At 71.9% G+C, this 113,824-nt stretch carries 101 protein-coding genes, 2 tRNA genes and 1 pseudogene (2 of these 104 cut by a window edge); 35 read left to right on the top strand and 69 right to left on the bottom strand.

What is annotated here, in order from left to right; genetic code table 11:
* Together ppdK and ACFYW5_RS08365 are read right to left on the bottom strand one after the other, a co-directional pair.
* On the bottom strand, positions 1–1,241 hold the 5' end (the start) of the coding sequence (gene ppdK / locus ACFYW5_RS08370) for a pyruvate, phosphate dikinase (RefSeq protein WP_389416153.1). 1,465 nt of this gene lie to the left of the window's left edge; only the first 1,241 of its 2,706 coding nucleotides appear in the window; it begins with the start codon at positions 1,239–1,241; its stop codon lies off the left edge, out of view.
* A gap of 407 nt (positions 1,242–1,648) precedes the next feature.
* Positions 1,649–2,845, bottom strand: coding sequence for an ROK family protein (locus tag ACFYW5_RS08365; protein WP_389416152.1), 1,197 nt, complete (start codon positions 2,843–2,845; stop codon positions 1,649–1,651).
* A 120-nt stretch (positions 2,846–2,965) separates the two neighbouring features.
* Here ACFYW5_RS08365 and ACFYW5_RS08360 point away from each other — a divergent pair, with 120 nt between their 5' ends.
* The 3 genes from ACFYW5_RS08360 to ACFYW5_RS08350 all read left to right on the top strand — a co-directional run bounded on the left by ACFYW5_RS08360 (position 2,966) and on the right by ACFYW5_RS08350 (position 8,656).
* Complete coding sequence (locus ACFYW5_RS08360; protein WP_389416151.1) at positions 2,966–4,378, top strand: hypothetical protein; 1,413 nt, start codon at positions 2,966–2,968, stop codon at positions 4,376–4,378.
* Complete coding sequence (locus ACFYW5_RS08355; RefSeq protein WP_389416150.1) at positions 4,375–6,312, top strand: glycogen debranching N-terminal domain-containing protein; 1,938 nt, start codon at positions 4,375–4,377, stop codon at positions 6,310–6,312. Before ACFYW5_RS08360 ends, ACFYW5_RS08355 begins: the two co-directional genes overlap by 4 nt.
* Before the next feature lie 115 nt (positions 6,313–6,427).
* Positions 6,428–8,656, top strand: a complete 2,229-nt coding sequence (locus ACFYW5_RS08350) for a CDP-alcohol phosphatidyltransferase (RefSeq protein ID WP_389416149.1) — start codon at positions 6,428–6,430, stop codon at positions 8,654–8,656.
* On the opposite strand, the gene dusB is transcribed toward ACFYW5_RS08350, so the two are convergent.
* Positions 8,653–9,786, bottom strand: a complete 1,134-nt coding sequence (gene dusB, locus ACFYW5_RS08345; RefSeq protein WP_389416148.1) for a tRNA dihydrouridine synthase DusB — start codon at positions 9,784–9,786, stop codon at positions 8,653–8,655. The genes ACFYW5_RS08350 and dusB overlap by 4 nt on opposite strands.
* 79 nt (positions 9,787–9,865) lie before the next feature.
* Here dusB and ACFYW5_RS08340 point away from each other — a divergent pair, with 79 nt between their 5' ends.
* The 3 genes from ACFYW5_RS08340 to ACFYW5_RS08330 all read left to right on the top strand — a co-directional run bounded on the left by ACFYW5_RS08340 (position 9,866) and on the right by ACFYW5_RS08330 (position 12,314).
* Positions 9,866–11,308: an MFS transporter gene (locus ACFYW5_RS08340; RefSeq protein WP_389416147.1), complete on the top strand. Its 1,443-nt coding sequence runs from the start codon at positions 9,866–9,868 to the stop codon at positions 11,306–11,308.
* A 111-nt stretch (positions 11,309–11,419) separates the two neighbouring features.
* Entirely contained in the window at positions 11,420–11,626 is a 207-nt protein-coding gene (locus ACFYW5_RS08335) for a hypothetical protein (RefSeq protein ID WP_389416146.1), read from the top strand.
* A 64-nt stretch (positions 11,627–11,690) separates the two neighbouring features.
* Positions 11,691–12,314, top strand: coding sequence for a GNAT family N-acetyltransferase (locus tag ACFYW5_RS08330; RefSeq protein ID WP_389416145.1), 624 nt, complete (start codon positions 11,691–11,693; stop codon positions 12,312–12,314).
* A 4-nt stretch (positions 12,315–12,318) separates the two neighbouring features.
* Here the strand turns inward: ACFYW5_RS08330 and ACFYW5_RS08325 are convergent, their stop codons facing one another.
* From ACFYW5_RS08325 to ACFYW5_RS08315, 3 genes are all read right to left on the bottom strand, one after another.
* A complete protein-coding gene (locus ACFYW5_RS08325; protein ID WP_389416144.1) occupies positions 12,319–12,912 on the bottom strand; it encodes a TetR family transcriptional regulator in 594 nt (197 codons plus the stop codon).
* 23 nt (positions 12,913–12,935) lie between these two features.
* A complete protein-coding gene (locus ACFYW5_RS08320; RefSeq protein ID WP_389416143.1) occupies positions 12,936–13,943 on the bottom strand; it encodes an aldo/keto reductase in 1,008 nt (335 codons plus the stop codon).
* An 88-nt stretch (positions 13,944–14,031) separates the two neighbouring features.
* Complete coding sequence (locus tag ACFYW5_RS08315; RefSeq protein WP_389416142.1) at positions 14,032–14,937, bottom strand: LysR family transcriptional regulator; 906 nt, start codon at positions 14,935–14,937, stop codon at positions 14,032–14,034.
* A gap of 79 nt (positions 14,938–15,016) precedes the next feature.
* On the opposite strand from ACFYW5_RS08315, the gene ACFYW5_RS08310 reads away from it, so the two are divergent.
* The gene (locus ACFYW5_RS08310) at positions 15,017–15,973 is read left to right on the top strand and encodes an EamA family transporter (protein ID WP_389416141.1); all 957 of its coding nucleotides are present in this window, start codon (positions 15,017–15,019) and stop codon (positions 15,971–15,973) included.
* Complete coding sequence (locus ACFYW5_RS08305) at positions 15,970–16,629, top strand: NAD(P)-dependent oxidoreductase (protein ID WP_389416140.1); 660 nt, start codon at positions 15,970–15,972, stop codon at positions 16,627–16,629. The genes ACFYW5_RS08310 and ACFYW5_RS08305 overlap by 4 nt, the downstream gene beginning before the upstream one ends.
* 4 nt (positions 16,630–16,633) lie before the next feature.
* Here ACFYW5_RS08305 and ACFYW5_RS08300 read toward each other — a convergent pair whose 3' ends face one another.
* Together ACFYW5_RS08300 and ACFYW5_RS08295 are read right to left on the bottom strand one after the other, a co-directional pair.
* A complete protein-coding gene (locus ACFYW5_RS08300; RefSeq protein ID WP_389416139.1) occupies positions 16,634–17,245 on the bottom strand; it encodes a LysE family translocator in 612 nt (203 codons plus the stop codon).
* Between the two features lie 129 nt (positions 17,246–17,374).
* A complete protein-coding gene (locus ACFYW5_RS08295) occupies positions 17,375–18,757 on the bottom strand; it encodes a glycine--tRNA ligase (protein ID WP_389416138.1) in 1,383 nt (460 codons plus the stop codon).
* A gap of 131 nt (positions 18,758–18,888) precedes the next feature.
* On the opposite strand from ACFYW5_RS08295, the gene ACFYW5_RS08290 reads away from it, so the two are divergent.
* Genes ACFYW5_RS08290 through ACFYW5_RS08275 form a run of 4 tightly spaced genes read left to right on the top strand, consistent with a single transcriptional unit; the run spans position 18,889 to position 22,041 of the window.
* Entirely contained in the window at positions 18,889–19,884 is a 996-nt protein-coding gene (locus ACFYW5_RS08290; protein ID WP_389416137.1) for a metal ABC transporter substrate-binding protein, read from the top strand.
* A gap of 17 nt (positions 19,885–19,901) precedes the next feature.
* Positions 19,902–20,669 (top strand): metal ABC transporter ATP-binding protein, encoded by a 768-nt coding sequence (locus ACFYW5_RS08285; RefSeq protein WP_389416136.1) that lies wholly within the window; start codon positions 19,902–19,904, stop codon positions 20,667–20,669.
* Positions 20,669–21,571, top strand: a complete 903-nt coding sequence (locus tag ACFYW5_RS08280; protein WP_389416135.1) for a metal ABC transporter permease — start codon at positions 20,669–20,671, stop codon at positions 21,569–21,571. Before ACFYW5_RS08285 ends, ACFYW5_RS08280 begins: the two co-directional genes overlap by 1 nt.
* A gap of 59 nt (positions 21,572–21,630) precedes the next feature.
* Entirely contained in the window at positions 21,631–22,041 is a 411-nt protein-coding gene (locus ACFYW5_RS08275) for a Fur family transcriptional regulator (RefSeq protein WP_389416134.1), read from the top strand.
* A gap of 7 nt (positions 22,042–22,048) precedes the next feature.
* Here the strand turns inward: ACFYW5_RS08275 and ACFYW5_RS08270 are convergent, their stop codons facing one another.
* The 10 genes from ACFYW5_RS08270 to ACFYW5_RS08225 form a co-directional block, all read right to left on the bottom strand.
* Positions 22,049–22,402: a hypothetical protein gene (locus tag ACFYW5_RS08270; protein ID WP_389416133.1), complete on the bottom strand. Its 354-nt coding sequence runs from the start codon at positions 22,400–22,402 to the stop codon at positions 22,049–22,051.
* A complete protein-coding gene (locus ACFYW5_RS08265) occupies positions 22,399–23,232 on the bottom strand; it encodes an isoprenyl transferase (RefSeq protein WP_389416132.1) in 834 nt (277 codons plus the stop codon). The genes ACFYW5_RS08270 and ACFYW5_RS08265 overlap by 4 nt, the downstream gene beginning before the upstream one ends.
* A gap of 16 nt (positions 23,233–23,248) precedes the next feature.
* On the bottom strand, positions 23,249–23,995 hold the full coding sequence (gene recO / locus ACFYW5_RS08260; RefSeq protein ID WP_389416131.1) for a DNA repair protein RecO: 747 nt from the start codon (positions 23,993–23,995) through the stop codon (positions 23,249–23,251).
* 154 nt (positions 23,996–24,149) lie between these two features.
* Positions 24,150–24,359 (bottom strand): hypothetical protein, encoded by a 210-nt coding sequence (locus ACFYW5_RS08255; protein ID WP_389416130.1) that lies wholly within the window; start codon positions 24,357–24,359, stop codon positions 24,150–24,152.
* 41 nt (positions 24,360–24,400) lie between these two features.
* Complete coding sequence (locus ACFYW5_RS08250) at positions 24,401–25,360, bottom strand: DUF6879 family protein (RefSeq protein WP_389416129.1); 960 nt, start codon at positions 25,358–25,360, stop codon at positions 24,401–24,403.
* Positions 25,361–25,421: 61 nt separating this feature from the next.
* Entirely contained in the window at positions 25,422–26,390 is a 969-nt protein-coding gene (locus tag ACFYW5_RS08245; RefSeq protein WP_389416128.1) for an SCO2521 family protein, read from the bottom strand.
* 1 nt (position 26,391) lies between these two features.
* On the bottom strand, positions 26,392–27,372 hold the full coding sequence (locus ACFYW5_RS08240) for an SCO2522 family protein (RefSeq protein ID WP_389416127.1): 981 nt from the start codon (positions 27,370–27,372) through the stop codon (positions 26,392–26,394).
* Positions 27,369–28,286 (bottom strand): SCO2523 family variant P-loop protein, encoded by a 918-nt coding sequence (locus ACFYW5_RS08235; RefSeq protein WP_389416126.1) that lies wholly within the window; start codon positions 28,284–28,286, stop codon positions 27,369–27,371. Before ACFYW5_RS08235 ends, ACFYW5_RS08240 begins: the two co-directional genes overlap by 4 nt.
* A 4-nt stretch (positions 28,287–28,290) precedes the next feature.
* Complete coding sequence (locus ACFYW5_RS08230; protein WP_389416125.1) at positions 28,291–30,141, bottom strand: SCO2524 family protein; 1,851 nt, start codon at positions 30,139–30,141, stop codon at positions 28,291–28,293.
* Between the two features lie 59 nt (positions 30,142–30,200).
* A complete protein-coding gene (locus ACFYW5_RS08225; RefSeq protein ID WP_389416124.1) occupies positions 30,201–30,995 on the bottom strand; it encodes an SCO2525 family SAM-dependent methyltransferase in 795 nt (264 codons plus the stop codon).
* A 263-nt stretch (positions 30,996–31,258) separates the two neighbouring features.
* Between ACFYW5_RS08225 and ACFYW5_RS08220 the strand changes: the two genes are divergently transcribed.
* Together ACFYW5_RS08220 and ACFYW5_RS08215 are read left to right on the top strand one after the other, a co-directional pair.
* On the top strand, positions 31,259–31,792 hold the full coding sequence (locus ACFYW5_RS08220) for a GNAT family N-acetyltransferase (RefSeq protein WP_389416123.1): 534 nt from the start codon (positions 31,259–31,261) through the stop codon (positions 31,790–31,792).
* A gap of 102 nt (positions 31,793–31,894) precedes the next feature.
* On the top strand, positions 31,895–33,376 hold the full coding sequence (locus ACFYW5_RS08215; RefSeq protein ID WP_389416122.1) for an alpha/beta hydrolase: 1,482 nt from the start codon (positions 31,895–31,897) through the stop codon (positions 33,374–33,376).
* Between the two features lie 14 nt (positions 33,377–33,390).
* On the opposite strand, the gene ACFYW5_RS08210 is transcribed toward ACFYW5_RS08215, so the two are convergent.
* Complete coding sequence (locus ACFYW5_RS08210) at positions 33,391–33,828, bottom strand: protein phosphatase (RefSeq protein ID WP_389416121.1); 438 nt, start codon at positions 33,826–33,828, stop codon at positions 33,391–33,393.
* A gap of 515 nt (positions 33,829–34,343) precedes the next feature.
* Between ACFYW5_RS08210 and ACFYW5_RS08205 the strand changes: the two genes are divergently transcribed.
* From ACFYW5_RS08205 to ACFYW5_RS08180, 6 genes are read left to right on the top strand one after another with little or no spacing between them, the layout of a single operon-like run.
* A complete protein-coding gene (locus ACFYW5_RS08205) occupies positions 34,344–35,969 on the top strand; it encodes an ABC transporter substrate-binding protein (RefSeq protein WP_389416120.1) in 1,626 nt (541 codons plus the stop codon).
* Between the two features lie 3 nt (positions 35,970–35,972).
* A complete protein-coding gene (locus ACFYW5_RS08200) occupies positions 35,973–36,935 on the top strand; it encodes an ABC transporter permease (RefSeq protein ID WP_389416119.1) in 963 nt (320 codons plus the stop codon).
* Positions 36,932–38,905 carry a dipeptide/oligopeptide/nickel ABC transporter permease/ATP-binding protein gene (locus ACFYW5_RS08195; RefSeq protein ID WP_389416118.1) on the top strand — a complete coding sequence of 658 codons (1,974 nt, stop codon included), beginning with the start codon at positions 36,932–36,934 and terminating at the stop codon, positions 38,903–38,905. The genes ACFYW5_RS08200 and ACFYW5_RS08195 overlap by 4 nt, the downstream gene beginning before the upstream one ends.
* Entirely contained in the window at positions 38,902–39,123 is a 222-nt protein-coding gene (locus ACFYW5_RS08190) for a hypothetical protein (RefSeq protein ID WP_389416117.1), read from the top strand. Before ACFYW5_RS08195 ends, ACFYW5_RS08190 begins: the two co-directional genes overlap by 4 nt.
* Positions 39,120–40,133 carry an oligopeptide/dipeptide ABC transporter ATP-binding protein gene (locus ACFYW5_RS08185; RefSeq protein ID WP_389416116.1) on the top strand — a complete coding sequence of 338 codons (1,014 nt, stop codon included), beginning with the start codon at positions 39,120–39,122 and terminating at the stop codon, positions 40,131–40,133. Before ACFYW5_RS08190 ends, ACFYW5_RS08185 begins: the two co-directional genes overlap by 4 nt.
* The gene (locus ACFYW5_RS08180) at positions 40,130–41,056 is read left to right on the top strand and encodes a dihydrodipicolinate synthase family protein (RefSeq protein ID WP_389416115.1); all 927 of its coding nucleotides are present in this window, start codon (positions 40,130–40,132) and stop codon (positions 41,054–41,056) included. The genes ACFYW5_RS08185 and ACFYW5_RS08180 overlap by 4 nt, the downstream gene beginning before the upstream one ends.
* On the opposite strand, the gene ACFYW5_RS08175 is transcribed toward ACFYW5_RS08180, so the two are convergent.
* The 6 genes from ACFYW5_RS08175 to leuA form a co-directional block, all read right to left on the bottom strand.
* Complete coding sequence (locus ACFYW5_RS08175; protein WP_389416114.1) at positions 41,053–42,237, bottom strand: exo-alpha-sialidase; 1,185 nt, start codon at positions 42,235–42,237, stop codon at positions 41,053–41,055. The two genes, ACFYW5_RS08180 and ACFYW5_RS08175, sit on opposite strands and share 4 nt — an antisense overlap.
* Before the next feature lie 39 nt (positions 42,238–42,276).
* Positions 42,277–42,939 carry a response regulator gene (locus ACFYW5_RS08170; RefSeq protein WP_389416113.1) on the bottom strand — a complete coding sequence of 221 codons (663 nt, stop codon included), beginning with the start codon at positions 42,937–42,939 and terminating at the stop codon, positions 42,277–42,279.
* On the bottom strand, positions 42,936–44,135 hold the full coding sequence (locus tag ACFYW5_RS08165) for a sensor histidine kinase (RefSeq protein ID WP_389416434.1): 1,200 nt from the start codon (positions 44,133–44,135) through the stop codon (positions 42,936–42,938). Before ACFYW5_RS08165 ends, ACFYW5_RS08170 begins: the two co-directional genes overlap by 4 nt.
* A 103-nt stretch (positions 44,136–44,238) precedes the next feature.
* On the bottom strand, positions 44,239–46,326 hold the full coding sequence (locus tag ACFYW5_RS08160) for an MMPL family transporter (protein WP_389416112.1): 2,088 nt from the start codon (positions 46,324–46,326) through the stop codon (positions 44,239–44,241).
* Positions 46,327–46,463: 137 nt separating this feature from the next.
* Positions 46,464–47,159 carry a TerB family tellurite resistance protein gene (locus tag ACFYW5_RS08155; RefSeq protein ID WP_389416111.1) on the bottom strand — a complete coding sequence of 232 codons (696 nt, stop codon included), beginning with the start codon at positions 47,157–47,159 and terminating at the stop codon, positions 46,464–46,466.
* Positions 47,160–47,389: 230 nt separating this feature from the next.
* A complete protein-coding gene (gene leuA, locus ACFYW5_RS08150) occupies positions 47,390–49,111 on the bottom strand; it encodes a 2-isopropylmalate synthase (RefSeq protein ID WP_389416110.1) in 1,722 nt (573 codons plus the stop codon).
* A 319-nt stretch (positions 49,112–49,430) separates the two neighbouring features.
* On the opposite strand from leuA, the gene ACFYW5_RS08145 reads away from it, so the two are divergent.
* The 3 genes from ACFYW5_RS08145 to ACFYW5_RS08135 are packed head-to-tail and all read left to right on the top strand — an operon-like array spanning position 49,431 to position 52,160.
* Positions 49,431–50,504, top strand: a complete 1,074-nt coding sequence (locus ACFYW5_RS08145; protein ID WP_389416109.1) for a M4 family metallopeptidase — start codon at positions 49,431–49,433, stop codon at positions 50,502–50,504.
* Between the two features lie 20 nt (positions 50,505–50,524).
* Positions 50,525–50,791, top strand: a complete 267-nt coding sequence (locus ACFYW5_RS08140; RefSeq protein ID WP_389416108.1) for a protealysin inhibitor emfourin — start codon at positions 50,525–50,527, stop codon at positions 50,789–50,791.
* A gap of 46 nt (positions 50,792–50,837) precedes the next feature.
* The gene (locus ACFYW5_RS08135; protein ID WP_389416433.1) at positions 50,838–52,160 is read left to right on the top strand and encodes a GH1 family beta-glucosidase; all 1,323 of its coding nucleotides are present in this window, start codon (positions 50,838–50,840) and stop codon (positions 52,158–52,160) included.
* 7 nt (positions 52,161–52,167) lie between these two features.
* Here the strand turns inward: ACFYW5_RS08135 and era are convergent, their stop codons facing one another.
* Positions 52,168–53,121, bottom strand: coding sequence for a GTPase Era (era, locus tag ACFYW5_RS08130; RefSeq protein WP_389416107.1), 954 nt, complete (start codon positions 53,119–53,121; stop codon positions 52,168–52,170).
* Positions 53,122–53,294: 173 nt separating this feature from the next.
* Between era and ACFYW5_RS08125 the strand changes: the two genes are divergently transcribed.
* Positions 53,295–53,633, top strand: a complete 339-nt coding sequence (locus ACFYW5_RS08125) for a P-II family nitrogen regulator (protein ID WP_315888081.1) — start codon at positions 53,295–53,297, stop codon at positions 53,631–53,633.
* A gap of 22 nt (positions 53,634–53,655) precedes the next feature.
* On the opposite strand, the pseudogene ACFYW5_RS08120 reads toward ACFYW5_RS08125, so the two are convergent.
* From ACFYW5_RS08120 to ACFYW5_RS08080, 9 genes and pseudogenes are all read right to left on the bottom strand, one after another.
* Positions 53,656–53,862: pseudogene (locus tag ACFYW5_RS08120) on the bottom strand (hypothetical protein); the annotation flags it as partial.
* 152 nt (positions 53,863–54,014) lie between these two features.
* Positions 54,015–54,368, bottom strand: coding sequence for a cytidine deaminase (locus tag ACFYW5_RS08115; protein ID WP_389416106.1), 354 nt, complete (start codon positions 54,366–54,368; stop codon positions 54,015–54,017).
* Positions 54,369–54,391: 23 nt separating this feature from the next.
* Entirely contained in the window at positions 54,392–54,751 is a 360-nt protein-coding gene (locus ACFYW5_RS08110; protein WP_389416105.1) for an MmcQ/YjbR family DNA-binding protein, read from the bottom strand.
* Positions 54,748–56,046 carry a hemolysin family protein gene (locus ACFYW5_RS08105; RefSeq protein WP_389416104.1) on the bottom strand — a complete coding sequence of 433 codons (1,299 nt, stop codon included), beginning with the start codon at positions 56,044–56,046 and terminating at the stop codon, positions 54,748–54,750. The genes ACFYW5_RS08110 and ACFYW5_RS08105 overlap by 4 nt, the downstream gene beginning before the upstream one ends.
* The gene (gene ybeY / locus ACFYW5_RS08100; protein ID WP_186287118.1) at positions 56,043–56,540 is read right to left on the bottom strand and encodes an rRNA maturation RNase YbeY; all 498 of its coding nucleotides are present in this window, start codon (positions 56,538–56,540) and stop codon (positions 56,043–56,045) included. The genes ACFYW5_RS08105 and ybeY overlap by 4 nt, the downstream gene beginning before the upstream one ends.
* Positions 56,541–56,552: 12 nt before the next feature.
* Positions 56,553–57,626, bottom strand: a complete 1,074-nt coding sequence (locus tag ACFYW5_RS08095) for a PhoH family protein (protein WP_389416103.1) — start codon at positions 57,624–57,626, stop codon at positions 56,553–56,555.
* A gap of 114 nt (positions 57,627–57,740) precedes the next feature.
* Entirely contained in the window at positions 57,741–58,886 is a 1,146-nt protein-coding gene (locus ACFYW5_RS08090) for a carbohydrate kinase family protein (RefSeq protein ID WP_389416102.1), read from the bottom strand.
* A gap of 150 nt (positions 58,887–59,036) precedes the next feature.
* The gene (locus ACFYW5_RS08085) at positions 59,037–60,326 is read right to left on the bottom strand and encodes a glucarate dehydratase family protein (protein ID WP_389416101.1); all 1,290 of its coding nucleotides are present in this window, start codon (positions 60,324–60,326) and stop codon (positions 59,037–59,039) included.
* Positions 60,323–61,270, bottom strand: a complete 948-nt coding sequence (locus ACFYW5_RS08080; RefSeq protein ID WP_389416100.1) for a 5-dehydro-4-deoxyglucarate dehydratase — start codon at positions 61,268–61,270, stop codon at positions 60,323–60,325. Before ACFYW5_RS08080 ends, ACFYW5_RS08085 begins: the two co-directional genes overlap by 4 nt.
* Positions 61,271–61,552: 282 nt before the next feature.
* On the opposite strand from ACFYW5_RS08080, the gene ACFYW5_RS08075 reads away from it, so the two are divergent.
* On the top strand, positions 61,553–62,737 hold the full coding sequence (locus tag ACFYW5_RS08075) for an MFS transporter (RefSeq protein ID WP_389416099.1): 1,185 nt from the start codon (positions 61,553–61,555) through the stop codon (positions 62,735–62,737).
* 81 nt (positions 62,738–62,818) lie between these two features.
* Here ACFYW5_RS08075 and ACFYW5_RS08070 read toward each other — a convergent pair whose 3' ends face one another.
* The 5 genes from ACFYW5_RS08070 to ACFYW5_RS08050 form a co-directional block, all read right to left on the bottom strand.
* Positions 62,819–63,808, bottom strand: a complete 990-nt coding sequence (locus ACFYW5_RS08070; RefSeq protein WP_389416098.1) for an adenosine deaminase — start codon at positions 63,806–63,808, stop codon at positions 62,819–62,821.
* A gap of 20 nt (positions 63,809–63,828) precedes the next feature.
* A complete protein-coding gene (locus ACFYW5_RS08065) occupies positions 63,829–64,734 on the bottom strand; it encodes a ribonuclease Z (RefSeq protein WP_389416097.1) in 906 nt (301 codons plus the stop codon).
* A 6-nt stretch (positions 64,735–64,740) separates the two neighbouring features.
* Entirely contained in the window at positions 64,741–65,094 is a 354-nt protein-coding gene (locus ACFYW5_RS08060; protein WP_389416096.1) for a histidine triad nucleotide-binding protein, read from the bottom strand.
* A gap of 84 nt (positions 65,095–65,178) precedes the next feature.
* On the bottom strand, positions 65,179–68,409 hold the full coding sequence (locus ACFYW5_RS08055) for a S41 family peptidase (protein ID WP_389416095.1): 3,231 nt from the start codon (positions 68,407–68,409) through the stop codon (positions 65,179–65,181).
* Positions 68,410–68,463: 54 nt separating this feature from the next.
* On the bottom strand, positions 68,464–69,012 hold the full coding sequence (locus ACFYW5_RS08050) for a hypothetical protein (protein WP_389416094.1): 549 nt from the start codon (positions 69,010–69,012) through the stop codon (positions 68,464–68,466).
* Positions 69,013–69,123: 111 nt separating this feature from the next.
* Here ACFYW5_RS08050 and ACFYW5_RS08045 point away from each other — a divergent pair, with 111 nt between their 5' ends.
* Positions 69,124–70,731: a hypothetical protein gene (locus ACFYW5_RS08045; protein ID WP_389416093.1), complete on the top strand. Its 1,608-nt coding sequence runs from the start codon at positions 69,124–69,126 to the stop codon at positions 70,729–70,731.
* Between the two features lie 28 nt (positions 70,732–70,759).
* Here ACFYW5_RS08045 and ACFYW5_RS08040 read toward each other — a convergent pair whose 3' ends face one another.
* The 4 genes from ACFYW5_RS08040 to hrcA form a co-directional block, all read right to left on the bottom strand.
* A complete protein-coding gene (locus ACFYW5_RS08040) occupies positions 70,760–71,500 on the bottom strand; it encodes a 16S rRNA (uracil(1498)-N(3))-methyltransferase (RefSeq protein WP_389416092.1) in 741 nt (246 codons plus the stop codon).
* The gene (locus ACFYW5_RS08035; RefSeq protein WP_389416091.1) at positions 71,497–72,582 is read right to left on the bottom strand and encodes a nitronate monooxygenase; all 1,086 of its coding nucleotides are present in this window, start codon (positions 72,580–72,582) and stop codon (positions 71,497–71,499) included. Before ACFYW5_RS08035 ends, ACFYW5_RS08040 begins: the two co-directional genes overlap by 4 nt.
* A gap of 78 nt (positions 72,583–72,660) precedes the next feature.
* Positions 72,661–73,797: a molecular chaperone DnaJ gene (gene dnaJ, locus ACFYW5_RS08030; protein WP_389416090.1), complete on the bottom strand. Its 1,137-nt coding sequence runs from the start codon at positions 73,795–73,797 to the stop codon at positions 72,661–72,663.
* On the bottom strand, positions 73,798–74,814 hold the full coding sequence (gene hrcA, locus ACFYW5_RS08025; protein ID WP_389416089.1) for a heat-inducible transcriptional repressor HrcA: 1,017 nt from the start codon (positions 74,812–74,814) through the stop codon (positions 73,798–73,800).
* Positions 74,815–74,976: 162 nt separating this feature from the next.
* Here hrcA and ACFYW5_RS08020 point away from each other — a divergent pair, with 162 nt between their 5' ends.
* Positions 74,977–75,702, top strand: coding sequence for an MBL fold metallo-hydrolase (locus ACFYW5_RS08020; RefSeq protein WP_389416088.1), 726 nt, complete (start codon positions 74,977–74,979; stop codon positions 75,700–75,702).
* Between the two features lie 34 nt (positions 75,703–75,736).
* Complete coding sequence (locus tag ACFYW5_RS08015) at positions 75,737–76,552, top strand: DUF3097 domain-containing protein (RefSeq protein ID WP_389416087.1); 816 nt, start codon at positions 75,737–75,739, stop codon at positions 76,550–76,552.
* 35 nt (positions 76,553–76,587) lie between these two features.
* Here the strand turns inward: ACFYW5_RS08015 and hemW are convergent, their stop codons facing one another.
* Both hemW and ACFYW5_RS08005 read right to left on the bottom strand, forming a co-directional pair.
* Positions 76,588–77,820, bottom strand: a complete 1,233-nt coding sequence (gene hemW, locus ACFYW5_RS08010; RefSeq protein WP_389416086.1) for a radical SAM family heme chaperone HemW — start codon at positions 77,818–77,820, stop codon at positions 76,588–76,590.
* A 28-nt stretch (positions 77,821–77,848) separates the two neighbouring features.
* On the bottom strand, positions 77,849–79,726 hold the full coding sequence (locus ACFYW5_RS08005) for a SpoIIE family protein phosphatase (protein ID WP_389416085.1): 1,878 nt from the start codon (positions 79,724–79,726) through the stop codon (positions 77,849–77,851).
* 102 nt (positions 79,727–79,828) lie between these two features.
* Here ACFYW5_RS08005 and ACFYW5_RS08000 point away from each other — a divergent pair, with 102 nt between their 5' ends.
* Together ACFYW5_RS08000 and ACFYW5_RS07995 are read left to right on the top strand one after the other, a co-directional pair.
* A complete protein-coding gene (locus ACFYW5_RS08000) occupies positions 79,829–83,857 on the top strand; it encodes a HAMP domain-containing protein (protein ID WP_389416084.1) in 4,029 nt (1,342 codons plus the stop codon).
* The gene (locus tag ACFYW5_RS07995; RefSeq protein ID WP_389416083.1) at positions 83,854–84,366 is read left to right on the top strand and encodes a two-component system response regulator; all 513 of its coding nucleotides are present in this window, start codon (positions 83,854–83,856) and stop codon (positions 84,364–84,366) included. Before ACFYW5_RS08000 ends, ACFYW5_RS07995 begins: the two co-directional genes overlap by 4 nt.
* Here the strand turns inward: ACFYW5_RS07995 and ACFYW5_RS07990 are convergent.
* The gene (locus tag ACFYW5_RS07990; RefSeq protein WP_389416082.1) at positions 84,329–86,203 is read right to left on the bottom strand and encodes an AMP-dependent synthetase/ligase; all 1,875 of its coding nucleotides are present in this window, start codon (positions 86,201–86,203) and stop codon (positions 84,329–84,331) included. The two genes, ACFYW5_RS07995 and ACFYW5_RS07990, sit on opposite strands and share 38 nt — an antisense overlap.
* Before the next feature lie 251 nt (positions 86,204–86,454).
* The gene (gene lepA, locus ACFYW5_RS07985) at positions 86,455–88,323 is read right to left on the bottom strand and encodes a translation elongation factor 4 (RefSeq protein WP_389416081.1); all 1,869 of its coding nucleotides are present in this window, start codon (positions 88,321–88,323) and stop codon (positions 86,455–86,457) included.
* A gap of 252 nt (positions 88,324–88,575) precedes the next feature.
* Between lepA and rpsT the strand changes: the two genes are divergently transcribed.
* Positions 88,576–88,842, top strand: coding sequence for a 30S ribosomal protein S20 (gene rpsT / locus ACFYW5_RS07980; RefSeq protein ID WP_030042978.1), 267 nt, complete (start codon positions 88,576–88,578; stop codon positions 88,840–88,842).
* A 469-nt stretch (positions 88,843–89,311) separates the two neighbouring features.
* Here rpsT and ACFYW5_RS07975 read toward each other — a convergent pair whose 3' ends face one another.
* From ACFYW5_RS07975 to leuS, 9 genes are all read right to left on the bottom strand, one after another.
* Positions 89,312–89,707: a nuclear transport factor 2 family protein gene (locus ACFYW5_RS07975; protein WP_389416080.1), complete on the bottom strand. Its 396-nt coding sequence runs from the start codon at positions 89,705–89,707 to the stop codon at positions 89,312–89,314.
* A gap of 66 nt (positions 89,708–89,773) precedes the next feature.
* Positions 89,774–90,760: a DNA polymerase III subunit delta gene (gene holA, locus ACFYW5_RS07970; RefSeq protein ID WP_389416079.1), complete on the bottom strand. Its 987-nt coding sequence runs from the start codon at positions 90,758–90,760 to the stop codon at positions 89,774–89,776.
* Positions 90,761–91,148: 388 nt separating this feature from the next.
* Complete coding sequence (locus ACFYW5_RS07965) at positions 91,149–91,394, bottom strand: hypothetical protein (RefSeq protein ID WP_389416078.1); 246 nt, start codon at positions 91,392–91,394, stop codon at positions 91,149–91,151.
* Positions 91,395–91,553: 159 nt separating this feature from the next.
* Positions 91,554–92,381, bottom strand: a complete 828-nt coding sequence (locus ACFYW5_RS07960) for an arylamine N-acetyltransferase (RefSeq protein ID WP_389416077.1) — start codon at positions 92,379–92,381, stop codon at positions 91,554–91,556.
* 4 nt (positions 92,382–92,385) lie between these two features.
* Positions 92,386–94,854 (bottom strand): ComEC/Rec2 family competence protein, encoded by a 2,469-nt coding sequence (locus ACFYW5_RS07955; protein WP_389416076.1) that lies wholly within the window; start codon positions 94,852–94,854, stop codon positions 92,386–92,388.
* On the bottom strand, positions 94,851–95,831 hold the full coding sequence (locus tag ACFYW5_RS07950) for a helix-hairpin-helix domain-containing protein (protein ID WP_389416075.1): 981 nt from the start codon (positions 95,829–95,831) through the stop codon (positions 94,851–94,853). The genes ACFYW5_RS07955 and ACFYW5_RS07950 overlap by 4 nt, the downstream gene beginning before the upstream one ends.
* A 108-nt stretch (positions 95,832–95,939) precedes the next feature.
* Positions 95,940–96,785, bottom strand: a complete 846-nt coding sequence (locus tag ACFYW5_RS07945; RefSeq protein ID WP_389416074.1) for a DegV family protein — start codon at positions 96,783–96,785, stop codon at positions 95,940–95,942.
* 71 nt (positions 96,786–96,856) lie between these two features.
* On the bottom strand, positions 96,857–97,597 hold the full coding sequence (locus ACFYW5_RS07940; RefSeq protein WP_389416073.1) for a hypothetical protein: 741 nt from the start codon (positions 97,595–97,597) through the stop codon (positions 96,857–96,859).
* A gap of 142 nt (positions 97,598–97,739) precedes the next feature.
* Complete coding sequence (gene leuS / locus ACFYW5_RS07935) at positions 97,740–100,616, bottom strand: leucine--tRNA ligase (RefSeq protein WP_389416072.1); 2,877 nt, start codon at positions 100,614–100,616, stop codon at positions 97,740–97,742.
* Positions 100,617–101,042: 426 nt separating this feature from the next.
* On the opposite strand from leuS, the gene ACFYW5_RS07930 reads away from it, so the two are divergent.
* On the top strand, positions 101,043–102,317 hold the full coding sequence (locus ACFYW5_RS07930) for a cytochrome b/b6 domain-containing protein (protein WP_389416071.1): 1,275 nt from the start codon (positions 101,043–101,045) through the stop codon (positions 102,315–102,317).
* On the top strand, positions 102,314–103,921 hold the full coding sequence (locus ACFYW5_RS07925) for an NADH-ubiquinone oxidoreductase-F iron-sulfur binding region domain-containing protein (RefSeq protein WP_389416070.1): 1,608 nt from the start codon (positions 102,314–102,316) through the stop codon (positions 103,919–103,921). Before ACFYW5_RS07930 ends, ACFYW5_RS07925 begins: the two co-directional genes overlap by 4 nt.
* Positions 103,922–104,027: 106 nt before the next feature.
* Here ACFYW5_RS07925 and ACFYW5_RS07920 read toward each other — a convergent pair.
* Positions 104,028–104,100, bottom strand: a tRNA-Ala gene (locus ACFYW5_RS07920).
* 100 nt (positions 104,101–104,200) lie between these two features.
* On the opposite strand from ACFYW5_RS07920, the gene ACFYW5_RS07915 reads away from it, so the two are divergent.
* On the top strand, positions 104,201–105,415 hold the full coding sequence (locus ACFYW5_RS07915; protein WP_389416069.1) for a glycosyltransferase 87 family protein: 1,215 nt from the start codon (positions 104,201–104,203) through the stop codon (positions 105,413–105,415).
* Here ACFYW5_RS07915 and ACFYW5_RS07910 read toward each other — a convergent pair.
* The 8 genes from ACFYW5_RS07910 to ACFYW5_RS07875 form a co-directional block, all read right to left on the bottom strand.
* Positions 105,394–105,627: a hypothetical protein gene (locus ACFYW5_RS07910; RefSeq protein ID WP_003976229.1), complete on the bottom strand. Its 234-nt coding sequence runs from the start codon at positions 105,625–105,627 to the stop codon at positions 105,394–105,396. The two genes, ACFYW5_RS07915 and ACFYW5_RS07910, sit on opposite strands and share 22 nt — an antisense overlap.
* Positions 105,628–105,630: 3 nt before the next feature.
* Positions 105,631–105,804 (bottom strand): hypothetical protein, encoded by a 174-nt coding sequence (locus ACFYW5_RS07905; RefSeq protein WP_389416068.1) that lies wholly within the window; start codon positions 105,802–105,804, stop codon positions 105,631–105,633.
* Positions 105,805–106,027: 223 nt separating this feature from the next.
* Positions 106,028–106,100 (bottom strand) — tRNA-Ala (locus tag ACFYW5_RS07900).
* A 74-nt stretch (positions 106,101–106,174) separates the two neighbouring features.
* Positions 106,175–106,831, bottom strand: coding sequence for a histidine phosphatase family protein (locus ACFYW5_RS07895; RefSeq protein WP_389416067.1), 657 nt, complete (start codon positions 106,829–106,831; stop codon positions 106,175–106,177).
* Complete coding sequence (gene rsfS / locus ACFYW5_RS07890) at positions 106,828–107,271, bottom strand: ribosome silencing factor (RefSeq protein ID WP_389416066.1); 444 nt, start codon at positions 107,269–107,271, stop codon at positions 106,828–106,830. Before rsfS ends, ACFYW5_RS07895 begins: the two co-directional genes overlap by 4 nt.
* Positions 107,272–107,364: 93 nt before the next feature.
* Positions 107,365–108,996: an LCP family protein gene (locus tag ACFYW5_RS07885; RefSeq protein WP_389416065.1), complete on the bottom strand. Its 1,632-nt coding sequence runs from the start codon at positions 108,994–108,996 to the stop codon at positions 107,365–107,367.
* Positions 108,997–109,012: 16 nt separating this feature from the next.
* On the bottom strand, positions 109,013–109,651 hold the full coding sequence (gene nadD, locus ACFYW5_RS07880; protein WP_389416064.1) for a nicotinate-nucleotide adenylyltransferase: 639 nt from the start codon (positions 109,649–109,651) through the stop codon (positions 109,013–109,015).
* Between the two features lie 61 nt (positions 109,652–109,712).
* Positions 109,713–109,877, bottom strand: coding sequence for a hypothetical protein (locus ACFYW5_RS07875; RefSeq protein WP_351983746.1), 165 nt, complete (start codon positions 109,875–109,877; stop codon positions 109,713–109,715).
* Between the two features lie 307 nt (positions 109,878–110,184).
* Between ACFYW5_RS07875 and ACFYW5_RS07870 the strand changes: the two genes are divergently transcribed.
* Complete coding sequence (locus tag ACFYW5_RS07870) at positions 110,185–111,285, top strand: M48 family metallopeptidase (RefSeq protein WP_389416063.1); 1,101 nt, start codon at positions 110,185–110,187, stop codon at positions 111,283–111,285.
* Positions 111,286–111,318: 33 nt separating this feature from the next.
* On the opposite strand, the gene ACFYW5_RS07865 is transcribed toward ACFYW5_RS07870, so the two are convergent.
* From ACFYW5_RS07865 to ACFYW5_RS07855, 3 genes are all read right to left on the bottom strand, one after another.
* On the bottom strand, positions 111,319–112,386 hold the full coding sequence (locus ACFYW5_RS07865; protein WP_389416062.1) for a hypothetical protein: 1,068 nt from the start codon (positions 112,384–112,386) through the stop codon (positions 111,319–111,321).
* A 100-nt stretch (positions 112,387–112,486) separates the two neighbouring features.
* Positions 112,487–113,095: a hypothetical protein gene (locus ACFYW5_RS07860; protein WP_389416432.1), complete on the bottom strand. Its 609-nt coding sequence runs from the start codon at positions 113,093–113,095 to the stop codon at positions 112,487–112,489.
* A 71-nt stretch (positions 113,096–113,166) separates the two neighbouring features.
* Positions 113,167–113,824, bottom strand: the 3' portion of a protein-coding gene (locus tag ACFYW5_RS07855) for a glutamate-5-semialdehyde dehydrogenase (RefSeq protein ID WP_389416061.1). It continues 629 nt past the right edge of the window; 658 of the gene's 1,287 nt are visible here — the last part of the coding sequence; its start codon lies off the right edge, out of view; its stop codon occupies positions 113,167–113,169.

Below are 113,824 nucleotides of genomic sequence, written 5' to 3'. Positions count from 1 at the left end.
ACGGCCGTGTACGAGTCGAAGACCGCCTTGCCGACCGCCGCGCCCGGCGAGGCCGCGATGCCCCGGCCGACCTGCTGGGTCTTGGCCTCCTCGTCGAACTTCGGGAACATCAGCTGCGCGAGCTGGGCGCCGTTGACGCGCTGGAGCGCCTCGGTCTCGTCGATCAGGCCCTGGTCCACCAGCTGGGTGGCGATCCGGAAGGCCGCGCCCGCCGTGCGCTTGCCGACGCGCGTCTGCAGCATCCAGAGCTGGCCGCGCTCGATGGTGAACTCGATGTCGCAGAGATCCTTGTAGTGGTTCTCCAGGGTCTCCATGATCTGCATCAGCTGGTCGTACGACTTCTTGTCGATCGTCTCCAGCTCCGCCAGCGGCACGGTGTTGCGGATGCCCGCCACCACGTCCTCGCCCTGCGCGTTCTGCAGGTAGTCGCCGTACACGCCCTGGTGGCCGGAGGCCGGGTCACGGGTGAAGGCGACGCCGGTGCCCGAGTCCGGGCCCAGGTTGCCGAAGACCATCGAGCAGACGTTGACGGCCGTGCCCAGGTCGTGCGGGATGCGCTCCTGACGGCGGTACAGCTTGGCGCGGTCGCCGTTCCAGGAGTCGAAGACCGCCTTGATGGCGAGGTCCATCTGCTCGCGCGGGTCCTGCGGGAAGTCCCGGCCCGCCTCGGTCTTGACGATCTTCTTGAACTTGGCGACGAGCTTCTTGAGGTCGGCCGCCTCCAGCTCGGTGTCGACGGTGACCTTCTTGGCCGCCTTCGCCGCCTCCAGCGCCTCCTCGAACAGCTCGCCGTCGACGCCGAGGACGGTCTTGCCGAACATCTGGATGAGGCGCCGGTAGGAGTCCCAGGCGAACCGGTCGTCGCCGGCCTGCTTGGCCAGGCCCTGCACCGACTTGTCGGACAGGCCGATGTTCAGCACCGTGTCCATCATGCCGGGCATGGAGAACTTGGCACCGGAACGTACCGATACGAGGAGGGGGTCGTCGGCCTGGCCGAGCTTCTTGCCCATCTTCGTCTCGAGGGCGTCGAGGTGCGCACTCACCTCGTCACGCAGTGCCGCCGGCTCCTCGCCACTGTCGAGGTAGACCTTGCAGGCCTCGGTGGTGATCGTGAAGCCCGGGGGGACGGGGAGGCCCAGGTTGGTCATCTCGGCGAGGTTCGCACCCTTACCGCCCAGAAGGTCCTTGAGCTCCTTGTTGCCCTCGGTGAAGTCGTAAACGAACTTTTTGTTTTCCGACACGGGTCCCAACTCCTCGAGGACTCGGTGGCTGCCCTGACGGCGAGGAACATACCCAGATCGAAGGCGCCTGGGTACGTCCACTTGTGCGTCATGCGCCTGTAACCAGTCGTCACCCACCGGATCGAAAGTCAAAGCTTGGCAAGGAAGCGCACCGCCATGTGTTCACTTCTTGAACGAATACACCTCCCCGGATCCAGAGAATGCGCTCACCTGAGCGGCTCTCTCCACGTCTGAGTTCGCTCGATGAACGATCAAGGGGTGGCACCGAGTGCCACCCCTTGGAGAAGTGCAGTAGCCCATGATTCGCTCATCTGAGCGCAACCCTTATCAAGGGTGGCGAGAATCACGCTGCCACAGCCGCCGGGATTTCACCATGCGGACGTGGCGTGAGACCGGAAACGCGCCGGTCACACGCCGAGCGCGGTGAGCCGCTCCTCGGCCCGCTCGGGCGCGTACAGATGCTCCACGACCAGCGCTCCGGCCCCGACCAGACCGGCCCGCTCGCCCAGCCGGGAGGTGACGACCTCCAGATGAGCGGTGGAGCGCGGCAGCGCCCGCTGGTAGAGCAGCTCGCGCACTCCGGTCAGGAACGGCGTCCCGGCCAGGTCGCCCGCGATCATCAGCACCCCGGGGTTGAGCAGCGTCACCACGGTCGCCAGCACGTCCCCGACCTGCCGTCCCGCCTCCCGGGCCAGGCCCACGGCCTCCGGATGCCCCGTCGCCAGCAGCTCCCGCACATCCGAGCCGGACGCCGCCCGCACCCCGGCCTCGGCCAGCCGCCGGGCCACGGCACCGCCGCTCGCCACGGCGGCGAGACAGCCGTAGGACCCGCAGCGGCACAGGGCGTCGGCGCCCACCCGGATGTGCCCGATGTCCCCGGCGCCCCCGTCGATGCCCCGGAAGAGCGAGCCGTCCACGACGACGCCCGCGCCGATCCCGGTGGAGACCTTGACCAGCACGAACGCCGAGCAGTCGGGGTATGCGGTGCGCTGCTCGCCGTACGCCATGAGGTTGGCGTCGTTGTCGACGAGGACCGGCACCCGGGGCGCCGCGGTGTGCTCGGTGAAGGATCTGGCGAGACGGCCGGTGATGTCGTAGCCGTCCCAGCCGGGCATCATCGGCGGCTGGATCACCCGGCCGGTCTCGCTGTCGACCGGGCCCGGCACCGCGAGTCCGATGCCGCAGACCTCGCCGGCCCGGTGGCCGGCCTTCCCCAGCAGGTCGGCGAACCAGCGGCCCAGTTCGCCGAGGACCGCCTCGGGACCGTCCTCGACGACCAGGGTGCCGCCGTGCTCGGCGAGGATCTCGCCGGTCAGCGTCAGGACGGCGGCGCGGGCGTGCCGGGTGTCGAGGTCGGCGGCGAGGACGACGGCGTGCGCGTCGTCGAACTCCAGGGTGATCGAGGGGCGCCCGCCCAGCGGGGAGTCGACCGGGCCGCCGGCGCCCTCGCGCAGCCAGCCCGCGCGGAAGAGCCGGTCCAGGCGCTGCCCGACGGTGGCCCGGGACAGCCCGGTGACCTGCTGCAGGGCCCCGCGCGTGGTGGCCCGGCCGGTGCGGACCAGTTCGAGCAGATCGCCGGCGCTGACCTGACCGCGACCCGTCATGCGCACCCCCTTGTGTTTCTCAAGCTTGCATTACATATTGAGTTTTGCGTGTTAAATAGACGTAACCCTACGGTAGCCACTGCCGAACCGATCAGCCCAGTCGTCTCCGGGGAGTCCCGAGTGGATCGCATCGCCGCTTTAGCCGCCCGCCCCGCACAGCGGCCCTTCGTATACGACCCGGCCGACACGGCAGGTTCGCTGCACCTCGCGGCCGCCCGGGTCCTGGAGTCCAACTGGACGGGTGCCTCCACGGTCCCGTCGCGCGGGCTGTATCCGCACCAGTGGTCCTGGGACTCGGCGTTCATCGCGATCGGCCTGCGGCATCTGTCGCCGTTACGGGCCCAGACCGAGCTGGAGACGCTGCTGGCCGCCCAGTGGGGCGACGGACGGATCCCGCACATCGTCTTCAACCCCTCCGTGCCGCTCGACGCGTACTTCCCGAGCCCCGACTTCTGGCGCTCCTCGACCGCGGGGCGCGCTGCGGGCGCCCCGCGCACCGTACAGACGTCCGGCATCGTGCAGCCACCGGTGCACGCCCTGGCCGCCTGGCTGGTGCACCTGGCCGACCCCGGTCTGTCCCGCGGGAGCGGCTTCCTGGCCCGGGTCTACCCGAAGCTGGCGGCCTGGCACCGCTATCTGCTGCACCGGCGTGACCTGGGCGGCGGCGGCCTCGCCTCCGTCGTGCACCCGTGGGAACAGGGTATGGACAACAGCCCCTGCTGGGACGCCCCGCTGGCCCGCGTCGCCCCCGCCCCGGCCCGCTCCTTCCGCCGCGCCGACCTGGACCACGGCGCCCCCGAGGACCGGCCGACGGATCTGGACTACGGGCGGTACGTCCGGCTGGCGACGGACTACCGGGACGGCGGTTACGCCGACGGGACGGGCGCGTTCGCCGTGGAGGACCCGGCCTTCAATGCCCTGCTCATCGCCTCCGAGCACGCCCTGGCCCGGATCGCCCGCGAACTGGGAGCGACGGGCACCGCCCGCCACGCGCGCGCCGAGCGCCTGACGGGCGCCCTGGTGGAGCGCCTGTGGGACCCCGAGCGCGAGATGTTCTGCTGCCGGGACGTGCGCGGCGGCGGGCTGATCCCGGAGCGGTCGGTCTCCGGCCTGATCCCGCTCCTGGTGCCCACGCTGCCGGGCAGAACCGCCGAGGCCCTGGTGCGCACCGCCCGCGGACCGCACTTCTCGCTCGGCGACACCACCCGTCTGGTGCCGAGCTACGACCTGCTCGGCGAGGCCTTCGACCCGCACCGCTACTGGCGCGGCCCGGCCTGGTTCAACACCGCGTGGCTGATCGAGCGCGGCCTGCGCACCCACGGCGAGCACCATGCGGCCGACGCGCTGCGGCGCTCGGTGCTGGAGCTGGCCGGCAGCTCCGGATTCGCGGAGTACGTCGACCCGTACACCGGCGCGGCCTGCGGCACCGCCGACTTCAGCTGGACCGCGGCGCTCGCGCTCGACCTGCTGCACGACGAGCCCGCGAGGGACCCGTACGGCGTGAGGGAAGTCAAGGGAGGGGACCGGGGATGACGGAGCGCCATCATCTGCTCGTGCACGGGGAGACGTTCGCCGCCGTGGGGGACGGCGGGGACATCAGCGGTGTGCGGGGCGTCGGCTCGCCGGACGGCTTGTTCGTCCGTGACGCCCGGCACCTCAGCCGCTGGCAGCTGACGCTGGACGGCGCGGTGCCGGAGGCGCTGACCCCGGTGGCCGACGGAGACACCGCCCGCTGCGTCCTGGTCCCCCGGGGCGGCCGCCAGGAGCCCCCGGCGTACACGCTCTTCCGCGAACAGGCGGTGGGGGACGGCTCGTTCGTGGAGTTGTTGCGGGTGACCAGCAACCTCCCCGTCCCCTCCACGGTCCGCCTGGCGATCACCGCGGACGCGGACTTCACCGACCAGTTCGAACTGCGCTCCGACCACCGCACCTACACCAAGACCGGCGCCACCCGCTCCCGCCATGTCCTCGACCACGGCCTGGAGTTCACCTACCGGCGCGGTGAATGGCGATCCCGTACGACGGTCACCGCCGAGCCGGCCCCGGACGCGGTGGAGGAGACCGGAACCGGCGCGCGGCGCCTGGTCTGGACCCTGGACCTGGACCCGCACGGCACGGCGGAACTGGCGCTGCGGGTGATGGCCCGCCCGCACGGCGACAAGCGGGCGCTGCGCGTACCGCGCTCCCCCGCCGCGCTGAACGACCAGCTGATCGCCCTGGAGGGCGAGTTCGTGACGGGCGTCTCCTTCCCCACCGGCTGGCCCGAGCTGGCGGCGGCCTGCGCCCGGGGCCTGGCGGACCTGGCCTCGCTGCAGATCCCGGCGACGGGTCTGGACGGCGAGGAGGTCCGGGTACCGGCCGCGGGCGCCCCCTGGTTCCTGACCCTGCTGGGCCGGGACGCCCTGCTCACCTCCCTGTTCGCCCTCCCGTACCGCCCGGCCCTCGCGGCGGCCGTCCTGCCCGCGCTGGCCGCCACCCAGGCCCGGGAGACGGGCACGGCCTCGGTGGCGCAGCCCGGCAAGATCGTGCACGAGGTCCGGCATGGCGAGCTGGCCCACTTCGGCCAGGTGCCGTACGGCCGCTACTACGGCTCGGTGGACGCGACCCCGCTCTTCCTGGTCCTGCTGGGCGCGTACGTGGAACACACCGGGGACGTCGTCCTGGCCCGCCGGCTGGAACCGCACGCCCGGGCCGCCGTCGCCTGGATGCTGGACCACGGCGGCCTGACCTCCCGCGGTTACCTGGTCTACCGCGCCGACCGCGGCGGCCTGGCCAACCAGAACTGGAAGGACTCCCCCGGCGCCATCTGCTGGGCCGACGGCACCCGGGCGAGCGGCCCGGTGATGGTGGCGGGCGCGCAGGGCTACGCGTACGACGCGCTGCGGCGCACGGCCGGGCTGTCGCGGACGGTGTGGGCGGACGCGACGTACGCGGCGCTGCTGGAGCAGGCGGCCGGCGACCTGCGGGACCGTTTCCAGCGGGACTTCTGGATGCCGGAGCACTCCTTCCCGGCGCTGGCCCTGGACGGCGAGGGCCGCCAGGTGGACGCGCTGGCCTCGGACGCCGGGCATCTGCTCTGGTCGGGCCTGCTGGACAAGGAGTACGGCGCACTGGTGGGCCGGCGCCTGCTGGAGGCGGACTTCTTCTCGGGCTGGGGCGTGCGCACCCTGGCCGCGGGCCAGCCTGCGTACCACCCGCTCTCCTACCACCGCGGCTCGGTGTGGCCGCACGACAACGCGCTGATCACCCTCGGCCTGTCCCGCTACGGCCTGCACGACGAGGCCCGGACCGTGGCGCACGCCCTGGTCGACGCGGCGACGACCACGGGCCACCGCCTGCCGGAGGTCCTGGCGGGCTACGGCCGCGACACCCACCCCGAGCCGGTCCCCTACCCCCACGCCTGCGTCCGGGAGTCCCGCTCGGCGACGGCCCCCCTGGCCCTGCTGACGGCGGTGGGCGGGGCGTAGCGCCCCGGTTGTTCACCGAACGGTGGGGCGGACGGGCTGAACAAGCGCGGGTGCGGGCCCGTACGACATCACGGCGGGCCCCCCGCCACCAGGGACCGCACGGAAGGACCACCGGGTGCCCGCCTTCACGCGCCTACACCGCCCACCGCAACCAACGCCCCCCGAGGCCACAACCACGGAGGCGGCGATACCTTCGCCCGCCACAACCGCCCCGCCGGGGGAAGACGCCCCGTCGGGCGAAGACGGCTCGGGCGGGGACGGCGGCACGGCCGAGGGTGGCGGCGCGGCCGGGAACAGCGGCACGGCGGAAGGCGTCGACGCGGGTGCGGACGGCGGCACGGCCGAGGACGGCAAAGCGGGCGCGGCCGAAGAAGGCGGCGCGGCGGAGAACCGCAGCGCGGGCGCGGACGGCGGCACAGCCGAGGACGTGAACGCGGGCGGGGTCGGCGACTCGGACAAGGACGGGGGCTCGGGCGGACAAAGCGGCGCGGCGGGTAAGGCCACCGCGGCCAAGGACAGCAGCGCGGCCAGGGACGGCAGCCCGCCCGGAGACAGCGGCCCAGCCAGGGACAGCGGCACGACCGCGGGCGAGGACGGCGGCTCGGGCGGACAACGCGGCGCGGCGGAGAACGGCAGCGCGGGCGCGGACGGCGGCGCAAGCGAGGACGTCGACGCGGCCAAGGACCGCAGCGCCGCCAAGAACCGGAGTTCGGGTGGCCGGGGCTGGAAGTCACTGGTCGTCACCGTTCTCTGCGCGGTGCTGGTCCTGGGCGCCCTTCTCCTCCCCAACAGCCTGGCCGCCCTGCGTCCCAACCGCTTCGCCCGTATCCCCGCGGAAGCGATCGTCGGTGCCGCCGTCCTGCTCGCGCTGCCCCGGCGTCCGCGCATCGCCCTCGCGGCCGTGGCGGGCACCGCCCTCGGTGCACTCACCGTTCTCAACTTCCTGGACATGGGGTTCCGCGCCTACCTGGGCCGGGGCTTCAACCTCGTCCTCGACTGGTCCCTCCTCGACGACGCCCAGGGGTACATGAAGGACTCGATGGGCGCCGCCACCACGCTCACCGCGACCATCGGCGCCGTCCTGGTCGCCGTACTCCTCCTCGTCCTCACCGCCCTGGCCACCGTCCGCCTCGCCACCTTCCTCGCCGGCCACCGACAGCGGGCCACCAAGGCCACCCTCGTCGCCGGGACGGTCTGGATCACCTGCTCCACCCTCGGTCTCCAGCCGGCCGGCATGCCCCTCGCCGCCGACCGGGCGGCCTCCGCGCTGGCGATCCAGGCGAGGCGGGTGCAGGCCACCCTGAAGGACGAGGCGGCCTTCGCGAAGGAGGCGAGGGCGGACACCTTCGGCGCGACTCCGCCCGCCCAGCTCCTGCCCGACCTGCGCGGCAAGGACGTGATCTTCACGTTCATCGAGAGCTACGGCAGAAGCGCCATCGAGGACCCGGTCATGGCACCGGGCGTGACGGACACGCTCGACGCGAGCACCAAGTCGCTCCAGGCGGCGGGCTACCGGGCGCGGAGCGGCTGGCTGACCTCCTCGACCTACGGCGGCAGCAGCTGGCTGGGCCACTCGACGTTCCTGTCCGGCCTGTGGATCGACAACCAGCAGCGCTACACCACCGTCACCTCCGGCGACCACCTGTCCCTCACCAAGGCGTTCCGGAAGACCGGCGCCTGGGACACGGTGGGCATCATGCCGGGCATCCAGAAGGCCTGGCCGGAGGCCGACTTCTACGGCCTGGACAAGGTCTACGACGCCTTCGGACTCGGGTACCAGGGACCGAAGTTCAGCTGGTCGACCATGCCGGACCAGTACGCACTGGAGGCCTTCCAGCGCATGGTCCACGGCAAGAAGCGCGACAAGCCGCTGATGTCGGAGATCATCCTGACCTCCAGCCACCAGCCCTGGGCACCGATCCCCACGCTGGTCGACTGGGACGACCTGGGCGACGGCTCGCTCTTCGACGCCGTCCAGCGGGACGGCGAGAAGGCGCAGGACGTCATCACGGACACCACCAAGTCCCGGGAGGAGTACGGCAGGTCGATCGAGTACTCGGTGACGTCCCTGACCCAGTGGCTGGAGCGCTACGGCACCGAGGACACGGTCCTGGTCTTCCTCGGCGACCACCAGCCGATCGCCAGGGTCAGCGGCGACAACGCGAGCCGGGACGTCCCCGTCTCCCTCGTGGCCAAGGACCCGGAGGTGCTGGAGAAGATCACGGACTGGAACTGGACGGAGGGCCTGCAACCCGCCCCCGACGCCCCGGTCTGGAAGATGGACGCCTTCCGCGACCGCTTCCTGACGGCCTACGGTTCGACACCCCACCCCACCAAGGACTAGCCGCCGGAGGTGTCCAGCTCCGCGTCCTCGCTCACACCCGCGCAGTCGTACGGGTCCTTCAGCCAGCCGTCCGGCAGGACGACCCGGTTGTTGCCCGACGTACGGCCCCGCGGCCCGTCCGCCCCGAGCGGCCAGGGCTGATCGAGGTCCAGCTCGTCGAGTCCGGACCGCAGTTCCGACAGCGACGAGGTGACGGCGAGCCTTTTGCGCATCTCGGAGCCGACGGCGAAGCCCTTCAGGTACCAGGCGACGTGCTTGCGGAAGTCGATGACGCCCCGCGCCTCGTCGCCGATCCACTCGCCGAGGAGCGTGGCGTGCCGGACCATCACGTCGGCGACCTCGCGCAGCGCGGGACGCGCGATGTCCTCGGGGCGGCCCTCGAAGGCGGCGACCAGGTCCGAGAACAGCCACGGCCGCCCCAGGCACCCCCGCCCGACGACGACGCCGTCGCAGCCGGTCTCCCGCATCATCCGGACCGCGTCCTCGGCCGACCAGATGTCGCCGTTGCCGAGCACCGGGATCTCCGGCACATGCTCCTTCAGGCGGGCGATGGCCTCCCAGTCGGCCGTGCCGCCGTAGTGCTGCGCGGCGGTACGGCCGTGCAGCGCGATCGCCGTGACGCCCTCCTCGACCGCGATCCGGCCGGCGTCGAGGTAGGTGATGTGATCGTCGTCGATGCCCTTGCGCATCTTCATCGTCACCGGCAGCTCCCCGGCCCCGGAGACCGCCTCGCGCAGGATCGCCCGCAGCAGATTCCGCTTGTACGGCAGTGCCGACCCGCCGCCCTTGCGCGTCACCTTCGGCACCGGGCACCCGAAGTTCAGGTCGATGTGGTCGGCGAGGTCCTCCTCCGCGATCATGCGGACGGCCTTGCCGACGGTCGCCGGGTCCACGCCGTACAGCTGGATCGAGCGGGGCTTCTCGGTGGCGTCGAAGTGGACCAGCTGCATGGTCTTCTCGTTGCGCTCGACCAGCGCCCGAGTGGTGATCATCTCGCTGACGAACAGCCCTTTGCCGCCGCTGAACTCCCGGCACAAGGTACGGAAGGGCGCGTTGGTGATCCCGGCCATGGGGGCCAGGACGACGGGCGGCTGAACAGTGTGCGGGCCGATCTGCAGGGGCTTGGGCATGCCTCCATTGTGCCGTGCAATGAGTTCGTAAAGTTCTTTAGTTAACCGCACTATCGAATTTCGGGTTGCGCTGGAGCGCATGCCCGAGCTCAGCCCCCGCCGCCGCCTGCTGGTCCTCGCCGTCTGCTGCATGAGCCTGCTCATCGTGAGCCTGGACAACACCGTGCTGAACGTGGCACTGCCGTCGCTGCAGGAAGACCTGCACGCCGACACCGCCGGGCTCCAGTGGACGATCGACGCCTACACCCTGGTCCTCGCGTCCCTGCTGATGCTCGCGGGCTCCACGGCCGACCGGATCGGCCGCAAGCGGGTCTTCATGGCGGGGCTGGTCGTGTTCACGCTCGGCTCGCTGCTGTGTTCCCTGGCACCCAGCCTGGAGCTGCTGATCGCGGCCCGGACGGTCCAGGCCGTCGGCGGTTCCATGCTCAACCCGGTCGCCATGTCGATCATCACCAACACCTTCACCGATCCCCGGGAGCGGGCCCGCGCGATCGGCGCCTGGGGGGCGGTGGTCGGCATCTCGATGGCCGCGGGGCCGCTGGTGGGCGGGCTGCTGGTGGACTCCGTCGGCTGGCGCTCGATCTTCTGGATCAACCTGCCGGTGGGGATCGCCGCGCTGCTGCTGACCCTGCGGTACGTGCCCGAGTCCCGGGCACCCGAGCCCCGCCGGGTCGACCCGGTCGGGCAGGTGCTGGTGATCGTGCTGTTCGGCGCGCTGACGTACGCGATCATCGAGGCGCCGCACGCCCCGACCGCGGCCGTTCCCTTCGCGGTACTGGCGGTGGTCGCGCTGGTGGCGCTGCTCCGGTACGAACCGCGCCGTGCCGAACCCCTGATCGACCTGCGCTTCTTCCGTTCGGCGCCGTTCAGCGGGGCGACGGTGATCGCGGTCAGTGCGTTCGCGGGGCTGGGCGGGTTCCTGTTCCTGTCGATGCTGTATCTGCAGAACGTGCGCGGGCTCAGCGCCCTGGAGGCGGGGCTGTGGATGCTGCCCATGGCCGTGCCGACCTTCCTGTGCGCTCCCCTGTCGGGGCGGCTGGTGGGCAGCCGGGGGCCTCGGGTGCCGCTGCTGGTCGCGGGGGTCTCGATGACGGTGAGCGCGCTGCTGTTCGCCCTGTTCGACGCGGAGACGTCCCATGCCGGTCTCTTCACCGGGTACGTCCTGTTCGGCATCGGCTTCGGGTTCGTCAACGCGCCCATCACCAACACGGCGGTCTCCGGGATGCCGCGCGCCCAGGCCGGGGTCGCGGCGGCCGTCGCCTCCACCAGCCGGCAACTGGGCCAGACCCTCGGCGTCGCCGTCGTCGGAGCGGTACTGGCGGCGGGTATCGGCACCGCGTCGTACCGGGAGGCGTTCGTGTCGGCCGCGGCACCGGGCTGGTGGATCCTCACGGCCTGCGGGCTGGCGGTCCTGGTCCTCGGCCTGCTCACCACCGGCCCCTGGGCGCGCGGCACCGCGGAACGCACGGCACGGCGACTCGAGACGGTGCGGGCAAGCGACCGGAGTCGTCTCCACGCGTAGCCGCCCATGGCCCGCAGGACACAGGTTGGCCAACTCCCTGTGAAGAGGGCCCCTGTCGATCACGGTCTTGCTGCACACTCCTCCTTGACTTCCCGGGACTCTGGAGGCGTCGTGCCGCCGATCAACACGAGCAAGGTCACCCGCTGGGACCAGCACGGACGCGAGCACGTCGTACAGGTGCGGCGGGCCGGAGTGCAGCGCACGGTCAGGTGCGAGACCTGCGGGTGGCGCATCTCGGCGCAGTTCCTGCCGTGGCTGAAGGCCGAGGAGCATCTGGCTCAGGCGCACCAGGCGACCGTGGACCCGTCCGTCGCCTGACCGGGCGGGCCCGCCTCCCGCAAGTATCTTGTGGGAGCGCTCCCATACACGGCAGGATGCACGGGTGACCCCACTGCCCGCCGTACGCCCCTATCGCCCCGCGGACCGCGCCGCGCTCGACGACATCTGCGTCCGCACCGCCCACGTGGGCGGCGACAGCCGACCCTTCTACGCGGATCCCGGCGTCTTCCCGGCCACGTTCTCCGCCCCCTACGCCGAGTTGGAGCCGGAGCTCGCCTTCGTCCTCGACGACGGCCGGGGACAGGCGGTGGGGTACATCGTCGGCACCGCCGACACCCCCCGCTTCGCCGCCGACTTCCGCCACAAGTGGCTGCCGACGGTCGCCGACCGCTACCCGGCGCCCGAGGGCCCGCCCACGACCCCCGACGAGACGATCGCCGCGCTGCTCCACCACCCCGAGCGGATGGTCCTGCCGGAGCTGCTGGTCTACCCCGCCCATCTGCACATCGACCTGCTCCCCGACTGGCAGGGCAAGGGCCACGGCCGCGCCCTGATGCGGACGTTCCTCCACGCCCTGCACACCGGCGGGGTCCCGGCGGTCCACCTGTCCATGGCGACGGCCAACACCCGGGCGCGGGCCTTCTACGACCGGATGGGCTTCCACGAGATCCAGGTGCCGGACCCGGGCGGGGCCACCTACCTGGGGCGGACGACCAAGGAGACCTGAGCCGTCAGACCGCCCGCAGCCCTCGCGCCAGCAGCTCCACCACGGCCTCGAACTCGTCCTGGGCCCCCGGCCGTTCCCACTCCCGGTGGTAGCCGGGGTCGTGGAAGCGGGCGGTGGCCTGGAAGACGGCGCGGGCGGTGGTGAGCGGGTCGGCGGAGGCGAAGGCGCCGGAGGCCACGCCCGAGCGGACGATCTCGGCGAGCTGACCGGTCAGTTCCTCGATGTGCTCGTCCACCGCGTCGCTGTTCTCCGCGGTCAGCACGGTGTACGTGGCGAACAGCTCGGGGTCGTCCCCGGCCTTGTGCCGCTTGGCGTCGAACAGGGCCAGCAGCCAGGCCCGCAGCCGGGTCTCCGGGTCGCGTCCGCCCTCCGCGACGATCCCGGCCAGCACCGCCGACGTACGGTCCAGCCAGCGCTTGGTCACCGCCTCGCGCAGCGCCGCCTTGGTCCGGAAGTGCCGGTAGACGCTGCCGTGGCTGACGCCGAGTGCGCGGGCCACGTCCACCACGGTGGCCTTGGCCGGGCCGTGGCGGCGCAGCACGTCCTCGGTGGCTTCGAGGATGCGCTCGGCGGTCAGGGCTTCGGAGGTCGGTGCCATGCAGGAGACCGTACCGCCGGGTGCTACTTGCTGCCGAGGTGGGCCATCTGCGCGGCCGGGTAGCGGTCGCCCGCGGCGGCGTCGGCGGGCACCACGCGCTCGATCGCGGCGAGGTCGGCGGCGTCCAGCGTCACATTGAGGGCGCCGAGGGATTCGGTCAGCCGCTGCCGGGTGCGGGCGCCGACGAGCGGCACGATGTCCTCGCCCCGGGAGAGCACCCAGGCGATGGCGATCTGGGCGACGGTGACGCCCTTCCGCTCGGCGATCGCGCGCAGGGCCTCGACCAGGTTCAGGTTGTGCCGGAGGTTGTCGCCCTGGAAGCGGGGCGACAGGGAGCGGAAGTCGTCGGGGGCGAGCCGGCGGTCGCCGGTGAAGTGGCCGGAGATCAGGCCGCGGGACAGGACGCCGTAGGCGGTGATGCCGATGCCCAGTGCGCGGGTGGTCGGCAGGATCTCCTCCTCGATGCTCCGGGAGATCAGCGAGTACTCGATCTGGAGGTCGGCGATCGGGGCGGTGGCGGCGGCCCGGCGGATGGTCTCGGCGCCGACCTCGCTCAGGCCGATGTGGCGGACGTAGCCCTTCTCGACGAGTTCGGCGATGGCGCCGACGGTCTCCTCGATCGGCACGTCCGGGTCGAGCCGGGCGATGCGGTAGACGTCGATGTGGTCGACACCGAGCCGCTGCAGGGAGTACGCGGCGAAGTTCCGCACCGCGGCGGGCCGTCCGTCGTAGCCGCTCCAGCCGCCGTCGGGGTCGCGCAGGGCGCCGAACTTCACGCTGACCAGCGCCTGTTCGCGGCGGCCTGCGGGCGCGCCGCGCAGCGCCTCGCCGATCAGCATCTCGTTGTGGCCCATGGCGTAGAAGTCGCCGGTGTCGAGCAGGGTCACGCCGGCCTCCAGCGCGGCATGGACGGTCGCGATGGACTCGGCCCGGTCGGCGTCGCCGTACAGCGCGGACATGCCCATGCAGCCGAGGCCGAGGGCGGAGACCCGGGGGCCGGTGGTTCCGAGGGTTCGGGTGTTCATCGTCATGCCTCCACCCTGCCGCAACGGCTGACAGATTTCAATATCTGTCATTCCATATCTGTCATTCCATACTTGCCAGTCCGGTCCTTGCCGGTCAGCCGGACGTCTCGGGCCGCGCGGGCGGGACCCCGAGGACGTCGAGCATCGCCCGGGTCGCCGGGCTGGGGTTGAACCGGCTCCACGCGAGCACCTCGATGCGGCGCGGCCCGCCCACCACCGGGACCAGCGCCAGTTCGGGGTCACCGGCCGCCAGGGGGCGGGCGAAGGCCGACGGCAGCAGGGCCACCCCCAGCCCGCGCGCCGCCAGCCGGACGATCAGCTCGACGACCCCGACCTCGTACGCCACGTCCCGCGCCAGCCCCGCCGCGGTGAACGCCCGGTCGGACTGGGCCCGGGCGGGCGTGCCGGGCATGAAGTCCACGAACGTCTCGCCCGCGATGTCCCGCAGGGTGACCCGGGAGGCCGCCGCGAGCCGGTGCCCGGCCGGTACGACCAGCACATGCTCGTCATGGTCGAGCACCAGGGTCTCCACCGTCGCGGGCCGCTCCCCCTCGGGCAGACCGAGAAAGGCGATGTCCAGCTCCCCGGCCCGGACGGCCGCCACCAGATCGTCGCTTCGCCCGGAGCGCAGCACGACCCGGACCTCCGGGTGCCGCGCCCGATACCGCTGCAACAGCTCCGGTACGTCGACCGCGGCTGTGGTGACGATCACGCCGACGGCGAGCCGGCCCCGTACCACCCCGGCCGCCGCGGCGGCGTCCGCGACGGCGCGGTCGGCGGCGGCCAGGCACTCCCGGGCCCGCGCGACGAACGCCTCACCGGCACTGGTCGGTTCCACCCGCCGACTGGAGCGGGCGAACAGCCGGACCCCCAACTCCCTTTCCAGAGCGGCGATCCGGTGACTGAGCGACGACTGCACCACGGAGCACCGCTCCGCCGCCCGCGTGAAGTTGCGGGTCTCGGCGACGGCGACGACGTACCGCATCTGCTGAAGATCCATCGAATGATGGTCCTCATTCATCGCTGCCATGGCAACCATGCTTTGGAGCCATGACGGGCCCCGGACGAGACTGCACCGCATGCAGACCTCGACCGCACGGGCCCCGGCCCCGCGGCACGCGGCGACCGTCGCGCTGACCGCCCTCGCTCCCGCGTCCTGGGGCACCACCTACGCCGTGACCACGGAGCTCCTGCCGCCCGGACACCCGCTGTTCGCCGGGCTGATGCGGGCCCTGCCCGCCGGGCTGCTCGCCCTGGCGGTCACCCGCGTGCTGCCGCGCGGCGACTGGTGGTGGAAGGCCGCCGTCCTCGGCACCCTCAACATCGGCGCGCTGTTCCCTCTGCTGTTCGTGGCGGCCGAACGGCTCCCCGGCGGTGTCGCGGGCACCCTCAGCGCCGTCCAGCCGTTGCTGGTCGCCGCCCTGGCGATCGGGGTGCTGCACCACCGGCCGACGGCCTGGACCTGGACGTGGGGGGTGCTGGGCGTGGTCGGGGTGGGGCTCGTGGTGCTCGGGCCCCAGGCCCGGCTGGACGCCGTCGGCGTGCTCGCCGGCCTCGGCGGTACGGCGGGCATGGCGGCCGGCGTCGTCCTCACCAAACGCTGGGGCCGCCCGGCGGGCATCGGCGCGATGACGCTGGCGGGCTGGCAACTGACGGTCGGCGGGCTCGTGTTGCTGCCGCTCACCGTCGCCTTCGAGGGGGCGCCGCCGGCGGTCGGCGGGCAGGCCCTCGCCGGGTATCTGTGGCTGGGCGGTATGGGCGGGCTGATCTCGTTCACCCTGTGGTTCCGCGGGATCGGCAGGCTGCCGCTCCGCGCGTCCGCCCCGCTGGTGCTGCTGTCCCCGCTGGTCGCGGCCGTCGTCGGGCTCGCGCTCGGCGAGACGCTGAACCCGCTCCAGGCCCTCGGCTTCACCCTCGCCCTGGCCGCGCTGCTGGCCGCGCAGTTCACCGCCCCTGACGTGTCACGCCTGTTCGGGCGGGACGCGGCCAGGACCCCCGTACCGGAATACCGGACCCAAGGAGAGCGGACCCCATGACCACAGGACAGACGACAGGACGGACGACCGCCGTGCTCGGCGCCACCGGCATGGTGGGCAGCCGGGTGATCACCGAGGCCGTGGCACGCGGCCACCGGGTGCTCGCCCTGTCCCGGAAACCTGCCGATGAGCGCCCGGGTGTGACACCGGTCCCGGTCGACGCGGGCGACCCGGACGCCCTGCGCGCGGCCCTCACCGGCGCCTCCGCCGTCGTGGTGGCCGTGCGGACCGAACCGGCCGACCGGGACTTCCTCGTCGGTACGACCCGTACGGTGCTGGACATCGCGGCCGGGACCGGGATGCGCGTCCTCGTGGTCGGCGGCGCCGGCGTCCTGCGCAGCCCCGGGAACCCCGCGCTGCTGGTCGCCGACAACCCCGCGTACGTTCCCGCCGAGGTGACGTCGGTCGCCGCGGCCGGGGTGGCCCAGCTGCGGGCCTGCGAGGCCCACGCCCACGCCGACTGGGCCTGTCTGGCGCCGCCCGCCCTGCTCGCTCCCGGGGAGCGGACCGGCCGCTACCGGCGCGGCACCGGCACCCTGCTCACCGCCGCCGACGGCCGCTCCTGGATCAGCGCCGAGGACCTGGCCGTCGCCGCGCTCGACGAACTGGACTCCCCCGGCGCCGACCGCCTGTTCACCGTCGTCCATCACGGCTGAGGAACTACCGGGGGGTGAACGCCAGCTTCGCCCCGAGGGCCACGAAGGACCCGGCGAAGCTGCGGCGCAGCCAGGCCATCACCCTCGGCCGGGCGATCACCTGGTTGCGGACGGAGGCGGCGAGGACGCCGTAGAGCGCGAAGACGACGAAGGTCGCCGCCATGAACACCCCGCTGAGCGCCAGCATCCGCGGCACCGCGCCCGGCCCTTCCGGGTCCACGAACTGAGGCAGGAAGGCGAAGAAGAACATCGTCAGCTTGGGGTTGAGGAGATTGATCAGCACGCCCCGGACGATCATCCGCCCGGCCGACATCGGCGCCGCCGTGCGGTCCACGGTGATCGCCTCCTTGTCCCGCAGCGTGGCCCAGGCCATGTAGAGGAGGTAGGCGACACCGGCGTACTTCAGGATCTGGAAGGCCGTGGCGCTGGCATGCAGCAGGGCGGCCACCCCGGTGATCGTGGCCAGCATGTGCGGCAGGATCCCGAGGGCGCAGGCGAAGGCGGCCACCACACTGGCCCGCCGCCCGTGCGACAGACCGGCCGCGAGGGTGTAGACGACCCCGGTACCGGGGGTGGCGACGACGACCAGCGTGGTCAGCAGAAAGGCGAGGCTCATGCGGACCAGCCTGGCCGCGCGATGGCCCCGGCTACAGGGCCAATGCGATGTCTCCATGAAGGACCACCACACCACGACGCCCCCGCCGGACGAGCCGATGTGCTCGTCCGGCGGGGGCGTCGGCGGTCGTCAGCAGCCCAGCAGGCGCTGGGCCAGGTAGCCCTCGATCTGGTCGAGGGAGACCCGCTCCTGCTTCATCGAGTCGCGCTCGCGGACCGTCACCGCGTTGTCGTCCAGGGTGTCGAAGTCGACCGTCACGCAGTACGGCGTGCCGATCTCGTCCTGGCGGCGGTAACGGCGGCCGATGGCGCCGGCGTCGTCGAACTCGATGTTCCAGTTCTGCCGCAGCGCCTGGGCGAGGCCCTTGGCCTTCGGGGAGAGCTCGGCGTTGCGGGACAGCGGCAGCACCGCGACCTTCACCGGGGCCAGCCGGTGGTCGAGGCGCAGCACCGTGCGCTTCTCCATCTTGCCCTTGGCGTTCGGCGCCTCGTCCTCGACGTAGGCGTCCAGCAGGAACGCCAGCATCGCGCGGCCGACACCGGCCGCGGGCTCGATGACGTACGGCGTCCAGCGCTCCTGGGCCTCCTGGTCGTAGTAGGCGAGGTCCTGGCCGGAGGCCTTGGAGTGCGCGGAGAGGTCGTAGTCGGTGCGGTTGGCGACACCCTCCAGCTCGCCCCACTCGTTGCCGCCGAACCGGAAGCGGTACTCAATGTCGGCGGTGCGCTTGGAGTAGTGGGAGAGCTTCTCCTTGGGGTGCTCGTACCAGCGCATGTTCTCCTCACGGAGACCGAGGCCGGTGTACCAGTTCCAGCGCTGCTCCATCCAGTACTCCTGCCACTTCTCGTCCTCGCCCGGCTTGACGAAGAACTCCATCTCCATCTGCTCGAACTCGCGGGTGCGGAAGATGAAGTTGCCGGGCGTGATCTCGTTGCGGAAGGACTTGCCCATCTGGGCGATGCCGAACGGCGGCTTGCGGCGCGAAGTGGTCTGCACCTGGGCGAAGTTGGTGAAGATGCCCTGGGCGGTCTCGGGGCGCAGGTAGGCGACGGAGCCGGAGTCCTGCGTCGGGCCGAGGTGGGTGGAGAGCAGACCCGAGAACTGCTTGGGCTCGGTGAACTGGCCCTTGATGCCGCAGTTGGGGCAGTTGACGTCCGCGAGGCCGTTCTCCGGGAGGCGGTTGTGCTTGGCCTCGTAGGCCTCCTCCAAGTGGTCCGCGCGGAACCGCTTGTGGCAGGAGGTGCACTCGGTCAACGGGTCCGTGAAGGTGGCGACATGGCCGGAGGCGACCCAGACCTCGGAGGCCAGGATCACGGACGAGTCGATACCGACGACGTCCTCGCGCGACGTCACCATGTAGCGCCACCACTGGCGCTTGAGGTTCTCCTTGAGCTCGACACCCAGGGGTCCGTAGTCCCAGGCGGCCTTCTGCCCGCCGTAGATCTCACTGCAAGGGAATACGAAGCCACGGCGCTTGCTCAGGCTGACGATGGTGTCGATCTTGTCGGCGGCCACGGTGCTCTCTTCATGACGAATGGACGGCAGCGAATGCCCCAGGTTACCGGCGCGGCCACCCCCGGTATCAAATCGGTCCCGTGACCGGCGTTTGTTGACAACCGTTTCCAAATTTGTTGAAAATGACTGTCATGAACGTACGACGACAGCACATATCCCGGGTGGCCGTGGCGGCCGTCACCGCCCTCGGTCTCGGCACCCTCTCCGCCTGCTCCGGCAGCGCCGCCGCGGGCAACACGGAGAAGTTCGACGTCGTCGCGTCGTTCTACCCGATGGCCTACCTCGCCGAGCAGATCGGCGGGGACCACGTGAACGTCACCAGCCTCACCGAGCCCGGCCAGGAGCCGCACGACCTGGAGATCAGCGCCCAGCAGACCGCGCAGCTCCAGGAGACCGACGCGGCCCTCTACCTCAAGGGCCTCCAGCCCGCCGTCGACGAGGCCATAGCGCAGGCCGGCGTGAAGACCACGATCGACGCCGCCACGCTCACGAAGCTCGAGGACCACGGCAGCCTGGAGGACAGCCACGAGCACGCCGAGGAAGAGGGTCACGCCGAGGAGGAGGGCCACTCCGAGGAAGAGGCGCACTCCGAGGAGGAGGAGCACGCCCTCGACCCGCACATCTGGCTCGACCCCGTGAAGTACGCCGAGGTCGCCAAGGGCGTCGGCGCCGCCTTCGAGAAGGCCGACCCGGACCACGCGGCCGACTACAAGAAGAACACCGAGGCCCTGGTCGAGAAGCTGAACAGCCTCGACACCCGGTTCGAAGACGGCCTGAAGAACACCGGGACGAAGGTGTTCTTCACCAACCACGCCGCCTTCGGCTACCTCGCCGAGCGCTACGGCCTGACCCAGGAGGCCATCTCCGGCCTCGACCCGGAGAGCGAGCCCAGCCCGGCCCGGATCAAGGAACTCCAGGAGGAGGCCAAGGCCGACGGCGTCACCACGGTCTTCTACGAGACACTGGTATCGGACCGGACCGCGAAGACCCTCGCCAAGGACGCCGGCCTCAAGACGGACGTCCTCGACCCGCTCGAGGGCATCACCGACAAGTCCGAGGGCGAGGACTACATCCAGGTCATGGACGCCAACCTCAAGGCCCTGCAGGCCGCGTTGGGCGCCAAGTGACCGTTTCGGAGGACCGTATGAGCGAGCCCGTCATATCCCTGCGCGGCGTACGCGCCGACCTGGGTTCGCGGCCCGTCCTGCGCGGCATCGACCTCACCGTGTCCGGCGGTGAGGTCGTCGCGCTGCTCGGCGCCAACGGTTCGGGCAAGTCCACCGCCGTGCGCAGCGTCATCGGCCAGGTGCCGGTGAGCGCCGGCGAGATCGAGCTGTTCGGCACCCCGCGCCGCCGCTTCGACGACTGGCACCGGCTCGGTTACGTCCCCCAGCGCACCACCGCCGCGGGCGGCGTCCCGGCCACGGTGACCGAGGTCGTCTCCGCCGGCCGGCTCTCCCGCGCCCGCTTCGGCCTGCTGCGCAAGGCGGACCGGGCGGCGGTGCGCCGGGCCCTGGAGCTGGTCGGCATGGCGGACCGCGCGAAGGACTCCGTGGACGCGCTCTCCGGCGGCCAGCACCAGCGGGTGCTGATCGCCCGGGCACTCGCCGCCGAACCCGAGCTGCTGATCATGGACGAGCCGATGGCGGGCGTCGACCTGGCCAGCCAGGAGGTGCTGGCGCGGACCCTGCGCGAGCAGGTCGCGGCCGGTACGACGGTCCTGCTCGTGCTGCACGAACTGGGCGCCCTGGAGCCGCTGATCGACCGCGCGGTGGTGCTGCGCGACGGCTGCGTCGTCCACGACGGCCCGCCCCCGAAGGCCGTCGGCCAGCACGCGCTGCCCGGCCACGACCATGTCCACCCGCACGCCCCCGCGGGCGCCGAGCCGATCCGCACGGGACTGCTGAGCTGATGGAAATCCTCGACTACGCCTTCATGCAGCGGGCCCTGCTCGCCGCCGTCCTGGTCGGCATCACGGCCCCCGCCGTCGGCATCTACCTGGTCCAGCGCCGCCAGGCCCTGATGGGCGACGGCATCGGCCACGTGGCGATGACCGGCGTCGGCCTGGGCTTCCTGCTCTCCTGGTCCCCGATCTGGATGGCGACCGTCGTCTCCGTCCTCGGCGCGGTCCTCATGGAGCTCATCCGCTGGTACGGCAAGACCCGCGGCGACCTCGCCCTCGCCATGCTCTTCTACGGCGGTATGGCCGGCGGCGTGATGTTCATCAACCTCGCGCCGACGGGCTCCAACGCCAACCTGACCTCGTACCTCTTCGGCTCCCTGTCCACGGTGAGCGAGTCGGACGTCACCGCGATCTGCGTACTGGCCGCCTTCGTGGTGCTGGTCACACTCGGTCTGCGCCGCCAGCTGTTCGCGGTGAGCCAGGACGAGGAGTTCGCCCGGGTCACCGGCCTGCCGGTGCGCGCCCTGAACCTGCTGACGGCGGTCACGGCGGCCGTGACGGTGACCGTCGCGATGCGCGTGGTCGGGCTGCTCCTGGTGTCGGCGCTGATGGTGGTCCCGGTGGCCGCCGCCCAGCAGCTCAGCCGCAGCTTCGCCGCCACCTTCGCCATCGCGGTGGCCATCGGCGTGACCGTCACGATCAGTGGCACGGTCACCTCGTACTACCAGGACGTGCCGCCCGGCGCGACGATCGTGCTGCTGACCATCGGGGCGTTCGTCCTGCTGACCGCGCTGGCCGCGCCGCTCGCCCGGCGCCGCGCGCGGGCCCTGGCCGCCGCGCAGGGCGCCGGGGACCCGGCCGAGTGCGTGATTCCGCCGGGCCGGGGTCCCGGCGGAAAGGTCGGCGTCTGACCGCGCCGACAGCACGGGCTGGCACAATGGCCCGGCAGGCAGACCTGAGGAGGCACCCCGTGACGACCGCTGGACCGCCCGTGAAGGGCCGATCCACCCGGCAGCGGGCCGCCGTGGCGGCGGCCCTCGACGAGGTCGACGAGTTCCGCAGCGCGCAGGAACTGCACGACATGCTCAAGCACAAGGGCGACTCGGTCGGTCTGACGACGGTCTACCGCACGCTCCAGTCGCTCGCCGACGCCGGCGAGGTCGACGTCCTGCGCACCTCCGACGGCGAGTCCGTCTACCGCCGCTGCTCCAGCGGCGAACACCACCACCACCTGGTCTGCCGGGTCTGCGGCAAGGCGGTCGAGGTCGAGGGCCCCGCGGTCGAGAAGTGGGCGGACGCGATCGCGGCCGAGCACGGCTATGTCAACGTGGCCCACACGGTGGAGATCTTCGGCACCTGCGCGGAGTGCGCCGCGCGCTGAGCGGCCCTCAGGCGCCGGAGTCCCCCCGGTCGACGCAGTAGTAGGAGCCGTCGTCCAGGCGGCCCACACTGTCGTGTGACCAGCAGTGCAGCATCGGCGTCAGCGTCCACATCCGCAGGCCCATGAGGGCCACCAGGCAGACGACGGCGAACCGTCCCGCGTACGACCGCCGGCCGGCCAGCGCGAGCGCGCCGACGGACACCAGGGCGGCGAACACCAGCATGGAGACGACGAGCGGGGCCATGTTCTCCCGCAGCCCCGGGAAGCTCTCCATCTCGATGGTGCCGCCGAAGGAGAGCAGCACGAGCAGCGCGGCGAACCCGAACACCAGGCCCGCCGCGCACCCCCGGACGAGCCTCACTCCTGGCGGCCCTCCATGGCCAGCAGTTCCTCGTTCGGGATGGCGCCGCCGAAGCGGCGGTCCCGGGAGGCGAACTCCACGCAGGCCCGCCACAGGTCGCGCCGGTCGAAGTCGGGCCACAGGACGTCCTGGAAGACCATCTCGGCGTAGGCGCTCTGCCAGAGCAGGTAGTTGGACGTGCGCTGCTCCCCGCTCGGCCGCAGGAACAGGTCCACGTCCGGCATGTCCGGGTAGTACAGATACTTGGCGAAGGTCTTCTCGGTCACCTTCGACGGGTCGAGCCGCCCGGCCCGCACGTCCTGGGCCAGCGCCTGCGCCGCGTCCGCGATCTCGGCGCGCCCGCCGTAGTTCATGCAGAAGTACAGGGTCAGCTTGTCGTTGTCCTTGGTCTGCTCCTGGGAGATCTCCAGCTCCCTGGCGACCGACTTCCACAGCTTGGGCATCCGCCCGACCCACCGCACCCGCACCCCGAGCTCGTCCAGCTGGTCCCGGGTCTTGCGGATGAAGTCGCGGTTGAAGTTCATCAGGAAGCGCACCTCGTCGGGCGAGCGCTTCCAGTTCTCGGTGGAGAAGGCGTACAGCGAGATCGCCCCGACGCCCATCTCGATCGCGCCCTGCAGCACGTCCAGCACCCGCTCGGCGCCGACCTTGTGCCCCTCGGTGCGCGGCAGCCCGCGCTCCTTGGCCCAGCGCCCGTTCCCGTCCATGACGATCGCCACATGCTTCGGGACGAGCTCCCCGGGGAGCTTCGGCGCACGGGCCCCGGACGGATGCGGCTCCGGCGCCCTGTACTCCCGACGCTGCCGCCCCAGGATCCCGCGTACGACCATGTGCCCCTCGTCTCCCTTACTTTTCCACGTACCGGAGCGAACGCAGCCCGCGCTCCAGATGCCAGTGCAGATAGGCCGACACCAGCCCGCTGCCCTCCCGGACGTGCCGCGCCTCGCAGGCGTCGGCGGTGTCCCAGTCTCCCGTGAGCAGCGCACCGAGCAGTTCCAGGGTGGCCGGCGAGGGTACGACGCTACCGGGCACCCGGCAGTCGACGCATACCGAGCCTCCGGAGGCCACCGAGAAGAAACGGTTGGGTCCGGGCATCCCGCACTTCGCGCAGTCGCTGAAGCTCGGGGCGTAGCCGTTGACGGCGAGCGACCGCAGCAGGAAGGCGTCGAGCACGAGGTGCGGGGCGTGCTCACCGCGGGCGAGGGTCCGCAGCGCCCCGACGAGCAGCAGATACTGCTGCACGGCCGGCTCGCCCTCGTGGTCGGTGAACCGCTCGGCGGTCTCCAGCATGGCCGTCCCGGCGGTGTAGCGGGCGTAGTCGCTGACGATGCCGCCGCCGTACGGCGCGATGGTCTCGCTCTGCGTGCACAGCGGCAGCCCGCGCCCGATCAGCTCGCTCCCCCGGGCGAAGAACTGCACGTCCACATGGGAGAACGGCTCCAGCCGGGCCCCGAACTTCGACTTGGTCCGCCGCACCCCCCGAGCCACGGCCCGCACCCGCCCGTGCCCCCGCGTGAGCAAGGTAATGATCCGATCCGCCTCGCCCAGCTTCTGGGTACGCAGGACGACACCGTCATCGCGGAACAGACTCACCGCTCACCCCCACGGGCTCCCGGCCGGGGGTCCGGGGGTTGCCCCCCGGCAAGGCACAGCATGACCCGATCCGCTTCCCCCAGCTTCTGGGTACGCAGGACGACACCGTCATCGCGGAACAGACTCATGGCGCCATTCTCCCGTACGCCGCGGGTCAGCGGGGACGGTCGGGGTGGCTCACCGTGAGCGTGCTCGCGCGGAGGCGTTCGGCGGGGGTGGCGTGGCGCAGGGCGTCCGGCGCCACGTCCCATTCGCGGCCCCCGCCGTACGGTCTGAGCTGGACGTACGGGCCTTCGTGGCCCATGACGATGCCGATCCTCCCGGTGCAGATGTCCACGACGTGCGAACCGACGGCTGGCTTCACCGCTGTCATTCCTTCCCCGCTGCCCCGCTGTCCCTGCCGCCTCAGTCGGCGCTGCTGGCCTCCCACAGAGTGTCGAATCGTTCGATGCGCTCCGCCACATGGCCCGGCGTCATCTTCAGCGTGGTCTTGGTGGGCGCGGCCCGCACATCGGGCTCGATCTCGTAGCAGAGCTCACCGTCGAAGATGATGAAGTCGTTCACCGAGGTCACCGGCGCGTTGTCCAGCTCGGACTGGTCGACGATCCGTGCGTCGATGCCGTACCTGCGCTGCCGCTCGCACAACTTGCGCAGCGCCTCCGTGATCTCGTCGGGGCCGTCGACGAGGAACAGCCGCCGTATCTCCACGCCCCGCTTCCTGATCGCGTCGCCCTGCGCGACCAGGTACCGCTTGCCGGGGCCGCTGGACCAGAAGTCCCGGTCGACGGAGGTGCTGGTGGCGTAGAGCGTCTTCTTGGTGCACGCGGTCAGGTCGATCAGCCACTCGTGGTTCTCGCCGGGGCAGTCCGCGGTGCCGTTGCTGAGGCTCTCCATCAGCAGCGCGAGACTGGCGATCTCCTCCTGCGCGAACCGCTTCACGATCTCCGAGCCGTGCTCGCCGACCTGGGTGTACTTACGGGCCAGCCGCGTCACCCCGTCGGAGCGCAGGACCGAGCGGTCGACCTGGCTGAACAGTTCGGTCGCCGCGTTGATCTTGGCGAAGCTCTCGTCGACCGCCGACCGCATCTCCCGGTGATGGTCGGCGAGACTGTCCCGCATCCCCCGGATCCGGCGCGTCTGGGCCTCCTCCACGGCTTCCAGCCGCTCGCCGAAGTCGACCAGGTACTGCATGATCAGCACGGCGCTGCCGACCACCACGGGCATCGTCCACTGCCACTGCTCACTCGCGTCCGGGCTCAGGACGTTGGTCAGGAAGAACGTCCCGGTCGCCAGTAACACGGTGACCAGCGTCTTGCGGAACAGTTTCGACCGGCGTTCTTCCTCGGGCGGTGGTGCCGTCCTCACGTCCCCTGTCGTCGCTCCGTTCATGTCGCTCCCCCGTCGGGTGTGTCGATCGGGCCGCCCCTCAGCGCGTACTCAGCGCCTGGTGCAGCAACGGAATGGTCTGTACGGCCAGTTGGTCGCGGATCCGCTGGACGAGGCTCTGCCACTGGCGGGTGAACCCCGGCTCTCGTTCCAGCTCGTCCCAGAGATGGCCCAGCGCGCGGTCCACATGGGCGCGCGGCATCCACAGGTGCAGCAGATGATCGACGGCCGGCCGCAGCGCGAGCACGGCCGCGGGCCCGTCCGCCGCGCCGAGCCGGCTGCTGTCCAGCAGCCGCACGACGGTCGTCAGCAGCCAGTCGTGCAGCGCGAGGTCCTCGCACAGCCCGGCCGCCGCGCTCGCCGGGGTGTCCGCCGGCAGCCGCAGCTCCATCGTCCGCAGCCCGTCCTCGGCCAGCGTGAAACGGGTCAGCGCCGGGCCCTCGCCGTCCGGTGCCCGTCGTGCGGTCCACCGCAGGTGGGTACGGCGGGACTTGAAGGGCGCCTTGTGGTCGAGCAGGGGGTGGCGGGCCAGCTGGGCCAGCAGCCCCTCGGCGATCGCCCCGAGGTCCAGCTCGCCCCGCCCGGCGCCGCGCAGCACGCCCTCCGCGGTGGCCTGCTCGGGCAGCTTCCCGAACGGCTCGACGAGCCCGGGCCGGACCAGGTACTGCCCCCACGGCCGGCGCAGATCGGGACCGGTGGCCGGGGCGCTGAACCAGGCGGTCGCCTGGAGCACCCGGCCCTCGGTGAGCGCGGCGCGGGCGGCCACCGTGCCGACGGCCCGTACCCGGGCGCCGTTGGAGGTGGGCAGCCGGCAGTCCACGCCGGTCAGCACCTCGGGTGAGCGGACGTACAGATTGGGCCGCTCGGAGACCCGGACGGGTTCGTCGGCGCGCAGCCTGAGCAGCTGTGCCGCGGCCCGGCCGTCCAGTGCCTGGAAGGACGGCAGCAGACCGGTGCGCACCTCGCCGCAGACGAGGACCGGGCGTGCCGACGGTCCGGGGGCCGCCATCTCAGGCCCCTTCGGGGGCGGGCTCGGCGGGCTCCTCGTAGAAGACGTACGAGGCGCGCTGGGCGACCGCGGCGGGGACCTCGACCTGTTCGCCGCGCGAGCGCCGGTCGACCTGTTCCAGCGCCCGGGCGTCGACGTCTGTCTGGTCCAGGACCAGCCGGACGGCGTCCTCGACGGCGAGGAAGCGGTTGGGCATCAGGGTGCAGGTGCGGTAGGCGCTGAACGGGTCGGCGTCCGGGTTCAGCTGGAGCAGCGGCGGCAGCCGGTCCCAGTCGTGCGGGAAGCCGGCGCCGTCCCAGGGCTTCGGGGTCAGCACCGGTTCGCCGAGGTGGCGCAGGAGGCCGAGCCGGGCCAGTTGCCAGACGGCGGCCAGGAAGGGGCAGGACCACAGGCGCCGGCCGTCCTTGTCGGACCACAGCTCGACGTCCATGAAGACGGAGTGGTTGCGGGCGGCCGTCTCCTGGGGCGGCTGCCAGGCGGTGACCTCGGCGAGGGCGGCGCCCCGGCCGGGGCTGCGCTGGCCGTTGGCGAGCCAGCCGGTGCGGCTGACCGGCGGGCGGGACCCGGAGGAGCCGGGCGGCGGCGACTCGACGAGGCGGTGCATCACGGACTCGGCGAGGTCGACGCGGCCGGCGACCGCGCAGCCGGACTCGCGGGCCAGGTAGTCGATGGTGAGCCCGGCCTCCTCGGCCTCCTTGAGGATCAGCGGGAGGAGTTCGGCCGGGGTGGAGAAGCGGCTGAAGTAGTCGTCGACGAGGAAGCAGGTGCTGATCCGCGGCCGGTTCGTCCCGGCCCGGCGGGCGGCGGAGGCGCGGGCGGCGTCCACCCAGATCCGCACCTCGGCGAAGTGCTCGCCGAGCCGCTTGGGCCCGGCCTCGAAGTCCTCCATGTAGAGGTGGCCGAGTTCGAGGGAGAGATGGGACAGCGGTACGGCCTGGGTGCGCGGCTCGGCGCTGGTCTCCCGGAAGACGACATCGCTCATGCCTGCTCCCAGTACTTGTCGTCGGTGAGCCGGCCGGCCAGGTCGCTCAGCGCCTGCCAGGTCTCCATGTTGGCGATCTGGCTGTCGAGCACGTCCTCGTCGGTGATCAGCTGCTCCCGCCACTGCAGCACCGGCTCCAGCGGTACGGCGCCCAGCACCTGGCTGTAGCCGATGCCGTGCGAGGAGGCGAGCTGCTTGAGGTCCCGGTCGCACTCGCGCATCCACGCCGACTGGGTCGCCGAGACCTGCGACCACAGCGCCGAGGAGGGATCGGGTACGGCGGCCCGCACGAACCGGATGGAGCCGCGCAGCGCGTCCTCGTCGTGGCCGCGGGCGACCCCGCCGGCGACGATGCCCCGCTTGCCGAAGACCAGTCCCGCGGCGGCCGCCACATGCTGCCGCGTCCACCGGTGGAAGACCAGCCAGCGCGCCTCGACGCCCCGCATCTCGGGCACCGAGGTGGCTTCCAGGGCCATGTCGACGGCGTAGGAGCGGCCCGCGCTGAGGTCGACGACGATCAGGTCGAACTCGGAGTTGAGCCGCAGCAGCAGATCCACGCAGCGCCGGAGGTTGTCGTCGTCGGTGGCGAACTCGCCGCCGCTGAGGTCGCCCGGCATCAGCACCAGCCGGCCCGAGCCGGGCGGCCGGTTGCGCAGCACCCGGTGCTCGGTGTCCGCCCAGACGTCGACCCGGACGGGTTCACCGACCTCGCCCACCAGGTAGGAGTGCAGTCCGCGGTCCTCGGCGGCCTGGCGGGCGTCGGGCACGTCGAAGACGGCGGAGGCGGTGGGCGAGCCGAAGTCGAAGTCCAGGTAGCAGACGTCGTCCCCGGCCAGCGCCCGGTGGTAGGCGAGGTTGGCGCTGGTCACCGAGCGCCCGGTGCCCCCTTTGTCGGAGGCGGCGAAGATCAGCACCGGGTCACACTCCCTGGGCCGCGGCTTCGCGCGCCCGGCCGAGGGCGTCGAGCTGCCCGAGGACGTCGAGGGCCAGCGAGTAGGCGGTGCCGGGCTGTTCGTCGACGAGGAGCCGGGCGCGGCGCAGCTTGACCTCGATCTGGCGCAGCTGCATGCCGTGCCGGCCGTCGTCCTTGGGGGCGGGCTCCATCTGTTCGTTGCCGAGGAGATGGGCGGCCTCGGAGAGCAGCGCCTTGGCCAGCTCGATCAGTTCGAGGCTGCGGATCGGCGGCTGCTGGTACATCTGGTGGGCCTGCACCATCACTTCGGTGACGCGCTCGGTGATGCTCCAGGACACCGGGACGCGCCGCTTGAGGATGTCGGCCTCGGGGTAGGCGGCGTGGACGTTGTCCCAGAGCCCCGCGCCCTCGCCGTCGCGGATCCGGCGGCGCCACATGTGGTCGAAGATGGCCTCGGCGAGCCCGAGCAGCCGGTCGTGCGCGGTCAGGTTGCGGGAGAGCGTGCACAGTTGGACGGTCCGCTTCAGCAGCTGCGCCGAGAAGTCGCTCATGGACCAGGTCATCAGCGGTCCGAGCCGGTCGCTGCCTTGCAGGGGCAGGGCGACGCCGACGTTGTGCAGGGCGTGGACCATGGGGTCGTCCACCGTCATCCGGCTGGTGATGCGGCCGCGTTCGGCGAGGCGCTCCATGATGGTGACCGTGCGGTTGAGGTCCTCGTCGGTGGCCCGGCGGCGCATCAGGTCGTGCACGAGGATGGCGGCGACGGAGAGGGAGAAGTACTCGGACTCCAGCTTCTGTCCCGTCGTACGCCAGGGGATGTCCTCCAGGGGCCAGCGGTCGGCGTCGAAGCGGGCGATCCGGGACCAGTACTGCTGGGTGAGCTCCCAGCGCAGGCGGAGCGCCTCGGCGAGCCGTTGCTGCTCGGTGTTGAGCAGGCCGAGGGTGAGGGTGCGGTCGGAGAACAGGTCCTGGATGCCGTCGAGGGCGACGACGGTGAAGTACAGGTAGGGCACGGCGTTGGCGGTGCCCTCGGGCTGCGGTCCGATGGGTTCGTCGGTGTCGACCTCGGGGGCGTCCTTCACCAGGGTCCAGGCCCAGCCGCACTCGAAGAGCTGGCTCTCGTCCTTCAGGCCCTCCTGGACGTCGATACCGAGCTGGAGGCTCTCGACGATCGCGGCCCGCAGCGGGCGGAAGCGGTCCTGGAACTTCTTCAGCACCTGGCGCTGCGACATCCGCCCCTGGCCGAGGAGTTCGCACAGGGTCTGGCCCTGGGAGGAGTCGGTGTCGAAGACGTTGACGGTGAAGGAGCGCAGCAGGCTGACCATGGCGGCGGTGAGCCTGCTGCTGGTGGCGGAGCGCAGTTCGGCGATGGTCTCCTTGATGTCGGTGCGCCGGGTCTTGTTCTCGTAGACCTTGAGGAAGCCGAGGGTGGCCAGGCACAGGGTGATGGACATCGAGTAGGAGTCGACGACGCCGAGCCGGCGCTGTTCCTCGGTGAGTTCCTCGGACGGGTCGCGGGCGCCGAAGTAGTAGCCCCCGGCGAACGTGGGCCGCTTGTCCTCGCCGGTGTGGGTGCGCATGAACTCGGCGGCGGCCGTGACGAGGTTGGCGGGGATGTCCAGGCGTCCGCCGGCCTTCTTCAGCACCTGCTGGACGTCGTCCTGGGTGGTGTCCGGGTCGTCCAGCCGGAACGCGGGAATCTCGGTGGCCGGATAGAAGAGGCAGAGCAGTCGCTCCGCGTCGGCGACGCTGCTCTCACCGCCGTACTCGCCCCAGTTCCACTCCCCCGCTTCGAACGAGTGGCGACCGAGCGCCTGCCAGATGTCCAGCAGATGCTGGCGTGGCTTGATCTGCATCCCATGCCCCTCACACAGGCCGCACTGCCAGGAATGGAGGAAAAAACCCTCCGCTGTTTTCAGTCACCCAGCGGCGGAATCCGGGAATCCGAATTCCGTCGACCATAGGCGACGATCATTCCGGAATACCCGTCCCGCACCGCGGCCGAGGATTTCAGACGGACGCTCGTGAAATCGTCGGAGAACCGCTCGAGACTGGCGGACACCTCCGACTCCCCCACATCGCAGGCGGGGAAGAAATGCGCGCCCGCGTGATAGCCCTTGGAATGCTCCATGAAGGCCGCGGCAAAGGGCGCCCCGGGGGCCAGGGCGCGCAGGAAGCACTCGACGCCCCGGTCGAACTCCTCGTGGGAGGAGGTCATCGACTCGGCGACGAAGAACATCGTCCCCATCGACCACCGGCCCTCGTGCCGCACCAGGTCGAAGAGGTTGCCCTCGGCCACCCGGGCGACGTCCCGGAAGCGGGCCCGCGGGTCCATGTCCAGGGCGCCGTAGGCGTCGTTCTTGCACAGCACGCGCCAGAACTGGTCCCAGTTCCCGTCGTAGGAGTCCACCTGGGACCGGAGGTAGCGGACGTTGGCGGGCGAGCGCTCGAAGAGCGTGATCTCGTCGCACCAGGGCAGCATCGCGAGCGCGGGGTAGAGATTGGCGCCGGCGCCGACGTCGATTCCTGAAACAGGTCGGACGCCACGGTTCGGGAAATGATCGCCGAAATGATCCCTGATGACGGAAAGGATCTCCGCGTCTTCCGCCTGCAAGTCGCGGTAGTTGTGATCCACATAGGCGATCGGGTCGAATGCCGCCCAGGACACATCCGCATTCAGCTGGGCATCTCCCGAGGAGCGCAAGGTCATTCATCAACGGTACCAACGGCGGGAGCACCACGGATCCCCCTTGCACCAATCTGACAGAACAACGACCCCGGGCGGGGCGCACGCGGGGCGCATGGGGGCGAATGGATTCCCGCGACCTGATCCGGCCTTGAACGGCCCGATCGTCCCCCGCAAGATGGTCGGAACTCTGCCGAACACACCCGAAAGGCAGACCCCTCGCGTCTCGCTCGTACCACCCGTACGGGTGTCAACGCGCAATTGACCCGGACCCGCAGGGGGGCGGCATGGCGGTTCTTCCAGAGGAACGTTTCCCTTCGCGCGGCGGCCGCACCGGCCATGCGCTCTTCCGCGACCGGGCGTTCATCGACCGGCCCCTGACGATGAGAGGCGTCACCGAGGCCGACCTGCCCGAACTCGTCCGCGTCGACCGCGAGGCGTTCCCCGCGGAGCCCTATCCCTACTTCATCCTGCGGCAGTTGTACGACGTCCACGGCGACCGTCTGCTGGTCCTGGACGACGGCGAGCGGCTGCACGGCTATGTCCTCTTCCCGACCACCTCCGACGGCCGCCGGGGCTGGATCATGAGCCTGGGCGTCACCCGGGACCAGCGCGGCCGGGGGCTCGGCCGGCGGCTGATGCTGGAGGTGCTGCGCCGGCTGCGCACCGAGGGCGTGCGCGAGGTCGGACTGACGGTCGAGCCGACCAACGCCGCCGCGATCATGCTGTACCGGTCGATCGGGTTCTCGTCGCAGGAGGGCGTGCGCGAGGACTACTTCGGGCCCGGCGAGGACCGGCTGGTGATGACGCTGCACCTGTGACCCGGAGGGGTCACCCCGAGCCCGGAGATGGGGGCAATCCCCCCGGAACACAGGGCGTTACCCGGATGTGACGTGCCGTCAAGATCCGCCAGGCTGCTGTGCATGCAGCAGATCACGAGAAGTGCAGCCCTGATCGCCGCGACCGCGGTCGTCCTCGGTCTCGCCGTACCGGCCGGCGCCTTCGACGGCGGCGGCCGTGCCGAGGCCCTCGAGTGGAGCGCGTGCGAGGGGGACGGGCTCGATCCACGGCAGCAGTGCGCGACCGTCCCGGTACCGATGGACTACGCCGACCCCGGCGGCCGCACGATCGACATCGTCATCTCCCGTATCCCCAGCGAGAATCCCGCGGCCCGCCGGGGCGCCCTGCTGTTGATCCCCGGCGGCCCCGGCGGCGACAGCCTCGGCGACCCGTCGGGCAAGGGGCAGCGGCTCCCGCAGAAGGTGCGGGACGCCTACGACCTGATCGGATTCGCCCCGCGCGGGATGGCCCCCTCCACCACCGTCACCTGCGACGTGGAGTACGGCGACCTCGCCGCCTCCAGGCTGCGGCCCTGGCCCGCCGTCGACGGCTCCGTCACCGAGAACATGACCACCGCCCGGCGGGTGTCCGCCGCCTGCGCCGAGAACGGCGGCGAGCTGATCCGGCACATCAACACCGCCAACCAGGCCCGCGACCTCGACCGCGTCCGGGCCGCGCTCGGCGAGCGGAAGGTGTCCGCGTGGGGCGTGTCGTACGGCACCTATGTCGGCGCCGTCTACGCCCAGCTGTTCCCGCACCGCACCGACCGGTTCGTGCTGGACAGCAACAACAACCCCGATCCCGACCGGGTGGTGCGGGCCTGGCTGGCCGCGTTCGAGCAGGGCGTGGAGGACGTCTTCCCCGCGTTCGCCAGGTGGGCGTCGCGGCCCGGCAACCCGGACCGGGTGGCCCGTACTCCCGAGGAGGTGCGCGTGCGGTTCCTGGCACTGGCCGCCCGGCTCGACCGCGAGCCGCTCCCCCGGCCCGGCGCCAACCCGCCGGTGCTGGACGGCAATGAACTGCGCCAGGCCATGCTCTCGGCCATGTACGACCCGGACGACTTCCCCGGCCTCGCGCAGCTGATCCGGGCCGCGGAGAAGGGCGAGGTGCCGCCCGCGCCGCCGTCCCCACCCGAGGAGGTGCTGCAGAACTACCTCGGGGTGGGCGCCGGGAGCATCTGCAACGACTCCGCGTGGCCGACGGACGCCGCCGTGTACCAGAAGGGCGTCACCGAGAGCCGCGCGAAGTACCCGCTGACGGCGGGCATGCCGCGCAACGCCATGCTCTGCGCGGCCTGGCCGTTCCCGCAGAGGGAGCCGGCGGTGCGGATCACCGACCGGGGTCCGTCCAACCTCCTGCTCATACAGAACGAGCGCGACCCGGCCACCCCGCTCAGCGGCGCGAGGAAGCTGCGCGAGGCGCTCGGTGAGCGGGCGGTCATGGTGGTCAACGACGCCACCGGCCACGACGCCTACCTCGCCAACGGCACCGAGTGCGGCGACCGGCTGGTCTCCCGCTTCCTGGCCACCGGTGAGCGGCCCGCCCGGGACGTCCACTGCGACTGAGGCCCCGTCACCGCTCAGCCGAACCGCCGTACGTACCGCCGCTGCCACGGCGTCTCCACCGCCCGCGGGTCGTAGTGGCGGCGGACGTACGCGACCGCCGCCCCGGCCGGTACGCCGTCCAGCACCGCGACACAGGCCAGCGCCGTCCCCGTACGGCCGCGCCCGCCGCCGCAGGCGAGTTCCACCCGCTCGCCCGCGGCCCGCCGCCAGACCTCGGCCAGCACCGCACGGGCCGCCGCACGGTCGGCCGGGAGCCGGAAGTCGGGCCAGCACAGCCAGCGGGACTCCCAGGGGACCTCGGGCGGCCGCCGGCCCAGCAGGTAGACGCCGTACGACGGCGGCGGCGCGTCCGGGGCCGGGGGGCGGCGCAGCGCCCGGCCCCGGATCAGCCGCCCCGAGGGCAGCCGGAGCACTCCGGGGGCCCGCTCGTCCCACTGTTCCTCGCCGGTCATGGAGGTATTCCAACCCGGCCCCGGATCCCGGGCAACCGAATCCGCCCAGGTTCAGTCGTTCCTCGACAAGGGCAAGTGGGCGCTCCCCTTCCGGTGGGGCGTGATCGGTACCGTCGACCCCTCCTCGGTCGCGAAGGTCACCGTCTCCTACGGCGGCGCCACCAGCGAGGCGGCCCTGGGCCACGGCTGGTTCGCGGCCTCCGGCGTCCTGAACGAGCAGGTCACGGTCGCGCCCCGGGTCAAGGGCTACGACGCCGACGGCACGCTGGTCCACGACTCCGGCCAGGACACGTCGTACGCCAAGACGCTGCCGCAGCGGCGCACGAGGGGGTGCCGCACAGGGGTCGGCACCCCCTCCCGGCGCCCACCGCCCCATCGGTCCGATTTATCCCGTTCTAGGCCATCCGCGCGGGATGCCTTGACCGTCCCCATCCCCCCTCCTATGGTCGCGGCTGACTGGCAGGACCCAGGACGCCGTATCTCCCCTCCCCCCACCCCGTCCTCCTGGAGGAACCGTGCGCGACGTGACCCGCGGCGTGGCGGCGCCCGGTCGCCGGACCTTCCTGAAGCAGACCGGCGCGCTGGGCGCGGTCGCCTCCGCGTCCCTGTCGGCCTGTTCGATGGGGCCCGCGTCCACCATCGACACCGGCAGCGGGGCGGGCGGCGCGAACCGGACGCTGACCGCGGTCATCGGCTACGGCAACGACGGCAGCTGGGACCCCACCCAGACCGCGTCGGCGTTCTGCACGGCCGCCAACAACCACATCTACGAGGGTCTGCTGGACACCGACCCCATCTCCCGCGAGCCGTACGCGGCCCTCGCCACCCGGGCGCCGGCCGACCCCGACGCCACCACCTGGCGGTTCACCCTCCGCGAGGGCGCGACCTTCCACGACGGCGAGCCGGTCACCGCCGACGACGTGGTGTTCGTCTTCGACCGGATCCTCGACCCGAGGACCCAGACCCTCGCCAAGGGCTTCTTCGCGAGCTGGCTGAAGGACGTACGCAAGGTCGACGCGCGCAACGTGGAACTGGTGCTCAAGTTCCCGTTCCCGGAGGGGCTTTCGCGGCTCACCCTCGCCAAGATCATGCCGGAGCACGTCTACTCCCGGCCCGGCGGCTGGGACGACGCCATCCGGGGCAAGGCGATCGGTTCGGGCCCCTACCGGCAGACCGCGCACCACCCGAAGTCCCACACCACCTTCGAGGCGTTCGCCGCCTACAACGGCCCGCGCAGGCCAGCCTTCAAGAAGATGAACTGGCTGACCATCGTGGACGCCGCCCCCCGCGTGGCCCGTATCTCGGGCGCCGGCGCCGGTGCGCAGATCTCCGACAACATCCCCTACGCCAACATCGGGCAGCTCCAGAGCAGCGGGCTCACGGTCGGGGGCGGGGCCGGGATGAACAACCTGTTCCTGATGTTCAACACCCGGCACCGCCCCTTCGACGACGTCCGCGTCCGCCAGGCCCTGCACTACGCCATCGACACCGAGAAGCTGGTCGAGGTCGCCCTCAAGGGCCACGGGAAGCCGTCGAGCTCCTTCCTCGACGAGGCCAACCCCGCCTACCGGCGCGCCAGGACCGTCTACGACCACGACCCCGACCGGGCGAAGGCGCTGCTGAAGGAGGCCGGGGTCAGCGGGCTGGAGATCGACATCCTGGCGGTGAACGTCAGCTGGATCGTGGACTGCCTGCCGACCATCAAGTCCTCCTGGGACGCGATCGGCGTGCGGACGACCCTGTCCCCGCAGGAGACGACGGCCGTGTTCACCAAGCTGGACCAGAAGCAGGACTACCAGGTCGTCGCCGCCGCCTCGAACCCCAACCAGTTCGGCCTCGACCCCGACCTGATCATGCGTTACAACTACGGCCCCGACAACCTGTGGATGGGCTACACCCGCTGGGCCACCGACCCGGTCGCCCGGCAGCTCTTCAAGGACATGGACCGGGCCATCCAGGAGCCGGATCCGGAGCGGAAGAAGACGATGATCCAGGAGTACATCGACGTCGTCGCCGAGCAGGCCGTGCTCTACCCGGTCGTGCACAACGAGCTGATGACGGCCTGGAACGCGGGCCTCCTCGCCGGGATAAGGGCACAGCCGTACCCCGGTATCAACGTGCTCCAGGCGAAGTGGGCCTAACGGATGACCGCGGTCCTGCGGATCCTGCTCCGCCGTGTCCTGCTGCTCGTCCCGCTGATGCTCGGCATCGTGCTGTTCGTCTTCGTGGTGATGCGCTTCTCGGACGCCGACCCGGCGTCCGCCTTCTTCCAGGGGGCGAACCCCACCCCCGAGCAACTGCACCGGTTCCGCGAGGACAACGGCCTGCTGGACCCGCTGCCGGTGCGCTACCTCGCCTTCGTGGGCGCCCTGCTCCACGGCGACCTGGGCATCAGCGCGCTCACCCGCGGCGAGGTGATCGACCAGGTGCTGACCGCCCTGCCGCTCACCATGCAGCTCACCTTCCTCGGCCTCGGCATCGCCATGGTGCTGGCGCTGTTCGGCGGCGTCACCGCGGCCGTCTACCGCGACCGGCTGCCGGACCAGATCATCCGGGTCGTCTCGCTGACCGGCGTGGCCGCGCCCGGCTTCTGGCTGGCGCTGCTGATGATCCAGTACCTGGCGGTCGACCTCGGCTGGTTCCCGGCGGGCGGCTACATCAACCCGGCGGACTCCTTCACCGGCTGGCTGAAGACGATGACGCTGCCCGCGCTCGCCCTGTCCCTGCCGGTGGCGGCCCAGCTCACCCGGATCGTGCGGACCTCGGTGGTGGAGGAACTGGACAAGGACTACGTCCGTACGGCGATCGGCAGCGGGCTGCCGCCCCGGGTGGTGGTGGGCCGGAACGTGCTCAGGAACGCCCTCGTCAATCCGCTGACCGTGCTGGGACTGCGGGTCGGTTATCTGCTGGGCGGCGCGGTCGTCATCGAGACGATCTTCTCGCTGCCCGGCATGGGCAAGCTGATGATCGACGCGGTGAAGAACGGCGACCCCGCGGTCGTCCAGGGCGTGGTGCTGACCACGGCGTTCGGCTTCGTGATCGTCAACCTCGTGATCGACGTGCTCTACCTGCTGGTCAACCCGCGACTGAGGGATGCGACCGCATGATCATGACGCGCAGGAGCCTCACCGAGGCCCTCTCCCGCCCCGGCATCCGGCTGCGCGGCCGGCGGCGGCTGCCCCTGATGTCGAAGCTGGCGCTCTGCTTCCTGGTGCTGGTGGTCCTCGTCGCCGTGTTCGCGCCGCTGCTGGCCCCGCACGATCCGCTGGACCAGCAGCCGCCCGTCGACGGCACCGGGCATCCCTCCACCGCGTACTGGATGGGCCAGGACAGCCTGGGCCGGGACATCCTCAGCCGGCTGATGTACGGGGCCCGCTGGTCCCTGGCCATCGGCCTCGGCGCCACCGGGCTCGCCCTGGTGGCGGGCGCGCTGATCGGGGCGGTCGCGGCGACCTCCCGCAAGGCGGTCGACGAGACGCTGATGCGCTGCCTGGACGTGGTGATGGCGTTCCCCGGGATCGCCCTCGCGGCCGTCCTGGTGGCCGTGTTCGGCGGCGGGATCACCGTCCTGATCTGTGCCATCGCCTTCCTGTTCACCCCGCCGGTGGCCCGTGTGGTGCGCGCCAACGTCGTCGACCAGTACGGCGAGGACTACGTCACCGCGGAACGGGTGATCGGCGCTCGCACCCCCCACATCGTGTGGCGGCACGTGGCCGTCAACTGCGCGGCCCCCGTGCTGGTCTTCTGCACCGTGCAGGTCGCCGAGGCCATCGTGTTCGAGGCGTCGTTGTCCTTCATCGGCGCGGGGGTGCGGCCGCCCGACCCGTCCTGGGGCAGTGTCATCGCGGACGGCAAGAACATGGTGCTGACCGGGGGCTGGTGGGCGACGGTCTTCCCGGGCCTGGTGATCCTGTTCACCGTGCTCTCGCTGAACATCCTGTCCGAGGGCGTCTCGGACGCGTGGGCGGCACCAGCGGCCCGCGAGGTGGAGGTCCCCGAGGAGGCGGACCCGGTCGAGGCGCCCGAGCCGGGCGGCGGCACGGTGGTCGCCCTGCCCGGCCTGGCCGAGGCGGCCCGCCGGCTGCGGACGCGGGCCCGGCCGCTGCCCACGGGGGCCCAGCCGGTGCTGGCGGTGGAGAACCTCGCCATCGGCTTCGAGGGGCGCCACCGGGGCGTGGACATCGTCGACGGCATCAGCTTCGAGGTGCAGCCCGGCGAGGTGCTGGGCCTGGTCGGCGAGTCGGGCTGCGGCAAGTCGCTCACCGCGCTGACCGTCATGGGGCTCCAGCCCAGGGGCGCCCGGGTCAGCGGTCAGGTCCGCTTCCACCACCGGGACCTGCTGGCCGAGCCGATGCGGGCGCGGCGCAGACTGCTCGGCCACGAGATGGCGATGATCTACCAGGACGCCCTGTCCTCCCTGAACCCGGCGATGACCATCCGCGCCCAGCTCAAGCAGGTCGTACGGCGCGGTGGCCGGCGCAGCCCCGGGGAACTGCTCACCCTGGTCGGCCTCGACCCGGAGCGCACCCTGCGCAGCTACCCGCACGAGCTCTCCGGCGGCCAGCGCCAGCGCGTGCTGATCGCCATGGCCCTGTCCCGGGACCCGAAGCTGATCGTCGCCGACGAGCCGACGACCGCGCTGGACGTCACCGTGCAGGCGCAGATCATGGCGCTGCTGCTACGGCTGCGCGAGGAGCTGGGCTTCGCGCTGATCCTGGTCTCGCACGACCTGGCCCTGATCGCGGACGTCACCGACCGGGTGGTGGTGATGTACGGCGGACAGGTCGTCGAGACCGGGGTGACCGCGGACCTGGTGGAGGCACCGGCCCACCACTACACGCGCGGGCTGCTCGGCAGCGTGCTGTCGTTGGAGGGGGCCGCCGAGCGGATGACGCAGATCAAGGGCGTCGTCCCGTCCCCCGCGGACTTCCCCGCCGGTTGCCGCTTCACCGACCGCTGCCCCCGGGCGACGGAACACTGCCGCACCACCCCGCCCGACCTGCTGGGCACCCCCACCCACACGGCCGCCTGCCACCACCCGGCGGTCACCCTGGCGCCGACGGAGGCCGTGCAGTGAGCACACCCGACGGAAACCGTGACATGGGCGCGATCGTCGAACTCTCCGGCACCGACGTCGTCCACAAGGCCCGCAGCGGCGGGCTGTTCGCGCGGACCGAGGGCTACCCCGCTGACCGGCACCGACCCGACCATGGCCGCCCCCGGAAAGACGGTCGGCGTGACGGGCGCCCCGCCCACCCCGCGGACAACCCCACGACGACGGAGGCCGTGACATGAGCGCGATCGTCGAACTCTCCGGCACCGACGTCGTCCACAAGGCCCGCAGCGGCGGGCTGTTCGCGCGGGACCGGGTGTACGCGTTGACCGGTGCCGATCTCGCCGTGGCGCCCGGTGAGACCGTCGGGGTCGTGGGCGAGTCGGGGTGCGGGAAGTCGACGCTGGCGAAGGTGCTGGTGGGGGTGGAGCGGCCGACCGCCGGGACGGTGGCCTTCCGGGGGCGTGACCTGTGGAGCATGTCGGCGGACGAGCGGCGCCGGACCGTGGGCCGCAGCACCGGCATGATCTTCCAGGACCCTTCGACGGCCCTGAACCGGCGCCTGCCCATCCGGCGGATCCTGCGCGACCCGATGGACGTCCACGAGGAGGGCACCCGCCGCGAACGGGAGGAAAAGGTAACGGAGTTGATGGCCCTGGTGGGTCTGCCCCGGGCCCTCGCCGACGCTCTCCCCGGCCAGCTCTCCGGCGGTCAGCGGCAGCGCGTCGCCATCGCCCGCGCCCTGGCGCTCGACCCGGACCTGGTGGTGGCGGACGAACCGACCAGCGCGCTGGACGTGTCGGTCCGCGCCCAGATCCTCAACCTCCTGCTCGACCTCAAGGAGCGCCTGGGCCTGTCCCTGGTCTTCGTCTCGCACGACATCCAGACGGTCCGCCGGATGAGCGACCGCGTGATCACCATGTACCTGGGCCGGATCGTGGAGGAGACCCCGGCCGACCGGGTGACCGACCGCTCCTGTCACCCGTACACCCGCGCACTGTTCTCCGCCACCCCCGGCCTGCTGGACCCGGTCGACCCGATCCCGCTGACCGGACCGGTCCCCTCGGCCACCCGGCCGCCCAGCGGCTGCCCCTTTCGGACGAGGTGCTGGAAGGCGACGGAGCTGTGCGCACAGCAGATGCCCGCCTTCTCCGACGCGTCCACCCCGGGGCACCGGTACCGCTGCCACCATCCTGTCGAGGAGGACCGGTCGACCCGCGACCTGGCACAGCCCGCAACGGAGCCCTCATGAACACGCTCACCGGTGTCGTCCCACCCGTCTGCACCCCCCTGACACCGGACCGCGAGGTCGACGTCCCCTCACTGCTCAGGCTGGTCGACCATCTGATGGACGGTGGAGTGCACGGCCTGTTCGTGCTCGGCTCGACCTCCGAGGCGGCCTACCTGACGGACCGGCAGCGGCGGCTCGTGGTGGAGACGGTGGCACGGCACGTGGGCGGCCGGCTGCCGGTGCTGGCCGGGGTGATCGACATGACGACCCCCCGGGTGCTGGACCACGTGGGCGAGGTGGTCGCGGCCGGGGCGGACGCGGTGGTGGCGACGGCCCCGTTCTACACCGCGACCCACCCCGCCGAGATCGCCCGGCACTACCGGCTGATCGCCGCCGGGAGCCCGGTCCCCGTCCTCGCCTACGACATCCCGGCCGCCGTGCACACCAAGCTCCCCGCCGAGCTGGTCCTGGAGCTGGCCGCCGAGGGCGTGCTGGCCGGGCTCAAGGACTCCAGCGGCGACCTGGCCGGCTTCCGCGCGATCGTCACCGGCGTCCGCGCCCGCCCCGGCCTCACCGGCTTCACCCTGCTGACCGGCTCCGAGCTGCTCGTCGACGCCGCGCTCGCGCTGGGCGCGGACGGCGCGGTGCCCGGCCTCGCCAACGTCGACCCGGACGGCTACGTCCGGCTGGACCGCCTGTGCCGGGCCGGCGACCTGCACCGGGCCCGGGCCGAACAGGAGCGGCTGTGCGCCCTGTTCGGCATGGTCCGGGCCGGCGACCCCACCCGGATGGGCGGCAGCTCCTCGGCGCTCGGCGCCTTCAAGGCGGCCCTGCATCTGCGCGGGATCATCGACTGCCCGGCGACCGCGGAGCCCCAGGTGCCGCTCGGCGCCGAGGAGACCGAACGGGTCGGCAAGTTCCTCGCCGCGGCGGGGCTGCTCTAGAGCGCGTTCACCGGCAGGCGACGGAACTCGATGGTCTCGTAGGGGCTCTTCGCCCCCGTCTCGTACAGGACCCCGACCGTCGCCGGGTCGACCTGGACCAGGTCGGAGTAGGCGGCCCGCTGCTGGGACAGGGTCACCGCCTTGGTGAACGTCACCCCGCCGTTGGTGCTGCGCCACACCGCCATGGACTGCCGCGAGGTGGGCACCGAGGGCCCGGCGAACAGCAGGGGTGCCCCGAGGCCGGGGAGTTGGAGGACGCTCGCCTGCACCACCGGCACCTCGTTGAGGGTGGGCTGGATCGCGTACGGGCGGACCAGGGTCCGCGCCCCGTCCGCCGACCAGCTGTCGATCCGGTGGCCGATGTCGGCGCCGTGCTGGTCGCGGGCGTTGAAGTAGATCCTGCCGTCGGGCAGTTCGGCGGCCGCGGTCTCGTTGGCGTTGTGGCTGTTGTCGTAGACGTCGTCCATGAAACCCATGTGCCAGGTGGTGCCGCCGTCGTCACTGTAGATGGCGTGGCCGCCGTAGTACTTGGGCTCCTGGCCGGAGTCGGCGGAACCGGGCGGCGGGGCGGCCGAATGGTTGGACGGGACCACCAGCCGGCCCGGGTGCGCGCCGTGGCGGAGGGCGACGGCGTGTCCGGGGCCGGTGGCGTACCAGCGCCAGTTCGTCCGCTTCACCTGGTCGGTGATGTCCCGCGGCGCGCTGAAGCGCATGCCGTCGTCCCAGCTCTTCTGGACGAAGACCCGGCGGCTCTGCTCCGGTGTCACCTCGCCCCGCATGATCTGGCCCTCGGTCACCGTGCCGCCGTTGTAGGAGGTGACCAGGACGATCGCGCCCGTACGGGGGTCCACCACCGGCGACGGGTTGCCCCGGGTGTCGCCGTTCCCGGTGGCCACCACTCTCAGGGGGCCCCAGGTGCAGCCGCCGTCGGAGGAGCGTCTGACGACGACGTCGATGTTCCCGGTGTCGCCCGCGCCGTCGTGCCGGCCCTCGGCGAAGGCCAGCAGGGTGCCGAGGCGGGTGGTGATCGTCGCCGGGATGCGGTACGTGTGGTAGCCGCCCTGCCCCGAGACGTACGGGACGGAGGACGTGCAGTCGGCGGCCGCCGAGGCCCGGCCGGTCGCGGTGAGCGGGGTGAGAAGTACTGCGGTGACGAGGAGTGTGCGGGTCAGGAGGGTCATCGAGCTCCCTTGACGGAATGTCAGGTATTGACCTTTCCGTCACATGGTTCCCGGAGTCACCAGCCCCGACTCGTAGGCGACGATCACCAGCTGCGCCCGGTCACGCGTCCCGAGCTTGCCCATGATGCGGCTCACATGGGTCTTCGCGGTGAGCGGGCTGAGCCCCAACGCCTCGGCGATCTCAGTGTTGTTGAGGCCGCGCGCGACCAGCGTGAGCACCCCGCGCTCCCGCTCGGAGAGGCACTCGGGACCGCCCACGGCCGGGGTCGAGGGACTGCGCAGAAATCGCGCGATCAGCCGTGCCGTGGGGCCCGGCGACAGCAGTGCCTCACCGGCGGCGACCGTGCGGATCGCGTCCAGGAGTTCCGCCGGACGGGTGTCCTTGACCAGGAAGCCGGAGGCCCCGGCCCGCAGCGCCTCCACGATGTGCTCGTCGGTGTCGTACGTCGTCAGCACCAGCACCCGCACCCCGGCCAGGTCCTCGTCGGCCGCGATCAGCCGGGTGGCCTCGATGCCGTCGAGGTCGGGCATGCGGATGTCCATCACCACCAGGTCGGCCCGCTCGGTGCGGGCCAGCTCCAGCGCCTCCCGGCCGGTGCCGGCCTGTGCGACGACCTCCATGTCCGGCGCGGACTCGACGAGCATGGCGAACGCGGCCCGGACGAGGGTCTGGTCGTCGGCGAGCAGGACGCGGATGGTCACGTGGCTCCTCCCAGCGGTAGTACGGCGGTCACGGGGGTTCCGCCGAGCGGCAGTACGGCGGTCACCCGGAAGCCGCCCCCCGGGCACGGCCCGGCGTCGAGGGTGCCGCCCACGCTGCGGGCGCGCTCGCGCATGCCGACCAGCCCGAAGCCCGGCGCTTTCCCGGGGGCCGCCCCGGTGCCGTCGTCGCTGACCGCGAGGTGCAGGGCGCCGTCCTCCTCGTGCAGGTCGACGAGGACGGCCGGTTCGGGTCCGGCGTGCCGTACGGCGTTGGTGAGCGCCTCCTGCACGATGCGGTAGGCGGCGGCGCCGACGGCGGGGGGCGCCTGCCGGATCCGTACCGTCTGCCGTACCTTCGCGCCCGCGAGCCGGGCCGCCTCCACCAGGTCGGGCAGTCCGTCGAGGCCGGGCAGCGGGCCGCGCCCGTCCGTGCCGGGCTCGCGCAGCACCTCCAGGGTGGTGCGCAGTTCGCCGCGCGCGCTGCGGCAGGTCTCGGCGATGTCGTCGAGGGCCTTGGCGACCGTCTCCCGGTCCAGGCGCCCGGGGTCGGCGGCCAGTACATGGGCGGCGACCGAGGTCTGCACCCCGATGAGGGTGATGCTGTGGGCGAGCAGGTCGTGCAGGTCGCGGGCGATGCGCAGGCGTTCCTCGGCGACCCGGCGGCGGGCCTCCTCCTCGCGGGTGCGCTCCGCGCGGTCGGCGCGTTCGACGATGGCGCCGATGTACTGGCGGTAGTAGCGCACGTCGATGCCGACGAAGACAACGGCGAGGACCCAGCCGTAGATGCGCAGCAGTTCGGCGGCCTGCTTGTGCTCGCCGAAGGTGAGCATCGCGGCCAGGGAGAGGCTGAGGCCGGCGGTGGTCACCAGGAGGGTGCGGGCGGGGCGTTGGGTGACGGTGACCGTGTACAGCGCGATGAAGGAGGCGGGGACGGGCGCGCTGTGGTTGTTGTCGAGGGCGTGGTACGGCAGGACGAGCGCGACCACCGCCGCGAACACGAGCAGCGGCCCGCGCCGCCGCCACACCAGCGGCACATGGGCGGCGATCAGGAGGGTCCAGCCGAGGGCGTCGGGCCGGCGGGCGTCGTCGCTGACCAGCGCCAGGCAGACGGCCGCACCGGCCGCCACCGCGGCGAGCAGCGTGTCGTTGCGGGTGCCGTGCGGGGCGGTGGTCGGGTCGCGGTTGATCGCGGCCATGATCCGCTCGCCGATCCGGGGACGCGCCGCTGGGGTGTTTGGCTGCACGAGGTCATCTTCCGCTGCGAGGGCGCCCCTCCGGGAGGGAGGGGCGCCTGGTCGGTCAATGAGCGGCTGCGGTGATCCGCTCCGGTTCCTTCGGGGGTACGGGGTTCTCCGGCTCCTTGGACAGGGCGCCCGGCCACCACAGCTTGCGGCGCAGGGCGACGCTGGCGCTGGTCACCAGGTAGGTGCGGACCAGGAAGGTGTCGAGGAGCACGCCGACGGCGATGACGAAGCCCAGCTCGACGAGCTGCACCATCGGCATGCTGGTGAGCACCGCGAAGGTGGCGGCGAGGACCAGGCCCGCGGAGGCGATGACCCCGCCCGTGGTGCGCAGCGCGGTCAGCGCGGCCGGGACGGGTTCGGCGCCGTTCAGGGACTCCTCGCGCATCCGGTGCATCAGGAAGATGCCGTAGTCGACGCCGAGGGCGACCAGGAAGACGAAGGAGAGCAGTCCGAGCCCCGGATCCGTGCCCTCGAACCCGAACACCGGCCCGAAGACCAGCCCGCCGATGCCGAGGGCGGCGGCCCACACGGCGACCACGGCCGCCACCAGGATCAGCGGCGCCACGATCGAGCGCAGCAGCGCGACCAGGATGAGGAACACGGACACCAGCACGATCGGCACGACGATCATCCGGTCGCGGGCGTTGGTGTCCTTCAGGTCGATCTGCTCGGCGCTCGGTCCGCCCACATAGGAGCCGTCGAGCCGGTCGCGCAGGTCGTCGATGGTCGCGGTCTCCCCCGCGGACTGCGGTGCCGCGGCGGCGAGCACGGAGATCTCGGTCCAGCCCTCTCCGGTACGTCCGGGCGCGGCGCTGTCGACGCCCTCGGTGCCGCGGACGGCGTCGAGGGTGGCCTCGGCGCGGTCGGCCGGGGTGATGACGGTGATGGCCTGGGTGGAGCGCTCGGGGTAGGCCGCCGCGAGCGTCTGCATGGCGGCGACCGCGTCGGGCTTGCTGGTGAAGGAGTCCTCCTGCTTGAGATTGGCGGGCAGGTTGAACGTGCCGAGCGCGAGCGCTCCGAGCAGCAGGGCACCGCCGACGAGCACGGTCACCGGCCGGCGCCCGGCGGAGCTGCCCATCGCGGCGAACAGCGACCGGCGGACCTTGGGGGTGCTGCCGTAGCGCGGGATCAGCGGCCAGAACACGCGCCGGCCGAGCAGCACCAGGACGACGGGCAGCAGCGTCAGCATGGCGACGAGCGCGCACAGCACCCCGACGGTGCCGAGCGGACCCATGCCCCGGCTGGAGTTGAGATCGGCGGCGAGCAGACAGAGCAGTCCGGCGGCGACGGTCCCGGAGGAGGCGAGCACGGCGGGCCCGCAGCCCTTGAGCGCGGCGGTCATGGCGTCGTACGGCCGCTCGACGCGGCGCAGTTCCTCGCGGTAGCGGGCGACGAGCAGCAGGGCGTAGTCGGTGCCCGCGCCGAAGACGAGGATCGTCATGATCCCGGAGCTCTGGCCGGACACGGATGTGCCGAACCACTGGTTGAGCCCGTAGGCGACGGCCATGGACAGGTAGTTGGCGACCCCGGCGACGACGAGCGGCACCAGCCAGAGGAACGGGCTGCGGTAGATGACGATCAGCAGCAGCGCCACCACGGCGACGGTGGTGTAGAGCAGCGGCCCGTCGAGCGAGTTGTAGACCTCGGCGGCATCGGTGGCGAGGGCGCCCTCGCCTCCCACCTCCACGTTCAGCCCGTCGCCGCCCAGGGCGACGTCCCGCACGTCGTTGACGAGTTCGTCCCGGGCCTTCTCGTCGGTGCCGGGCTCGTTGCTGGCGACGGGGTACATCAGGGTGGTGCCGTCCTTCGACGGCACCCCGGCGGGCTCACCGGTCAGCCGGTGCGCCCCGGCGATCTCGGCGATCTGATCGGCGGCGGTGGCCTTGTCGGCGTCCGTGAGCCCGCCGTCCCGGTGGTAGACCACGATCATCTGCGTGGTCTCGCCGCCGGGCAGCTGCTCCTGGATCCTGGCGACCTGCGTGGAGTCCGCGCCGGCCGGCAGATAGTCGACGGCCCGGTCCCGCTGCACGTCGGCGAGTTTCGAGGCGAACGGCGAGGCGATCGCCAGCACGACGATCCACAGCCCGAGCACGAGCCAGGGAATGCCCCGCCGTCGTCGTACGGATGTTCTTACGGCCCCCATCAGACGGGCCCCCTCCGGTGCGGTGTCTGGGTCGTTTCCAGACTCCCGGTGCGAAGGGCCGTGTTCGTCGGGCGCGAGGGCGAGGTGGACGCTACTTCCGGGGGTGGCGGAAAGCCGCTGTTACTCCCCGGGGAGTACTAGGACGGAGTACGGGCCGCCGCCAGCAGCCGGGTCACGTCGTCCCCGCAGATCGTCAGCGCCGCGCCCACGGTGCTCAGGACTTCCCGCTCGGCGGGGGTGTACGGGCCGTCCGCGAGGGCGATGCGGGCGCCCTGGAGGAGGATCGACTCGCGGCCGGCGGGGGCCAGGTGCGGAGCGAGGGGGTCCAGGGCCTCGTGCAGCTCTATGGCCAGGCCCGCTCCGCAGGGTTCGCCCAGGACGCGGCCGGTGTCGGCGGCCAGGGCCTCGACCAGGGCGTCCAGCTGCTCCTCGGTGCAGTCGTCGAAACCGGCCGCGCGGACCGCGCAGGCGGCGGTCTCCAGGGCCGTACGGGCACAGGAGCCGCCCGCGGCGAGGACGGCGAGGGCGACGGTGTGGACGGCGTCGCGGAGCATCGCGGAGAAGCGGGTGGTGGTGGGGTGGTCCAGGACGTCGGTGCCGAAGTGCCGGCGGCAGGCCGCGCACTCCACCACGGGACCGGTCTCACCGCGCGGCAGCACCGGTACGCCCAGCAGGGTGAACCGGCGCCGGCCGGTCAGCCGCTGGTAGTTGCGGTCGCCTCCGCAGCCGGGACAGAAGAACTCGCCGTCGCCGACGGCCGTCCACGCGGTCCGGTTGCCCAGGATGCGCGCAGGCCTCGCGGCACGGCCGTTTCGTCCCCGTCCTGGCAGCACGTCGCACCTCCGCGTGACCTCGCGGCAACATCGCCGCGCTTGCGTGATGTTAGCCACATCCCCCCGACCTAGTCAGCACCTTGGACGAGACCTTTCCGTGACCTGCACAGGGATTGGCTTGTATACGCCGGGCCAGGGACACCTGCCCAGGGGCGCGGGGAACTGCGCGCCAAGCCACGACGAGCTCGCAGCCGACACGCAACCCCCCGCGGCACCCCAGTAGTCGCTGGTTACCGCGCAGCCCTGTTCACGGCGGAGACGACCGCCTTCAGCGAGGCCCGCGTCGTGTTCGCGTCGATCCCGATCCCCCACAGCACCTTGCCGTCGATCGCACACTCGATGTACGACGCGGCCTGCGCGGACGCACCCTCGCTCATCGTGTGCTCCTGGTAGTCCAGCAGCCGCACATCGATGCCGATGGACTGCAGGGCGTCGAAGAAGGCCGAGATCGGACCGTTGCCGGTACCCGTCAGCACGGTGTCCGCACCGTCGACGGTCGCCTCCACGCGCAGCACGTCCACACCGTCGGTGTCGGTCGTCGACTGCCCGTTCCTGACCTGGATCCGGCCCCACGGGTTCTCGGGGTTGGGCAGGTACTCGTCCTGGAACACCGACCAGATCGCGGCACCGGTCACCTCGCCGCCCTCGGCGTCCGTCTTGGCCTGGATGAGCCGGGAGAACTCGATCTGCATCCGGCGCGGCAGGTCCAGCTTGTGGTCGTTCTTCAGGACGTACGCGATACCGCCCTTGCCGGACTGCGAGTTGACCCGGATGACCGCCTCGTAGGAGCGGCCGACGTCCTTGGGGTCGATCGGCAGGTAGGGGACCGCCCACTCGATGTCGTCGACGGTGACGCCCTTCGCGGCCGCCTCGGCCTCCATGGCGTCGAAGCCCTTCTTGATGGCGTCCTGGTGGGAGCCGGAGAAGGACGTGTAGACCAGGTCGCCCACGTACGGGTGGCGCGGGTGGACCTCCATCTGGTTGCAGTACTCCCACGTACGACGGATCTCGTCGATGTCGGAGAAGTCGATCTGCGGGTCGACGCCCTGCGAGAAGAGGTTCATGCCCAGGGTGACCAGGTCGACGTTGCCGGTGCGCTCGCCCTGGCCGAACAGGCAGCCCTCGACGCGGTCGGCGCCGGCCATCAGCGCCAGCTCGGCGGCGGCGACGGCGGTGCCGCGGTCGTTGTGCGGGTGGATCGACAGGCAGACGTACTCGCGGCGGGACAGGTTGCGGCCCATCCACTCGAAGCGGTCGGCGTGCGTCGAGGGGGTCGAACGCTCCACCGTGGCGGGCAGGTTGAGGATGATCTCGCGGCCCGGGCCGGGCTGGTAGACGTCCATCACCGCCTCGCAGACCTCCAGCGCGAAGTCCAGCTCGGTGTCGGTGAAGATCTCGGGGCTGTACTGGTAGCCGAACTCCGTCTCCGGGCCCAGCAGCTTCTCGGCGTACTCCATGACCAGGCGGGTGCCGTCGACGGCGATCTGCTTGATGTCGTCCCGGGAGCCGCGGAACACCACCCGGCGGAAGACCGGCGCGGTGGCGTTGTACAGGTGGACGGTGGCCCGCTTGGCGCCCTTCAGGGACTCCACGGTGCGCTCGATCAGGTCCTCGCGGGCCTGGGTCAGTACGGAGATCGTGACGTCGTCGGGGATGGCCCCGGGCTCCTCGATGATCGACCGCACGAAGTCGAAGTCGGTCTGGCCGGAGGCGGGGAAGCCGACCTCGATCTCCTTGTAGCCCATCTTGACCAGCTGGTCGAACATCCGGCGCTTGCGCTCGGGCGACATCGGGTCGATCAGGGCCTGGTTGCCGTCGCGCAGGTCGGTGGAGAGCCAGCGGGGGGCGGTGGTGATGCGCTGCTCCGGCCAGGTGCGGTCCGGGATGTCGACCTGCTCGTACCGGCCGTACTTGTGGATCGGCATGGAACTGGGCTGCTGGCGGTTCGCCATGATTGCGGGGCTCCTCAGGATGTCCGGAAGGACGGCCGACGACGCAACGCGAAGCTCCGCGGGGAGGGAGTCGACCTGGACTACAGGCCCTCGCCGCGGCAGCTAAGAAGGAGCAGCCCGAAAAGCATGATGCGCAGCATGCTAGCCGAGCCGCCCGCGATGCGGCGGTGCGTATCAGTATGCGGGACCGTCGGGACGAACGGGACAAAAAGTGTGCCATACCACTGCGTGACCGCTCGCCGGGCGCCTTGTCGGCACATTTCACCAATCATGGTGGCGGCTAGTGACAGAGTCGTCACGCAGTGCAATGGTGCCGGGCATGACGACCAACGGGGGCCATGAGCCCGTCTTCTGCACCGTCGTACCGCCCCATGTCCTCGACAAGCTCGCCCGGGCCGAGGACCCCGTGCTCGCCGGCCCGGCCCGCAGGACCCTCCAGCGCGACGCCTACGAGCGCACCCACCGCCGGCTGACCACCGTGCTCGGCGCCCCCGCCGTCCCCGCGCCCCCCGGCGCCCGGCCCGGCACCCCGCGGCGCACGGTGTACGACGCACGGCACGGCACCGACCTGCCCGGCAGCAAGGTCCGCGCGGAGGGCGAGGAGCCCGGCAAGGACGCCACCGTCAACCGCGCCTACGCGGGCCTCGGCGCCACCTTCGAGCTCTTCCTCCAGGCCTTCCAGCGCGACTCCATCGACGGCGGCGGGCTGCCGCTGGACGCGACCGTGCACTACGACAAGGACTACAACAACGCCTTCTGGAACGGCGAGCAGATGGTGTTCGGCGACGGGGACGGGGAGATCTTCCTCGACTTCACCATCCCCATCGACGTCATCGGGCACGAACTCGCCCACGGCGTCACGCAGTACACCGCGAACCTGACCTACTTCGGCCAGCCCGGCGCCCTGAACGAGTCGATGTCGGACGTCTTCGGCGCGCTCATCAAGCAGTACACGCTCGGCCAGACCGCCGCCGAGGCCGACTGGCTGATCGGCGCCGGGCTGCTCGCCCCGCGGGTGACCGGCAAGGCGCTGCGCTCCATGAAGGAGCCGGGCACGGCCTACGACGACGACGTCCTCGGCAAGGACCCGCAGCCCGCGACGATGGACGACTACGTCCGCACCGGCCGCGACAACGGCGGCGTGCACATCAACTCCGGCATCCCCAACCGCGCGTTCTACCTCGCGGCCACCGCCCTCGGCGGCCACGCCTGGGAGCGCGCCGGGCAGATCTGGTACGACGTGCTGACCGGCGGCGAGCTCACGACGCAGGCCCTGTTCCCCGACTTCGCCACGCTGACCGCCGCCGCCGCGCAGGCACGGTACGGCGACGGCAGCGAGGAGGTGCAGGCCGTGCGCAAGGCGTGGGAACAGGTCGGGGTGCGCACCCGCTGATTCCGTACTAGACAGGTCCCATGCGTATTCAGGTGAGGCGCACGGGCGGATTCGCGGGCATCGAGCGGCACGCCGAGGTGGACACCTCGGGCCGGCCCGACGCACTCGAGTGGCACGCCCTGGCCGAGCAGGCGGTCGCCGCGGGCCGGGGCACGCCGCCGGTCGGGGTGCCCGACGGGTTCAGCTACCAGATCACGGTGGACGGAAGGACCGTGTACTGCTCCGATCCCCGGCTGACGGGGGAACAGCGCACGCTGATCACCAGAGTCCTCAAGGAAGGCGCGTAACCGCCCGTCTCCGCCGGGCCGTTGACACCCCGTCTCCCGGGTGCCGATGATCCCGCGCATGGCGACTCAAGAGCATCCGGTACCCCGGTTCCCGGCGGGCTTCCTGTGGGGCGTGTCGACGTCCGCGCACCAGATCGAGGGCGCGGCCGAGCTGCGCGAGCCGTCCGTGTGGGACGCGTTCACGCAGGTGCCGGGCCGGGTGAAGGACGGCTCGACGGCGGCGGTGGCCTGCGACCATTACCACCGCTACCGCGAGGACGTGGCGCTGCTGGCCGGGCTCGGCGTGGACGCCTACCGCTTCTCCGTCTCCTGGCCGCGGGTGAACTCCCCCGGCGGGCTGGACTTCTACGACCGGCTGGTGGACGAGCTGTGCGCGGCGGGCGTCCGTCCGGTGCCCACGCTCTTCCACTGGGATCTGCCGGTCGGCCGGGACTGGCTGGAGCGGGACACGGCCGCCCGGTTCGCCGAGTACGTGTCGGTGGTGGCCGAGCGGCTCGGGGACCGCGTGCACAAGTGGATCACCCTCAACGAGCCCGCCGAGCACACCCTGCTGGGCCACGCCCTCGGCACCCATGCCCCGGGCCGGCGGCTCCTGTTCGACGCGCTCCCGGTCGCCCACCACCAGCTGCTCGCCCACGGTCTGGCCGTACGGGCGCTGCGCGCGGCCGGGGTCAGGGACGTCGGGATCGCCAACTCCCACGCGCCGACCTGGCCGGCGTCACGGGAGCCCGCCGACGTGGAGGCGGCCGAGTTCTACGACGTCCTGCTCAACCGCCTGTTCGCGGACCCGGTGCTGCTCGGCGCATACCCGGCCGGGGTCGGCGAGTTGATGCCGGGCGACGTCGAGGCGGATCTGAAGGTCATCGGGGAGCCGGTCGACTGGTACGGCATCAACTACTACGCGCCGACCAGAGTGGGCGCCCCGCAGGGCACCGAGATCGAGTTCGGCGGGATCACCATGCCCGCCGAACTCCCCTTCTCGGTGCGGGAGATCGAGGGCGTCCCGGTCACCGACTTCGGCTGGCCGGTGGTCCCGGAGGCGCTCACGGAGCTGCTCACCGGCTTCCACGAGCGCTACGGCGACCGGCTCCCGCCCGTCGTCATCACCGAGAACGGCTGCTCGTACGACGGCCTCGACGACCGGGACCGGATCGCCTACCTCGACGGCCACATCCGCGCCCTGCACCGGGCGACGGAGGCGGGTGTGGACGTCCGCGGCTACTTCGTCTGGTCGCTGCTGGACAACTTCGAGTGGGCCGAGGGGTACGCGCGCCGCTTTGGTCTGGTGCACGTCGACCACAACACCCTGAAGCGAACCCCGAAGGCGTCGTACCACTGGTACCGGGACGTGCTCCGAACCCAGGGCTGACGCCCCCTCAGAACCCCAGCTTGCGCAACTGCTTGGGGTCTCTCTGCCAGTCCTTCGCGACCTTCACGTGCAGGTCCAGGAAGACCGGTGTGCCCAGCAGCGCCTCGATCTGTTTGCGGGACTTGATGCCGACCTCCTTCAGGCGCTTGCCCTTGGGGCCGATGATGATGCCCTTCTGGCTGGGGCGCTCGATGTAGACGAAGGCGTGGATATCCAGCAGCGGCTTGTCGGCGGGGCGGTCCTCGCGGGGGAGCATCTCCTCCACCACCACGGCGATGGAGTGCGGCAGCTCGTCGCGGACGCCCTCCAAGGCCGCCTCGCGGATCAGCTCCGCGATCATGACCTGCTCGGGCTCGTCGGTGAGGTCACCCTCGGGGTACAGGGGCGGGCCCTCGGGCAGCAGCGGGACCAGCAGGTCCGCCAACAGGTCGACCTGCTTGTTCGCGGTCGCCGACACCGGGACGATCTCGGCCCACTCGATGCCCAGCTCCTTGCCGAGCTGGTCGATCGCGATCAGCTGCTCGGCGAGCGTCTTGGAGTCGACCAGGTCCGTCTTGGTGACGATGGCGACCTTCGGGGACTTCTTGATCGCCGCCAGCTCCTTGGCGATGAAGCGGTCACCGGGGCCGACCTTCTCGTTCGCCGGCAGGCAGAAGCCGATCACGTCGACCTCGGCCCACGTCGTGCGGACCACGTCGTTCAGCCGCTCGCCGAGCAGGGTGCGCGGCTTGTGCAGGCCGGGGGTGTCCACCAGGATCAGCTGGGCGTCCGGGCGGTGCACGATCCCGCGGACGGTGTGCCGGGTCGTCTGCGGCTGGTCGGCGGTGATGGCCACCTTCTGCCCGACCAAAGCGTTCGTGAGGGTGGACTTGCCCGCGTTGGGGCGGCCGACGAAGCAGGCGAAGCCGGCCCTGTGGCGGGCCTCGGCCGGCTCTTCGGAAGACTGGGTACGAACGCTCATGCCGCCCATTCTCCCTGATCCACGGAGCCCCGCCGCACAGACGTCCGTCTCCCGTCCGGCAACGGGTCCCCCGGGGCCTTACGGAGCGTGCCGGGAGCGCATACGATCACGGCGTCCCGGGGCGAGGCGCCCCGGCCGGCTGCTCCGCTCTCTTCCCCCCAGAAGGCCACGGCATGAAGCTCATCACCGCGATCGTCAAGCCCTACCGCCTCGACGAGGTGAAGTCGGCGCTCCAGGAGCTCGGTGTGCACGGTCTGACCGTGACCGAGGCGAGCGGCTACGGCCGGCAGCGCGGCCACACCGAGGTGTATCGCGGCGCCGAGTACCAGGTCGACCTGGTGCCCAAGGTGCGGATCGAGGTGGTCGTGGAGGACGCCGACTCCGACGCCGTGATCGACGCGATCGTGAAGGCCGCGCACACCGGCAAGATCGGCGACGGCAAGGTGTGGGCGCTGCCCGTCGAGACCGTCGTACGGGTCCGGACGGGCGAGCGCGGCCCCGACGCGCTCTGAGGAGCCACGCCCGCCCACCGGCTCAGAACACGAACGGGCCCGGCGACTGCGGCGCCGTCGCCGTGCAGGTGATGGTGATGGTGATGCGGACCGTCATCGTCAGCGAACCGCCATACGCCTCCAGGCTGTCGCCCAGGGCCACGGTGCCGGGCAGCGGGCCGGCCCGGACCGGGTCACCGGCGGCCATCGCCGGGTTCTCGGTGGCCGTGAAGACGGTCGTGCCGCCGCCGAAGCCGGCCGCGAGTGTCGCACCGGTGCCCAGGCGTGTGCCTCTCATGGGGTTCTGCGCGCGGAGCGGATCTGACGGCCCGTCGGAACGTACGGTCCCCTTGATGCGCGAGAGACGGACCCCGGCAAGGATGAATTCCGGACTGCTCCGGACTACTCCGCGGGCACGGTCCGCCGCACCGCGCCGTCGGTCCCGGCGAGCAGCACCGGCGTACCGGCCCCGCCCAGGTCCCGTACGGCCGCGAGATCCTCGGCCGCCGCGCTCTGCGCCTCCGTCACCACGGCCGCCGCCTCCAGCGACTTCGCCCCGGACGCCACGGCCATCGCCACCGCCGTCCTGAGCGCGCTCAGCTGCAGCGAGTCCAGCTCCACGGTCCCGGCGACGTACGTACGTCCCGTCTCGTCGCGTACGGCGGCACCCTCGGCCACGCCGTTGCGGGCCCGCGCGGAACGGGCCAGGGTGACGATCTTGCGGTCCTCGGGGTCAAGCGCGTTGCTCTCGGTCATGCCCCGAGCATACGAAGTGCCCGTCAGGGCCGGTCCAGGCGGAGCCGCTCGGCGCGCGGCAGTCCGGCGACGACGAGGTCGTAGGAGTCCTCGACGAGTTCGCGGACCAGGCGGTCGGGCAGGCTGCCGTCGACGGTGACGGTGTTCCAGTGGCGCTTGTTCATGTGGTAGCCGGGGAGGACGAGCCCCGGATGCTCCTCGCGCAGCCGGACCGCGTCCTCGGGGTCGCACTTGAGGTTGACCGTCAGGGGCCGCGCGTCCAGGTTCGTCAGCGCGAACAGCTTGCCGAGGACCTTGAAGACGGAGGTCTCCGGGTTGAACGGGAAGTCCTCCACCACGGCGTTGAAGGACAGGCACAGGGCGCGCAGCTCCTGGGGGGTCACTCGTCCTCCTCGCCTTCCTTCGCGGCGCCCACCGGCTCCACCAGCACGGTCACGATCTTGTTCCGGCGGCCTGCCGCGGCCTCCGCCGTCAGCCGCAGCTCCCGGTCGTCGGGGAGCTTGACGACGGCCGAGGCACCGGCGATCGGGACCCGGCCCAGCGCCTTGGCGAGGAGTCCGCCGACGGTCTCCACGTCCTCGTCGTCGTATTCGTCGAGGCCGTACAGCTCGCCGAGGTCGGTGATGTCCAGGCGGGCGGTGACCCGGTAGCGGTCCTCGCCCAGGTCCTCCACCGGCGGGAGCTCCCGGTCGTACTCGTCGGTGATCTCGCCGACGATCTCCTCCAGGATGTCCTCGATGGTGACGATGCCCGCGGTGCCGCCGTACTCGTCGATGACGACGGCGACGTGGTTGCGGTCCTGCTGCATCTCGCGCAGCAGGTCACCGGCGTTCTTGGTGTCGGGCACGAAGGCGGCGGGCCGCATCGCGGTCGACACCAGCTCGCTCTCCGCGTCCCGGCTGATGTGCGTCTTGCGGGCGAGGTCCTTGAGGTACACCATCCCGACGATGTCGTCCTCGCTCTCCCCGGTGACCGGGATGCGCGAGAAGCCGGACCTGAGCGCGAGGGTCAGGGCCTGGCGGATGGTCTTGTAGCGCTCGATGACGATGAGGTCGGTGCGCGGCACCATGACCTCGCGCACGAGGGTGTCGCCGAGCTCGAAGACGGAGTGCACCATCCGGCGCTCGTCGTCCTCGATCAGGGACTCCTTCTCGGCGAGGTCGACCAGCGCGCGCAGCTCGGCCTCGGAGGCGAAGGGGCCGCGGCGGAAGCCCTTGCCGGGGGTGAGGGCGTTGCCGAGGAGGATCAGCAGGGACGGGATCGGGCCCATGATCCGGGCGAGCGGCAGCAGTACGTACGCCGCCGCCGTCGCGGTGTTCAGCGGGTGCTGGCGGCCGATGGTCCGGGGGGAGACGCCGACGGCGACGTACGACACCAGGACCATGACCGCTATCGCCACCAGAAGGGCCTCGGTGGTGCTGGAGAACTCCTGGAGGCAGGCGTAGGTGACCAGCGCCGCCGCGGCCATCTCGCAGGCCACGCGGACCAGCAGCGCCACGTTCAGATAGCGCGTCGGGTCGGCGGCGATCTGCGCGAGCTTGGCGCTGCCGCGCCGTCCCGAGCGGGCGGCCTCCTCGGCGCGGAAGCTGGAGACGCGCGCCAGGCCGGCCTCCGCGCAGGCGGCGAGCCAGGCGACCACGACGAGCGCGATCGCGCCGAGGACCAGTTGCGGACTCATGAGACGGTCGGAGCCGGGGAGGGACCGGTCAGGCCCTTCTCCGCACGCCAGCCGTCCACGATCGCCGCCTGGAGTCCGAACATCTCGGCCTTCTCGTCGGGTTCCTCGTGGTCGTAGCCGAGCAGGTGCAGCACGCCATGGACGGTGAGCAACTGGAGCTCCTCGTCCATGGAGTGCTGCGTCGGCGCTTCCTCGCCCTGCCGCTTGGCGACCTCGGGGCAGAGCACGATGTCGCCCAGCAGGCCCTGCGGGGGCTCGTCGTCGTCCTTGGACGGCGGCCGCAGCTCGTCCATCGGGAAGGACATGACATCCGTCGGCCCGGGCAGGTCCATCCACTGGATGTGCAGCTGCTCCATGGCGTCGGCGTCCACGACGATCACCGAGAGCTCGGAGAGCGGGTGGATGCGCATCCGAGCGAGCGCGTAGCGGGCGATGTCGAGGATCGCCTGCTCGTCGACCTCGGTTCCGGACTCGTTGTTGACGTCGATCGACATGGTCGTGCTGGTCTACTTCCCCTTGGAGCCCTTGGCAGCCGTCTTCGACCGGCCCTTGTGCGTGCCGTTCTCGGTGCCGTGCTTGCTGTCGTACACCTCGTACGCGTCGACGATACGGCCGACCAGCTTGTGCCGGACGACGTCGTGGGACGAAAGCCGGGCGAAGTGGACGTCGTCGACGCCCTCCAGGATGTCCTGCACCTGCCGCAGACCGGACTTGGTGCCGGACGGCAGGTCGACCTGGGTCACGTCACCGGTGATGACGATCTTCGAGTCGAAGCCGAGGCGGGTGAGGAACATCTTCATCTGCTCGGGGCTCGTGTTCTGGGCCTCGTCCAGGATGATGAAGGCGTCGTTGAGGGTACGGCCGCGCATGTAGGCCAGCGGCGCGACCTCGATGGTCCCGGCGGCCATGAGCCGCGGGATGGAGTCGGGGTCGAGCATGTCGTGCAGCGCGTCGTACAGCGGGCGCAGGTAGGGGTCGATCTTCTCGTACAGGGTGCCCGGCAGGAAGCCGAGCCGCTCGCCCGCCTCGACCGCGGGGCGGGTCAGGATGATGCGGTTGACCTGCTTGGACTGCAGCGCCTGCACCGCCTTGGCCATGGCGAGGTAGGTCTTGCCGGTACCGGCGGGGCCGATGCCGAAGACGATCGTGTGCTTGTCGATCGCGTCGACGTACCGCTTCTGGTTGAGGGTCTTCGGGCGGATCGTGCGTCCGCGCGAGGAGAGGATGTTCTGGGTGAGCACCTCGGCCGGGGTCTCGGGGGTCCCCTCGCCGCTCTCGCTCGCCCGGAGCATGGCGATCGAGCGTTCCACTGCGTCCTCCGTCATCGGCTGTCCGGTGCGGAGCACCAGCATCATCTCGTCGAACAGGCGCTGGACAAGGGCGACTTCACGGGCCGCGCCGACCGCGCTGATCTCATTGCCCCGGACATGGATGTCGACCGCCGGGAAGGCCTTCTCGATCACGCGCAGGAGGGAGTCACCGGATCCCAGCACGGTCACCATGGGGTGCTGGGCGGGGACGGTGAACTGTGCTCTCGCCTGCTCCTGCGCGGATGTGTGAGCTGTGGGTGTCTGAGTCATGGGCCGGCTCTGTAGGCCTTGCTCGTCCTCCTCGAAACGGTGCGTCCGCCACAGGGGCGGCCTGGCGATTCCAGGGTACGCCGCACGACTGACAAGCCCGTAGGCCTTTTCCGCTCAGGCGGAGCGGCCGAAGCCGATCGTCGGGACCGCGCGGCGCAGCGGCCAGGGGCGGGCCGGGTCCGTGGGGACCAGGTCGGCGAGGAAGGCGTAACGGCGCAGCGCCGCCGGGTGCTGGTCGTCGTAGGACTGGATCCTGCGCCACCAGGCGCCGATCTCGGCCCAGCCGGGGGCCGAGAGGGAGCCGCCGAACTCCTGGACGGAGAGGGCCGCCGTCAGGCCCGCGAAGGCGAGGCGGTCGGCGAGCGGCCAGCCGGCGAGGGTGCCGGCGACGAAGCCGGCCACGAAGACGTCCCCGGCGCCGGTGGGGTCGAGGGCCTCCACGGCGATGGCCGGAACCTCGGCGCTCTCGCCGGTGCGCCGGTCCACGGCGTAGGCGCCCTCGGCGCCGAGGGTGACCACGGCGAGCGGTACGTGCGCGGTGAGGGCGTGGGCGGCGGCGCGCGGGCAGGTGGCGCCGGTGTAGCGCATGGCCTCCTCGGCGTTCGGCAGGAACGCCTCGCAGTGCGCGAGGTCGGTGAGCCCGGCGAGGTCCCAGGCGCCGGTCTCGTCCCAGCCGACGTCGGCGAAGATCCGGGTGCCCTTGGCGGCGGCCTGGGCGATCCAGGGGGCGCTCCTTCCCGGTTCCAGGGAGGCGACAGCGGCACGCGCGCGTGGGGGGCAGTCGGGGGCGGGCTCCTCCGGGGGCGGTTCGTGGCCGTGGGAGACCATCGTGCGTTCGCCCTCGTAGGCCATGGAGACGGTCACCGGGGAGTGCCAGCCGGGGACCGAGCGCGAGGAGGTGAGGTCGATGCCCTCGCCCTGCTCCAAGGCGTCCCAGCAGTACTCGCCGTAGTGGTCGTCGCCGAAGGCCGCGGCGAGGGAGGTGCGCAGGCCGAGGCGGGCCAGGGCGGTGGCCATGTTGGCGACGCCGCCGGGGCTCGACCCCATGCCGCGGGCCCAGGACTCGGTTCCGCGCACCGGGGCGGAGTCGAGCCCGGTGAAGATGATGTCCAGGAAGACGGTGCCCGTGAGATACACGTCCCAGGGCGGATCGGCGGGGGTGCGCAGCGCGGCCAGGGGGTCGACCTGGGCCGGGCACTGCGGCCTCCCGGCGATGGGGGCGGAGGGTCCCTTTCCGGTGGACGCGGCGGACGCGATCACGGTGCGCTCCCTGACGTGGTGCGGTTCAGGCCAGTGTGCACCACCCCACTGACAACGCGCCGCCGCGCGCACCGGCCCCACCGGTCGCGCCGGGCCCGGTGCCGCCCCGGCGGGCCGGCACCGGGCGCCACCTCCCCGGGAGGCCGCGAGCTACCAGCGCGGGACGGCCGGTGTGACCCAGTCGGGGTCGGCGACGCGCATCGCCGCCGCGTCGTCGCGCTCCCGCAGGGTGCCGTCGTCATCCAGCCACCGCTGATGCAGGAACCGCAGCTTGTCGCGGTCGAGTTCGACGCCGAGGCCGGGCCGGTCACAGACGGCGACCTTGCCGTCCTCGAAGCGCAGCCGCTCGGTGAGCACGTCCTCGGTCTGCCAGGGGTAGTGGGAGTCGCAGGCGTGCTGCAGGTTCGGGACGGTGGCCGCGACGTGGGTCATCGCGGCCAGGGAGATCCCCAGGTGGGTGTTGGAGTGCATGGACACCCCGATCCCGAAGGTCCGGCAGATCGCGGCCAGTTGCTGGGTGTTGCGCAGCCCGCCCCAGTAGTGGTGGTCGGAGAGGACGACCTGCACGGCGTCCCGGACGAACGCCTCCTCGATCTCGGCGAACGTCGTCACGCACATGTTGGTGGCGAGCGGCACCTCGGTCCCGGCGGCCACCTCGGCCATGGCCGGGGTGCCGAGCGCGGGGTCCTCCAGGTACTCCAGGACGTCCGCCAGTTCCTTCGCCACCTTCAGCGAGGTCTCCACCGACCAGGCGCCGTTGGGGTCGAGCCGCAGCGGATGCCCCGGGAAGGCGTCCGCGAGCGCCCGTACGGCGGCGATCTCCTCGTCCGGCGGGAACACCCCGCCCTTGAGCTTGAACGACGTGAATCCGTACCGCTCCGTGAACGTCCGCGCCTGGGCGACGATGCCCGCCGGGTCCACGGCGGCGCCCCAGTCGTCCCGCTCCGCCGTCAGGCTCGCCGGGTGTTCGGCCCACCGGTAGAACAGGTACGCGCTGTACTCGACCGCGTCGCGCACCTTGCCGCCGAGCAGGGCGTGCACCGGCAGCCCGAGTGCTGTGCCGAGCGCGTCCAGACACGCCACCTCGAAGGCGGAGACCACGGACAGCCGCAGCTTGTCGGCGGTCTGGACGCCGCGCAGTCCGCCCACGTCGACCTGGTCCGAGACCCGGGAGCCGTCGACCGCGACGTCCTCGGCGAGGGCGAACAGACCGTTCAGCTCGCTGACTCGTCGGCCGATCAGCCGCGCGGCGAAGGGCCGTGCCAGTTCCAGGTACTTCGTGTCGCCGTAGGTCTCCCCTACCCCGGTGATCCCGTCGGCGGTCACGACCTCCACGATCAGCCGGGGCGTGTAGGGCTGGTGGACGCCCTGGGTGTTGAGCAGGGGCGGGTCGGCGACGAGGATCGGCGTCAGCCGGACATCGGTGACGGTGAGGTTCACAGCGCGGCTCCTACGAGGTCCAGGCCGGTGGTGAGCAGGGCTTTCAGGTCGGCGAGGTCGGTGTCCGACGGATCCGTCAGCGGAGCGCGCACCGGTCCCACCGGGCAGCCCCGCAGTCGCGCCGCCGCCTTCACCAGGGACACGGCATAGCCGGGCACCCGGTCGCGGAGTTCGACGAACGGGACGTAGAAGTCGCGCAGCAGCCGGTCCACCGTCTTGTCGTCGCCGTCGCGCAGGGCGGCGAAGAAGCGGTTCGCGATCTCGGGCGCGAAGGCGTGCACGGCGGAGGAGTAGGCGGGGACGCCGACGGCGGCGTAGGCGCGGGCCTGGATCTCGGCGGTGGCGGCGCCGTTGAAGAACAGGAAGCCCTCGGGGGCGGCGAGCGTGAGGCGCTGGAGCCGGTCGAGGTCGCTGTGGCCGTCCTTGAGCCCGACGACGTTCGGCAGGGCCGCGATCCGCCGCAGCGAGCCGGCGCTGAAGGCGACCTGTCCGCGCTGGTAGGCGATGAGCGGCAGCCGGGTGGCCGAGGCGATCCGCGCCAGCTGCCGCACCAGCCCTTCCTGCGGGGCGGCGACCAGGTAGTGCGGCAGGACGAGGAGGGCGTCGGCGCCCGCCTGTTCCGCGATGCGCGCGAACCGTACGGCCTGCGCCCAGCCGTAGCCGATGCCCGCGACGACGGGCAGCCTCCCGGCCGCCTCCTCGACCGTGACGGTGACGACCGTGCGGTACTCGTCCTCGTCCAGCGAGAAGAACTCACCGGTGCCGCAGGCGGGGAAGACCGCGCCGGGCCGGGCGGCGATGCGCTCGGCGACATGGGCGCGGAAGCCGTCGGGGTCGAGGCTGCCGTCGTCGTGGAAGCTGGTCAGCGGGAACGACAGCACCCCGCCCGCCATCCCGTCGCGCAGCCGCCGTACGGCCGTGTCGGTGTCGAGGGCCACGGTCATTCCATCTCCCCACGCAGACGGTATCCATATATGTAGATGGAGGCTAAGGATGCGAACGGCCGGGCGTCAATGGCCGTGCCCCCGTCACCGGCGGCCGACCAGCAGGAAGGCGCGTGTTTACCCGCCCTTGCCCCGGCGAAACAGAATGTGCCCCGGATCACACCACCCGCCCTTCTTCACCCCTCCCCCCGCTTGATACAAATTGCCCGCGCGTTCCTGTCCGTCGACGGTCGTCGCCCTCCCCCTTCCGAGCCGCTCCTTTCGCATGCCCTGGGAACGCCCGTGTCCGCCCGCACCACCCTGCCCTGGCCCCTCGTCGCCCTTTTCACGGCCGGGTACCTGGCTCCGTATCTCCTGCCGACCACCGTCGGCCGCCTGGATACGGGACTTGACCTCTCCGCCACTCAGGCCGGCGCCATCGGCAGTGCCCTGCTCCTCGGTTCGGCCGCCGCGGGGTTCCTGCTCGCCTCGCGCGTCGACCGGATCGGCCCCCGCACCCTGGCCCGCCTCGGCCTCACGCTCGCCGTCCTCGGCTACGGCGGGGCCGCGCTGACCCACTCCGTCCCGGCCGTCGTCGCGGGCGCCGTGATCGGCGGATGCGGCTCCGGTACGGTCACCGCGGTCGCCGCCACCGGGATCGCCGCCCGTCCGGACCCGCACCGGGTCACCACCTGCGGCCTGCTCGGCGTCTCCGCCCTCGCGGGCGCCGTGTACCTGACGGTCCCGCACCTCGGCCCCGGCCACGGCCTTCCGCTCGCCGCCATCGCGCTCACCGCGCTGGCCGTGTGGCCGCTGACCGGCCGCCTCCCGGCTCCGGACCCCGGGGCCCGGAGCCGGCAGGAGACCGGGCCGCTCCCCCATCCGCGCTCCGGACTCGTCCTCGCCGCCGCCCTGATGTGCTGGTCGCTGGCCCAGAACTCCCTGTGGGGCGTCAGCGGCCGGATCGGTCTGACGCAGGCACACCTGAGCGAGGTCACGGTCGGCCTGGTGTTCGCCGTGGCGCTCGGCGCGGGCCTGCTCGGCGTGGTCGCGGCGAGTGCGATCGGCCCCCGGCTCGGTCACGCGCTGCCCATCGGCGCGGGTACGGCCGTCATCGCGGTCTGCATCGCGGTCAGCGCGTCCGCACGGGACCTGACGACCTTCGCGGCCGGCGAGATCGCCTGGAACGCCCTCTACCCGATCGTCCTGTCCTACGTCATCGGCCTCGCCGCGTCCCTCGACGGCCGGGGGCGCTGGGCGGTCCTGGTCGGCTCGGCGTCCTCGCTGGGCACGGCGGCGGGCCCGCTGGCAGGCAGCTTGCTGTCGGCGCAGGCGGGCTTCCCGGTGATGGGGGCGGTGCTGGCCGCGGGGCTGCTGGTCGTCGGGGTACCCATGACGATGGTGGCAAGGGGCGCCGGCCGGCGATCGCTGCCGGTGGTGGAGATCCCGGTGGAAACCCCCGCGTACGACCGGGCGACGGCGGCCTGAGCGCCGCTCTCAGGGGCGCGGGGAACTGCGCGGCAAGCCTCCACGCAGCCGCAGCCGACCGGCGACCCCCCGCTGCGCCCGCTAGAACTCGTACGCCTCCACCTCGGCCAGATACCGTGCCCGCCGCTCCTCGTCGTGCTCCAGGAAGCTCGCCAGGAAGGAGTTGCGGGCCAGTTCGCGCAGCCGGTCGTCGGTCAGGCCCAGCGCCTCACGCACCGCGCCGAAGTTGTCGCCCGCGTACCCCCCGAAGTACGCCGGGTCGTCGGAGTTGACCGTGCACAGCAGGCCCGCGTCGAGCATCGCGGGCAGCGGGTGGTCCGCCAGGGTGTCCACGGTGCGCAGGCGGACGTTGGAGAGCGGGCAGAGCGTCAGCGGGACCCGGTCCCGGACCAGCCGCTCCACCAGCGCCGGGGACTCCATGCACCGCAGCCCGTGGTCCACGCGCTCCACGCCCAGCACGTCCAGCGCCTCGGTGATGTACTCCGGCGGCCCCTCCTCACCGGCGTGCGCCACCCGGCGCAGGCCGAGGGCGGCGGCGGCCTCGTACACCTCGCGGAACTTCACCGGCGGATGCCCGACCTCGGCGGAGTCCAGGCCGACGCCGACGATCCGGTCGAGGTACGGCTTCGCGGCGTCCAGGGTCGCCATGGCCGACTCGGCGGACTCGTCGCGCAGGAAGCACAGGATGAGCTGCGTCGAGACGCCGTGGTCGGCCTCGCTGCGGTCCAGCGCGCGGGAGAGCCCCTCGACGACCGTGCCCATGGACAGCCCCCGCGCCAGATGGGCCTGCGGGTCGAAGAAGATCTCCGCGTGCCGCACGCCCTGCGCGGCGGCGCGGGCGAGATAGGCGTGCGCGAGATCCTCGAAGTCCCGCTCGGTGCGCAGCACCGCCATGAGCTCGTAGTACAGGTTCAGGAAGGACTGCAGATCCTCGAACCGGTACGCCTCGCGGAGCGCCTCGGTGTCCGCGTACGGCAGCTCGACAGCGTTGCGGGCGGCCAGCTCGAAAGCCAGCTCGGGCTCCAGGGTGCCTTCGATGTGAAGGTGCAGTTCTGCTTTCGGGAGAGGCATCAAAGCATGGTACGGGCCTCTCACCGACGTTTCGGAACCGGCACCCGTAGCAGATCGTGCGCCACCGTCAACTCCCCCTCGAACCCGGCGGCCCGCGCCTGCCGCTCGAACTCGTCGGGCTCGGAGTAGCGCTGGCTGAAGTGCGTCAGCACCAGATGCCGTACGCCCGCCTCCCGCGCCACGCGGGCCGCCTGGCCCACGGTGAGGTGGCCGTGCTCCACGGCGAGGTCGGTGTCCTCGTCGAGGAAGGTCGACTCGATGACGAGCAGATCGCAGCCGTCGGCGAGCGCGTGCACCCCGTCACACAGCCGGGTGTCCATGACGAACGCGAACCGCTGGCCGCGGCGCACCTCGCTGACGTCGTCGAGCCGCACGTCACCGAGCGCGCCCTCCCGCTGGATCCGCCCCACGTCGGGGCCCTTGATGCCGTGCGCGGCGAGCCGGCCGGGCAGCATGCGGCGGCCGTCGGGCTCGATGAGCCGGTAGCCGTACGACTCGACGGGATGGGAGAGCTTGCGGGCCTCCAGCGTGTAGCCGGGGGTGGTGGCGAGTGTCCCGTCCTCGCTCACGGGTGCCTGGACGATCTCGACGGTCTCCCGGTACGCGGTCGCGTAGCGCAGCCGGTCGAAGAAGCGCTGGCCCGACTTGGGGTAGTGCGCGGTCACCTCGTGCGGGACCTTGTCGAGGTTGATCCGCTGGATGACCCCGGCGAGGCCGAGCGAGTGGTCGCCGTGGAAGTGCGTGACGCAGATCCGGTTCAGGTCATGGGCGGCGACCCCGGCGCGCAGCATCTGGCGCTGCGTGCCCTCGCCGGGATCGAAGAGGATGCCCTCCCCGTCCCAGCGCAGCAGGTAGCCGTTGTGGTTGCGGTGCCTGGTCGGCACCTGGCTCGCGGTGCCGAGGACCACGAGTTCGCGCACGGACATGGCTCGTTACCCGGGGGGCCACTGCATGCCACGGCCGCCGAGGACGTGGGCGTGGACGTGGAAGACGGTCTGGCCGACGCCGGCGCCGGTGTTGAAGACGACGCGGTAGGAGTCGAGCTTCTGCTCGTCGGCCACCTCCTTGGTCTCCCGCAGTACGTCGGCGGCCAGTTCCGGCGCGGCGGCGGCGAGGTCGGCGGCGTTCGCGTGGTGCGCCTTGGGGATCACCAGGACGTGCACCGGGGCCTGGGGGTTGATGTCCTGGAAGGCGACGGTGGTCTCGGTCTCCCGGACGATGGTGGCGGGGATCTGGCCTGCGACGATCTTGCAGAACAGGCAGTCGTCCTGGGGTTCTCCTGGCATTCGGGTTCCTCCGGAGGGTGCGCCCAATGATTCGGGGGCATCGTATCGTCGGCGCGTGCGCGTCTTTTGGGGCCGGTCGTGCCGTTACGTGGGCATCCCCGGCGGAGTGCGTGCCGGACTGCCTTCCAGCGCCTCCAGCGCCATCCGTACCGCCTCGTCCAACTGGGCGTCGCGGCCCGCCGCGTAGTCCTGCGGGCGCTGTACCACCTCCACGTCCGGGTCCACCCCGTGGTTCTCCACCCCCCAGCCGGAACCCTCCAGCCAGATCGCGTACTTCGGCTGGGTGATCAGGGTGCCGTCGACCAGGCGGTAGCGGCTGTCGATGCCGACCACTCCGCCCCACGTGCGGGTGCCCACCACGGGGCCGATGCCCAGGGCCTTGATCGCGGCGTTGACGATGTCGCCGTCCGAGCCGGAGAACTCGTCGGCCACCGCCACCACGGGGCCGCGCGGGGCGTCCTCGGGGTAGCTGGCGGGGCGCATGCCCCGGGGGACGCTCCAGCCGACGATCCGGCGGGCCAGCTTCTCCACGACCAGTTGGGAGGTGTGGCCGCCCCGGTTCTCCCGGATGTCGACGATCAGGCCCTCGCGGGCGACCTCCACCCGCAGGTCCCGGTGGATCTGGGCCCAGCCCGGCGCCTGCATGTCGGGGACGTGGAGGTAGCCGAGGCGGCCGCCGGAGCGCTCGTGGACGTAGGCCCGCCGGTCGGCCACCCAGTCGTGGTAGCGCAGGGGCTCCTCGTCGGCCACGGGGACCACCACCGCGTGCCGCAGCTCGCCGCCGCCCGCCGGGGACACGGTCAGTTCGACGGGCCGGCCCGCCGTGCCCACCAGCAGGGGGCCGGGGCCGGTCACCGGATCGACCGGCACTCCGCCCACCGCGACGATCGCGTCCCCCGCCCGGACCGCCACCCCGGGTGCCGCGAGCGGGGCGCGGGCGTGCGGGTCGGAGGTCTCCGACGGCAGGACGCGGTCGATGCGCCAGGTGCCGTCCGCGCGGCGGGAGATGTCCGCGCCGAGCAGACCCTGGCGGGGTCCGGTGCCGGAGCCGCCGCGCGGGATGACGTAGGCGTGGGAGGTGCCGAGTTCGCCCTGGACCTCGTAGAGCAGGTCGACCAGGTCGTCGTGGGTGGCCAGCCGGTCCAGGACCGGGCGGTAGCGGTCGAGCACCGCCGCCCAGTCCACTCCGCTCATGTCGGGGCGCCAGAAGTGGTCCCGCATGATGCGGCCGGTCTCCTCGTACATCTGCCGCCACTCGGCGGCCGGGTCGATCACCTGCCGCACCCGGCCGAGGTCGACGGTGAGGTGGGAGTCGCCGTCCTCGTCGCCCGAGGCCCGCCGGTCGCTGGGGACGACCTTGAGCCGGCCCTCGGTCCACAGCAGCACCCGCTTGCCGTCGCCGCTGACCTCGAAGTGGTCGGCGTCGGCGGCCAGATGCTCCACGCGCTGCTGGACGAGGTCGTAGCGCTCCAGCTCGGACTTGGGGTCCGGGTCGTCCGGAGCGGCCCGGGACGAGCCGAGTTCGCCGGTGACCGGGTGGCGCAGCCAGAGCAGGCCGTCCCTGGCGGCGCGCAGGTCGGTGTAGCGGGCGGCCTCGACCGGGAACGGCACGATCCGGTCGGCGAGCCCTTCGAGGTCGATCCGGGTGGCCGGGGTGCCCTCGCTGTCCGGTGTCTCGTCCTTGTCGGGCGCGTCGAAGGGGCGTCCGTGCCGCTGCGGTCCGAACGGCGACGGCGTCGTCGCGGCCAGCGTGATCAGGTAGGGGCGGGAACCGGCCACGAAGGCCAGGTCGAAGACGTGCTCGTCGTAGACCGGGTCGAAGGAGCGCGCCGAGAGGAACGCCAGGTGCTTGCCGTCCTGGGTGAACGCGGGCGCGTAGTCCTGGAAGCGCAGCGGTGTGGCCTCGGTGACCGAGAGGTCGGTGGTGTTGGCGAGGCGCAGTTGGCTCAGCGGGCTGGGGCCGGGGTGCGACCAGGCCAGCCAGGCGGAGTCCGGGGAGAAGACGAGCCCGGACACATCGCCGTCCTCGCTGCGGTCGACCTCGCGGACCTCGCCGGTCTCCCGTTCGACGAGGAGCACCCGTCCGTCGTGCGAGGCGACGGCGGCCCGGCTGCCGTCGGGGGCCACCGCGAGGCCCAGGACGCGGCCGAGCCGTCCGGCGGCGAGCCTGCGCGGGGTCGCGCCGGGGGCGAGTCCGGTGGCTGGGGCGAATTCCAGCGCGTCGTCGCCCTCGGCGTCGGTCACCCACACCACCCACTCCTCGCCGTCCACGCGGAAGGTGCGGGGCTTGCGGGCGCGTACGCCGGGTTCGGCGGCGAGCACACGGGCCGGTCCGGAGCGGTGGGTGACCCAGTGGATCGCGCCGCGCACCAGGACGGCGCTGCCGCGCCCGGTGTGGTCGGGGGCCGCGGCGCCGAACCAGCGGGCGGCGCTGACCGGATGCGGGCGGCGATCGGTGCGCTGGCCGCCGAGCCGGATGTCGAGGCGGCGCGGCTCGGCGCCGTCCAGGTCGTCCAGCAGCCAGAGTTCACCGGCCGAGGCGTAGACGACGCGGGTACCGTCACCGGCGGCGTGGCGGGCGTAGAAGCCTCCCCCACTCTCGGCTTCGCTCGACCGGGAGGTGCCCCCATGGGGGGTGTGGCGGCGCAGGTCGGTGCCGTCGGCGAGGGAGGAGTAGAGCGCGCCGACGCCTTCGTGGTCGCTGAGGAAGGCGATGCGGTCACCGGCCCAGACGGGGTGCTCGATGTTCCCGTCCAGGTCCTCGTGCAGCCGGACGAACTCGCCCTGCCCCTCCCGGTCGATCCACAACTTGCCCATCCGGCCGCCCCGGTAGCGCTTCCAGTGGGCCGCCTCGAGACTCATGGTCGCGGACAGCAGCACGGTGTGCGGCCCGAGGGCCACATCCCCGACGACGCCGTACGGCAGGGTCGTCGACGGTCCGCCGTCGAGCGGGACGGCGTGCGCCCAGGTGCGGTCGCGGCTCGCCCGGCCCCGGTTGCTGGTCACGAGGACGTCGCCGTCGGGGGTCCAGCCGCGCACCCGGGTGCGGGCGCCCCAGTGCGTCAGGCGGGTGGAGGGGCCGCCGGCCACGGGGGCGGTGTGCACCTCGGGGGCGCCGTCGCGGCTGGAGGTCCAGGCGACGGTGGCGCCGTCGGGCGAGATGCGCGGCAGCGAGACCGGCATGTTGTCGGCGCTGACCCGCCAGGCCCGGCCGCCGTCCAAGGGGGCGAGCCAGACGTCGTCCTCGGCGGTGAAGGCGACCAACTCGCCGTGCGGATGCGGGTAGCGGAGATAGGCGGCGGCAGGCTGAGTCACCCGATCACCCTACGCACCCGCGTGACCTCGGGTAAGGGGTTTGCGATCACTCCCTCACTTGCCCTCGGGCCAGCACTGCGGATCCTCCTTGCAGTACAGCGTCTTGGTGACGGTCACCGTGACGGTGGGTCCGGGCTGCCCCGGTCCGTCACTGCTGGGCGGGGCCACCGGGGAGGGGGTTCCCTCGCAGTCGCCGAGCCCGTCGACCTCGAACCAGACCTTGCCGGCCACCTTCGCGGTGAGGTGACCGCGCACGCACTTGCCGTCGGTCGCCCGGGTGACGAGACCGTCGACGGTGATGTCCTTGCCGTCCTTGGTCTTGCCGGTGCACTCCACCTCGGCGACGGTCTGTTCGGCCGCGTCCGGAGTCGAACCGCCGCCGTCGTCGCCGTAGGAGGCGGTGCAGGTGAGCCACTGGACCTCCGCCTTCCGGCGCTCCAGTTCCCGGGTCACCGTCTGGTCGGTGGTCCACGCGATGGACGCGGTGCTCAAGCCGCCGCCCTCGCACGCGGCCGTCCCGACGACGGCGAGGACGACCAGTCCGGCCGCACCCGCCACGCGCGCCCCGCGCGGGCGTCCCCAAATCCGCCTCAATGCCCCCATGGAGGGCAGCCTGCCACTGTCCGGTCCGTGGCGGTAGAGCGCATACGGACACTCAGCACTCCCGCACGTCACAATCGAGTACCGACCAACTGCCCCGCTACCGGAGGACCGTTGACACCCCCGCGGATCCGCTCGCCCCGACTCCTGCCGGGACCGCGCGTCCCCGGCGAACCGCAGCAGAGCCCGGAGCCCGCGGCCGACCCGGCCGCCGGACCGCCCGCGCCGCCGCACCGGCGCCGGGTGCGGATGCTCGTCGACGTGGTCGACCAGCCGGACGAAGTGGCCTATGTGACCGCCCTGTTCGAGGAGCGGGGCTGGGCCGTGCGTCCCGCGGAGGGCGAGGAGGCGGCGCTCGCCCCGGCGCACCGGACCACCCTCGTCGTCGAGGTCCGGCTGCACGGGGCCCGCCTGGGCGCGCTGCGCACCGCCACCATGGAGGTCGAACGGCTCACCCGGCAGGCCGAGTTGGGCGCCTGGGCGCGGGACGCGGCGCTGGTCGAGCACGAGCGGCCCGCCCGGACGACGTACTGCCTGCACCGGGCGCTGCCGACGCTCGGGCGGGTGTGGATCTGGCTCGGCGGGGCCGACGAGCAGCGGGCGGTGACCGTCCCGGCGGGGCCGCGGTCCCGGGAGGCGGCCGAGGCCGAACTGGCCGCGCGCGCCCTGGGCGGCCGTCCCTTCGACCCGGCGGCGCACGCCCTGCGGGTGCCGGGCCACTCGGACGCGGACCCGCCGCGCGACGAGACCCCGCACGAGCGCCGGGTCCGCCTGGTGTGGCTGTGGGCGGCGATGGCGGGCCTGCTGCTCGCGATGGTCTGCGGGATGTACGTCGTCTGGGCGGAGGGCGCCTGGAAGCTGCTGGCGGCGCTGCTCAGCCCGGCGGGGGCGCTGCCGCTGGGGCGGACCGCCAAGGAGACGCGGACCCGGGGCCGCGGGGTGCAGTGGGCGGCGGGAATCGCGGGCACCACGGCGCTGGCCGCGTTCGGGGCGCTGGTCGGTCGGGGCAGCAGTCCCGGTCAGCTGTGGGCGGGGCTGCTGCTGCTCGCGCTGGGCCTGTTCACGGGCGCCGGAGTGGTACTGGCCGTCCGCCGTACCTTCTTCACCCGGCACGCGGCCTGGCTGGTGCCGCTGTCGGTGCCGGTGCTGTGGTCGATGGTGGGCTGGCTGGGCGGGCAGATGCACGCGGCGTACCTGGACCGGTTCGACATCCGCGCGGACACGGTGCCGGTGTCCACCCTCGGCCGGTACCTGGCGGCGGCCGAGCCCATGGGACTCGCCCTGGGCAGCGCGGTGTTCTTCGTGGCCGTCATCGGCTGGCTGCGCCACTTCCACCTGGGCCGGGACGGCAGCAACCGTCTCTTCGCCGCGGTCCTGGCCACCCTGCTGGGCGTGGTCGTCGCCCTGACCGCGATCGGCATCGGCACCCGCGACGCGGCGAGCGCGGCGGGCCGGGCCGCGGAGAACGTCGCCCACGACGGCAGGCGCCCGCCCGACTACTTCGGCGTCTACGCCCACTTCGTCTGCGTCCGCCCGGTGGACCCGGCCAAGCCCCTGCCCGTGGACAACGGCCCGGCCCCCACCGACCACCCCGTCCTGTCCTTCGGCACCGCGACCGACTGGATCTGGCTCTGGGACCCGTCCCGCCACGAGGGCCCCCGCCAGGAGTCCTTCGCGGTCCGCAGGGAGGACGTACAACTCCTGCCCGCGACGTACTGCTAGGCCGGTCGGCGGCGGGCCCCCTGAGTGGTCAGCCCCAGCGGCCGGTGCGGGTGAGGAGCAGGGCCGCCGCCGCTGTTCCGGCGGTGGAGGTGCGCAGGACGGTCGGGCCGAGCACGTACGGCCGCGCCCCGGCCTCCTCGAACAGCGCCAACTCCTCCGGCGACACGCCCCCTTCGGGCCCGACGACCAGCACGATCTCGCCCTCCGCGGGCAGTTCGGCGGCGGCCAGCGGCTCGGTCCCGCTCTCATGGAGTACGGCGGCGAAGTCGGCCTTCGCCAGAAGTGCCGCGACCTGCTTGCTCGTTGCCGCGTCCGCGACCTCGGGGAAGCGGACCCGCCGGGACTGCTTGCCGGCCTCCCGCGCGGTGGCCCGCCACTTGCCGAGCGCCTTCGGTCCCCGCTCGCCCTTCCACTGCGTGATGCAGCGGGACGCCGACCACGGCACGATCCCGTCGACCCCGACCTCGGTCATCGTCTCGACGGCCAGCTCACCCCGGTCACCCTTGGGCAGGGCCTGCACGACGGTGATGCGGGGCCGCGGCCGGGGTTCCTCGGCGACCGAGTCCACCCGGACGGTCAGCCGGTCCTTGCCCTCGGTCTCCAGCACCGCGCACTCCGCCCAGCGCCCGGCGCCGTCGGTGAGGACGACGTCCTCGCCGGGGCGCAGCCGTTTCACCGAGACCGCGTGGCGGCCCTCGGGCCCGTCCAGGACGTACCGTCCGCCGGGGGCCGCGTCGAGGCGCTCGACCACGAACACCGGAGCCGTCATCGTCCGGCACCGCCTTCCTGGAAGGCCGACAACGCTGTCCTGGCGGCGGCGAGTTCGGCCGCGAGGACCTCGACCAGCTGCCCGGCGGGCAGTTCCCGTGCCATCCGGTGGCCCTGCCCCGCCCACAGCGCCATGCCCTGCGCGTCGCCCGCCTTGGCGGCGGCCTTGCGCAGCGGCGAGGTGAGGTGGTGGATCTCGGGGTAGGCCGCGGGGGCGTAGGGGCCGTGCTCGCGCAGGAAGCGGTTGACGAGCCCGCGCGCGGGGCGGCCGGAGAACGCCCGCGTCAGCTCCGTACGGACGAACAGGGGGTTGGTCAGCGCCTGCTTGTGGACCGCGTGCGCGCCGGACTCGGGAGTCGCGAGGAACGCGGTGCCGAGCTGGGCGGCGCTCGCGCCCGCGGCGAGCACGGCGGCGATCTGGCTGCCGCGCATGATGCCGCCGGCGGCGACCACGGGGAGGGCGACGGTCTCGCGGATCTGGGCGAGGAGCGACAGCAGGCCGATGCCGGCGCCGTCGGTCTCGGGGTTGTCGCGGTGCGTGCCCTGGTGGCCGCCGGCTTCGACGCCCTGCGCGATCACCGCGTCGGCACCGGCCCGCTCGACGGCGAGGGCCTCCTCGGCGGTGGTGGCGGTGACGAGGGTGAAGGTTCCGGCCCGGCGGAGGGAGTCGAGCACGTCACTGCTCGGCACGCCGAAGTGGAAGGAGACCACCGGCACCGGGTTGTCGAGCAGGACGGCGAGCTTGGCCTCGTAGCCGTCGTCCCGCCCGCTGTCGCGGTCCCCCAGCTCGGTCTCGTACCAGCCGGCCTCTCCGGCGAGCTGATGGGCGTACACGTCGACGGCCGCCGCGTCCGCGTACTCCGGCTGCGGCATGAAGAGGTTCACACCGAACGGGCGGCCGGTGAGCCCCCGCAACTGCTTGATCTCCTGGTACATGCCGTCGGCGGTCTTGTACCCGGCGGCGAGGAACCCCAGCCCGCCGGCCTCGGCCACGGCAGCGGCGAGGGCCGGCACGGAGACGCCGCCCGCCATGGGGGCCTGCACGATCGGAAGGGGAAAAAGATCGGTCAGTGCGGAGGACATGACGGCATGTTGTCACGTCCTCCGAACAACTCCGAATCCACCCGTCCGGACGGCACGGACCGGAGGCGGCACCAGACGTCAGCGGCCGTTGAACGCATCCTTCAACCGCGAGAACAGCCCTTGCTGCCCCGGCTGGAACTGGCCCTGGGGCCGTTCCTCGCCGCGCAGTTTGGCCAGTTCGCGGAGCAGGCGTTCCTGTTCCGGGTCGAGCTTGTTCGGGGTCTGGACCTCGACGTGGACGATCAGGTCGCCCCGGCCGCCGCCGCGCAGATGCGTGACGCCCCGGTCGTGCAGCGGGATCGACTGGCCGGACTGGGTGCCCGGGCGGATGTCGACCTCCTCCAGGCCGTCGAGGGTCTCCAGCGGCACCTTGGTGCCGAGGGACGCCGCCGTCATCGGGATCGTCACCGTGCAGTGCAGATCGTCGCCGCGGCGCTGGAACTGCGCATGCGGCAGCTCGTGGATCTCGACGTAGAGGTCACCGGCCGGTCCGCCGCCCGGGCCCACCTCGCCCTCACCAGCGAGCTGGATCCGCGTGCCGTTGTCGACACCGGCCGGGATCTTGACCGTGAGCGTACGGCGGGACCGCACCCGGCCGTCACCGGCGCACTCCGGGCACGGCGTCGGCACCACGGTGCCGAAGCCCTGGCACTGCGGACACGGCCGCGAGGTCATGACCTGGCCCAGGAAGGACCGCGTCACCTGCGACACCTCACCGCGCCCGCGGCACATGTCGCACGTCTGCGCGGAGGTCCCCGGCGCGGCGCCCTCGCCGCTACAGGTGTTGCAGACGACCGCCGTGTCGACCTGGATGTCCTTCGTCGTGCCGAAGGCGGCCTCGTCGAGCTCGATCTCCAGCCGGATCATGGCGTCCTGGCCCCGGCGGGTGCGCGAGCGCGGCCCGCGCTGCGACGCCGTACCGAAGAACGCGTCCATGATGTCCGAGAAGTTCCCGAAGCCGCCCGCGCCGAAGCCGCCGGCGCCCGCGCCGCCCGCCTGGGACAGCGGGTCGCCGCCGAGGTCGTAGACCTGCTTCTTCTGCGGGTCCGAGAGCACCTCGTAGGCGGCGTTGATCTCCTTGAACCGCTCCTGGGTCTTCGGATCGGGGTTGACGTCCGGGTGCAGCTCGCGGGCGAGCCGCCGGAAGGCCTTCTTGATCTCTTCCTGCGACGCGTCGCGGCGCACGCCGAGAACGGCGTAGTAGTCCGTGGCCACTTACGACTCCGCCAGGATCTGTCCGACGTACCGTGCCACTGCGCGTACCGCTCCCATCGTTCCCGGGTAATCCATGCGGGTCGGTCCGACCACGCCGAGCTTGGCGACTGCCTCGCCGCCCGAACCGTAGCCGACCGAGACCACGGACGTGGAGTTGAGTCCCTCGTAGGCGTTCTCGTGACCGATGCGTACGGTCATGCCCGAATCCCCGGCCTCGCCAAGGAGCTTGAGGAGCACGACCTGCTCCTCCAGTGCCTCCAGGACGGGCCGGATGGTGAGGGGGAAGTCATGTCCGAAGCGGGTGAGATTGGCGGTGCCGCCGATCATCAGCCGCTCCTCGTTCTCCTCGACCAGCGTCTCCAGCAGCGCGGAGAGGACGGCCGAGACCGTGCCGCGGTCCTCCATGTCGAAGCCCTCGGGGAGGTCCTCGACGAGGGTCGGCACATCGGTGAAGCGCCGGCCCGCGATCCGGCTGTTCAGCCGGGCCCGCAGATCGGCCAGGGACGCCTCGCCGAACGGCGCGGGGCAGTCGACCATCCGCTGCTCGACCCGCCCGGTGTCCGTGATCAGCACGAGCATCACGCGCGCGGGGGCGAGCGAGAGCAGCTCGACATGGCGCACGGTGGACCGGGTGAGCGACGGATACTGCACGACGGCGACCTGCCGGGTGAGCTGCGCGAGCAGCCGTACCGTCCTGGCCACCACGTCGTCGAGGTCGACGGCGCCCTCCAGGAAGTTCTGGATGGCCCGCCGCTCGGGCGCGGTCATCGGCTTGACGCCGGCCAGCTTGTCGACGAAGAGCCGGTAGCCCTTGTCGGTCGGGATGCGCCCGGCGCTGGTGTGCGGCTGGGCGATGTAGCCCTCGTCCTCCAGCGCCGCCATGTCATTGCGGACGGTCGCCGGGGAGACGCCGAGGTTGTGCCGCTCGGTCAGGGCCTTCGACCCCACCGGCTCCTCGGTGCCCACATAGTCCTGGACGATGGCGCGCAGCACCTGCAGCCTGCGTTCACTCAGCATCCGCGCACACCTCCAGAAGTCGCACCCCCCAGTCCCCCGGGGCCCCTCGCCTGGCACTCGGTCCGCCCGAGTGCCAGCGTTCCCGGCCCAGTGTACGGCGGTGGGGTACTCCCCGGGCAAGGTCGGTCCTGCTGTGACGGGTCGTACAGCTAGCGTCGCGGTATGACGGTGACTTGGGAAGAGCTGGGATGGGAGCGGGTCGCGGCCGGGGTGGGCCGGTGCCGGCTGCCCGGCTGGGACTGCACGGCGGGCCTGGTCGTCGGAGAGGGTAAGGCGCTGGTGGTCGACGCCGGGTCGAGCCTGGCCGAGGGGGCCCGGCTGCGGATGCGGGCGGAGGCGCTCGCCGGTCACCGTGTGACGCATCTCGCGCTGACGCATCCCCACTTCGACCATGTGCTCGGCGCCGCGGCCTTCGCGGGGGCGGAGGTCTACGGCGCGGTGGGCATCGACTCGGTGTACGGGCCGCACGGCCGGGCGGCGCTGCGCGCGGACGCGGTGCGCCACGGGCTGGACGCGCGCGCGGCCGACGAGGCGGTGGACGTCCTCACGCCGCCCCGGCATCACGTCTCCGGCGAGTGGACCCTCGACCTCGGCCCCGGCCGCCGGGTCCTGCTGGCGAACGTGGGCCCCGGCCACACGGCCCACGACCTGGTGGTCCTGGTCCCCGGCTCCCCGGAGGTCGTCTTCTGCGGCGACCTGGTGGAGGAGTCGGGCGACCCCCAGGCGGGCCCGGACGCCGTGCCGTCGCGGTGGCCGGCGGCGCTGGACCGGCTGCTGGCGCTGGGCGGCGAGGACGCGCTGTACGTGCCCGGTCACGGGGCGGTGGTGGACGCGGCGTTCGTACGGGCGCAGCGGGACGCGCTGGCGGCCCGTTTCGGCGTGTCGTAGGACCTGGTCCGGCGCTTCTCCTATCGTCATCCGAATGCGCCAGTACTCTCCGGACCTGACCCCGCCGTGGAAGAAGCCCAAGCCGGTCCCCGAGGTCGAGGCGGAGCCCGGCCTGGTGGTCGAGGAGCCCGGCACCGGCTTCTGCGGAGCGGTGATCCGCTGCGAGGCGGGCACGGTGACCCTGGAGGACCGCTTCGGCAAGCACCGGGTGTTTCCGCTGGAGCCGCGCGGCTTCCTGCTGGAGGGCAGGGTGGTGACGCTGGTACGCCCGTCCTCGGGCTCCGCGGTACGCCCCACCCGCACCGCCTCCGGCTCGGTCGCCGTGCCCGGGGCACGCGCGCGGGTCGCCCGCGCCGGGCGGATCTACGTCGAGGGCCGCCACGACGCGGAACTGGTGGAGAAGGTCTGGGGCGACGACCTGCGCATCGAGGGCGTGGTGGTGGAGTACCTGGGCGGCGTCGACGACCTGCCGGGGATCGTGGCGGAGTTCGCGCCGGGGCCGGACGCGCGGCTGGGGGTGCTGGTGGACCACCTGGTGCCCGGCACCAAGGAGTGGCGCATCGCACAGCAGGTGACCAGCGATCACGCGCTGGTCGTGGGCCACCCCTACATCGACATCTGGGAGGCGGTGAAGCCGTCGTCCCTGGGCATCCCGGGCTGGCCGCGGGTGCCGCACGGGCAGGACTGGAAGACGGGCGTGTGCCGGGCGCTCGGGTGGCCGTCGGAGAACACGGGCGCGGTGTGGCAGGCGATTCTGGCGCGGGTGACCTCGTACAAGGACCTGGAGCCGGAGCTGCTGGGGAGGGTCGAGGAACTGATCGACTTCGTCACGGACAGCGGCGGGGCCTGACGCCCCGAGGGCGCCGGGACCCGCCTTCGGGGCGATCAGTCCACCAGGTCCCGGACCACCGCGTCCGCCAGCAGCCGTCCCCGGAGCGTCAGTACCGCGCGTCCCTCCTCGTAGGGGCCCTCCTGGAGCAGCCCCTCGGCCCGTGCCCGCCGGGCGGCGGCGAGGCCCGCCTCGTGCAGCAGGGACAGCGGGACGCCCTCACGCAGGCGCAGCTCCAGCAGGATCCGCTCGACGCGGCGGTCCTCCGCCGGGAGCAGTTCCCGCCCGGCGCCCGGGGACCGGCCCGCCGCCAGGGCCGCCGCGTAGGCCCCCGGATGCTTCACGTTCCACCAGCGCACCCCGCCCACGTGCGAGTGCGCACCGGGACCGGCTCCCCACCAGTCGGCGCCGCGCCAGTACAGCTCGTTGTGCCGGCACCGGCCCGCCTCCGAGGCCGCCCAGTTCGAGACCTCGTACCAGTTGAAGCCCGCCGACGACAGCACCGATTCCGCCATCAGGTAACGGTCGGCGTGGACGTCGTCGTCGGTCATCGGGACCTCGCCCCGCCGGATCCGGCGGGCGAGCTGCGTGCCCTCCTCGACGATCAGCGCGTACGCCGAGATGTGGTCGGGGCCGGCGCCGATCGCCGCGTCCAGGGAGGCCCGCCAGTCGTCGTCCGTCTCGCCGGGCGTGCCGTAGATCAGGTCCAGGTTCACCTGCTCGAAGCCCGCCGCGTGGGCCTCCGCCACGCATGCCTCCGGCCGCCCCGGCGTGTGGGTGCGGTCCAGCACCTGCAGCACATGCCGCTTCGCGCTCTGCATGCCGAAGGAGATCCGGTTGAATCCGCCCTCCCGCAGCGCCGACAGGTAGGCCGGGTCCACCGACTCCGGGTTCGCCTCCGTCGTGATCTCGGCGTCCGGCGCGAGGCCGAACTCGTCGCGGATCGCGTGCAGCATCCGGACCAGATCGTCCGCCGCCAGCAGGGTCGGCGTACCGCCGCCCACGAAGACCGTCCGGACCTCGCGGGGGTCGTCGCCGAGGACCTTGCGGGCGAGCCGGATCTCGTCGGTCAGGGTGTCCGCGTAGTTGTCGCGGGACGCCAGCACGCCCCCCGTCCCGCGCAGCTCGGTCGCGGTGTAGGTGTTGAAGTCGCAGTACCCGCAGCGGGTCGCGCAGTAGGGGACGTGCAGATAGAACCCGAGCGGGCGGTCGGCGGCGCCGGCGAGCGCGGCGGCGGGCAGCGCGCCGTCGTCGGGGACCGGCTCGCCGTCGGGGAGTGCGGAAGGCATGCGTTCCATTGTCCAGCACCCCGCGCCCTTACTCGGCCTGGAGCACCAGCAGCGCCAGATCGTCCTCCGGCGGCCGTCCCCCGAAGTCGTGCACGAGCCGCCGGATCCGCTCGGCGATCGACTGCGCGCTGAGCCCGGCGCACCCGGCGAGCGCGGCGGCGAGCCCGTCCCCGTCGTCGAACTGGCGCGATCCGCTGCGCCGCTCCGTCACGCCGTCCGTCACGCACAGCAGGCTGTCCCCGGGCCCCAGCGCGAAGGTCTCACTGGTGTACGTGGCGTCCTCGATGACCCCGAGCAGGGTCTGCGGCTGCGCGACGGTGCGGACGCCCCCGTCGGGCCCGAGCAGTAGCGGTAGCGGATGACCGGCGGAGGCAAGGGTGCAGCGCACGCCCCCGTCGAAGGGGACCAGCTCGCCATAGAGCAAGGACAGGAAGCGGGTCTGCGGGCCGTCGCCCGGTGCCGCCGGGCCGACCAGGGCGCGGGCCCGGGCGTCGGCGGCCTCGGTGGCGTCGTCGAGGAGGAGCTGGTTGAGGCGGTCCAGCACGTCCGGCACCCGGTACCCCTCGCGGGCCAGCAGCCGCAGCCAGGGGCGGGCCAGGCCGATCACCACCGCCGCCTCCGGGCCCTTGCCCTGGACGTCGCCCACGGCGAAGCACCAGCGGCCGGCGCCGGCCGGGAAGACGTCGTAGAAGTCGCCGCTCGGGCCGCCCTTGTCGCAGGGCTCGTAGACGAGGGCGCTGCGCACGCCCGGGATCTCGGCGACCGCGCCGGGCAGCAGCCCGCGCTGGAGGACCGCGCTGATGGTGGCCTGGCGGGCGTACTGCCGGGCCGCCCCGATGGCCAGCGCCACCCGCCGTCCGAGGTCCTCCACCAGCCCGGTGACCTCGTCGGGGAACCCCTCGGGTCCGGACTGCCCGATGACGAGCGTGCCCAGCGGCCGGCCGCCCGCGACCAGGCGGTACGCCAGTGCCGTGCCGGCCGGCTCGTGCTCCCCCAGCGCCTGGCCGGGCCACGGGTGCGGCACGGGCCCGGAGCCCGGGTCGTCCGGCGGGTGCGGCGGCTCCTTCTCCAGCGCCCGGCGCAGTTCCTCGATGCGGTTCTCGCTGCCGTGCCAGACCCGGGCGAGGCGGGGCCCGGCGCCCGGGGTGCCGTGCGGGGACCGGCCGCGCCCGGTGAACTCGTCCTCCAGCCACACCGCGCACCAGTCGGCGAGCCGGGGCACCAGCAGTTGCCCGGTGAGGGCGGCGACCAGATCCTCGTCGAGCTGTCCGGCGAGCAGGTCCGAGGCCTCGGCGAGGAAGGTCAGGGCACCCCGGTGGAGCCAGTCCCGGTCCCGCTCGGGCCGTCCCGGACCGGGGCCCCGTACCGGGAAGGGGGGCGGGCCGGGGGGCACCGCGTGCTCGTCGGGCTCCTCCTCGGCGGGCAGCCGGGCCCACACCGTCTTCACGCCGGTGCGGTACGTCACGCCCCAGCACTCGGACAGGCGGGCCACCAGGGACAGTCCGCGCCCGTACTCCGCCGAGCCGTGCGCCGGTTCGGACGCGCCGTCGCGCGGGGCGCGCGCGGGGTGGTGGTCGGAGACCTCGACGACGACCGTGCCGGTCTCCTCCTCCGTCCGGCAGACCAGCTCGATCTCGGTGCCCGCGTGGACGACGGCGTTGGTGACGAGTTCACTGACCACCAGGACGGCGTCGTCGGCGATGCGGCGGGTGTGCGCCTGGGTGCCGGGCAGCCCGAGTTCGGCCCACTCGGCGAGCGCGGCCCGCACGAGGGCGCGGGCGGAGCCGGGCGCGAGGGGGCTTCCCGGGAGGGTGGCGCAGGCCCACGCACCCGGGCGCGCGGTCTCGCGCGCGGGCGCGCCGGAGGCACGGGAAGCGGTCTCCCGTTGCGCCGGAATGGCCCCCATGGACAGCTCCCCGAGCGGTTCGGACGAATTCGCCTCAGTCGACGCCGACAGAGTGACAGACTGACCACGCCCATAAGCACCGAGTTACCGAAGTGGGCCGCCATGAGTGAGAACAGTGGTACACGCACGCTCGAAGACGGTCAGATTCGGGCATCGGATCTGCGCCCTCTGCTCGTCGCGATGACCTCGGCGAGGGACGGCGACTTCCGGCACGTGTCCGATCCCGGCACCGGCGTGGTGGCCGAGCTCGTCGCGGCCTACAACCAGATCATGAACCGCAGTCTGCACTTCAACTCCGAGGTGCAGCGCGTCAGACGAGAGCTCGTCCGGCACGGCCGGCTCGACGAGCGGCTGGCGGCGAGCCCGGGCCAGGGCGCCTGGACGGCCCGGATCAATGACGTCAACCAGCTCCTCGACGCCATCGTGGCCCCGGCGGCCAACGCGACCCGGGTCCTGGACGCGGTGGCGGGCGGCGATCTGACCCAGCGGGTCGATCTGCACGACGGTTCCCGCCAGTTGCGGGGCGATCTGCGGCGGCTGGGCCGGGCCGTGAACAAGATGGTCGACCAGCTCTCCCTGTTCACCGGCGAGGTGACCCGGGTGGCCCGCGAGGTCGGCACCGAGGGACGGCTCGGCGGCCGGGCCAAGGTGCGCGGTCTTTCGGGCAGTTGGCGGGACGTGACCGAGGCGGTCAACACCATGGCCGCCCGGCTGACGGCGCAGGTGCGGGACATCGCCCTGGTGACGACGGCGGTGGCGCGCGGCGACCTGACCCGCACGGTCACCGTCGAGGCGACCGGTGAGCTGCTCGAACTGAAGCTGACCGTCAACACGATGGTCGACCAGCTCTCCGCCTTCGCCGACGAGGTCACCCGCGTCGCCCGCGAGGTCGGCACCGAGGGCCAGTTGGGCGGGCGCGCGCAGGTGCGGGGCGTGTCCGGGGTGTGGAAGGACCTCACCGACAACGTCAACTTCATGGCGTCGAACCTCACTTCGCAGGTCCGCAACATCGCGCAGGTCACCACCGCCGTCGCCAACGGCGACCTCAGCCAGAAGATCACCGTCGACGCGCAGGGCGAGATCCTGGAGCTGAAGTCGACCATCAACACGATGGTCGACCAGCTCTCCGCCTTCGCCGACGAGGTCACCCGCGTCGCCCGCGAGGTCGGCACCGAGGGAAACCTCGGCGGCCGGGCCCAGGTGCGCGGCGTGAGCGGGGTCTGGAAGGACCTCACCGACAACGTCAACTTCATGGCCGACAACCTCACCTCCCAGGTGCGCAACATCGCCCTCGTCTCCACCGCCGTGGCCCAGGGCGACCTCGGCAAGAAGATCACCGTGGAGGCCAAGGGCGAGATCCTGGAGCTGAAGTCGACCATCAACACCATGGTCGACCAGCTCTCCGCCTTCGCCGACGAGGTCACCCGCGTCGCCCGCGAGGTCGGCACCGAGGGAAACCTCGGCGGTCAGGCCCAGGTGCGCGGCGTGAGCGGGGTCTGGAAGGATCTCACCGACAACGTCAACTTCATGGCGCTGAACCTCACTTCGCAGGTCCGCAACATCGCCCAGGTCACCACCGCCGTCGCCAACGGCGACCTCTCCAAGAAGATCACGGTCGACGCGCGCGGCGAGATCCTGGAGCTGAAGGACACCGTCAACACGATGGTGGAGCAACTGCGCGCCTTCGCCGACGAGGTCACCCGCGTCGCCCGGGAGGTCGGCACCGACGGCAACCTCGGCGGCCGGGCCCGGGTGCTGGGCGTCTCCGGCGTCTGGCGGGACCTGACGGACAACGTCAACTACATGGCCGACAACCTCACCTCGCAGGTGCGCAACATCGCCCAGGTCGCCACCGCCGTGGCCCAGGGCGACCTGTCGAAGAAGATCGACGTGGACGCGCGCGGCGAGATCCTGGAACTCAAGACCACCATCAACACCATGGTCGACACGCTCTCCTCGTTCTCCTCCGAGGTCACCCGCGTGGCCCGCGAGGTCGGCTCCGAGGGCCAGCTCGGCGGCCAGGCCCGGGTCGAGGGCGTGTACGGCACCTGGAAGCGGCTGACGACCAATGTGAACGAGCTGGCACTGAACCTGACCACCCAGGTCCGCGCCATCGCCGAGGTGGCCTCGGCCGTGGCGCAGGGCGACATGTCCCGCTCGATCACCGTGGAGACGCGCGGCGAGGTCGCCGAGCTGAAGGACAACATCAACCTGATGGTGGCCAACCTCCGCGAGACGACCCGCGCCAAGGACTGGCTGGAATCCAACCTCGCCCGCCTGGCCTCCCTGATGCAGGGCCACCGGGACCTGATGGAGGTCGCCGACCTGATCCTGCGCGAGCTGACCCCGCTGGTGAACGCCCAGTACGGCGCGTTCTACCTGGCGGACCCGGAGCAGGACGGCACCACCGCCCCGACCAAGGGCCTGGCCTTCATCGCCGGTTACGGCGCCGCGCAGGGCGCCACCATGGAGACCGGCGGTCTTCCGGTCCACGGCCTGGTGGCGCAGGCGGCCCGCGAGAAGAAGCGCATCCTCGTCGAGGAGGCCCCACCGGACTACATCAAGATCAACAGCGGTCTCGGGGAAGCCGCTCCCACCACCATCGTCATCATCCCGATCCTCTTCGAGGACAAGCTCCTCGGGGTGATCGAGCTGGCGTCCTTCTCCCGCTTCTCCGATGTCCACCTGGCCTTCTTCGACCAGTTCGTGAACACCATCGGCGTCGCCATCAACACCATCATCGCCAACTCCCGCACCGAGTCGCTCCTCGGCGAGTCCCAGCGGCTGGCCATGCAGCTGCAGGAGCGCTCGGACGAACTCCAGAAACAGCAGGCGGAGTTGCAGCACTCCAATGCCGAACTGGAGGAGAAGGCGGCCCTGCTGGCCACCTCCTCGCAGTACAAGTCGGAGTTCCTGGCGAACATGTCGCACGAGCTGCGCACCCCGCTGAACTCCCTGCTGATCCTCGCCCGTCTCCTCTCGGACAACCCGGACGGCCATCTCACCGACCAGGAGGTCCAGTTCGCGACGACGATCCACCGCTCGGGCTCCGACCTGCTGCAGCTGATCAACGACATCCTCGACCTGTCGAAGATCGAGGCCGGCCGGATGGACGTACGCCCCAAGCGGCTGCCGCTGATCAAACTGCTCGACTACGTCCACGCCACCTTCCGCCCGCTCACCCACGACCGCGGGCTCTCCTTCGAGGTGTCGGTCGGCGAGGACGTCCCGCGCGAGATGTACTCGGACGAGCAGCGCCTGCAGCAGGTGCTGCGCAATCTGCTGTCCAACGCCATCAAGTTCACCGCCTCGGGCCGGGTCGAGCTGCGGGTCGGCCTGGTCAAGGACGCGGAGGCCGGTGAGCGGGTGATCGCCTTCGAGGTGTCCGACACCGGCATCGGGATCGCACCGGAGAAACTCCCGGTGATCTTCGAGGCGTTCCAGCAGGCCGACGGCACCACCAACCGCAAGTACGGCGGCACCGGTCTCGGGCTGTCCATCAGCCGGGAGATCGCGGGCCTGCTGGGCGGCCGTATCGTCGCCGAGAGCGTGCCGGGACAGGGCTCCACCTTCACCCTGTACGTCCCCGTCGTCAGCCCCGGCCACCCGGTGGCCGACGACCGGAGCACCGTACTGGTGCCGGAGCAGATGTCCCCCCTGCCGGAGGCGGACGACGCCTGGCCCACGCCGACCAAGCTGGAGGAGTGGCAGTCGGGCCGGGCGGGGCAGGTGCTGTCCGGGCGGCGCGTGCTGATCGTGGACGACGACATCCGCAACGTGTTCGCGCTCACCCATGTGCTCGGCCGGGTCGGCATGCCGGTGCTCTACGCGGAGAACGGCCGCGAGGGCATCGAGACCCTGGAGCGCAACCCGGACGTCGAACTCATCCTGATGGACATCATGATGCCGGAGATGGACGGCTACGAGACCATCGCCGCGATCCGCCGCACCCCGCGCTGGGTGGACCTGCCCATCATCGCGCTGACCGCGAAGGCCATGCCCGGCGACCGGGAGAAGTCCATCGCGCGCGGCGCCAACGACTACGTACCCAAACCGGTGGACGTGGACCGACTGCTCACCGTCGTGTGCGCCCTGCTGGACCCGGAGGAAACGCACGAGGCGACGCCATGAGCGCCCAGGACGCACGGGACGGGCGCGCCGGCATCCTCCTGGTCGACGACATGGAGGACAACCTGATCGCCCTGGAGGCGGTCCTGGGCTCCCTCCACGAACCGCTGGTGCGGGCGCGTTCCGGCGAGGAGGCGATGAAGGCCCTGCTGCGCCGCCGCTTCGCCCTGGTCCTGCTGGACGTCCGGATGCCCGGCATGGACGGTTTCGAGACGGCGGCGAACATCAAGCGCCTGGACCAGACGAAGGACGTCCCGATCATCTTCCTGACCGGCGCGGAGGACGACACGGGGTATGCCTTCCGCGGCTACGCCACCGGCGCGGCCGACTATCTGACCAAGCCCTTCGACCCGTGGGTGCTGCGGGCGAAGGTGAAGGTGTTCCTGGACCTGCACAGCAAGCAGCTCCAGTTGGAGGCGCTCAGGGCGGAGGTCCAGGAACTGCGGGAGCTGGTCGGCGGGGACCCGGGAGCCGCTACGCCTCGCGCGTCCCGGCGTACATCTCCTCGATGAGGTGCTTGTACTCCCGCTCCACGACCGGCCGCTTCAGCTTCAGGCTCGGCGTGATCTCGCCGTGCTCCACGTCGAGGTCCCTCGGCAGCAGCCGGAACTTCTTGATGGTCTGCCACCGCTGCAGGTTCTCGTTGACCTGCTTGACGTACCCCTCGACCATCGCCACCGTCTCCGGCGCCGCGACGACCTCCGCGTACGACTTGCCCTCCATCCCGTGCTCCTTGGCCCAGCCCATCAGGGCCGGCTCGTCCAGGGCGATGAGCGCCGTGCAGAAGTTCCGGTCGGCGCCGTGCACCAGGATGTTGGAGACGTACGGGCAGACCGACTTGAAGGAGCCCTCGATCTCCGTCGGCGCGATGTACTTGCCGCCGGACGTCTTGAACAGGTCCTTCTTGCGGTCGGTGATCCGCAGGTAGCCGTCGGGGGAAAGCTCGCCGATGTCGCCGGTGTGGAACCAGCCGTCCGGCTCCAGCACCTCCGCCGTCTTCTCGGGCAGGCCGTGGTAGCCCTCCATGATCCCGGGGCCGCGCAGCAGGATCTCGCCGTCGTCGGCGATCCGGACCTCGCAGCCGGGCAGCGGCTTGCCGACCGTGCCGGTGCGGTACGCCTCGCCCGGGTTGACGAAGGAGGCCGCGGAGGACTCGGTCAGGCCGTAGCCCTCCAGGATGTGGATGCCGGCACCGGCGAAGAAGTAGCCGATCTCCGGGGCCAGCGCGACCGAGCCGGAGACACAGGCCCGCAGCCGGCCGCCGAAGGCGTCCCGCAGCTTGGAGTAGACGAGGGCGTCGGCGACCTTGTGCTTCGAGCGGAGGCCGAAGGGGACGGACGCGGTGCCGGTGCGGCGGAAGTTGTCCTGGCTGACCTTGGCGTACTCGCGGGCCACCTCGGCCGCCCACAGGAAGATCTTGTACTTGGCCCCGCCGCCCGCGCGGGCCTTGGCGGCGACGCCGTTGTAGACCTTCTCGAAGATGCGCGGCACGGCCGCCATGTACGTCGGCTGGACGACCGGCAGGTTCTCGATGATCTTGTCGACGCGGCCGTCGACGGCGGTGACATGGCCGATCTCGAGCTGGCCGGAGGTGAGCACCTTGCCGAAGACGTGGGCGAGCGGCAGCCACAGGTACTGCACGTCGTCCTGGCCGAGGAGCCCGGTCGCGCCGATGGCCTTGGCCATGTACGACCAGTTGTCATGCGGCAGGCGCACACCCTTGGGGCGCCCGGTGGTGCCGGAGGTGTAGATGAGGGTGGCGAGCTGGTCCTTGGTGATCGCGCCGACCCGCTCCTTGACCAGGTCGGCGTCCTTCTCCAGCCGGGCGGCGCCGCGCTTCTCCAGCTCGTCCAGGGTGAGGATCCAGTCGGCGGTCTCGACGCCGGCCGGGTCGATCACCACGACGTGCGTGAGGTCGGGCAGCTCGGCGCGCTTCTCGACGGCCTTGGCGAGCTGGGCCGCGTCCTCGGCGATCAGCACCCGGCTGGCGGAGTCCGCGAGGATGAACGCCGACTCCTCCGCGTTGGTCTGCGGATAGACCGTGGTCGTGGCGGCGCCGGCGCACATGATGCCGAGGTCGGCGAGGATCCACTCGATGCGGGTCGAGGAGGCGAGGGCGACCCGCTGCTCGGGCTGCACCCCCAGCTCGATGAGACCGGCGGCGATCGCGTAGACCCGCTGGGCGGCCTGGCTCCAGTTCAGCGACTTCCAGTCATCCGGGCCCTCCCCGGCCGCGTTCGGCACGGGATAGCGATAGGCCTCGGCATCCGGCGTGGCCGCCACGCGCTCCAGGAAGAGGGCCGCCACGCTCGGCGGACGGTTCTCGATCAAAGTCTGTGTGTCGCTCACGACATCCTCCGGGGCCCGCGACGATGCGGCTGGCTCAGAATGCGGCTGGTTCTACTCGCGTGCCGTTGTTTAACTCGCGAGTAACTATCGAGCAGGGATCAGAGTAAGGCGCGACCGGCCGGGGCGTAAGAGCCCGCGCCCTGTCACTTCCTACAGAGACCTACCCCTCACATGCGCCGGGGCCCGCCGCACTTTCGTACGACGGACCCCTCGGTGCCCGATTTGCCGGGCTGAGCACCGGTGACCGGCGGTTACTTCTTGCCCTTGCCCGACCCCGCGCTGTCATCACTGCTCAGTACGGCGATGAAGGCCTCCTGCGGAACTTCCACGGAACCCACCATCTTCATCCGCTTCTTGCCCTCCTTCTGCTTCTCCAGCAGCTTCCGCTTACGCGAGATGTCGCCGCCGTAGCACTTGGCGAGGACGTCCTTGCGGATGGCGCGGATGGTCTCGCGGGCGATGACCCGGGAGCCGATGGCGGCCTGGATGGGCACCTCGAAGGCCTGCCGGGGGATCAGCTCACGCAGCTTGGCGACGAGCCGCACCCCGTACGCGTAGGCCGCGTCCTTGTGGGTGATCGCGGAGAAGGCGTCCACCTTGTCGCCGTGCAGCAGGATGTCGACCTTGACCAGGCTGGAGGTCTGCTCACCGGTGGGCTCGTAGTCCAGGGAGGCGTATCCGCGCGTCTTCGACTTCAGCTGGTCGAAGAAGTCGAAGACGATCTCGGCGAGCGGCAGGGTGTAGCGGATCTCGACCCGGTCCTCGGAGAGGTAGTCCATGCCGAGCAGGGTGCCGCGCCGGGTCTGGCACAGCTCCATGATCGAGCCGATGAACTCGGTCGGGGCGAGGATCGTGGCGCGTACGACCGGCTCGTACACCTCGTTGATCTTGCCCTCGGGGAACTCGCTGGGGTTGGTGACGACGTGCTCGGTGCCGTCCTCCATCACCACCCGGTAGACCACGTTCGGCGCGGTCGCGATCAGGTCGAGCCCGAACTCGCGCTCCAGCCGCTCGCGGATCACGTCCAGGTGCAGCAGCCCGAGGAAACCGACGCGGAAGCCGAAGCCGAGGGCGGCGGAGGTCTCCGGCTCGTAGACGAGGGCGGCGTCGTTGAGCTGGAGCTTGTCCAGGGCCTCGCGCAGCTCGGGGTAGTCGGAGCCGTCCAGCGGATACAGACCGGAGAAGACCATCGGCTTCGGGTCCTTGTAGCCGCCGAGGGCCTCCGTCGCGCCCTTGTGCATGCTGGTGACGGTGTCACCGACCTTGGACTGGCGGACGTCCTTCACACCGGTGATCAGATAGCCCACCTCGCCGACGCCGAGACCGTCGGCGCTGAGCATCTCCGGCGAGTTGGTGCCGATCTCCAGCAGCTCGTGGGTGGCGCCGGTCGACATCATCTTGATGCGCTCGCGCTTGCTGAGCTGGCCGTCGATGACACGGACGTACGTCACCACACCGCGGTAGGAGTCGTAGACCGAGTCGAAGATCATCGCGCGGGCGGGGGCGTCCTTGACGCCGACCGGCGCCGGGACCTCACGGACCACCCGGTCGAGCAGCGCGTCGACGCCGACACCCGTCTTGGCGGAGACCCTGAGAACGTCCTCGGGGTCGCAGCCGATGAGGTTGGCGAGCTCCTCGGAGAACTTCTCCGGCTGGGCGGCCGGCAGGTCGATCTTGTTCAGGACGGGGATGATCTTGAGGTCGTTCTCCATCGCCAGGTAGAGGTTGGCGAGGGTCTGGGCCTCGATGCCCTGGGCGGCGTCGACGAGGAGGACGGTGCCCTCGCAGGCGGCGAGCGACCGGGAGACCTCGTAGGTGAAGTCGACGTGCCCCGGGGTGTCGATCATGTTGAGGATGTGCGTGTTGCCCTTGTCCGTGGTAGGCGCCCAGGGCAGACGCACGGCCTGGGACTTGATGGTGATACCGCGCTCGCGCTCGATGTCCATGCGGTCGAGGTACTGAGCGCGCATCTGCCGTTGCTCGACCACACCGGTCAGCTGGAGCATCCGGTCGGCGAGCGTGGACTTGCCGTGGTCGATGTGCGCGATGATGCAGAAATTGCGGATCAGAGCCGGGTCGGTTCGGCTCGGTTCGGGCACATGGCTAGGGATCGCGGGCACGCAGGGTCCTGATTCTTGAGGTGTCCGCAGCCGTCTGCGGTCTCGGGTCGGAACGATCGGGTCTATACGTAGGCTCCATGGTCCCACGGGCGGCGACCGGGGACCGGTTTGGGCCGCATGCTGGGCCACTGGTAGTCTGGGTGGCTGTGTCTCTTGCCCTCTCAGCGCGAGGCACACCCCAAGAAAATCACCCGGTACGGATTCCGTGCGGCTTTCGCGCGGACCCGTGCCAGAACCTGTAGAGGCTCATTCGTGGCGAACATCAAGTCCCAGATCAAGCGGATCAAGACCAACGAGAAGGCGCGGCTGCGCAACAAGGCCGTCAAGTCCTCCCTGAAGACCGCGATCCGCAAGGCCCGTGAGGCCGCTGCCGCGGGTGACGCCGAGAAGGCCACCGAGTACCAGCGCGCTGCCGCGCGTCAGCTCGACAAGGCCGTCTCGAAGGGCGTCATCCACAAGAACCAGGCCGCCAACAAGAAGTCGGCGCTTGCTTCGAAGGTCGCTTCCCTCAAGGGCTGAACCTTTCTGATCTGACCGCCGGATGGACCCAGAGCGGGCCCTCTCTCATCCGCTCCCGTCCGGCACCCCGAGCTCGCACGCGGCCTGCGTTCGCCACGCGGGTGCGAGCTCAGCAGCTTCACGCTTCACATGAAGGCCCCGGCGCCCCGCCCTTCCCCAGGGCGAGTGCCGGGGCCTTCGGCTTGGGCCGTGGGCCTTGCTCGGGGGTGGGCCGGGGGCCTCGGCGTGGGCCGGTGTCATGGATGGGTGCCGGGGCCTTCGGCTTGGGCCGGGGTCTTCGGCGTGGGCCCGTGTCACGGGCGGGTGCCGGGGCCTTCGGCTTGGGCCGGGGGCCTTGCTCGGGGGTGGGCCGGGGGCCTCGGCGTGGGCCCGTGTCACGGGCGGGTGCCGGGGCCTTCGGCGTGAGCAGGGGCCTTCGGCGTGGGCCCGTGTCATGGGTGGGCGCCGGGGCCTTGGGCGTGGGCCGGTGTTACGTCCAGAAGGCGTTGGCCTGGTCGATGTCCTCGACGCACTCGTCGAGATCGGTGGCCTTGTCCCCGACGATCCGGAAGATGATGCAGCCCTTCTCGTCGATGCGCTTTCCGTTGCGCTCGGCGCTGAAGCGGTGCAGGGCGACGCAGTGGCCGCGGCCGTCGACCATGAGGTGGAGCAGTTCGGCGTTCATCGTGCCGCCGGTCTCCTCGAAGAGCCGGCCGTACATCTCGATGATCGCGTCCTGGCCCTTGTAGTCACCGGACAGCGGGTGGCTGCCGGGCACGTGGTGGGTGCAGTCCGATGCCATCAGCCCGCGCAGGGCGTCCATGTCACCGGATGCGAAAGCCTCGTATCCCTTGCGGACGAGTTGTGCGTGCGGGTGTTCAGCCATGGTGACCGCCACCTTTCCTGATCCGGCGATGGTGGCTGACACCCACGATTTTCCTCCCCGCCGCGGTCAGCGTCCTCTGGAGCGAGCCGCCCGCGCGATGATGACGACCGCCTTCTCCAGGGCGTACTCGGGGTCGTCCCCGCCGCCCTTGACCCCGGCGTCGGCCTCGGCGACGGCCCGCAGCGCGACGGCGACGCCGTCGGGGGTCCAGCCGCGCATCTGCTGGCGCACCCGGTCGATCTTCCAGGGCGGCATGCCCAGCTCACGGGCGAGATCGGCGGGGCGCCCGCCCCGGGCGGAGGAGAGCTTGCCGATGGCCCGGACGCCCTGCGCGAGCGCGCTGGTGATCAGGACGGGCGCGACGCCCGTGGCCAGGGACCAGCGCAGCGCCTCCAGGGCCTCGGCGGCCCGGCCCTCGACGGCACGGTCGGCGACGGTGAAGCTGGAGGCCTCGGCCCGACCGGTGTAGTACCGCCCGACCACGGCCTCGTCGATGGTCCCCTCGACATCGGCGACCAGCTGCGACACGGCGGACGCCAGCTCCCGCAGATCACTCCCGATGGAGTCGACGAGCGCCTGGCAGGCCTCGGGGGTGGCGGAGCGGCCGGTGGCCCGGAACTCCTGCCGCACGAAGGCCAGCCGGTCGGCGGGCTTGGTCATCTTGGGGCAGGCGACCTCCCGGGCGCCCGCCTTCCGGGCCGCGTCGAGCAGCGCCTTGCCCTTCACCCCGCCGGCGTGCAGCAGCACCAGCGTGATCTCCTCGGCCGGCGCCCCGAGGTAGGACTTCACGTCCTTGACGGTGTCGGCGGACAGATCCTGGGAGTTGCGCACCACGACGACCTTGCGCTCGGCGAAGAGCGACGGACTGGTCAGCTCGGCGAGGGTGCCCGGCTGCAACTGCTCCGAGCTCAGGTCCCGCACATCGGTGTCGGCATCAGCGGCCTTGGCCGCCCGCACGACCTCCTGCACAGCCCGGTCGAGGAGCAACTCCTCCTGCCCCACGGCAAGCGTCAGAGGGGCAAGCGGATCGTCGGTAGCACTTTTCCTGGCCATCGGGTCAAGGATGGCATGGGGGGCTGACAGTGGGGGACGGGGCGGGGGGCTGCTGGGGTGCCGGGGGCGGCATAACGCGGCGTTCCGGGGGCGGCGTGCTGCTGACGTGCCGGGGGCGGCATGACGCGGCGTTCCGGGGGCCTGCTGCTGGCGTGCCAGGAGGGGGGCGTAACGCGACGCGCCGGGGCGGCCTGCTGCTAACGCGCCGGGGCGGCATAACGCGGCGTTCCGGGGGGCGTGGTTCCGCCGACATGCCGGGGCGGCATAACCGGCGGCCGGGGCGGCCTGCCGCTGGCATGCCGGGGCGCGGCATGACGCGGTGTGCCGGGGCGGCGTAACCCGGCACGCCGGGGGCAGCGCCCGCTGCCCATCAGCGCGGCGGGCAAGGCTACGGCTCCTCCCGCCACCCCTCCCACTCCCCCGCGAACGCGTCCAGCTCCGCCGGATCCAGCGCCGCGTCCTCGTCCCGCAGCACCACCAGCCACTGCGCGTCCTCCGCGTCGTCCTCCCCGGCCAGCGCGTCCCGCACCAGCCGGGGCTCCTCGGCCACCCCGAACCGCTCCCGCAGCGCCTCCACGACCTCCTCGGCCGCGTCCCGGTCGGGCAGCACCAGCACATGTCTCACATCACTCACGCAGCCATTCTCCAGCCGCGCCCACCCCTGCCAGTCCTCACCCCTTCCGCACCGCACGCACCGCTACCGCCGCTCACCCCCTCCACACCGCACCCTCCACACCGCACCCACCGCTACCGCCCCTCACCCTCCCGCACCACGCCCAACCCCCACCGCTCCTCACCCCTCCCGCACCGCAGGCACCCGCTCCAGTTCGATCCCGAACCGCTCCCGGTACGCCGTCAGCACCTCCTCGTCCGTGGCGAGGTACCGCTCCTCCTGGCCCCCGTCCGCACCCGTCGTCTTGAACGTGCGCCCGCTCAGCGTGACCCGCCCCCCGTCCTCCGTCACCCGCGAACACACCAGCGACTGCGTGAAGTGCGAGGCCGGCGAGGCGGAGTGCCACCACGCCCCGGCGACGAAGTCACCGAGCACCCGGGGCCGCCTCTCCAGCCGGTACACCGGCCTGCCGTTCATCACGACGTCCAGGTCCGCCGCCTCCGGCAGCCGGGGCCCGCCCCGCACCCCGGCCGCGTCCGGCCCCGCCTCCACGATCCGGAACACCCCCGCGGGATCCTCCTGCTCCCCCCGCGCCTCCAGCGCCAGCGGAAAGTGGCTGTGCGCCCCGAACCCGACGTCGGCCAGCCACTCGCCCCCGTCCACGGTCCGCACCCGCAGCGTGAGATGGTCGTACGGGATCCCCAGTCGCCCCTCCCGGTCGTAGACCCGTCCCGCCAGCAGCGTCACCTCGTACCCGAGCGCCGCGAGCAACGCCCCGAAGGCGCCGTTCAGTTCGTAGCAGAACCCTCCCCGCCGCGCGCCGATCAGCTTGTCCAGCAGCCGCTTCTCCTCCAGCACGATCTCCTCGCCGAGGTGGATCGACAGGTTCTCGAACGGCACGGTGCGCAGATGGCTCAGGTGCAGCTCGCGCAGGACGTCCACGGTCGGCCACGCCGGGTGGGCCACCCCGAGCCGGCTCAGATAGGCATCAACTTCTGCGGAATTCATGCCCTCAGTCTCCCGCCACCCGCAACTCCCTGCCCGCACCGACCACCGCCAACGCCCCGTCCTCGTCGGTCCGCAGCACCACCGCCCCCCGCGCCCGCAGCGCGGCGACCGTGCCGGGGGCCGGATGCCCGTACGAATTGCCCTCCCCGGCAGAGATGAGCGCCAGCCGCGGCGCCGCCCTGCGCATCAGCTCCGGGTCCTGGTACGCCGAGCCGTGATGGGCCACCTTCAGCACATCCACCCCGCCCAGCAGCCCGCCCGCCGGTGATCTCAGCAGCGCCCGCTGTGCCGGTGGTTCGAGGTCCCCCAGCAACAGGAACCGCACCCCCGCCACCTCCGCGAGCAGGGCGACACTGGCGTCGTTCGGCCCTTCCGTTCCCGGCACCGCAGCCGACGGCGGCCACAGCACCTCCCAGGACAGCGCGCCGGTCCGCCGCCGCTCCCCGGCCACGGCCCGGGTCACCGGGACGCCCCGCGCCGCGGCCAGTCTCCGGACGAACTCCGCCTGCTCCTCCGGCTCCTGGCAACCGGTCGTCCCGATCGCCCCCACAGCCCGGCCGCGCAGCACCCCGGGCAGGCCCGCCACATGGTCGGCGTGGAAGTGGGTGAGGACGATCAGCGGGATCCGGGTGATGCCCAGCGTGCGCAGACAGTGGTCGACGAGCTCCGGGTCCGGTCCGGCGTCCACCACCACCCCGGTGCCCGCACCGGCCGCGAGCACCAGCGCGTCCCCCTGTCCCACATCGCACATCACCAGCCGCCAGCCCGGCGGGGGCCAGCCGCTGATCACCCGGACCAGCGGCGGAGGCTGCACCACGGCCAGCACCAGCAGCACCACGGCCGCCCCGCACCACCAGGGGTGCCGCCACAACCGCCGCCCGGCCAGCAGCAGCGCCACCGTGACCAGGGCCAGCAGCCCCGCCCCGGCCCAGCCGTCCGGCCAGTCGATGCCCGCGCCGGGCAGCGCCGCCCCGGTCCGGGCGATGTCGGCGATCCATCCCGCGGGCCAACTCGCGCACCACGCCAGCGCCTTGGCCACCGGCATCACCACCGGGGCGGTCGCCAGCGCGGCGAACCCGAGGACCGTGGCCGGGGCGACCGCGATCTCCGCCAGCAGATTGCACGGCACCGCCACCAGGCTCACCCGGGCCGACAGCACCACCACGACCGGTGCGCACACCGCCTGCGCGGCCGCCGCTGCCGCCACCGCCTCGGCCCACCGCGGACCGACCCCGCGCCGCCGCAACGCGGCACTCCAGCGCGGTGCCAGCGTCAGCAGCGCCCCGGTGGCCAGGACCGAGAGCAGGAACCCGGGACTGCGTGCCAGCCAGGGGTCGAACAGCACCAGCAGCAGGACGGCCGTCGCCAGCGCGGGCACCAGGGACCGGCGGCGCCCGGTCGCCAGGGCGAGCAGCACCACCGCCCCGCAGGCCGCGGCGCGCAGCACACTCGGGTCCGGTCTGCACACGACCACGAAGGCGAGCGTGAGCGCCCCGCCGCACACCGCGGTGGCCCGCAGGGACAACCCGAGCCGGGGCGCGAGCCCTCGCCGCTCCGCGAGGCGGGCCGTGCCCGGCGGCCCGATGAGCAGCACGAGAACGATGGTGAGGTTGCTTCCGGAGACCGCGAGCGTGTGCGCGAGGTCGGTCTCCTTGAACGCCTCGTCCAGTTCCGGGGTGATCCGTGCGGTGTCCCCTACGACCAGGCCCGGCAGCAGCGCCCGCGCGTCCGCCGGCAGTCCGTCGGTCGCCTCCCGCAGTCCGGCCCGCAGCCTCCCGGCGAACCGCTGTGCCGCCGACGCCGGCTCCACGACCTCCGGCGCCGCCTCGCCCCGCACCCGCAGCACGGCCGCGATCCGGTCACCGCCCGTCAGCGGCGGCGCCGACCGCGCGCTCACCCGCAGCCGGGTGGACGGCAGCAACCGCAGCCAGGGCGACCCCGCGGACGCCTCCACGACCACCAGCACCGGCGTCCGCGTCACCGCCGCCGCCCGGCCCTCGGCCGCCACTCGCCGCACCTGGGCGTTGACCAGCACGGCGGGCGGCCGCGTCCGGTCCCCGCTGACCCGGGGCCGGGTGAGCCGGGGATCGGAGGTGAGCTCCACCTCCGCGGTCACGGTGGCATACTCCCGGGCCAGCTCCGGCACCGGCCCGCGCCGCAGATCGGCGCCGTGCAGCCCGGCGGAAGCTGTGGCCGCGGCGACACAGAGCAGGACCGCGGCGACCGGCACGCCGGTCCGGGCCGGCCGTCGCGCCCACAGGAGCACGACGGCCGCACACAGGGCCACGGCCACCACTGCGGCGCTCCATCCGGCCGGCGCGGTCAGCATCAGCGCCGCTGTCGCCCAGGCCGCCAGCGCGGGCGGTACGAGTCGAAGATCCGTCGGTCCTTCCTGGCGCGGGTGGGACGCGCCGAGCCGTTTGCCGGAGGCCGCGTGCACCTCGGGGCGCCCGGCCTCGGGGGCGCCCGTCATGGCCGTACGAGATTCCGCAGGTCGGCGAAGCGGCGCTCGCCGATGCCGTTGACCTCGCGCAGCTCCGCCACGGAGCGGAAACCGCCGTTGCGGGTGCGGTGGTCGATGATGTGCTGGGCCAGGACCGGTCCGACGCCGGGCAGGGTGTCGAGCTGCTCGGCGGTGGCCGTGTTGAGGGAGACCGGGGCGGCGGAGGCCGCACCTGGCACCGGGGCACCGCCCTGCACCGCTCCGGCCGCACCCGGCACCGGGGCACCCCCTTGCACCGGAGCGGGCACGCCCACGACGACCTGTTCGCCGTCCACCAGGGAGCGCGCCCGGTTCAGCCCTGCCGTACTCGCGCCGGGCCGCACCCCGCCCGCCGCGCGCAGGGCGTCGTCGACCCGGGAGCCCGGCGGCAGCCGGTGGATGCCCGGTTCGCGCACCTTGCCGCTGACGTCCACCACGATCTCGGTCCCGGCGGACGCGCCGAGGAGGCCGGCTCCCGGTCCGGCGCTCTCCTCCCCCGCCGCGTAGGAGGCGGCCCGCACCACCTCGGGCGCCCGCACGTCCTGCGTCCGCCCGGCCCAGAAGTGCTGCACCGCGAAGCCCGCGGCGACGACCAGCACCACGGTGAGCGCGAGGAGGCTGCGCCGCTCGAGACCGCACCGCGCCTGCATCCACAGCGGCAGCCGCTCCCGCAGCGCGAGTCCGGCACGCCCCCGCCAGTCCTCGGCCGCATCGGCGCCGGGCGCACCCGGGTCCGGGCCGCCCTCGCCCTCCTGCGGCGGAGGCCCCTTGTCCGACTCCCTTTCCTCCAGGGCCCGTTCACCGAAGAGCAGCTCCGCACGCCGGCGGAGTTCCTCGGCCGGGGCATGGCGGTGCCGGGCGCGGCCTCGCGGGTGGGTGCGGTGGTGACGGGTGCGGACATCGGAACGGGGGCCGCGGCCCGGTCCACTGGCCGCGGCGGCGGTGCGTGTACGTGATCGAAGTGCCATGCCCCGAGACTGGGGCACCGCGGAAATCGGCGATGATCTTGCTCAATTCCCGGGGACAGCCCACCGGTTGTGGACAACTCCCTCACTCATGTGGGTGAGACCGCTCTCTCACCTGGGCGAGACCACAACCCCCAGCAACCCGGGCCCGGTATGCGCCCCGATCACCGCCCCCACCTCGCTCACATGCAGATCCGCAAGACCCCGCACCCGCGTCCGCAGCCGGTCCGCCAGCGCCGACGCCCGGTCGGGCGCGGCGAGATGGTGCACGGCGATGTCGACCTGTGCGCCCCCGGCCCGGTCCGCGACGATCTCCTCCAGCCGGGCGATGGCCTTCGACGCCGTCCGCACCTTCTCCAGGGGCTCGATACGGCCGCCGTTCAGCTGCAGCAGCGGCTTCACCGCGAGCGCCGAGCCGAGCAGCGCCTGGGCCGCTCCGATCCGGCCACCTCGGCGCAGATAGTCGAGCGTGTCGACGTAGAAGTAGGCGGAGGTGCCCGCCGCCCGCTTCTCCGCGGTCATGACCGCCTCGTCCACCGTGCCGCCCGACTCCGCGACCTGCGCCGCGGCGACCGCGCAGAAGCCGAGCGCCATCGCGATCATCCCGGTGTCCACCACCCGCACCGGCACCGGCGCCTCCCGGGCGGCGAGCACCGCGGCGTCGTAGGTGCCCGACAGCTCGGCGGACAGATGCAGCGAGACGATGCCGGTGGCGCCGGACTCCGCGACCTTGCGGTAGGTCTCGGCGAACCGCTCGGGGCTGGGGCGCGAGGTGGTGACGGAGCGCCGTTTCTGCAGCGCCTGGGCCAGGGAACGGGTCGAGATCTCGGTGCCCTCGTCCAGCGCCTGGTCCCCGAGGACCACGGTCAGGGGCACTGCTGTGATGCCGTGGCGCTCCATCGTCCGTGGCGGCAGGTAGGCCGTTGAATCGGTGACGATCGCGACATGGCGGGACATGAGCTGGAGGTTACCTGGCGTAGCGCCCGGGCGGCAGTCCGACCCCTTTCACCTGGGCGGCCGTGGCCGGATCAGGTGGTGCTCTCGGGGCGGGGCTTCTTCTGCTGCCAGGGGTAGGCCGGACGCGGGTCCGGCGGGGTGATGGCCGCTCGCGTCGGCTCCTCGGCCGTCCGCTGCCGCGAACCCTCCGGCCAGGTCTGCCGCGCGGCCGGCGCTTCGGCGGCGGGCGCCTCGGGCCACGGCGGCGGGGTGGTGGCGGGCGTCTCCTCGGTGGTCCAGTGCCGCAGGGCACCGGCCTCCATGTCGATCTGCGCGCTCAGTGAGTCCAGCTCGTCGTCGGCGAAGCGGCGGGCCCGGTCGCGGGCCGCCCACCGCAGCGAGTCCGCCGACTTGACGATGCGCTCGGTGCGCTCGCGCAGGTCCGGCAGCCGCTCGGCGAGGGTCGTCCGGTCCGGCTCGCTCTCCAGGCGCCGCAACTCGTCGTCCAGTTCGTGGCCGTGGGCGCTGAGCCGCTCGAAGAGGCCGAGGGACTCCTTCAGGGACTCGTCCTCGGCCACGCCCGCGCGCAGCGCGTCCTGGGTGGCGCGCATCGAGGTGCGCAGTTTCAGCCGCAGCTGGGCCAGTTCGCCCGCCGGGCCGATCTGGGCGAAGGACTTGGCGCGCAGGGTGTGGTCCTCGACCGTGCGGCGGGCCTGGGTGATCGTGCGGTCCACACCGCGCTTGGCGGCGCCGACCGCCTTCACCGTGGCGTAGGCGCCGAGCACCACGAGGAGCACGAAGAGCAGGGCCACGACTGCGATCACTGCTTCCACGATGCTCCTCCTCGGTTCCGCGGCACTCCTCGCCGCGCTGCTCTCCACGGTAAACGCAGCGGGCAGGCCCGGAGTTCCAGATGAACCCCGAACCTGCCCGTAGGGGACGACCCGGAGGCAGCGCCTGCCGAGGTCTGCCCGGCTACGCCGTGACGATGTTCACCAGCTTCGGCGCCCGCACGATCACCTTCCGGATCCCGGCGCCGTCCAGCGCCGCCACGACCTTGTCGTCGGCCAGCGCCACCTTCTCCAGCTCCTCCTCGGAGATGGACGGCGCGACCTCCAGCCGGGCCTTGACCTTGCCCTTGATCTGCACGACACAGGTCACCGTCTCGTCGACGACGTACGCCGGGTCGGCCACCGGGAAGTCCCGGTGCACCACGGAGTCCTCGTGGCCCAGCTTGCGCCACAGCTCCTCGGCGATGTGCGGGGCGAGCGGGGCGACCAGCAGGACCAGCGCCTCGGCGACGGACCGCGGCACCGCGCCGCCCGCCTTGGTCAGGTGGTTGTTCAACTCGGTGACCTTGGCGATCGCGGTGTTGAACCGCATGCCCTCCAGGTCACCGCGCACCCCGTCGATCGCCTTGTGCAGCGCGCGCAGCGTGTCCTCGTCGGGCTCGGCGTCGACGACGGTCACCGCACCGGTCGCCTCGTCGACGACGTTGCGCCACAGCCGCTGCAGCAGCCGGAACTGGCCCACCACCGCGCGCGTGTCCCACGGCCGCGAGACGTCCAGCGGGCCCATCGCCATCTCGTACAGGCGCAGGGTGTCGGCGCCGTACTCGGCGCAGATCTCGTCCGGGGTGACCGCGTTCTTCAGGGACTTGCCCATCTTGCCCAGCAGCCGGGAGACCTGCTCGCCCTGGTAGTAGTAGGAGCCGTCGCGCTCCTCCACCTCGGCGGCCGGTACGGCGATCCCGCGCGCGTCCCGGTAGACGTAGGCCTGGATCATGCCCTGGTTGAACAGCTTGTGGAACGGCTCCGCCGAGGAGACGTGCCCCAGGTCGAACAGGACCTTGGACCAGAAGCGCGCGTACAGCAGGTGCAGCACCGCGTGCTCGGCGCCGCCGACGTACAGGTCGACACCGCCGTGCGGCTGTCCCTCGCGCGGGCCCATCCAGTACCGCTCGATCTCCGGGCCGACCAGCTGCTCGGAGTTGTGCGGGTCCAGGTACCGCAGCTCGTACCAGCAGGAACCGGCCCAGTTGGGCATGGTGTTGGTCTCGCGGCGGTACGTGCGCGGACCTCGGCCGTCGCCCAGGTCCAGCGTGACGTTGACCCAGTCCTCGTTGCGCGACAGGGGCGTCTCGGGCTGGGTGTCGGCGTCGTCCGGGTCGAAGGTGCGCGGGGAGTAGTCCTCGACCTCCGGCAGCTCCAGCGGCAGCATCGACTCGGGCAGGGCGTGCGCGATGCCCTCCTCGTCGTAGACGATCGGGAAGGGCTCGCCCCAGTAGCGCTGGCGGCTGAACAGCCAGTCGCGCAGCCGGAAGTTGACGGTGCCCTCGCCGGCGCCGGTGCGCTCCAGCCACTCGGTGATGCGCGCCTTGGCCTCGACGACGCCCAGGCCGTCCAGGGAGACGTCCGCTCCGGTGGAGTTGACGATCTTCGCGTCGTGCGAGACGAAGGCCGCGTCCCAGGCGGCGGGGTCCGTGCCGCGGCCGTCGGTCGGCTCGACCACGCAGCGGATCGGCAGTTCGAAGGCGCGCGCGAACTCGAAGTCACGGCTGTCGTGCCCCGGTACGGCCATGATCGCGCCGGTGCCGTAGCCCATCAGCACGTAGTCGGCGATGAAGACCGGCACCTGCTCGCCGTTGACCGGGTTGGTGGCGTACGCGCCGATGAAGACGCCGGTCTTGTCCTTGGCCTCGGCCTGGCGCTCGACGTCGGACTTCGAGGCGGCCTGCGCGCGGTAGGCGGCGACGGCCTCGGCCGGGGTGGCGTGGCCGCCGGTCCACACGCCGTGCGTGCCCTCGGGCCAGGCGGTCGGCGTGAACTTCTCGACCAGCGGGTGCTCGGGCGCCAGCACCATGTAGGTCGCGCCGAACAGGGTGTCGGGACGCGTGGTGAAGACGGTGATGCGCTCACCGTCGATCGGGAAGTCGACGCGGGCGCCCTCCGAGCGGCCGATCCAGTTGCGCTGCTGGAGCTTGATGGCCTCGGGCCAGTCCAGCTCCTCCAGGTCGTCCAGCAGCCGGTCGGCGTAGGCGGTGATGCGCATGTTCCACTGGCGCAGCTTGGCCTTGAAGACGGGGAAGTTGCCGCGCTCGGAGCGACCGTCGGCGGTGACCTCCTCGTTGGCCAGCACGGTGCCCAGGCCGGGACACCAGTTGACCGGCGCGTCGGAGGCGTAGGCCAGGCGGTACTCGCCCAGCAGGTCGGCGCGCTCGCCGGCGCTCAGCCCGGCCCAGGAGCGCCCGCCGGGCACCGCGCGCTCACCGCTGTCGAACTGGGCGACCAGCTCCGCGATCGGGCGGGCCCGGCGCGCCTCCTCGTCGTACCAGGAGTTGAAGATCTGCAGGAAGATCCACTGGGTCCACTTGTAGTAGTCCGGGTCGATCGTGGCGAACGACCGGCGCTTGTCGTGGCCCAGGCCCAGCCGGCGCAGCTGGACCTTCATGTTCTCGATGTTGGCCTCGGTGGACACGCGCGGGTGCGTGCCGGTCTGCACGGCGTACTGCTCGGCGGGCAGGCCGAAGGCGTCGAAGCCCAGGGTGTGCAGGACGTTGTGGCCGGTCATCCGCTGGAACCGGGCGAAGACATCGGTGGCGATGTAGCCCAGGGGGTGGCCGACGTGCAGGCCCGCACCGGAGGGGTACGGGAACATGTCCATGATGAACTTCTTGGGCTTGGCGACCAGCGCGGGGTCCCCGGCCAGGTCACCGCTCGGGTTCGGCGCCGCGTAGGTGCCCTCGGCGTCCCAGAAGTCCTGCCAGCGTGCCTCGATCTCCGCGGCCATGGCGGCCGTGTAGCGGTGCGGCGCGGCCGCCTCAGCAGCGGCAGCGGGGTTCGTCTCGCTCATGATCCTCAAAGCTCCATCGATCGTCTCTGCCAGCGCTGTGACATTCCTGGAAACGAAAAATCCCCTCGCACAGGAGGGGACGCCGCGCCGATGCCGGCCACTCGATCCGACGGTGGCCGGGGCTGATCAGCGCGGCTCGCTAAGCAGAAGGCGTACGGCACGCATGGCGTCAGGGTACCGCAGGCGTCGAGCGGGTCGCGACGGGCTTCCGGGAGGCCGCCGGACACTCCGGAGCCGCTTGTGAAGATTCGGAAAAATTGAACAAGGTTCAATTATTACCCGGCGTAAGGGCCCCTAGCAGGACAACACCGGCCCCGCACCCCTCATTCATAACAACGCAATAACTCAAATGGCGTACTGCCCTGTGGGGAGCCACTTAGAGTGCGGCAGCGGGACCGCTTTACCGAACCGCTCGGAGTTGCCCCCATGAACCCTCGACGTAGTACCACCTCGCTTCCCCAGCCCGGCCGTTCGGCCTACGGGGCGGCGACGGCTGTCGTTCTGCTGCTCATACCCGTGGTCGTGCTGGTCGGAGGTGACAGATTCCGCGAGTTCCTGAACTTCGGCGCGGGCGTGCTGTCCCTCGTCTCGCTGAGCTGCTCAGTGATCTGGGGCCTGGTGGCCCAGGACCGGATCTTCCTGAACACCCGCCAGCGGATCATCGGCCAGGCCGTGCACCGCACGACGGCGGTCGCCGCGATCGCCTTCCTGCTGCTGCACATCACGACCGAGCTCGCGCTCGACCACACCGAGCTGATCGCCGCCGTGATCCCCTTCTCGCTCGGCTTCACCGGTCCCGAGGGCCTGGTCGGGCTCGGCTCCCTGGCCGGGCTGCTGATGATCTTCGTAGGCATCACCGGCGCCCTGCGCGGCGCCTTCGCCTCCCCCGCCCCCGTCGCCGCCCGCTGGCGGGCCATGCACATGCTGGCCTACCCGGCCTGGTGCGCGGCCCTGGTGCACGGCCTGTACGCGGGCCGCGCGGCCAAGCCGGTCTTCGTCTTCCTGTACTGCCTGTGCCTGGTCGGCGTCGGCGCCGCACTGGCGCTGCGCGCGGCGCCCCGCCCGGTCAAGCGCCGGGTCGCCGACAAGATCGCCGAGATCCTGGGGACCACCGCGGAGCGCTCGGCGCGCGAGGACCTGGACGCGAGCCGGGCCCGGGCCGCCGAGTCCGCCGCGCTCCCCGGCTACGAGCCCCGGCGGACCGCGCCCTCCGTCCCCGAACCGGCGAACGGTTTCGCGGCCGCCTATCGCGCCGTGAACACACCCCCGCACCCCCAGCAGTCCTTCACCGCCGACCCGACGGCGCGGATGGACCTCTCGATGGACATGCCGCTGCACACGCCGATGCACGTGCCGCTGGACCTGCAGCCCACCGAGGCGCTGCCGCGCATGGACAGCGGCTCCAGCACCTCCGGAAGCTGGCCGATCCCCTCGCCCCCGCCCGTCGGCGAGGCGCCCCCGTCGTCCTACGACCCCCTCAATGACACCGGATACAACATCCCGACCTATGGCAATCCGGGCGTCGGCGGGTACGGCGGAAGTGATGTGTACGACACCACTGAGTCGAACACCCTCTACGGCACGTACAACCCCAACGACACGTACAACAGCGGTCCCGCCAATGAACCACCCTCCGGTGAGTCCTTCGACGCACCGGGTCCGGGCGAACCTTGGAACATGCCTTCCGGAGGCTATAGGTGAACGAGGCCCTGCCCGACGTACCAGAAGTCCGCGTGGTCGGTCTTCCCCAGCTCACGTCGGGCTTCGACCTTGTCGAACGACTCGATCTGCCCATGCACCTCAAGGTGCACGGGCCGCTCGAACCGATGGGCGGCGAGCAGCTCGCGCAGCTCGCCGAACGCATCAATCTGAAGGGCCGCGGCGGCGCGGGCTTCCCCTTCCACAAGAAGCTGCGCTCGGTCGCCGAAGCGGCGATCAAGCGCGGCGTCAGGCCGGTCGTCGTCGTCAACGGCAGCGAGGACGAACCGGCCTGCCGCAAGGACACGGTGCTCATCAACCGTGCCCCGCATCTCATCCTGGACGGCGCGCTGCTGGCCGCCGAGGCGCTGGGTGCCCGCACGCTCGTGGTGGGCGTCACCCGTGAGTCGACCCAGCGCTCCATGGAGGCCGCGCTCGCCGAACGCGGCCTCAGCAACGGCCGCCGGTCCGCGCTCCGCGCCCGCGTGCAGCGCAATCCGGTACGGATGGTCACCGGAGCGGCGGCGTCGCTGGTCCGGTCCATCGACGGCGGCCCGGCGATCCCGCCCGGCCGCAAGATCAGCGCCTCCCAGAGCGGCGTCGGCGGCGCACCCACCCTGCTGTCGAACGCCGAGACCTTCGCCCAACTCGCCATCGCCGCCCGCATCGGCCCGGAGCGCTACGGCAACACCGGCCTGTACGACGAGCCCGGCACCGTCATGCTGACGGTGTCCGGCGCGGTCGCCCGCCCGATGGTGATCGAGGTCCCCACGGGCGTCCCGCTGCGCTACGTCCTGCAGCTCGCAGGCGCCCCGCCGGTGCCGCAGGGAGTGCTGACCGGCGGCTACCACGGCAAGTGGATCGACGCGGCGACGGTCAACGAGGCGATCGTCTCGCGCAACTCCCTGGACGCGGTGGGCGGTTCGCTCGGCGCGGGCGCGATCCTGCCGATCACCCAGAACACCTGCCCGCTGGGCGAGTCGCTGCGGGTGGCGCAGTGGCTGGCCGAGGAGAGCGCGGGCCAGTGCGGCCCCTGCTATCTCGGCCTGCCGGCCGCGGCGCGCGGCCTGGAGGACATCCTCAACGGCGGTGGGCCCGCCGCCCTCGAAGCGCTCAAGCAGGTCGCGAGGAACGTGAAGCGGCGCGGCGCGTGTTCGCACCCGGACGGCTCGGCGATGTTCCTGGAGTCGACCATCAAGGCGTTCACCGACGACCTCGCCGCCCATGTCCTCGGCAACGGCTGCGGACGGCCCGTGGAGGGCGTGCTGCCGCTCTTCGCGGAGGGCAGGGCCCCGACGGGCATCCCCGGCGGCGGGTCAGACACCAACGGCCCCAGCCGCCAGAAGATCTACGTCGACTGGACGCTGTGCCGCGGGCACGGCCTGTGCGCGGACATCCTCCCCGAGGTCTTCGAACTCGGCGCCGACGGCTTCCCCACCGTCGCCCAGGCCCAAGTGCCGCGCTACGCCGAGGCGAAGGCGCTGCGCGCGGTCCGCCGCTGCCCCGCGCTCGCCCTGCGCCTGGAGGACCAGACGGAGCGCGCCCCCACCCGCAACAACCTCCCGGTCCTCTCCCAGGGCCGCGCCCGCCGCGCCCTGGGCCGCTGAACACCCCACCGACCGGGCCGTCCAGAGATCTGGGCGGCCCCCGGCCGTGCCCCGCGCACACAAAAAAGATCCCGCCGGATCATCACGATCCGGCGGGATCTCACTGTGGAGCTAAGGAGAATTGAACTCCTGACCTCCTGCATGCCATGCAGGCGCTCTACCAACTGAGCTATAGCCCCGTGTTCTGGTCCGCCCGGTTTCCCTGGCGGCGACGCCAACATTACCGGTCGACCCGGTGCACCACCAAATCGTTTCCGTTCCGGGCCGGTACGGCCGCTAATGTCGGCTTCCGTGACCGTGCTCGCGCTCTCCGCAGTCCACCGCCGGACACCGGTCGCCCTGGGAACCTGCGTCCTCTCCTTCGCGGCGTTCTGGCTGGCCCAGCGCACCGCGGATGTCTCGATGATCGATCTGATGGTCTACCGGGCCGAGGGCGCGACGGTACGCGAGGGAGGCGATCTCTACGCGCTGCGGGCGACGGCGGCCCGACTGCCCACCACCTACCCGCCGTTCGCCGCGCTGATGTTCACCCCGCTGACCCTCCTCGACGTAACGAGCATGCGCACCCTGGGCACGGCCGGGAACCTCGCCCTCCTGGTGGCGTTCGTACGGCTGTCCCTGCGCCTCGTGGGCCACGCGCGCGGGGGCGGCACCTGGTGGATCGCCGCGGTCGCCGTGTGGTGCGAGCCGGTGTGGACGACCCTGCGCTACGGCCAGATCAACCTGCTGCTCGCGGTCCTGGTGCTGTGGGACCTGACCCGCCGCCCCGGCGACCGCTGGGCCGGCGTCGGCATCGGCCTCGCCGCCGCGGTCAAGCTCACTCCCGCGCTGTTCGCGGTGTTCCTGCTCGCCACCGGCGTGGCCGCGCACGTCAGAGGCGGCTGCGGCGGCCCCTGGCTGCGGCACGCGCGCGGGGCGGCCGTCGCGTTCACCTCGGTCACGCTCGTGACGGCCGCCGTCCTGCCCCGGGACTCCTGGCGGTTCTGGACCCGCATGGTGTTCGAGGCGGGCCGGGTCGGCCACCCCGAGGAGACCGCCAACCAGGCGCTGCGCGGTGTCCTGGCGCGCCTGCTGCACACCCCGGAGCCCGGCGCCGCCTGGGCCGTGGCGGCGGCCCTGGTGGCCGCGGGAGGGCTCGCCGTGGCGGTGACGGCGGAACTGCGCGGGGAGCACGCCTGGGCGGTCACGACGTGCGCGGTGACCGCCCTGCTGATCAGCCCCGTGTCCTGGTCCCACCACTGGGTGTGGTGCGTGCCGCTCGTGATGCTCCTCGGCACGCGCGCGTACCGCGCCGCCACCGCGGCCGGGCTGCTCGTCTTCGGCTCGTACTCCCTGTGGTGGGTGCCGCACGGCAGGGGGCGCCCCGAACTCCATCAGGACACCGGGGAGTTGATCATGTCCGCGCCGTACGGGGCCGCCGGCTGTCTGTTCCTCGTGCTCGCCGGGGTCACGGTGCGCGACCCCGGCCGGCGTCAGGCCGTGACGAAGGAGTAGAAACGCTTGAGCGTGCAGTGCTCCTCGAGAAGACGGCCGTAGATCGGCTCACCCTCGAGTTCGCGGTACGTCTCGATCGGGTCGCCTTTTATGATCAGCGCCCGCGCGCACTCCTCGCACCAGTACTGATAGTCCGGATTGACCGGTTCCATGTCGCGGACGATCGGCGTTCCGCTGCCGCACCAGTCACACTTTCGCCTGTGTGCACCCATCGATCAGCTCCAGCTGTGGCCGCAGGCCGTGCACACGTAGGAAATCCCGCCGTTGTCACCGAGCACCTGGGCGACATGGACGGAACCGCAGGAAGGGCAGCTGAGGCGGGTGACCGTGTCCCGTGTCCAGCGTGCGTCGAAGGGGCGACCGCCCTCTTCGAGGATGCTCGCAGGCATCACTGCTCCCTCCCGTCGGGCCGCGCCCCCTTCCGGCCGTTTGATTCTGCCACGGCCGGGCCAATACGGTCAGCGACGCCTCAGTACCAGTCGGGACACAGGGCGCCTCCACAGAGGTATACGCCTGGTCGGTCCCAAGTGACTCAAGCCCGTTCGGGATCAGTGTGCACGAAAAATCCCACCCCCCGGAGGGGATGGGATCCTGATCGTCGAAGTCGATCTGTGGAGCTAAGGAGAATTGAACTCCTGACCTCCTGCATGCCATGCAGGCGCTCTACCAACTGAGCTATAGCCCCTCGCGTTCTCCCTGCTCGGGCCGGGCGAACAAGAAGAACTTTAGCCTGCGACCTGCCGGAAAGTGAAATCCGGGTCAGTCGTCGTCGCCGAGCACCGGCTCCGGCAGCGTGCCGGCGTTGTGCTCCAGCAGCCGCCAGCCGCGGGCGCCCTCGCCGAGGACGGACCAGCAGCAGTTGGAGAGGCCGCCGAGGCTTTCCCAGTGCCGCGCCTCCAGGCCGAGCAGCCGGCCGATGGTGGTGCGGATCGTGCCGCCGTGGCTGACCACCACGAGGGTGCCGTCGTCGGGCAGCTTCTCGGCGTGCCGCAGCACCACCGGGGCGGCCCGGTCGGCGACCTCGCTCTCCAGTTCGCCACCGCCGCGGCGGACCGGCTCCCCGCGCTTCCACGCGGCGTACTCCTCGCCGTGCCGGGCGATGATCTCGTCGTGCGTGAGTCCCTGCCAGACGCCCGCGTACGTCTCGCGCAGGCCCTCCTCGTGGGTCACGTCCAGGCCGGTGAGCGCGGCCAGCTCGGCGGCCGTGTGCGCGGCGCGCTGGAGGTCGGAGGCGACGATCGCGTCGGGCTTGAGCGAGGCGAGCAGCCGGGCGGCCCGGCGGGCCTGGCCGATGCCCTCCTCGGTGAGGGCGACGTCGGTGGTGCCCTGGAAGCGGCGCTCCACGTTCCACGAGGTCTGTCCGTGCCGCAACAGGATGACGCGGCGGCCCCGCCTGGCGTCGGCGGAGGCGCTCACCCGAGCCCTCCCAGCTCGGCGGCGTCCTCCTCCGCCCGGAGCTTGGCGTGCTCCTCGGCCTTGCCGCGGGTGGCCTTGGCGTCCTCGGGCAGCGCCAGCTCGGGGCAGTCCTTCCACAGCCGCTCCAGGGCGTAGAAGACCCGCTCCTCGCTGTGCTGGACGTGGACGACGATGTCGACGTAGTCGAGCAGGACCCAGCGGGCCTCGCGGTCGCCCTCGCGGCGGACCGGCTTGGCGCCGAGCTCCTTGTTCAGCCGCTCCTCGATCTCGTCGACGATCGACTTGACCTGGCGGTCGTTGGGCGCGGAGGCCAGCAGGAAGGCGTCGGTGATCGACAGCACGTCGCTGACGTCGTAGGCGATGATGTCGTGCGCGAGCTTGTCGGCGGCAGCCTGGGCGGCCGTGTGGATGAGCTCGATGGAACGGTCAGTGGCGGTCACTACAAGGCTTTCGGTCGGCGGTCGATAGGACTCAAGGGTCTCACGACCGCCGACGGCGCCCCACGTGATTGTTCGCGCACCGGGCCCACCGGCCTACGCCGACGACGGCTCGTAGTCCTGGCCCAGGATCACGGAGACGCTCGCGTTCGAGGTGACCTTGCCCTTGGCCACCGCGCCGGCGGGCAGGCCCAGGGTCTTGGCGACCTCAGTGGCGTTCTCCTTGTCGGCGGCGTCCGTGTAGAGGACCTTCGAGGCGCTCTGGGCGGCGGAGGCGGTGCCGCCCTCCAGGAAGGTGAAGCCGCCGTTGAGCAGGACCACGCGGGCCTTCTCCGTGTTGTCCTTCACACCGGTGGCGTTCTGCACGGAGACGCGGACGGCCGCGCCCTGGTCGGGGCTCTTCGCGGTGCCGCCGAGGACGTCCTTGACCACGCTCGCGCTGGTCTCGGCGCTCAGGGTCCCGTCGTCCTGCACCGGCAGCAGCGCGGTCCGGTAGTCGCCGCCCTTGGCGAGGTCGGCGAGTTCGGCGAGGAAGGTGCCGAGGTCCTTGTCCGTCATGGACGGGTCGAGGATCTGCTGGAGCGTCTGCACGGTGACCGTGGCGGCCTGCGCGTCCGAGGACAGCTTGCGCAGCACCCCCTGCATGACCTGCCCGAACCGCTCCAGCTGGGCGTTCTGCTGCTCGCCGGGGCCGCGGTAGGTGGCGTAGGCGACGGCCATCTTGCCGCTGAGGGTCTGGGCCTCGCCCTTGTTCACCAGCGGGGCGGCGCCCTTGGACTTGGCGGCCGGGTCGGGCACGTCGGTGTTGGTGTCGATGTCGATGTTGCCGACGAGGTCGACGAGGTTCTGGAGGTAGGGGGTGTCCAGCCGCCAGGTGCCCTGGATCTCGGTGCCGAGGACCGTGTCGAGCGCCTCCCGGGTGCCGGTGGAGCCGTCGTCCTCGACCGACTTGGCCAGCGTGCTGGTGGTGCCGTCATCGCCGGTCAGGGCGAGGGAGTTGGGCAGCAGGACGGTGGTGCCCTGCCGGGTCGTGGTGTTGTCGACGAGCAGGGCCGTCGCGGTGTCGCCGCTCTTGGTGTCGTGCAGATGCACCACGACCACATCGCGGTTCTGGGCGCCGCCGGCGGTCGCAGTGCCGGTCTTGTCGCCGGAGGAGGAGAGCCCGGGCAGCTTCCCGGCGTACCAGAGGTAGCCCACGCCGCCGGCCGCGCACAGCGCCAGGACGACGACCAGCGCGACGATCCGGCTGCGGGCCCGGCGCCGGGCCTCCTCGCGGCGCTCGGTGCGGTTCTCGGTGAACTTCAGCCAGTCGATGACGTCCTCGGGGTCCCCCTCGGGGTCCTCGACGAAGGCGAACTGCTCGGTGCGGTGGTCCCGCTGGTCCCGCGCGGGCTCGTCCGGCTCCGCCACGGGCCCGGCCTGCTGCGGGATGTAGGCGGTCTGCTCGGCGACCCGGGGCTGCTGCCCACTGGCCGCGGCCTGGCCGTAGGGGTCGTAGGGCGCGGCCTGCCCGTAGGGGTCGTACGACTGCACCGGCTGCTGCTGGCCGGTCGCGTACGGGTCGTAGCCGTAATCCTGCTGAGCGTAGGGGTCGTACGGCTGCTGAAGGGGCTGCTGCGACTGCTGGACCTGCTGGTAGACAGGCCGCCCGTACTCGTCGTAGCCGACGATCTCGTACTGCTGGTCGGCCCCGTACCCCGCGGACCCCGCGTCGTATCGGTCGTTCACCGGTGCCCCTCTCGGCTCACTCGCCGCGGTACAGCTCGCGCTTGTCGATGTAGCGCACGACTCCGTCCGGCACCAGATACCAGACCGGGTCGCCCTTGGCGACTCTCGCACGGCAGTCTGTGGAGGAGATGGCGAGGGCGGGAACCTCGACGAGCGAGACACCGCCCTCCGGGAGCCCGGGGTCGGCCAGGTGGTGGCCGGGCCGGGTGACCCCGATGAAGTGCGCGAGGGAGAACAGCTCTTCCGTGTCCCGCCAGGTCAGGATCTGGCCGAGGGCGTCGGCGCCGGTGATGAAGAAGAGGTCGGTGTCCGGGTTGAGCGCCTTGAGGTCGCGCAGCGTGTCCGTGGTGTAGGTCGGGCCGCCGCGGTCGATGTCGATCCGGCTCACCGAGAACTGCGGGTTCTCGGCGGTCGCGATGACCGTCATCAGGTAGCGGTCCTCGGCCGGGGAGACGGTGCGGTGGCTCTTCTGCCACGGCTGCCCGGTCGGCACGAACACCACCTCGTCCAGGTGGAACTGCGCGGCGACCTCACTGGCCGCCACCAGGTGCCCGTGGTGGATCGGGTCGAACGTTCCGCCCATGACGCCGAGACGGCGCTTGCCGGGGCTCGCCGGGCCGCTGTCCGGGCCGGTAGGCATGTCCTGCTCTCCCATGCGTGCAGACCCTACCGGCCCGGCTCGCGGGCCACGGCCGCCAGACCCCCGGGGCCGGGCTTCAGCGGTCGCGGTTGAAGCGGGTGGTGATCCACAGCAGCAGCATCAGGATGACGAACGCGGCGCCGCCCGTCACCAGGGGGTCGAGGCTCTCGTGGTTGCCGCCGTGCTCTCCGCCCTCGGCAGCGAGGGTGACCAACTGGGCAGCGGTGCTGGGGAAGCTCATCTTCGGCAGGACCTTCGGGTGTGGGCGGGATAAAGATGTCGGCCCATCGTAAGCGGGCGGCTCCGCGCCGCTCACGCCGACTCCGCCGTTGGGGCACGCCCCGACAGGGGCGCTCCCGCGGGGAGGCAACTTATCCGGCGGCCCACTCGTCCTTCGACTTGTACCCCGGCAACGGGACCCACGCGGTGAGGTCGCGCGGCTCCTTGAGCTCCACTGCCCGTCCACGGCAACTCCGCCTAGGCTTGGAGCCCGCTCCGGGGGCCCGAAGGGGCCGCACACGGCCACACAGACGCACATGGGGGACCACATGTCCGACGACGGCCACCAGCACGACGGGCACGAGCACGTGCCGAGCAGGCAGCGCAGGCGCTTCCCCGGGATCTCCTCGCGTGCGTACGAGCACCCGGCCGACCGCAGTGCCCTGGTGGCGCTGCGCAAGCTCAGCGGCTTCGACACGGTCTTCAAGGCGCTGAGCGGGCTGCTGCCCGAGCGGAGCCTGCGGCTGCTGTTCCTGTCCGACTCGGTGCGGGTCTCGGACCAGCAGTTCGCGCACCTCAACGACATGCTGCGGGACGCCTGTTACATCCTGGACCTGGAGAAGGTCCCGCCGATGTACGTCACCCAGGACCCGCAGCCGAACGCCATGTGCATCGGTCTGGACGAGCCGATCATCGTGGTCACGACCGGGCTCGTCGAGCTGCTCGACGAGGAGGAGATGCGGGCGGTCGTCGGGCACGAGGTGGGGCACGCGCTGTCCGGGCACTCCGTGTACCGGACGATCCTGCTGTTCCTGACCAACCTCGCCATCCGGGTCGCCTGGATCCCGCTGGGCACGGTGGCGATCATGGCGATCGTGACCGGGCTGCGCGAGTGGTTCCGCAAGTCGGAGCTGTCCGCGGACCGGGCGGGGCTGCTGGTCGGGCAGGACCTGACGGCCTCCATGCGCGGCCTGATGAAGATCGCGGGCGGCAACCACCTGCACGAGATGAACGTGGACGCGTTCCTGAAGCAGGCCGAGGAGTACGAGGCGGGCGGCGACCTGCGCGACTCGGTGCTGAAGATCCTGAACGTGCTGCCCCGCTCCCACCCCTTCACCACGGTCCGGGCGGCCGAGCTGAAGCGGTGGGCCGAGTCCCGGGACTACCAGCGGATCATGGACGGCCACTATCCGCGCCGCTCGGAGGACAAGGACAGCTCGGTGTCGGACGCCTGGCGCGAGTCGGCGACGCACTACGCCACGCAGGTGAAGTCCTCCAAGGACCCGCTGATGAAGCTGGTCACGGACATCGCGGGCGGGGCGGGCGACCTCGGCGGCCGGGTGCGCCGGGGCTTCGGCGGCTTCGCGGGCTCCGCGCCGCAGGACCGGCCGCCCACGGACACGCCTCCGCCGCCGCGGGACGGCGAGTAGGCCGGCGGGCCGCGCACAGCAACGGCCGGCCGCTCACACCTTCGGCTGGGCGCTCGTCGCGAGCGAGCCGCACAGCGCCGTCGCGTTCCCCGTGGCGTAGGGGTCGGTGCCGGCCGGGCCGCCCGCCTTGGCGGTCTGGCCGGCCAGCAGCGGGCGCAGCCGGTCGGCCGAGTCGTCGGCGCAGGACAGCGGGCCCGCCTGGACGTAGGAGACGATCAGCTGGGTCTGGCGCATGCGCAGGTCGTCGCGGTCGAAGCGGAAGTGCAGCTCGCGCCGGACGGTGAACAGGGACGCCTCGGCCTCCGGGGCGCCGGCCGGCCGCAGCGCGTACACGAAGGTGTGGTCGGCGGTGACCTCGAGGGTGGACGCGTCGCTCTCGGCGGCCGTGAGCGTGCCCTGGACCCGGATCTTGCGGTCGGCGAGTTCCACGCTGTTCGGGTCGAAGCGCACCATCCAGCCGGTCGGGGCGTGCCGGCCGTCCGCGGCGGGGTGGTCGAAGCTCTGGTCGAACTGGTCGAGCTGGTCCGGGTCGAGGAGTACCCGCACCGGCCGGACCTGTTCGCCGACGACGACCTCGGGGTAGAGCGCGGAGCGGACGATGTAGTCCTTGGCGATGGTGAGCGCGTTCACGACCTGGCCGTCCGAGAAGTGCGCGGTGGGCCGGGAGGCGGGCAGCGGGACGCCCTCGGCGCCGATCCGGTACTGGGCGGCGGGGCTGTGCGCGTACAGCGACTCGGTGTCGGTGGAGCCGGGCACCTCGCCCTGCGGGGCGAGCGGGATCACGGTCATCCGCAGCGGCTCGACGGGCCCCGGCTGCGCCGCGTCCTGGTAAGGGTGCCGTACCCCCATGTAGATCGCGGTGCCGAAGGCGACGGCGACCAGCAGGACCAGGATCAGCGCCTGCCGGGACAGACCTCGGCGCATGGGCGGCAGGCGGCGTACGGCGGGGGCGTGATCGTCGATGCGCTCCTGGGCGGAGAGCTCCTGGAGCCGGGCAGCGCGGACGAACGACTCGTCGAAGACGACGGATCGGTACTCCTCCTCGCCCCCTGCGGGTCCGCCCTCGGGTGTCCCCTCAGGGGGGTCTCCAGGCCCTCCCATATCTTCAGCGTAGGCCTCCGGAAGCTCGGGTAAACGCCCCGCTCTACGCCAACTTCTGACAGGTTCTCACCAAAAACGGCGGGATTTCGCCGGGGTCCGTTCAGGGGGTGCGCGGCTCGGCCGAGATGGCCGGCTGGGAATGGTCGGCGGAGGCGGAGGGTGCCACCGCGCCGCCCTGCTCCGGTCCCGTGGAGGCCGGCGGCGGGACCCGGTCCCGGTTGTTCGAGGACGCGCCCCGGTACACCGCCGTGAAGGCCAGCGCGACCATGCCGATGCCCATCAGGAGGGCGAGCATCCAGGCGACGGGACGGTGCCAGCGGACCTGCTTGCCGTAGGTGCCCGGGGCGCCGTAGGGGCCGTCGAGGACGTCGGTGTCGTCCAGGTCGTCGTAGTCGGGATCATGGCCGAAACGGCCCCGGCGGTCGGCGCCGTATCCGTCGTAGCGCTCGCCCCGGCCGTGGGCCCGGCGGGCCTCCGCCTCGGAGGCCTCCGCTCTGGCCTGGGCGGCGGCCAGCAGGCGCTCGACGGCGGTCGGCTCGTGCGCCCTGGCCGCCTGGACGAATGCCTCGTCGAAGACCACGGAGGCGAACTCTTCGTCCGACACCCCGCGGTCGTGGTCGTCGTCGGGCTCCCAGCCGTCCGGAAACGGCGTACCCCCCACGTCCTCCGGCACGGCTCCAGAGTAGACCTGGGGGGTCGATTTGGGCAGAGAGTACGGAAATTCATCCGCCCAGTGAGACGGCAGGGGGCGCGTGCCCCCCGCATATGCGCCCCGGTGGTTCAGCGGCGCACGTGGCCGTCGCCGGTGACGATGTACTTGGTGCTGGTCAGCTCGGGCAGGCCCATCGGGCCGCGGGCGTGCAGCTTCTGGGTGGAGATGCCGATCTCCGCGCCGAAGCCGAACTGGCTGCCGTCGGTGAAGCGGGTCGAGGCGTTGACCGCGACGGTGGTGGAGTCGACCAGCTGGGTGAAGCGGCGGGCGGCCTGCTGCGAGGTCGTCACGATCGCCTCGGTGTGGCCGGAGGTCCACAGCCGGATGTGCTCGACGGCCTTGTCGAGGGAGTCCACGACGGCGGCGGCGATGTCGTAGGAGAGGTACTCCGTCTCCCAGTCCTCCGGGGTGGCCTCCACCACGGTCGCCCGGGAGTCCTTGGCGTACGCCATCACCCGCTCGTCGGCGTGCACGGTGACCCCGGCCTCCGCGAGGGCCTCCAGCGCCCGGGGCAGGAACTCGGGGGCGATGTCCTGGTGGACCAGGAGGGTCTCGGCGGCGTTGCAGACGCTGACCCGGTGGGCCTTGGAGTTGATCAGGACGGCGACGGCCGTGTCGAGGTCGGCGTTCGCGTCGACGTACACATGGCAGTTGCCGGTGCCGGTCTCGATGACCGGGACCGTGGACTCGTTGACGACCGTCCGGATCAGCGAGGCGCCGCCGCGC

The organism is Streptomyces sp. NPDC002779, assembly GCF_042888685.1.
In the GTDB taxonomy this organism is placed as follows: Bacteria; Actinomycetota; Actinomycetes; order Streptomycetales; family Streptomycetaceae; genus Streptomyces.
This window is presented reverse-complemented; position numbering and strand designations above follow the sequence as displayed.

Excerpts from the sequence above, each read along its gene's own strand:
- ACFYW5_RS08310 (WP_389416141.1), top strand. The coding sequence starts at position 15,017 with ATGCAGACCTCGACCGCACGGGCCCCGGCCCCGCGGCACGCGGCGACC.
- ACFYW5_RS08200 (WP_389416119.1), top strand. The coding sequence starts at position 35,973 with ATGACCGCGGTCCTGCGGATCCTGCTCCGCCGTGTCCTGCTGCTCGTC.
- ACFYW5_RS08185 (WP_389416116.1), top strand. The coding sequence starts at position 39,120 with ATGAGCGCGATCGTCGAACTCTCCGGCACCGACGTCGTCCACAAGGCC.
- ACFYW5_RS07945 (WP_389416074.1), bottom strand. The coding sequence starts at position 96,785 with ATGTCCCGCCATGTCGCGATCGTCACCGATTCAACGGCCTACCTGCCG.
- ACFYW5_RS08280 (WP_389416135.1), top strand. The coding sequence starts at position 20,669 with ATGGAAATCCTCGACTACGCCTTCATGCAGCGGGCCCTGCTCGCCGCC.
- ACFYW5_RS07930 (WP_389416071.1), top strand. The coding sequence starts at position 101,043 with ATGAACCCTCGACGTAGTACCACCTCGCTTCCCCAGCCCGGCCGTTCG.
- ACFYW5_RS08000 (WP_389416084.1), top strand. The coding sequence starts at position 79,829 with ATGAGTGAGAACAGTGGTACACGCACGCTCGAAGACGGTCAGATTCGG.
- ACFYW5_RS08340 (WP_389416147.1), top strand. The coding sequence starts at position 9,866 with ATGCCCGAGCTCAGCCCCCGCCGCCGCCTGCTGGTCCTCGCCGTCTGC.
- hrcA (WP_389416089.1), bottom strand. The coding sequence starts at position 74,814 with ATGCTGAGTGAACGCAGGCTGCAGGTGCTGCGCGCCATCGTCCAGGAC.
- ACFYW5_RS08230 (WP_389416125.1), bottom strand. The coding sequence starts at position 30,141 with ATGCAGATCAAGCCACGCCAGCATCTGCTGGACATCTGGCAGGCGCTC.
- ACFYW5_RS08070 (WP_389416098.1), bottom strand. The coding sequence starts at position 63,808 with ATGCCTCTCCCGAAAGCAGAACTGCACCTTCACATCGAAGGCACCCTG.
- ACFYW5_RS07975 (WP_389416080.1), bottom strand. The coding sequence starts at position 89,707 with ATGGCTGAACACCCGCACGCACAACTCGTCCGCAAGGGATACGAGGCT.
- ACFYW5_RS08305 (WP_389416140.1), top strand. The coding sequence starts at position 15,970 with ATGACCACAGGACAGACGACAGGACGGACGACCGCCGTGCTCGGCGCC.
- ACFYW5_RS08220 (WP_389416123.1), top strand. The coding sequence starts at position 31,259 with ATGGCGGTTCTTCCAGAGGAACGTTTCCCTTCGCGCGGCGGCCGCACC.
- leuS (WP_389416072.1), bottom strand. The coding sequence starts at position 100,616 with ATGAGCGAGACGAACCCCGCTGCCGCTGCTGAGGCGGCCGCGCCGCAC.
- ACFYW5_RS08290 (WP_389416137.1), top strand. The coding sequence starts at position 18,889 with ATGAACGTACGACGACAGCACATATCCCGGGTGGCCGTGGCGGCCGTC.
- ACFYW5_RS08315 (WP_389416142.1), bottom strand. The coding sequence starts at position 14,937 with ATGGATCTTCAGCAGATGCGGTACGTCGTCGCCGTCGCCGAGACCCGC.
- ACFYW5_RS08180 (WP_389416115.1), top strand. The coding sequence starts at position 40,130 with ATGAACACGCTCACCGGTGTCGTCCCACCCGTCTGCACCCCCCTGACA.
- ACFYW5_RS08210 (WP_389416121.1), bottom strand. The coding sequence starts at position 33,828 with ATGACCGGCGAGGAACAGTGGGACGAGCGGGCCCCCGGAGTGCTCCGG.
- ACFYW5_RS08165 (WP_389416434.1), bottom strand. The coding sequence starts at position 44,135 with ATGGCCGCGATCAACCGCGACCCGACCACCGCCCCGCACGGCACCCGC.
- ACFYW5_RS08160 (WP_389416112.1), bottom strand. The coding sequence starts at position 46,326 with ATGGGGGCCGTAAGAACATCCGTACGACGACGGCGGGGCATTCCCTGG.
- holA (WP_389416079.1), bottom strand. The coding sequence starts at position 90,760 with ATGGCCAGGAAAAGTGCTACCGACGATCCGCTTGCCCCTCTGACGCTT.
- leuA (WP_389416110.1), bottom strand. The coding sequence starts at position 49,111 with ATGGCGAACCGCCAGCAGCCCAGTTCCATGCCGATCCACAAGTACGGC.
- ACFYW5_RS08145 (WP_389416109.1), top strand. The coding sequence starts at position 49,431 with ATGACGACCAACGGGGGCCATGAGCCCGTCTTCTGCACCGTCGTACCG.
- ACFYW5_RS07875 (WP_351983746.1), bottom strand. The coding sequence starts at position 109,877 with ATGAGCTTCCCCAGCACCGCTGCCCAGTTGGTCACCCTCGCTGCCGAG.
- ACFYW5_RS08265 (WP_389416132.1), bottom strand. The coding sequence starts at position 23,232 with ATGGTCGTACGCGGGATCCTGGGGCGGCAGCGTCGGGAGTACAGGGCG.
- ACFYW5_RS08020 (WP_389416088.1), top strand. The coding sequence starts at position 74,977 with ATGACGGTGACTTGGGAAGAGCTGGGATGGGAGCGGGTCGCGGCCGGG.
- ACFYW5_RS08195 (WP_389416118.1), top strand. The coding sequence starts at position 36,932 with ATGATCATGACGCGCAGGAGCCTCACCGAGGCCCTCTCCCGCCCCGGC.
- ACFYW5_RS08355 (WP_389416150.1), top strand. The coding sequence starts at position 4,375 with ATGACGGAGCGCCATCATCTGCTCGTGCACGGGGAGACGTTCGCCGCC.
- ACFYW5_RS07960 (WP_389416077.1), bottom strand. The coding sequence starts at position 92,381 with ATGAATTCCGCAGAAGTTGATGCCTATCTGAGCCGGCTCGGGGTGGCC.
- ACFYW5_RS08140 (WP_389416108.1), top strand. The coding sequence starts at position 50,525 with ATGCGTATTCAGGTGAGGCGCACGGGCGGATTCGCGGGCATCGAGCGG.
- ACFYW5_RS08320 (WP_389416143.1), bottom strand. The coding sequence starts at position 13,943 with ATGACGATGAACACCCGAACCCTCGGAACCACCGGCCCCCGGGTCTCC.
- ACFYW5_RS08005 (WP_389416085.1), bottom strand. The coding sequence starts at position 79,726 with ATGGGGGCCATTCCGGCGCAACGGGAGACCGCTTCCCGTGCCTCCGGC.
- ACFYW5_RS08240 (WP_389416127.1), bottom strand. The coding sequence starts at position 27,372 with ATGAGCGATGTCGTCTTCCGGGAGACCAGCGCCGAGCCGCGCACCCAG.
- hemW (WP_389416086.1), bottom strand. The coding sequence starts at position 77,820 with ATGCCTTCCGCACTCCCCGACGGCGAGCCGGTCCCCGACGACGGCGCG.
- ybeY (WP_186287118.1), bottom strand. The coding sequence starts at position 56,540 with ATGTCGATCGACGTCAACAACGAGTCCGGAACCGAGGTCGACGAGCAG.
- ACFYW5_RS08040 (WP_389416092.1), bottom strand. The coding sequence starts at position 71,500 with ATGACGGCTCCGGTGTTCGTGGTCGAGCGCCTCGACGCGGCCCCCGGC.
- ACFYW5_RS08080 (WP_389416100.1), bottom strand. The coding sequence starts at position 61,270 with ATGACCGTGGCCCTCGACACCGACACGGCCGTACGGCGGCTGCGCGAC.
- ACFYW5_RS08125 (WP_315888081.1), top strand. The coding sequence starts at position 53,295 with ATGAAGCTCATCACCGCGATCGTCAAGCCCTACCGCCTCGACGAGGTG.
- ACFYW5_RS08325 (WP_389416144.1), bottom strand. The coding sequence starts at position 12,912 with ATGGCACCGACCTCCGAAGCCCTGACCGCCGAGCGCATCCTCGAAGCC.
- ACFYW5_RS07905 (WP_389416068.1), bottom strand. The coding sequence starts at position 105,804 with ATGCCTGCGAGCATCCTCGAAGAGGGCGGTCGCCCCTTCGACGCACGC.
- ACFYW5_RS07995 (WP_389416083.1), top strand. The coding sequence starts at position 83,854 with ATGAGCGCCCAGGACGCACGGGACGGGCGCGCCGGCATCCTCCTGGTC.
- ACFYW5_RS08365 (WP_389416152.1), bottom strand. The coding sequence starts at position 2,845 with ATGACGGGTCGCGGTCAGGTCAGCGCCGGCGATCTGCTCGAACTGGTC.
- ACFYW5_RS08285 (WP_389416136.1), top strand. The coding sequence starts at position 19,902 with ATGAGCGAGCCCGTCATATCCCTGCGCGGCGTACGCGCCGACCTGGGT.
- ACFYW5_RS08215 (WP_389416122.1), top strand. The coding sequence starts at position 31,895 with ATGCAGCAGATCACGAGAAGTGCAGCCCTGATCGCCGCGACCGCGGTC.
- ACFYW5_RS08065 (WP_389416097.1), bottom strand. The coding sequence starts at position 64,734 with ATGTCCGTGCGCGAACTCGTGGTCCTCGGCACCGCGAGCCAGGTGCCG.
- ACFYW5_RS07910 (WP_003976229.1), bottom strand. The coding sequence starts at position 105,627 with ATGGGTGCACACAGGCGAAAGTGTGACTGGTGCGGCAGCGGAACGCCG.
- ACFYW5_RS08060 (WP_389416096.1), bottom strand. The coding sequence starts at position 65,094 with ATGCCAGGAGAACCCCAGGACGACTGCCTGTTCTGCAAGATCGTCGCA.
- ACFYW5_RS07870 (WP_389416063.1), top strand. The coding sequence starts at position 110,185 with ATGTCCGACGACGGCCACCAGCACGACGGGCACGAGCACGTGCCGAGC.
- era (WP_389416107.1), bottom strand. The coding sequence starts at position 53,121 with ATGAGCGTTCGTACCCAGTCTTCCGAAGAGCCGGCCGAGGCCCGCCAC.
- ACFYW5_RS08105 (WP_389416104.1), bottom strand. The coding sequence starts at position 56,046 with ATGAGTCCGCAACTGGTCCTCGGCGCGATCGCGCTCGTCGTGGTCGCC.
- ACFYW5_RS07915 (WP_389416069.1), top strand. The coding sequence starts at position 104,201 with ATGTCGGCTTCCGTGACCGTGCTCGCGCTCTCCGCAGTCCACCGCCGG.
- dusB (WP_389416148.1), bottom strand. The coding sequence starts at position 9,786 with ATGCCCAAGCCCCTGCAGATCGGCCCGCACACTGTTCAGCCGCCCGTC.
- nadD (WP_389416064.1), bottom strand. The coding sequence starts at position 109,651 with ATGGGAGAGCAGGACATGCCTACCGGCCCGGACAGCGGCCCGGCGAGC.
- ACFYW5_RS08095 (WP_389416103.1), bottom strand. The coding sequence starts at position 57,626 with ATGACTCAGACACCCACAGCTCACACATCCGCGCAGGAGCAGGCGAGA.
- ACFYW5_RS07955 (WP_389416076.1), bottom strand. The coding sequence starts at position 94,854 with ATGACGGGCGCCCCCGAGGCCGGGCGCCCCGAGGTGCACGCGGCCTCC.
- ACFYW5_RS08115 (WP_389416106.1), bottom strand. The coding sequence starts at position 54,368 with ATGACCGAGAGCAACGCGCTTGACCCCGAGGACCGCAAGATCGTCACC.
- ACFYW5_RS08035 (WP_389416091.1), bottom strand. The coding sequence starts at position 72,582 with ATGTCCTCCGCACTGACCGATCTTTTTCCCCTTCCGATCGTGCAGGCC.
- ACFYW5_RS08300 (WP_389416139.1), bottom strand. The coding sequence starts at position 17,245 with ATGAGCCTCGCCTTTCTGCTGACCACGCTGGTCGTCGTCGCCACCCCC.
- ACFYW5_RS08245 (WP_389416128.1), bottom strand. The coding sequence starts at position 26,390 with ATGGCGGCCCCCGGACCGTCGGCACGCCCGGTCCTCGTCTGCGGCGAG.
- ACFYW5_RS07950 (WP_389416075.1), bottom strand. The coding sequence starts at position 95,831 with ATGGCACTTCGATCACGTACACGCACCGCCGCCGCGGCCAGTGGACCG.
- ACFYW5_RS08015 (WP_389416087.1), top strand. The coding sequence starts at position 75,737 with ATGCGCCAGTACTCTCCGGACCTGACCCCGCCGTGGAAGAAGCCCAAG.
- ACFYW5_RS07865 (WP_389416062.1), bottom strand. The coding sequence starts at position 112,386 with ATGGGAGGGCCTGGAGACCCCCCTGAGGGGACACCCGAGGGCGGACCC.
- ACFYW5_RS08135 (WP_389416433.1), top strand. The coding sequence starts at position 50,838 with ATGATCCCGCGCATGGCGACTCAAGAGCATCCGGTACCCCGGTTCCCG.
- ACFYW5_RS08050 (WP_389416094.1), bottom strand. The coding sequence starts at position 69,012 with ATGGGGGCATTGAGGCGGATTTGGGGACGCCCGCGCGGGGCGCGCGTG.
- ACFYW5_RS08225 (WP_389416124.1), bottom strand. The coding sequence starts at position 30,995 with ATGACCTTGCGCTCCTCGGGAGATGCCCAGCTGAATGCGGATGTGTCC.
- ACFYW5_RS08175 (WP_389416114.1), bottom strand. The coding sequence starts at position 42,237 with ATGACCCTCCTGACCCGCACACTCCTCGTCACCGCAGTACTTCTCACC.